Source organism: Methanoregula sp. PtaB.Bin085, from assembly GCF_002067035.1.
Taxonomy (GTDB): Archaea; Halobacteriota; Methanomicrobia; order Methanomicrobiales; family Methanospirillaceae; genus Methanoregula.
Map to the genome: position 1 here is coordinate 113,635 of NZ_MVQB01000060.1, position 94,946 is coordinate 208,580.

At 55.6% G+C, this 94,946-nt stretch carries 115 protein-coding genes and 1 tRNA gene (1 of these 116 running past the window's edge); 49 read left to right on the top strand and 67 right to left on the bottom strand.

Features of this window, described 5'->3' with window-relative positions; genetic code table 11:
- On the top strand, positions 1 to 231 hold the end of the coding sequence (locus A4E33_RS12990; protein ID WP_292348703.1) for an MBL fold metallo-hydrolase. Its footprint begins 513 nt before the window's first position; the window shows 231 of its 744 coding nt (coding positions 514-744); the start codon falls outside the window, past its left edge; it ends in the stop codon at positions 229 to 231.
- Between the two features lie 346 nt (positions 232 to 577).
- On the opposite strand, the gene A4E33_RS12995 is transcribed toward A4E33_RS12990, so the two are convergent.
- Positions 578 to 1,153, bottom strand: a complete 576-nt coding sequence (locus tag A4E33_RS12995) for a flavodoxin family protein (protein WP_292348704.1) — start codon at positions 1,151 to 1,153, stop codon at positions 578 to 580.
- 121 nt (positions 1,154 to 1,274) lie between these two features.
- On the opposite strand from A4E33_RS12995, the gene A4E33_RS13000 reads away from it, so the two are divergent.
- Together A4E33_RS13000 and A4E33_RS13005 are read left to right on the top strand one after the other, a co-directional pair.
- Positions 1,275 to 2,888 (top strand): DEAD/DEAH box helicase, encoded by a 1,614-nt coding sequence (locus A4E33_RS13000; protein WP_292348705.1) that lies wholly within the window; start codon positions 1,275 to 1,277, stop codon positions 2,886 to 2,888.
- A 53-nt stretch (positions 2,889 to 2,941) separates the two neighbouring features.
- The gene (locus A4E33_RS13005; protein WP_292348706.1) at positions 2,942 to 3,439 is read left to right on the top strand and encodes a hypothetical protein; all 498 of its coding nucleotides are present in this window, start codon (positions 2,942 to 2,944) and stop codon (positions 3,437 to 3,439) included.
- Between the two features lie 9 nt (positions 3,440 to 3,448).
- Here the strand turns inward: A4E33_RS13005 and A4E33_RS13010 are convergent, their stop codons facing one another.
- Together A4E33_RS13010 and A4E33_RS13015 are read right to left on the bottom strand one after the other, a co-directional pair.
- On the bottom strand, positions 3,449 to 3,634 hold the full coding sequence (locus A4E33_RS13010) for a hypothetical protein (protein ID WP_292348709.1): 186 nt from the start codon (positions 3,632 to 3,634) through the stop codon (positions 3,449 to 3,451).
- 75 nt (positions 3,635 to 3,709) lie between these two features.
- Positions 3,710 to 4,168: a Holliday junction resolvase-like protein gene (locus A4E33_RS13015; RefSeq protein ID WP_292348711.1), complete on the bottom strand. Its 459-nt coding sequence runs from the start codon at positions 4,166 to 4,168 to the stop codon at positions 3,710 to 3,712.
- Between the two features lie 103 nt (positions 4,169 to 4,271).
- On the opposite strand from A4E33_RS13015, the gene A4E33_RS13020 reads away from it, so the two are divergent.
- A complete protein-coding gene (locus A4E33_RS13020) occupies positions 4,272 to 5,021 on the top strand; it encodes a YkgJ family cysteine cluster protein (protein ID WP_292348712.1) in 750 nt (249 codons plus the stop codon).
- Between the two features lie 30 nt (positions 5,022 to 5,051).
- Here the strand turns inward: A4E33_RS13020 and A4E33_RS13025 are convergent, their stop codons facing one another.
- Positions 5,052 to 6,491: a response regulator gene (locus tag A4E33_RS13025; RefSeq protein WP_292348714.1), complete on the bottom strand. Its 1,440-nt coding sequence runs from the start codon at positions 6,489 to 6,491 to the stop codon at positions 5,052 to 5,054.
- 182 nt (positions 6,492 to 6,673) lie between these two features.
- Here A4E33_RS13025 and A4E33_RS13030 point away from each other — a divergent pair, with 182 nt between their 5' ends.
- From A4E33_RS13030 to A4E33_RS13040, 3 genes are all read left to right on the top strand, one after another.
- A complete protein-coding gene (locus tag A4E33_RS13030; RefSeq protein WP_292348716.1) occupies positions 6,674 to 8,155 on the top strand; it encodes an RNB domain-containing ribonuclease in 1,482 nt (493 codons plus the stop codon).
- 161 nt (positions 8,156 to 8,316) lie between these two features.
- Positions 8,317 to 8,778 carry a hypothetical protein gene (locus tag A4E33_RS13035; RefSeq protein ID WP_292348717.1) on the top strand — a complete coding sequence of 154 codons (462 nt, stop codon included), beginning with the start codon at positions 8,317 to 8,319 and terminating at the stop codon, positions 8,776 to 8,778.
- 101 nt (positions 8,779 to 8,879) lie between these two features.
- Positions 8,880 to 9,980: a PEGA domain-containing protein gene (locus A4E33_RS13040; protein ID WP_292348718.1), complete on the top strand. Its 1,101-nt coding sequence runs from the start codon at positions 8,880 to 8,882 to the stop codon at positions 9,978 to 9,980.
- 39 nt (positions 9,981 to 10,019) lie between these two features.
- Here the strand turns inward: A4E33_RS13040 and A4E33_RS13045 are convergent, their stop codons facing one another.
- On the bottom strand, positions 10,020 to 10,520 hold the full coding sequence (locus tag A4E33_RS13045; RefSeq protein ID WP_292348719.1) for an adenosine-specific kinase: 501 nt from the start codon (positions 10,518 to 10,520) through the stop codon (positions 10,020 to 10,022).
- A gap of 243 nt (positions 10,521 to 10,763) precedes the next feature.
- Here A4E33_RS13045 and A4E33_RS13050 point away from each other — a divergent pair, with 243 nt between their 5' ends.
- Complete coding sequence (locus tag A4E33_RS13050; RefSeq protein ID WP_292348721.1) at positions 10,764 to 11,543, top strand: hypothetical protein; 780 nt, start codon at positions 10,764 to 10,766, stop codon at positions 11,541 to 11,543.
- Between the two features lie 126 nt (positions 11,544 to 11,669).
- The gene (locus A4E33_RS13055; RefSeq protein WP_292348723.1) at positions 11,670 to 12,149 is read left to right on the top strand and encodes a hypothetical protein; all 480 of its coding nucleotides are present in this window, start codon (positions 11,670 to 11,672) and stop codon (positions 12,147 to 12,149) included.
- A gap of 51 nt (positions 12,150 to 12,200) precedes the next feature.
- Here A4E33_RS13055 and A4E33_RS13060 read toward each other — a convergent pair whose 3' ends face one another.
- Positions 12,201 to 12,686, bottom strand: coding sequence for a cytidine deaminase (locus A4E33_RS13060; RefSeq protein WP_292348724.1), 486 nt, complete (start codon positions 12,684 to 12,686; stop codon positions 12,201 to 12,203).
- Between the two features lie 111 nt (positions 12,687 to 12,797).
- On the opposite strand from A4E33_RS13060, the gene A4E33_RS13065 reads away from it, so the two are divergent.
- Both A4E33_RS13065 and A4E33_RS14780 read left to right on the top strand, forming a co-directional pair.
- Positions 12,798 to 13,127 carry a GyrI-like domain-containing protein gene (locus A4E33_RS13065; protein ID WP_292348726.1) on the top strand — a complete coding sequence of 110 codons (330 nt, stop codon included), beginning with the start codon at positions 12,798 to 12,800 and terminating at the stop codon, positions 13,125 to 13,127.
- Entirely contained in the window at positions 13,066 to 13,269 is a 204-nt protein-coding gene (locus A4E33_RS14780; RefSeq protein WP_363054410.1) for a GyrI-like domain-containing protein, read from the top strand. The genes A4E33_RS13065 and A4E33_RS14780 overlap by 62 nt, the downstream gene beginning before the upstream one ends.
- Positions 13,270 to 13,304: 35 nt before the next feature.
- On the opposite strand, the gene A4E33_RS13070 is transcribed toward A4E33_RS14780, so the two are convergent.
- Both A4E33_RS13070 and A4E33_RS13075 read right to left on the bottom strand, forming a co-directional pair.
- Positions 13,305 to 13,586 (bottom strand): DUF1294 domain-containing protein, encoded by a 282-nt coding sequence (locus A4E33_RS13070; protein ID WP_292348728.1) that lies wholly within the window; start codon positions 13,584 to 13,586, stop codon positions 13,305 to 13,307.
- Between the two features lie 24 nt (positions 13,587 to 13,610).
- Positions 13,611 to 14,132 carry a DUF6125 family protein gene (locus A4E33_RS13075; protein WP_292348730.1) on the bottom strand — a complete coding sequence of 174 codons (522 nt, stop codon included), beginning with the start codon at positions 14,130 to 14,132 and terminating at the stop codon, positions 13,611 to 13,613.
- Positions 14,133 to 14,243: 111 nt separating this feature from the next.
- Between A4E33_RS13075 and A4E33_RS13080 the strand changes: the two genes are divergently transcribed.
- On the top strand, positions 14,244 to 14,615 hold the full coding sequence (locus A4E33_RS13080; RefSeq protein WP_292348731.1) for a hypothetical protein: 372 nt from the start codon (positions 14,244 to 14,246) through the stop codon (positions 14,613 to 14,615).
- A 577-nt stretch (positions 14,616 to 15,192) separates the two neighbouring features.
- Here A4E33_RS13080 and A4E33_RS13085 read toward each other — a convergent pair.
- From A4E33_RS13085 to A4E33_RS13095, 3 genes are all read right to left on the bottom strand, one after another.
- Positions 15,193 to 16,356, bottom strand: a complete 1,164-nt coding sequence (locus tag A4E33_RS13085) for an Nre family DNA repair protein (protein WP_292348733.1) — start codon at positions 16,354 to 16,356, stop codon at positions 15,193 to 15,195.
- Positions 16,357 to 16,463: 107 nt separating this feature from the next.
- The gene (locus A4E33_RS13090) at positions 16,464 to 16,754 is read right to left on the bottom strand and encodes a glutaredoxin family protein (RefSeq protein ID WP_292348735.1); all 291 of its coding nucleotides are present in this window, start codon (positions 16,752 to 16,754) and stop codon (positions 16,464 to 16,466) included.
- Between the two features lie 279 nt (positions 16,755 to 17,033).
- On the bottom strand, positions 17,034 to 18,095 hold the full coding sequence (locus tag A4E33_RS13095; protein WP_292348737.1) for a hypothetical protein: 1,062 nt from the start codon (positions 18,093 to 18,095) through the stop codon (positions 17,034 to 17,036).
- A 204-nt stretch (positions 18,096 to 18,299) separates the two neighbouring features.
- Here A4E33_RS13095 and A4E33_RS13100 point away from each other — a divergent pair, with 204 nt between their 5' ends.
- The 3 genes from A4E33_RS13100 to A4E33_RS13110 are packed head-to-tail and all read left to right on the top strand — an operon-like array spanning position 18,300 to position 20,902.
- Positions 18,300 to 18,737, top strand: a complete 438-nt coding sequence (locus tag A4E33_RS13100) for a MarR family winged helix-turn-helix transcriptional regulator (protein WP_292348738.1) — start codon at positions 18,300 to 18,302, stop codon at positions 18,735 to 18,737.
- 9 nt (positions 18,738 to 18,746) lie between these two features.
- On the top strand, positions 18,747 to 19,817 hold the full coding sequence (locus tag A4E33_RS13105; RefSeq protein WP_292348740.1) for an ABC transporter ATP-binding protein: 1,071 nt from the start codon (positions 18,747 to 18,749) through the stop codon (positions 19,815 to 19,817).
- Complete coding sequence (locus A4E33_RS13110) at positions 19,814 to 20,902, top strand: ABC transporter permease (protein WP_292348742.1); 1,089 nt, start codon at positions 19,814 to 19,816, stop codon at positions 20,900 to 20,902. Before A4E33_RS13105 ends, A4E33_RS13110 begins: the two co-directional genes overlap by 4 nt.
- A 47-nt stretch (positions 20,903 to 20,949) precedes the next feature.
- On the opposite strand, the gene A4E33_RS13115 is transcribed toward A4E33_RS13110, so the two are convergent.
- Positions 20,950 to 21,549 (bottom strand): YbhB/YbcL family Raf kinase inhibitor-like protein, encoded by a 600-nt coding sequence (locus A4E33_RS13115; RefSeq protein ID WP_292348744.1) that lies wholly within the window; start codon positions 21,547 to 21,549, stop codon positions 20,950 to 20,952.
- 147 nt (positions 21,550 to 21,696) lie between these two features.
- Between A4E33_RS13115 and A4E33_RS13120 the strand changes: the two genes are divergently transcribed.
- Entirely contained in the window at positions 21,697 to 22,773 is a 1,077-nt protein-coding gene (locus tag A4E33_RS13120; RefSeq protein WP_292348746.1) for a CorA family divalent cation transporter, read from the top strand.
- 116 nt (positions 22,774 to 22,889) lie between these two features.
- A complete protein-coding gene (locus A4E33_RS13125) occupies positions 22,890 to 23,369 on the top strand; it encodes a YkgJ family cysteine cluster protein (protein WP_292348748.1) in 480 nt (159 codons plus the stop codon).
- Between the two features lie 23 nt (positions 23,370 to 23,392).
- Here A4E33_RS13125 and A4E33_RS13130 read toward each other — a convergent pair whose 3' ends face one another.
- The 10 genes from A4E33_RS13130 to fhcD all read right to left on the bottom strand — a co-directional run bounded on the left by A4E33_RS13130 (position 23,393) and on the right by fhcD (position 32,965).
- The gene (locus tag A4E33_RS13130; protein WP_292348750.1) at positions 23,393 to 24,361 is read right to left on the bottom strand and encodes an isocitrate/isopropylmalate dehydrogenase family protein; all 969 of its coding nucleotides are present in this window, start codon (positions 24,359 to 24,361) and stop codon (positions 23,393 to 23,395) included.
- Entirely contained in the window at positions 24,358 to 25,158 is an 801-nt protein-coding gene (locus A4E33_RS13135) for a hypothetical protein (protein ID WP_292348752.1), read from the bottom strand. The genes A4E33_RS13130 and A4E33_RS13135 overlap by 4 nt, the downstream gene beginning before the upstream one ends.
- On the bottom strand, positions 25,155 to 25,625 hold the full coding sequence (locus A4E33_RS13140; protein WP_292348754.1) for a 3-isopropylmalate dehydratase: 471 nt from the start codon (positions 25,623 to 25,625) through the stop codon (positions 25,155 to 25,157). The genes A4E33_RS13135 and A4E33_RS13140 overlap by 4 nt, the downstream gene beginning before the upstream one ends.
- Entirely contained in the window at positions 25,626 to 26,834 is a 1,209-nt protein-coding gene (locus A4E33_RS13145) for an aconitase/3-isopropylmalate dehydratase large subunit family protein (protein ID WP_292348756.1), read from the bottom strand.
- Positions 26,831 to 27,958 (bottom strand): homocitrate synthase family protein, encoded by a 1,128-nt coding sequence (locus tag A4E33_RS13150; protein ID WP_292348758.1) that lies wholly within the window; start codon positions 27,956 to 27,958, stop codon positions 26,831 to 26,833. The genes A4E33_RS13145 and A4E33_RS13150 overlap by 4 nt, the downstream gene beginning before the upstream one ends.
- The gene (locus A4E33_RS13155) at positions 27,939 to 29,210 is read right to left on the bottom strand and encodes a thiamine pyrophosphate-dependent enzyme (protein WP_292348760.1); all 1,272 of its coding nucleotides are present in this window, start codon (positions 29,208 to 29,210) and stop codon (positions 27,939 to 27,941) included. Before A4E33_RS13155 ends, A4E33_RS13150 begins: the two co-directional genes overlap by 20 nt.
- Positions 29,207 to 30,175, bottom strand: coding sequence for a radical SAM protein (locus A4E33_RS13160; RefSeq protein ID WP_292348761.1), 969 nt, complete (start codon positions 30,173 to 30,175; stop codon positions 29,207 to 29,209). Before A4E33_RS13160 ends, A4E33_RS13155 begins: the two co-directional genes overlap by 4 nt.
- Entirely contained in the window at positions 30,157 to 31,053 is an 897-nt protein-coding gene (gene mmp11 / locus A4E33_RS13165) for a methanogenesis marker protein 11 (RefSeq protein WP_292348763.1), read from the bottom strand. Before mmp11 ends, A4E33_RS13160 begins: the two co-directional genes overlap by 19 nt.
- Positions 31,037 to 31,993: a tRNA(Ile2) 2-agmatinylcytidine synthetase gene (locus A4E33_RS13170; RefSeq protein ID WP_292348765.1), complete on the bottom strand. Its 957-nt coding sequence runs from the start codon at positions 31,991 to 31,993 to the stop codon at positions 31,037 to 31,039. Before A4E33_RS13170 ends, mmp11 begins: the two co-directional genes overlap by 17 nt.
- Before the next feature lie 87 nt (positions 31,994 to 32,080).
- Complete coding sequence (gene fhcD, locus A4E33_RS13175; protein ID WP_292348766.1) at positions 32,081 to 32,965, bottom strand: formylmethanofuran--tetrahydromethanopterin N-formyltransferase; 885 nt, start codon at positions 32,963 to 32,965, stop codon at positions 32,081 to 32,083.
- 319 nt (positions 32,966 to 33,284) lie between these two features.
- Here fhcD and A4E33_RS13180 point away from each other — a divergent pair, with 319 nt between their 5' ends.
- The 12 genes from A4E33_RS13180 (at position 33,285) to A4E33_RS13235 (ending at position 44,593) form a co-directional block, all read left to right on the top strand.
- Positions 33,285 to 33,383, top strand: a complete 99-nt coding sequence (locus tag A4E33_RS13180; protein ID WP_292348768.1) for a 4Fe-4S binding protein — start codon at positions 33,285 to 33,287, stop codon at positions 33,381 to 33,383.
- Between the two features lie 56 nt (positions 33,384 to 33,439).
- Entirely contained in the window at positions 33,440 to 34,615 is a 1,176-nt protein-coding gene (locus tag A4E33_RS13185) for a 4Fe-4S binding protein (RefSeq protein WP_292348770.1), read from the top strand.
- A 5-nt stretch (positions 34,616 to 34,620) separates the two neighbouring features.
- Positions 34,621 to 35,202, top strand: coding sequence for a CoB--CoM heterodisulfide reductase subunit C (gene hdrC / locus A4E33_RS13190; RefSeq protein ID WP_292348772.1), 582 nt, complete (start codon positions 34,621 to 34,623; stop codon positions 35,200 to 35,202).
- A gap of 3 nt (positions 35,203 to 35,205) precedes the next feature.
- Positions 35,206 to 36,129 carry a CoB--CoM heterodisulfide reductase subunit B gene (gene hdrB / locus A4E33_RS13195; protein WP_292348773.1) on the top strand — a complete coding sequence of 308 codons (924 nt, stop codon included), beginning with the start codon at positions 35,206 to 35,208 and terminating at the stop codon, positions 36,127 to 36,129.
- Positions 36,130 to 36,139: 10 nt separating this feature from the next.
- Positions 36,140 to 38,326 carry a CoB--CoM heterodisulfide reductase iron-sulfur subunit A family protein gene (locus A4E33_RS13200; RefSeq protein WP_292348775.1) on the top strand — a complete coding sequence of 729 codons (2,187 nt, stop codon included), beginning with the start codon at positions 36,140 to 36,142 and terminating at the stop codon, positions 38,324 to 38,326.
- Positions 38,327 to 38,785: a hydrogenase iron-sulfur subunit gene (locus A4E33_RS13205; RefSeq protein ID WP_292348777.1), complete on the top strand. Its 459-nt coding sequence runs from the start codon at positions 38,327 to 38,329 to the stop codon at positions 38,783 to 38,785.
- Between the two features lie 492 nt (positions 38,786 to 39,277).
- Positions 39,278 to 40,591, top strand: a complete 1,314-nt coding sequence (mcrB, locus tag A4E33_RS13210) for a coenzyme-B sulfoethylthiotransferase subunit beta (protein ID WP_292348779.1) — start codon at positions 39,278 to 39,280, stop codon at positions 40,589 to 40,591.
- 14 nt (positions 40,592 to 40,605) lie between these two features.
- Entirely contained in the window at positions 40,606 to 41,076 is a 471-nt protein-coding gene (gene mcrD, locus A4E33_RS13215; RefSeq protein ID WP_292348781.1) for a methyl-coenzyme M reductase operon protein D, read from the top strand.
- On the top strand, positions 41,076 to 41,711 hold the full coding sequence (mcrC, locus tag A4E33_RS13220; RefSeq protein WP_292348783.1) for a methyl-coenzyme M reductase I operon protein C: 636 nt from the start codon (positions 41,076 to 41,078) through the stop codon (positions 41,709 to 41,711). Before mcrD ends, mcrC begins: the two co-directional genes overlap by 1 nt.
- Before the next feature lie 7 nt (positions 41,712 to 41,718).
- Positions 41,719 to 42,486: a coenzyme-B sulfoethylthiotransferase subunit gamma gene (mcrG, locus tag A4E33_RS13225; RefSeq protein ID WP_292348785.1), complete on the top strand. Its 768-nt coding sequence runs from the start codon at positions 41,719 to 41,721 to the stop codon at positions 42,484 to 42,486.
- A gap of 2 nt (positions 42,487 to 42,488) precedes the next feature.
- Entirely contained in the window at positions 42,489 to 44,177 is a 1,689-nt protein-coding gene (gene mcrA, locus A4E33_RS13230; protein WP_292348787.1) for a coenzyme-B sulfoethylthiotransferase subunit alpha, read from the top strand.
- 41 nt (positions 44,178 to 44,218) lie between these two features.
- Positions 44,219 to 44,593: a hypothetical protein gene (locus tag A4E33_RS13235; protein WP_292348789.1), complete on the top strand. Its 375-nt coding sequence runs from the start codon at positions 44,219 to 44,221 to the stop codon at positions 44,591 to 44,593.
- A 754-nt stretch (positions 44,594 to 45,347) separates the two neighbouring features.
- Here A4E33_RS13235 and A4E33_RS13240 read toward each other — a convergent pair.
- Entirely contained in the window at positions 45,348 to 45,833 is a 486-nt protein-coding gene (locus tag A4E33_RS13240; RefSeq protein WP_292348791.1) for a DUF2124 domain-containing protein, read from the bottom strand.
- 269 nt (positions 45,834 to 46,102) lie between these two features.
- On the opposite strand from A4E33_RS13240, the gene A4E33_RS13245 reads away from it, so the two are divergent.
- On the top strand, positions 46,103 to 46,660 hold the full coding sequence (locus A4E33_RS13245; RefSeq protein WP_292348793.1) for a hypothetical protein: 558 nt from the start codon (positions 46,103 to 46,105) through the stop codon (positions 46,658 to 46,660).
- A gap of 62 nt (positions 46,661 to 46,722) precedes the next feature.
- Here the strand turns inward: A4E33_RS13245 and A4E33_RS13250 are convergent, their stop codons facing one another.
- Together A4E33_RS13250 and A4E33_RS13255 are read right to left on the bottom strand one after the other, a co-directional pair.
- Positions 46,723 to 48,015 carry a serine/threonine-protein kinase gene (locus A4E33_RS13250; protein ID WP_292348795.1) on the bottom strand — a complete coding sequence of 431 codons (1,293 nt, stop codon included), beginning with the start codon at positions 48,013 to 48,015 and terminating at the stop codon, positions 46,723 to 46,725.
- 5 nt (positions 48,016 to 48,020) lie between these two features.
- Positions 48,021 to 48,788 carry a helix-turn-helix domain-containing protein gene (locus A4E33_RS13255; RefSeq protein ID WP_292348797.1) on the bottom strand — a complete coding sequence of 256 codons (768 nt, stop codon included), beginning with the start codon at positions 48,786 to 48,788 and terminating at the stop codon, positions 48,021 to 48,023.
- Between the two features lie 241 nt (positions 48,789 to 49,029).
- On the opposite strand from A4E33_RS13255, the gene A4E33_RS13260 reads away from it, so the two are divergent.
- The 3 genes from A4E33_RS13260 (at position 49,030) to A4E33_RS13270 (ending at position 52,017) form a co-directional block, all read left to right on the top strand.
- Positions 49,030 to 49,503, top strand: a complete 474-nt coding sequence (locus A4E33_RS13260; protein ID WP_292348799.1) for a hypothetical protein — start codon at positions 49,030 to 49,032, stop codon at positions 49,501 to 49,503.
- Positions 49,504 to 49,669: 166 nt separating this feature from the next.
- On the top strand, positions 49,670 to 50,827 hold the full coding sequence (locus A4E33_RS13265; protein ID WP_292348800.1) for a TIGR04083 family peptide-modifying radical SAM enzyme: 1,158 nt from the start codon (positions 49,670 to 49,672) through the stop codon (positions 50,825 to 50,827).
- A 101-nt stretch (positions 50,828 to 50,928) separates the two neighbouring features.
- Complete coding sequence (locus tag A4E33_RS13270; protein ID WP_292348802.1) at positions 50,929 to 52,017, top strand: B12-binding domain-containing protein; 1,089 nt, start codon at positions 50,929 to 50,931, stop codon at positions 52,015 to 52,017.
- A gap of 64 nt (positions 52,018 to 52,081) precedes the next feature.
- Here the strand turns inward: A4E33_RS13270 and A4E33_RS13275 are convergent, their stop codons facing one another.
- Positions 52,082 to 52,357, bottom strand: a complete 276-nt coding sequence (locus A4E33_RS13275) for an acylphosphatase (RefSeq protein ID WP_292348803.1) — start codon at positions 52,355 to 52,357, stop codon at positions 52,082 to 52,084.
- Positions 52,358 to 52,445: 88 nt separating this feature from the next.
- Here A4E33_RS13275 and A4E33_RS13280 point away from each other — a divergent pair, with 88 nt between their 5' ends.
- Positions 52,446 to 53,087, top strand: coding sequence for a DNA-3-methyladenine glycosylase (locus A4E33_RS13280; RefSeq protein ID WP_292348805.1), 642 nt, complete (start codon positions 52,446 to 52,448; stop codon positions 53,085 to 53,087).
- Positions 53,088 to 53,218: 131 nt separating this feature from the next.
- Here the strand turns inward: A4E33_RS13280 and A4E33_RS13285 are convergent, their stop codons facing one another.
- Positions 53,219 to 54,502: an APC family permease gene (locus A4E33_RS13285; protein ID WP_292348807.1), complete on the bottom strand. Its 1,284-nt coding sequence runs from the start codon at positions 54,500 to 54,502 to the stop codon at positions 53,219 to 53,221.
- Positions 54,503 to 54,685: 183 nt separating this feature from the next.
- On the opposite strand from A4E33_RS13285, the gene A4E33_RS13290 reads away from it, so the two are divergent.
- From A4E33_RS13290 to mtrH, 10 genes are all read left to right on the top strand, one after another.
- Positions 54,686 to 55,969, top strand: coding sequence for a GntP family permease (locus A4E33_RS13290; protein ID WP_292348808.1), 1,284 nt, complete (start codon positions 54,686 to 54,688; stop codon positions 55,967 to 55,969).
- Positions 55,970 to 56,323: 354 nt separating this feature from the next.
- Complete coding sequence (locus tag A4E33_RS13295) at positions 56,324 to 56,491, top strand: hypothetical protein (RefSeq protein ID WP_292348810.1); 168 nt, start codon at positions 56,324 to 56,326, stop codon at positions 56,489 to 56,491.
- A gap of 312 nt (positions 56,492 to 56,803) precedes the next feature.
- Complete coding sequence (mtrE, locus tag A4E33_RS13300; RefSeq protein ID WP_292348812.1) at positions 56,804 to 57,718, top strand: tetrahydromethanopterin S-methyltransferase subunit E; 915 nt, start codon at positions 56,804 to 56,806, stop codon at positions 57,716 to 57,718.
- Complete coding sequence (gene mtrD / locus A4E33_RS13305) at positions 57,715 to 58,557, top strand: tetrahydromethanopterin S-methyltransferase subunit D (RefSeq protein ID WP_292348814.1); 843 nt, start codon at positions 57,715 to 57,717, stop codon at positions 58,555 to 58,557. Before mtrE ends, mtrD begins: the two co-directional genes overlap by 4 nt.
- 10 nt (positions 58,558 to 58,567) lie before the next feature.
- Entirely contained in the window at positions 58,568 to 59,428 is an 861-nt protein-coding gene (mtrC, locus tag A4E33_RS13310; protein WP_292348815.1) for a tetrahydromethanopterin S-methyltransferase subunit MtrC, read from the top strand.
- Between the two features lie 2 nt (positions 59,429 to 59,430).
- Positions 59,431 to 59,730 (top strand): tetrahydromethanopterin S-methyltransferase subunit MtrB, encoded by a 300-nt coding sequence (mtrB, locus tag A4E33_RS13315; RefSeq protein ID WP_292348817.1) that lies wholly within the window; start codon positions 59,431 to 59,433, stop codon positions 59,728 to 59,730.
- Positions 59,731 to 59,733: 3 nt separating this feature from the next.
- Positions 59,734 to 60,459: a tetrahydromethanopterin S-methyltransferase subunit A gene (mtrA, locus tag A4E33_RS13320; protein ID WP_292348818.1), complete on the top strand. Its 726-nt coding sequence runs from the start codon at positions 59,734 to 59,736 to the stop codon at positions 60,457 to 60,459.
- Positions 60,460 to 60,465: 6 nt separating this feature from the next.
- Positions 60,466 to 60,669 (top strand): tetrahydromethanopterin S-methyltransferase subunit F, encoded by a 204-nt coding sequence (locus A4E33_RS13325; protein ID WP_292348820.1) that lies wholly within the window; start codon positions 60,466 to 60,468, stop codon positions 60,667 to 60,669.
- A gap of 5 nt (positions 60,670 to 60,674) precedes the next feature.
- Entirely contained in the window at positions 60,675 to 61,415 is a 741-nt protein-coding gene (gene mtrA, locus A4E33_RS13330; RefSeq protein WP_292348822.1) for a tetrahydromethanopterin S-methyltransferase subunit A, read from the top strand.
- A 17-nt stretch (positions 61,416 to 61,432) separates the two neighbouring features.
- Complete coding sequence (gene mtrH, locus A4E33_RS13335) at positions 61,433 to 62,470, top strand: tetrahydromethanopterin S-methyltransferase subunit H (protein ID WP_292348824.1); 1,038 nt, start codon at positions 61,433 to 61,435, stop codon at positions 62,468 to 62,470.
- A gap of 275 nt (positions 62,471 to 62,745) precedes the next feature.
- Here mtrH and A4E33_RS13340 read toward each other — a convergent pair whose 3' ends face one another.
- The 3 genes from A4E33_RS13340 to A4E33_RS13350 form a co-directional block, all read right to left on the bottom strand.
- Positions 62,746 to 63,408, bottom strand: coding sequence for a tetratricopeptide repeat protein (locus A4E33_RS13340; RefSeq protein WP_292348826.1), 663 nt, complete (start codon positions 63,406 to 63,408; stop codon positions 62,746 to 62,748).
- Between the two features lie 46 nt (positions 63,409 to 63,454).
- The gene (locus tag A4E33_RS13345; protein ID WP_292348828.1) at positions 63,455 to 64,141 is read right to left on the bottom strand and encodes a hypothetical protein; all 687 of its coding nucleotides are present in this window, start codon (positions 64,139 to 64,141) and stop codon (positions 63,455 to 63,457) included.
- A 373-nt stretch (positions 64,142 to 64,514) separates the two neighbouring features.
- Positions 64,515 to 65,036, bottom strand: coding sequence for a rubredoxin (locus tag A4E33_RS13350; protein ID WP_292348830.1), 522 nt, complete (start codon positions 65,034 to 65,036; stop codon positions 64,515 to 64,517).
- 223 nt (positions 65,037 to 65,259) lie between these two features.
- On the opposite strand from A4E33_RS13350, the gene A4E33_RS13355 reads away from it, so the two are divergent.
- Together A4E33_RS13355 and A4E33_RS13360 are read left to right on the top strand one after the other, a co-directional pair.
- Positions 65,260 to 66,420, top strand: coding sequence for an APC family permease (locus A4E33_RS13355; protein WP_292348831.1), 1,161 nt, complete (start codon positions 65,260 to 65,262; stop codon positions 66,418 to 66,420).
- A gap of 68 nt (positions 66,421 to 66,488) precedes the next feature.
- A complete protein-coding gene (locus A4E33_RS13360) occupies positions 66,489 to 67,088 on the top strand; it encodes a MarC family protein (RefSeq protein WP_292348833.1) in 600 nt (199 codons plus the stop codon).
- Between the two features lie 49 nt (positions 67,089 to 67,137).
- Here the strand turns inward: A4E33_RS13360 and A4E33_RS13365 are convergent, their stop codons facing one another.
- The 30 genes from A4E33_RS13365 to A4E33_RS13510 form a co-directional block, all read right to left on the bottom strand.
- Positions 67,138 to 68,034: a DUF2156 domain-containing protein gene (locus tag A4E33_RS13365; protein ID WP_292348835.1), complete on the bottom strand. Its 897-nt coding sequence runs from the start codon at positions 68,032 to 68,034 to the stop codon at positions 67,138 to 67,140.
- On the bottom strand, positions 68,034 to 68,369 hold the full coding sequence (locus A4E33_RS13370; protein ID WP_363054431.1) for a GNAT family N-acetyltransferase: 336 nt from the start codon (positions 68,367 to 68,369) through the stop codon (positions 68,034 to 68,036). The genes A4E33_RS13365 and A4E33_RS13370 overlap by 1 nt, the downstream gene beginning before the upstream one ends.
- Positions 68,370 to 68,554: 185 nt before the next feature.
- Complete coding sequence (gene cmk / locus A4E33_RS13375) at positions 68,555 to 69,097, bottom strand: (d)CMP kinase (protein WP_292348838.1); 543 nt, start codon at positions 69,095 to 69,097, stop codon at positions 68,555 to 68,557.
- Complete coding sequence (locus A4E33_RS13380; protein ID WP_292348840.1) at positions 69,097 to 69,705, bottom strand: DUF106 domain-containing protein; 609 nt, start codon at positions 69,703 to 69,705, stop codon at positions 69,097 to 69,099. The genes cmk and A4E33_RS13380 overlap by 1 nt, the downstream gene beginning before the upstream one ends.
- Before the next feature lie 4 nt (positions 69,706 to 69,709).
- Complete coding sequence (locus tag A4E33_RS13385) at positions 69,710 to 70,282, bottom strand: adenylate kinase (RefSeq protein WP_292348901.1); 573 nt, start codon at positions 70,280 to 70,282, stop codon at positions 69,710 to 69,712.
- Positions 70,283 to 70,297: 15 nt separating this feature from the next.
- The gene (gene secY, locus A4E33_RS13390) at positions 70,298 to 71,731 is read right to left on the bottom strand and encodes a preprotein translocase subunit SecY (protein ID WP_292348841.1); all 1,434 of its coding nucleotides are present in this window, start codon (positions 71,729 to 71,731) and stop codon (positions 70,298 to 70,300) included.
- Positions 71,732 to 71,759: 28 nt separating this feature from the next.
- Complete coding sequence (locus A4E33_RS13395; protein WP_292348842.1) at positions 71,760 to 72,188, bottom strand: uL15 family ribosomal protein; 429 nt, start codon at positions 72,186 to 72,188, stop codon at positions 71,760 to 71,762.
- 5 nt (positions 72,189 to 72,193) lie between these two features.
- Positions 72,194 to 72,655, bottom strand: a complete 462-nt coding sequence (locus A4E33_RS13400) for a 50S ribosomal protein L30 (protein ID WP_292348844.1) — start codon at positions 72,653 to 72,655, stop codon at positions 72,194 to 72,196.
- A complete protein-coding gene (locus tag A4E33_RS13405) occupies positions 72,655 to 73,272 on the bottom strand; it encodes a 30S ribosomal protein S5 (protein ID WP_292348846.1) in 618 nt (205 codons plus the stop codon). Before A4E33_RS13405 ends, A4E33_RS13400 begins: the two co-directional genes overlap by 1 nt.
- Positions 73,273 to 73,797, bottom strand: coding sequence for a 50S ribosomal protein L18 (locus A4E33_RS13410; protein ID WP_292348848.1), 525 nt, complete (start codon positions 73,795 to 73,797; stop codon positions 73,273 to 73,275). It lies immediately after the preceding gene.
- Between the two features lies 1 nt (position 73,798).
- The gene (locus A4E33_RS13415; protein ID WP_292348850.1) at positions 73,799 to 74,251 is read right to left on the bottom strand and encodes a 50S ribosomal protein L19e; all 453 of its coding nucleotides are present in this window, start codon (positions 74,249 to 74,251) and stop codon (positions 73,799 to 73,801) included.
- Positions 74,244 to 74,951: a 50S ribosomal protein L32e gene (locus A4E33_RS13420; RefSeq protein ID WP_292348851.1), complete on the bottom strand. Its 708-nt coding sequence runs from the start codon at positions 74,949 to 74,951 to the stop codon at positions 74,244 to 74,246. Before A4E33_RS13420 ends, A4E33_RS13415 begins: the two co-directional genes overlap by 8 nt.
- A 5-nt stretch (positions 74,952 to 74,956) precedes the next feature.
- Positions 74,957 to 75,481, bottom strand: a complete 525-nt coding sequence (locus A4E33_RS13425; protein WP_292348852.1) for a 50S ribosomal protein L6 — start codon at positions 75,479 to 75,481, stop codon at positions 74,957 to 74,959.
- A 12-nt stretch (positions 75,482 to 75,493) separates the two neighbouring features.
- Entirely contained in the window at positions 75,494 to 75,886 is a 393-nt protein-coding gene (locus A4E33_RS13430; protein ID WP_292348854.1) for a 30S ribosomal protein S8, read from the bottom strand.
- Between the two features lie 12 nt (positions 75,887 to 75,898).
- Positions 75,899 to 76,054 carry a 30S ribosomal protein S14 gene (locus A4E33_RS13435; RefSeq protein ID WP_292348856.1) on the bottom strand — a complete coding sequence of 52 codons (156 nt, stop codon included), beginning with the start codon at positions 76,052 to 76,054 and terminating at the stop codon, positions 75,899 to 75,901.
- Positions 76,054 to 76,551, bottom strand: coding sequence for a 50S ribosomal protein L5 (locus A4E33_RS13440; protein ID WP_292348858.1), 498 nt, complete (start codon positions 76,549 to 76,551; stop codon positions 76,054 to 76,056). The genes A4E33_RS13435 and A4E33_RS13440 overlap by 1 nt, the downstream gene beginning before the upstream one ends.
- Positions 76,552 to 76,556: 5 nt before the next feature.
- Positions 76,557 to 77,282 carry a 30S ribosomal protein S4e gene (locus A4E33_RS13445; RefSeq protein WP_292348860.1) on the bottom strand — a complete coding sequence of 242 codons (726 nt, stop codon included), beginning with the start codon at positions 77,280 to 77,282 and terminating at the stop codon, positions 76,557 to 76,559.
- Positions 77,282 to 77,647: a 50S ribosomal protein L24 gene (rplX, locus tag A4E33_RS13450; protein WP_292348861.1), complete on the bottom strand. Its 366-nt coding sequence runs from the start codon at positions 77,645 to 77,647 to the stop codon at positions 77,282 to 77,284. Before rplX ends, A4E33_RS13445 begins: the two co-directional genes overlap by 1 nt.
- Before the next feature lie 10 nt (positions 77,648 to 77,657).
- Entirely contained in the window at positions 77,658 to 78,056 is a 399-nt protein-coding gene (locus tag A4E33_RS13455; protein WP_292348862.1) for a 50S ribosomal protein L14, read from the bottom strand.
- Complete coding sequence (locus A4E33_RS13460; protein WP_292348863.1) at positions 78,053 to 78,379, bottom strand: 30S ribosomal protein S17; 327 nt, start codon at positions 78,377 to 78,379, stop codon at positions 78,053 to 78,055. The genes A4E33_RS13455 and A4E33_RS13460 overlap by 4 nt, the downstream gene beginning before the upstream one ends.
- A complete protein-coding gene (locus A4E33_RS13465) occupies positions 78,379 to 78,663 on the bottom strand; it encodes a ribonuclease P protein subunit (RefSeq protein ID WP_292348865.1) in 285 nt (94 codons plus the stop codon). The genes A4E33_RS13460 and A4E33_RS13465 overlap by 1 nt, the downstream gene beginning before the upstream one ends.
- Positions 78,660 to 78,863, bottom strand: coding sequence for a 50S ribosomal protein L29 (gene rpmC / locus A4E33_RS13470; RefSeq protein ID WP_292348867.1), 204 nt, complete (start codon positions 78,861 to 78,863; stop codon positions 78,660 to 78,662). Before rpmC ends, A4E33_RS13465 begins: the two co-directional genes overlap by 4 nt.
- Positions 78,863 to 79,558: a 30S ribosomal protein S3 gene (locus A4E33_RS13475; protein ID WP_292348869.1), complete on the bottom strand. Its 696-nt coding sequence runs from the start codon at positions 79,556 to 79,558 to the stop codon at positions 78,863 to 78,865. The genes rpmC and A4E33_RS13475 overlap by 1 nt, the downstream gene beginning before the upstream one ends.
- Before the next feature lies 1 nt (position 79,559).
- Positions 79,560 to 80,024: a 50S ribosomal protein L22 gene (locus A4E33_RS13480; RefSeq protein WP_292348870.1), complete on the bottom strand. Its 465-nt coding sequence runs from the start codon at positions 80,022 to 80,024 to the stop codon at positions 79,560 to 79,562.
- Positions 80,025 to 80,030: 6 nt separating this feature from the next.
- Positions 80,031 to 80,450, bottom strand: a complete 420-nt coding sequence (locus A4E33_RS13485) for a 30S ribosomal protein S19 (RefSeq protein WP_292348872.1) — start codon at positions 80,448 to 80,450, stop codon at positions 80,031 to 80,033.
- A 7-nt stretch (positions 80,451 to 80,457) separates the two neighbouring features.
- Entirely contained in the window at positions 80,458 to 81,174 is a 717-nt protein-coding gene (locus A4E33_RS13490; protein WP_292348874.1) for a 50S ribosomal protein L2, read from the bottom strand.
- A gap of 9 nt (positions 81,175 to 81,183) precedes the next feature.
- A complete protein-coding gene (locus A4E33_RS13495; RefSeq protein ID WP_292348876.1) occupies positions 81,184 to 81,432 on the bottom strand; it encodes a 50S ribosomal protein L23 in 249 nt (82 codons plus the stop codon).
- A complete protein-coding gene (gene rpl4p / locus A4E33_RS13500; RefSeq protein WP_292348877.1) occupies positions 81,433 to 82,179 on the bottom strand; it encodes a 50S ribosomal protein L4 in 747 nt (248 codons plus the stop codon).
- A 7-nt stretch (positions 82,180 to 82,186) separates the two neighbouring features.
- Positions 82,187 to 83,200: a 50S ribosomal protein L3 gene (locus A4E33_RS13505; protein WP_292348878.1), complete on the bottom strand. Its 1,014-nt coding sequence runs from the start codon at positions 83,198 to 83,200 to the stop codon at positions 82,187 to 82,189.
- A 620-nt stretch (positions 83,201 to 83,820) separates the two neighbouring features.
- Positions 83,821 to 84,225: a Tfx family DNA-binding protein gene (locus tag A4E33_RS13510; RefSeq protein ID WP_292348880.1), complete on the bottom strand. Its 405-nt coding sequence runs from the start codon at positions 84,223 to 84,225 to the stop codon at positions 83,821 to 83,823.
- A gap of 223 nt (positions 84,226 to 84,448) precedes the next feature.
- Here A4E33_RS13510 and A4E33_RS13515 point away from each other — a divergent pair, with 223 nt between their 5' ends.
- On the top strand, positions 84,449 to 85,288 hold the full coding sequence (locus tag A4E33_RS13515; RefSeq protein ID WP_292348882.1) for a F420-dependent methylenetetrahydromethanopterin dehydrogenase: 840 nt from the start codon (positions 84,449 to 84,451) through the stop codon (positions 85,286 to 85,288).
- Between the two features lie 9 nt (positions 85,289 to 85,297).
- Here the strand turns inward: A4E33_RS13515 and A4E33_RS13520 are convergent, their stop codons facing one another.
- The gene (locus A4E33_RS13520; protein WP_363054442.1) at positions 85,298 to 85,906 is read right to left on the bottom strand and encodes a hypothetical protein; all 609 of its coding nucleotides are present in this window, start codon (positions 85,904 to 85,906) and stop codon (positions 85,298 to 85,300) included.
- Between the two features lie 477 nt (positions 85,907 to 86,383).
- Entirely contained in the window at positions 86,384 to 87,370 is a 987-nt protein-coding gene (locus A4E33_RS13525; protein ID WP_292348886.1) for a 5,10-methylenetetrahydromethanopterin reductase, read from the bottom strand.
- 318 nt (positions 87,371 to 87,688) lie between these two features.
- On the opposite strand from A4E33_RS13525, the gene A4E33_RS13530 reads away from it, so the two are divergent.
- On the top strand, positions 87,689 to 89,941 hold the full coding sequence (locus A4E33_RS13530; protein ID WP_363054444.1) for a tubulin/FtsZ family protein: 2,253 nt from the start codon (positions 87,689 to 87,691) through the stop codon (positions 89,939 to 89,941).
- Between the two features lie 15 nt (positions 89,942 to 89,956).
- On the opposite strand, the gene A4E33_RS13535 is transcribed toward A4E33_RS13530, so the two are convergent.
- Positions 89,957 to 90,907 carry a DUF128 domain-containing protein gene (locus A4E33_RS13535; RefSeq protein ID WP_292348903.1) on the bottom strand — a complete coding sequence of 317 codons (951 nt, stop codon included), beginning with the start codon at positions 90,905 to 90,907 and terminating at the stop codon, positions 89,957 to 89,959.
- A gap of 2 nt (positions 90,908 to 90,909) precedes the next feature.
- On the bottom strand, positions 90,910 to 91,347 hold the full coding sequence (locus A4E33_RS13540) for a dCTP deaminase (protein WP_292348890.1): 438 nt from the start codon (positions 91,345 to 91,347) through the stop codon (positions 90,910 to 90,912).
- A gap of 56 nt (positions 91,348 to 91,403) precedes the next feature.
- Here A4E33_RS13540 and A4E33_RS13545 point away from each other — a divergent pair.
- Positions 91,404 to 91,475, top strand: a tRNA-Arg gene (locus A4E33_RS13545).
- Positions 91,476 to 91,522: 47 nt separating this feature from the next.
- Here the strand turns inward: A4E33_RS13545 and A4E33_RS13550 are convergent.
- The 3 genes from A4E33_RS13550 to A4E33_RS13560 all read right to left on the bottom strand — a co-directional run.
- Entirely contained in the window at positions 91,523 to 92,917 is a 1,395-nt protein-coding gene (locus tag A4E33_RS13550) for a carboxypeptidase regulatory-like domain-containing protein (RefSeq protein WP_292348892.1), read from the bottom strand.
- A 40-nt stretch (positions 92,918 to 92,957) separates the two neighbouring features.
- On the bottom strand, positions 92,958 to 94,481 hold the full coding sequence (locus tag A4E33_RS13555) for an AMP phosphorylase (RefSeq protein WP_292348904.1): 1,524 nt from the start codon (positions 94,479 to 94,481) through the stop codon (positions 92,958 to 92,960).
- Positions 94,482 to 94,688: 207 nt separating this feature from the next.
- Positions 94,689 to 94,946 (bottom strand): PGF-CTERM sorting domain-containing protein (locus A4E33_RS13560; RefSeq protein WP_292348893.1); only part of this gene is annotated, 258 nt, incomplete at its 5' end.

Below are 94,946 nucleotides of genomic sequence, written 5' to 3' on the forward strand. Positions count from 1 at the left end.
ATCACCGAATGCGGGCTGAAACCCGGCGAAAGCAGCCCGGACTGGCCCCATCTCAACCCGCAGGACGCAATCGGGATAGCAAAAAAAGCCGGCGCAAAACGCCTTGTCCTGCAGCACTTCGGTGCGGAAGTGTACAAAACCCTTGACGAGCGCAGGGCAGTTGAGGAACAGTACCGGGATCTCTGTCCCGGCCTTGTTGCTGCAACTGACGGCCTTACCCTGGAACTCTGATCGGCCCCCGGTACCGGATTCAATGCAGGGAGATTTTCCAGTGAAAATCAGGCTCGAAGATAAATGATGGGGGCTGATGCCCCCATACCCCCTGCAGGATAGTTGCCACCGCCCCGCGGGGGCGCTCCCGGGCGGCCTTCAAGTCCCGTTTTCCGGGAAAGTGCTCTTGCACCGCCGTGCCCCGCGAGGCATCGAATCCCGGAGAGATGAGATGTAGGAAGAGCCATCAGGTTCTTCGAAGGCCATGAGGCGGGGAGCCATCATAATTAACCACGATTCAGGTGATTTCAAGCCTTGAATGTGGGCCTTATCAGGTTCATGCCCGTTTCCAGAGAGCCAAAAATTGTTACTCACCGATCTTCTTCATCAGCCATGCCATGTTCTTCCCGAGCGTCTGCATGGTCATGATCCCTTCCTCGTCGCTCTTCACATCGCCCGGTGCGAGCCCCAGGCCGATATTCCAGTAGGATGATCCCGGGACAACCATCTGGCTGATGAAGAAGAAATGATTCATGGTGTCAAACGCATGGATGGCCCCGCCCCGGCGGACTGCCACGACTGCTGCGCCCACCTTGCGCCGGAACATGTCCTGGTTTGCCTTCGCCACGAACCCGGCCCGGTCGATCAGGGCCTTCATCTCGGTGGAAACATCCGTGAAGTACGTTGGCGATGCAAGGATGATCCCGTCGGCATCCAGCATCTTTTCTATACATTCATTCAGGATATCGCCCTTCACCGCACACCGCTTGTCCTGGTTGGTAAAACACTTTCCACAGGCTGTGCAACCCCGGATCTTCTTTCCCGAGAGCTGGACAAGTTCGGTTTTTATCCCTTCCTTCTTCAGTTCCTTAAAAACGGTATTGACAAGGATGGCGGTATTCCCATCCCTGCGTGCGCTGCCATTGAATGCAACTACCTTCATGGTACACCTGTACCCTGAATGTGGGAATCAAAGAATAAAAAACCGGGGGATAGTTCCGTATCTGCTGCACCCTGTCTCAGTGCGCCATCTTATGAGCTCGGACGCCAAATGGTGGTGCAATATGAATACAAGGATACAGTTTTCCGACTTCAGCCTGTCAAAAGAAGTCGCGAAAGCCATAGAAGATATGGGCTTTGAAGAGCCCTCGCCTATCCAGGCACTCGCCATCCCTCTTATCCAGGCCGGGCGCGATGTAACAGCCCAGGCCCAGACCGGTACCGGCAAGACCGCCGCGTTCGGTATCCCTCTCATAGAAAAGATTGACCCGGCAAAAAGGGCTGTGCAGGCAATCGTGCTCTGCCCGACCCGGGAACTTGCCATCCAGATCGCTGAAGAGTTCACCGGCCTTCTCGCACATATCCCCCGGATCACCGTGCTGCCGGTCTATGGCGGCCAGCCTATCGATCGCCAGCTCCGTGCCCTTCACCAGGGGGTTCATATCGTGATCGGTACGCCGGGGCGGGTCATGGACCACCTCGAGCGCCGGACACTCGTCCTGAACGATGTCGCAACGGTCGTGCTCGACGAGGCCGACCAGATGCTCGACATGGGATTCCGCGACGATATCGAATTCATCGTAAAAAAGGTCCCCCAGGACCGGCAGACCCTCCTGTTCTCGGCAACGATGCCGCAGCCGATCATCGATTTCTCGAAGCGGTTCCAGAACCGGCCGGAGTTTGTCCGCGTCCAGTATACCGAGCTGACCGTCCCCCAGATCGAACAGTCCTATATCGAGGTCAAGGACCGCGAGAAACTTGATGTACTCTGCCGGGTGATCGACCTGTGGGATCCCCGGCTTGCCATCATCTTCTGCAACACCAAGCGCCGGGCAGAAGAACTGGCCGGCAAAATCAAGGCCCGGGGATACCGTGCCGAGGAGCTGCACGGCGACATGAAACAGTCGCAGCGTGACCGGGTCATGGGAGGATTCCGGAAAGGACTGATCGATATCCTGATTGCGACTGATGTCGCTGCCCGGGGGATTGACGTGGAAGCAGTTGACATGGTCATCAACTTCGATGTGCCACAGGATGTCGAGTATTACGTGCACCGCATTGGCCGGACAGGGCGTGCGGGAAAGAGCGGCAGGGCGGTTACCTTTGTGGCACCCCGGGACTTCACGAAACTCCGGGAGATTCAGCACTATGCGAAGGTGAAGATCCCGAGGATCCCGGTACCCTCGCAGGGCGATGTGGCCAGGACGCGGACACTTGCAATGCTCGATAAAATCCGGAAAACCATCAGTGAGGGGGGACTGGAGACCTATACCCGGATAATCGAGCAGGAGGCGGAAGGCGACCTCACGTCCGTTGAGATTGCCGCAGCACTCCTGAAACTCCAGATGGAGCAGGGAACTGCCGAGTCTCCTGAAATCCGGGACGCGATCACATTTCCGGATACCGGTGCCGAACCCGGCATGGTCAGATTCTTCCTTGGCGTCGGCAGGGAACACAAGGTCCAGCCAAAGGACATCGTCGGAGCAATTGCCGGTGAAACGGGCATCCCGGGAAAAGCCATCGGGGCAATCCGGATCCTGGATTCGTACTCGTTTGTCGAGATCCCACAGGAACACGCTGCCGAGGTTTATGAGATCATGAAGGAACGGACCATCAGGAACCAGCCGACAAAGATCGAGCCGGCACAGGGACAGGGCCGGCGATCGTCCCCGCAGTGATGGCGGAACATATCCCATAAACCTCTTATATGTTCCGCGGACACCTTCTGTGCATGAACGCCCGATACGTTACAGGGAGTTTCCTGGTGATCCTCTCCCTGCTGTTCATTGCAGGGTGCCTGCAGGCAACCCCCCCGGCAACCCCGGCCCCGACAGAGGTTATGACGACAACTGAAGTCGCAACGCCAGTTCCCACGACACCGTTATCACTGACTCCCGGCCCTACAGAGAAACTTCCTGATATGTGGAGTCTTGATGTGCAGGTTACAGGCAACGGAGAGGCAATCGATCCGCAGATCACAACGACCATCCGTGGAGGCAAAGGATTGAATTTCATCACGATGGTTGATGTCAGGATCACCCGGGCCGATGGCAAGGTTGAAACCGGGTATATCAAAAGAGACAGAACGTACCGGGTCGGAGATTCGATTACCCTGCCGGTCACCTCGCAGATGGGCAATGTGAACAGGGTTGAGGTTTATGCAACAACCCCGCAGGGAAACAGGGTAAAAATCTTCGACGATTATGTGCCGTTCCGCACCTATCACTGATCTTTTTTTTCAGGCCTCGCGCTTTTCATCAATCTGTGCATAATACTGAACAATCGCCGGGATCACAATACCGACAGCAATGATTCCGTACGCCAGAGGTTCGTCGCCGAACGGGGGGGTAAGGATTATCCAGATGCCGTTTACGACGATAAACAATCCCAGAAAAATACTTATGATCCTGATGATGATGTGCATTCCCCGGCTCCGGTCCTTATGGGATAGTGTTCACTGCAGAAAATGAACCTTTGTATCCGGATCAACAAATCCGTATCATTCACCGGCAATCCGCATTGTCTCCCAGCGGACTGCTTTTTGTTCGACGGCGTTCCTGATAATCCGCTGGGTGCGTGACAACGCTGCTCCGTCTCCTTTCTTCACATCCATGAAAATAATCTGAATCTCACCCTGTTTCTCATCCGCAACCCGTGTCAGCCCGTCAAAGATGATATAATCCACCGGTGACCCGATAAACCGTGCATCCGACGGAGTATACTGAAAATCCGGGAGGACCGGCGCCATCTGCTCAGCTATCTTTCCCTTAAGCGTGGAACGCGACCGGTTCACGGAGTCCTTCCGTATCCCCTCGGCAGCCTCCTTCTTCCAGACCTCAAGCTCTGCCCGGGATTGTTCCTCGATGACGGGAATCATGGCCCTGACGTACGAATAGCCCAGGATAAATCCGAGGACGAGAGCCAGGACAACCGGGAGTATCAGCTCTTCAAGAGACATCAAGAGGGATACGCGGCGATCCCTTAATTTGTTTGAGGATGCGCCATCGGAACCCGGGTAATATACTTGATACTGCAAATCCCATACTGTAAAGAATGACGGGGTGGAGAGAATTTCCCTGATTCCCATACAGGAGAGAATCATCGCCGCTGAACGCGAATTATCCGATCTGCTGGCATACCCGCAGGAACGTTTTGAAGAGATAATCAGGGATGTCGGATTTCGTTGCGATTGCTGCAGCAGGTGCTGCACACGGGTGTTCAACGGCCATGTATTTCTTCTTGACCGGGATACCGCCAGGGCAAGGGAGATCGATCCACAGTCGGTTGAACCAGCTCCCTTCCCCGAGTTCTGCGACCAGAACGGCACGTTCTATGTATCCGGGTATGCCCTCAAAGCAAAGAACGATGATCGCGGGTCCTGTTATTTCCTTGAGAACACAAGGTGCAGGATATATGACCGGCGCTTTTCGATCTGCCGTGTCTATCCCTATATGCTCCACCGTGAACCTGACCAGAACGGGAAAATTGACTGGAGGCAGATAGCAGGGCTCAACGAGCACGGGGAGTACCACACCGAGATACCCGACAACCTCTGTCGTCAGACAGCCGCCGAAACCCGGGAGTACGAGGCTGCCGTCATCAGGCAGGAGATTGCATTCCTCACCTGCATTCGTGACTACTTTTTACAGAACAGGCTCAGGCATGTCCAGAAGATTCATGATGATCTCATGCGGGAATACGGACGGGGAGGGGAGATCCGTGTCATGGTATACTTCAACGGCCATCTGGAAGAGCACCGGATCCGCGGAACGGTTACTCCGAAAACGACAGGAACACCGAAGAAAAAATGAGGGAAATACCGGCCGAAAAACCGGTATGGTTCAGGGAACCGTACGGATGTTTTCGTGTTGGTTCGCCGTAGATCCGAACCGGTACGATCCTTTCGGGATGAAGAGTTCGAACCGGGCTCCCTGCAGGTAGACGCCGGTTTCGCGGAGGCCGATACCGGTGATGGAAAGGATTTCACGGGCAAGGAAGAGGCCGAGGCCGGTATTCTTGCCAAACCCGCGCCGGAAAATTTTCTCCTTGTCCTGCGGGGGTATGCCCACGCCGTCATCTTCTATCGTTATTATCAGGCCGTCATCGGTTTCATGCGCTCCAAGACTGATGCAGGTTTTTTTGGGTCCCCCGTATCTCATCGTGTTGTCGATCTGGTTGTAAAAAACACGTTCCAGAAGGGGGTCTGCAAAGATTTCAACGTCTTCCAGATCCGAGCGTACCTGGACCTGTTGCAGGTCTGCATGGGAACAGGCCCGGAGGAACACCGTCTGCACATTCTGCCAGGATGGTGGGATTACCCCAAGGTTCTGATATAACCGGGTAAACTCGATATGCTGCGCGATAATCGTGGTTGTCTCCATCAGCTTTTCGACATACATGGAGGCCTGTGTTTTCGGAGGATACTCTTTCAAAAGCGACAGGTATCCCCCCAGAACGGTAAGTTTGTTCCGGATATCGTGGCGGGTGATCTCGGCCATGAGGTTCAGCTTCTTGTTTGCCAGCTGCAGGGCCTGTTCCACCTGCTTGCGTTCCGTGATGTCCCGCGCTGCAGCATACATAAGTTTTTCACCGTAGGGGAACGATCGCCATTCAATCCAGCGGTAGATGCCATCCTTGCACCGGAACCGGTTGACAAAATTCACGATCCCTTTTCCGGCCCGCAGATCCTCCATGGCCCTGGCAGTGGCAGGCAGATCATCGGGATGGACCAGGTCAAGGAATTTTTTTCCTTCCAGCTCGTCAATACGCCACCCAAGGATCATTTCCCAGGCCGGGTTCAGTCTCCTGAAATACCCGTCGGTGTCGGCAATACAGAGGAGATCCAGGGCAAGGGTAAAGAACTGGTCAAGTTCCCCGGACTTCTCCTGCGGAGCGACCTCGGTTTTTGTCCGGTGAACGGCGATATCGATCTTGCGGCTGAGCTCGCTGAACCGGGATGCAGGATCGCTTCCCTTCTGGAGATAAAACGTTACACCGAGATTTATTGCCTCGATGACAACTTCTTCCCGCCCTTTACCGGTGAAGATGATAAACGGGATGTCCCCGAATTCTGCCCGGACCTGTTTTAAAAAATCAACCCCGTCGGATTCGGGCATAAGATAATCAGAGATGATAACATCAAAACGGCCTGCCCGGAGCTTCCTGAGCCCTTCCGCCGCAGATTCGGCAGTTTCAACCGTGTTTCTGCCATCCTTTTCAAGGAAAAGCCTGCACAGGGTGAGCAGTTCAGGCTCATCATCGACATAGAGGACAGAAGGCATGTGAATAAATGTCATAAATGCCGGCAAAAAAGGTTTTCCCTGTCCGGCCCATCCCCAAATCCCGGTCCGGGTTGGCCTTATCTATGCCGTTACGAGAGACATATTGCCCGGGAAAAGATCTTCAACATTATACGGTACCTGCAGGATTTTTAACCATCCGGACGAATCATTCATGAGTCATCATGAAACAGCCCCGCATGGTCGACCTGAAAGCCATTGCCGTAACAGCAATGGAAAAATATGGTTTTAATCCACAGTTCCCGGAGACGGTTATCCAGGAAGTCATGGCACTGACTGACAAGGTATCCGGATATGATACAGGAACGGCAGGGGACCTCCGCTCCCTTCTCTGGTCGTCCATTGATAATTCCGATTCAATGGACCTTGACCAGCTCGAGTACTGCGAACGCGTATCCGGCGGGGGGGTCCGGGTTCTGGTTGCAGTAGCCGATGTCGATATCTATGTCCCCCGGCGTTGCCACGCTGACCGGTATGCCGCGCATAATGGCACCTCAATCTATACCGGGATCGTTACGTTCCCGATGCTGCCGGACAGGCTTTCAAAAGACATCTCATCTCTCCTGCCGGACAGGGACCGTCTCGCGATCGTTGTTGAATATACTGTTCTCCCCGACGGGGATCTCCGCCCCGGGGTCGTCTCACGCGCCCTTGTACGGAACAAGGCAAAACTCGTATACGAGGAACTCGGTGACTGGCTCGAGGGCACGGGGCCGATACCTGCTCCCGTACGCGATATCCCCGGACTCAGGGATCAGATCCAGCTCCAGGCCGAGACAGCCCGCAGGCTCCGGAAAAGGCGGATGGACATGGGGGCCCTTGACCTCCAGACCATCGAAGCACAACCAGTTGTCGAAGGGGACAGGGTCCAGAAGCTTGTTGTCCTGAAACAGAACATGGCACGGATCGTTATCGAGGAGTTCATGGTGGCAGCCAACCGGACCATGGTCTCATTTCTCGGGGATGCAGGTGTCCCGATGATCCAGAGGGTGGTTAAAGTGCCGAAATACTGGGACGAGATTATCCTGACGGCAGCAGAGTATGGCGTCAGGCTGCCCAAAACCCCGGATGTCAGGGCGCTCGCATCGTTTCTCAGGAAACAGAAGGAAGCGGATCCGGAACGGTTTCCGGACCTGTCACTCACCATCATCAAGCTCCTGGGCCCGGGGGAGTATATGCCCCTGGAGCCCGGTGCTCCGCCGACCGGTCATTTCTCGATGGCAGTAACCGATTATACGCATGGTACTGCTCCGAACCGGCGGTACGTCGATGTCATCAACCAGCGGCTGATCAAATCGGTCCTCGACAAAACACCAGGCCCCTACACCCTTGATTCCCTTGTCGACCATGCCATATGGCTTACCGACCGTGAGAAAGGGTCCAAAAAAGTGGAGCGTTTCATGCGAAAAGCTGCGGCAGCAGTATTGCTGCAGGACCAGATCGGCTCCATGTTCGAAGCTCTTGTCACCGGCTCTTCCGAGAAAGGAACCTATGTCCGGCTTATCGAACCCCCCGCCGAGGGTCGGGTAGTGCGGGGCGAACGGGGATTATGGGTGGGACAGAAGGTGCGGGTCCGGCTCCTGAAGACAGATCCCTACAACGGGTTTATCGATTTTGAACGGATCGGAGGTAAAATACGGAAGTGACGGTGAAGAATTACTCTCCTTCTTCCGATCGTTTTCATCGGTTAATCGTCTTATAGCGATTCAATCCAATGTGGAGAGAAAAACACCATGGGATCTGGTCAATTGAAATCCTGAACAGATCATTCCATAATGCTGATATGTCCAATCCCCGATGATCAGATATGCAACAAAAAACCATTCTTTCCGGAATCGTGCTGGTCTGTATCCTTGTTGTCGTTGCCGGATGCACCGGTACACAGAAACCGGCCGATACTCCCGCTGTAACCTCCGCGGCTGCAATCCCCCCCGCAACCGTTACTGCCGGTGCTGATCTCGTCCCGTCTCCGACAGACAGCATCCTCGCGGCAAACAACGTCAACATCAATGTTGAGAAGGATCATCTCGGGAATGTCATCGTAACATTTCAGGGAGGAAGCGGGCTCCAGCAGGTCAACAGGATCGATGTTACCCTGAACCGGGCCGATGGACAGGTTAAAACCGGGGAAGTCGGGATCCGGGCAGATGATCAGCTGACGCTGGAAGGAACAAAGAGTACAGATCGTGTCATGGTATATGTTTCCATGAAAGACGGGAAGAGATACAAGCTCGTCGATACCCTGGTGCCATTCAAAGCGCGGTTGTAACAGAGATCATTTTTTCTTCCCCGGTTTTTCTGACTTTTCAACGAGACCACGTTCGGGATACCACGAAGTTATTATAAAAGCACGGCGTGACATTGGATTTGATGATCCGTATCCGGAGATTTCTCAATCTGGCCATAGTCTGCTGTTCCCTTATCATCGTTGTCCATGGCGTTACCGCCTTCAGCGTGGGGGCGGTCTCAGTCAGCCCTTCCGGTAACCTGTATCCCGGTGACACCGTCAATGTGTCGTATACGGTGTACGCTGCAAGCGGCGCAGCATTTCCATCGTACGATGACCTGCAGTTCGTTACGGAACTCGACGATCCCAGCTGGCTGTATTCGATTTCCGTGAACGGGGTGAAGAATACCCGGCCGGTCACGGATGGCAAGACCCTGACGATCAGCGGTTTTGAACTGGCGTACAAACCCCAGTTCGAAGTTGATGTTCAGGTTACACTCCGGGGTACAATCCCTGCGGGAACCGTCCGGGGGACCAATAAAACCCTCGTAAGGATTCAGGAACTGGATGCGCGGGGATATTCCATCGGGTACTCGGCAGTGAACATCGACCACCTGATCGGGGAACCCACTCCCCCGCCAACACCGGCGTATGGCAGTATCACCATCACCTCATCACCCTCTGGTGCCGACATCTATGTTGACAATGTATACAAGGGACTCTCTCCGGGAGTGTTCAGCGCTATCCAGAACGGGGACCACCGGGTGCTGATGAAAATGGATGGATACCTGGATTATGCAAGAACCGTGAAAGTCACCGGTGACAACCAGTCGCTGCACGCGGTGCTCAATCCAAAGGTATCCACTCCTGCAACCACTCCTGTGCCCGGCCAGACCTCTGCAGCCGGAACGGGATCCCCGTCACCGACAACGCCGGCACAAACCCCCGGGTATGGTTCACTCTCGATCACGACCACACCCCCGGGTGCTCTCATCTACGTGGACGGTGCGATGAAGGGAGTGTCCCCGGCAACAATTCCCATGCTTCCGGAAGGTCCGCATGAAGTGACGCTGATCATGGACGGGTACCAGGATCTTAAAACAACTATTGTCATCAGCGAGGGATCAACATCGGAATATATCACCGGGCTTGCGAAAACGACACCGAAGACCCCGGGCTTCCCTGCCGCAACAGCCGTACTGACGCTGGGGCTATTCGCTCTTCTCCGGAAAACGAGAGATTAAAAAATTCCGGTTCCTCTGACATCCATCACTTCCGGGGATTTATCCCCGTTTGTAGCCAAGTTTCCTGAGCAGGCCGGTCCGCCACCGGACACCCTCGGGACCTTCAACTCCCCTTGGCTTTTGCCCGTCAATCACACCCAGGATTCCCCGGCCCTGGTGCGATTCAGCTATGACGATTTCCGCCGGGTTTGCCGTTGCGCAGTACACGGTGCAGACTTCCTGGAGATTTTTGATTGCGTTCAGGACGTTAACGGGATAACAGTCCCGCAAAAAAAGGATGAACGAATGCCCTGCCCCGATGACCTTCGCATTGTCACGCGCCAGGGCAATAAGATCCTCATCATTACCATCGATCCGGATGAGACAGTCTCCCGAAGCTTCCGAGAACGCCAGTCCGAACTTTGCACCGGGAACTGCCCCTACGACCACTTCCGCGATATCCTCGACGGTCTTGATAAAATGAGATTGGCCGAGAATGAAATTCACATCTTCCGGTTTGTGAATTTTCACAACCCTGATCTCCACACCTTCACCAGCCATGGATACACCGGATGTGAATTGGGTGTTCCGGATAATAAATTGGTTTTGATGAAAAGACCGGCAGATGGTATATTTTTCCAGGTCCGGTGATCCCCGGGTATGCCCGTACAGTCCCCCGGAAAAAACTGTACGGTACCTTCCGCCGGATGGCAGACTGCCCCTCCGGAATAACGATACTGCATCCTTTTATCTGTACAGATGAAATCTCAATCCGGTAGAAGTTGTTCGCAACGGGAGTCACTGATGATGGGGGCCCGGTACACGATCCTGGTAATGATGCTTATCGCCGGTATTTTGTTTTCAATACCACCGGTTTCTGCAGTAAAATCATATGAACAGTCGGTGGGAGATTCTCTGACACGGGGAGGCAGGTTCACCGTTACCATCACGGCTCTCCCGAATTCATCGTATTACGTATGGATCCCGCACACATCCTCCATGACCGGCGAACCCCGGGATCAGCCGCCGGTTATTGCCGATAACCAGGCAAATGTTGCCCAGGATCCGGAGAACGGACCGTATACCATCGGATCTTACCGGTATTCCAACGGGGGCGGGCAGACAATACGGGATGATATCGCTCCGTCCACGGCAGATTTGTCAAATACACGCTACTACGCGCTGGTGACTACGGATCATGCCGGGCAGGCGACCGTCGAATTCCTCACGTCCGTGAATACCGGTCTCAGGTCATATTCGGTCAGGGTCGAAAATCCCCGGTCGGTCGACAGTGACAACCTGTTTGTGGAACTCCGTGTCTTTTCAAGGAGAGCCCCCTCACCCGTAGAGATATTCACGGTCCCGGAAACGGAGAGGACAACCGTACAGCAGACAACCGCAGTGGTGAGCCTGCCTCCGGAAACGACCTCATTCCAGACAACGATACCGGAACCCGTTCAGACAACAGTCCCGCCAACGGTGCCGACAACAAAAAAAGCGCCGATAGGGATTGGAACGTGCATCGCAGCCGCAGGAGTGTGCCTCCTCCTGAAGAAAGAATACCGACAATCCTGCGGCAGGTGAATACACACTCGGGAATAGTGGGGAGATAGCCGCGAGAGGACAGCATCCCCCCGGGACCATCCCTTACAGACTCCTGGTTCAATTCCGCTCCATTACACAACCATGTCCCGCAACGATGGAAACACAGTGACCTGTTCCCATGAACAGGAATCGGATATCCTCCAGCAGTTCTTTTCCCGCCCGCTCTTTCTCAGCATCACGATCGGTATCCCGTTCTGCATCTTCAAACTCCTGTTCGGTATCACGCTGATCCGGACTTTATCGGATCTGCCATCCCCGTTTTCATCCGCCGGGTGGATTGTTACGGCATGGGCCCTGACGGATCTGATCATGAACCTCGGCCGGGAATTCTTCGATATCCTTGGCCGCCCGGCACCCTTCGAATATTGTACAATAGCACAGGCAGGCCGCCTTTTCCACATGCCGATGGTGTTTCTTGCGATCGATACCCTGCTCACCTTTATGATCATCTGTGCAATGCTCTGGTCCGGATGGATTGCATCCCTGACCACGTTCGAGAGTTACCTGTGGTACGGTGCAACGACCCTGAACCTGATCAGCCTTTCCCTTGTCGCACTCTATAACGAGATCCGGTCCCTGCACTGACAGCCGTGTAAAACAGACGATTTTTGGAATGCTGCTCCGGGATCTTATCCGTTACTTTGCGTCCTCGCCGAGCGCTTCCCTGCTCCGCATCTGGTACAGGACCATCGGATCCATCTCTTTGTAGGAGTCTTTGCCGGTCCGCATGATGACATTCGATATCCCGCTGTTGACAATCATCTTGGAACAGAGGAAACAGGGCCATATCTGGGTAGTCTCATCGGTTTCCACGTCGAAACCTGCGAGGTACAGGATGCATCCCCGGGCATGCTTTCCGGCCTGCAGGAGTGCGTTCATCTCGGCATGAACGCTCCGGCAGCGCTCGTAGTTGGAGCCTGAGGGGATATTATGCTCCTTGCGCCAGCAGCGGTTGAGCTCGGTGCAGTCCATCTGTTTCCGGGGAGCCCCGGTATACCCGGTTGACACGATGGTATTGAATTCATCGACGATAATTGCACCAAAGTTCCGCCGGAGACAGGTCCCCTGGTGGGCGCACCGCGTTGCCAGGTCGAGAAAGTACTGATGCCTGTTGGTCCGCATGTGAGAAAATATGGAAGAGTCCGGTATTAAAGCGGTAGGTTTTGTGAACACAGCACTTTCACGCTGTCCAATCAAAATACCATTCATTACCTCCATTAAAAACCTGAATGTATGACAGAAATCAGCATCATTGAAGTCCCTGCCATGAACGTGCTGGGAACACGAAAGACGGGGTCGTATACCCTGATCCCTGAACTCCTCCTGAAGGTTTTTTCCTACGCCCGGAAGAAGAAGCTCAATGTCACCGGTCCACCCTTTTTCATCTGCCACGAGATCTCACCGGAGGCAGTCCGGGAGGCGAACGAAAAAGGGACTGCGGTTATTGAAGTCGCTTGGCCGGTTGCCGGTCCTGTCAAAGGAACAAGAGAGATACCGGTATATGTCCTCCCGGGAGGGCGTATGGCACACGCGAACCCACAAAGGGCCGTACGAAACCTGTGAATCTACCTATCTCGAACTCTTTGCATCGATAGAGAAACAATCCCTGACAATCTGCGGCCCGATCCGTGAGGCGTATCCCAACGATCCCCGTACCGTGCCTCCGGAAGAGATCATCACGGAGATCTTTGTTCCCGTGAAATAACATCCTGCTTTTTTCGTACAAGCAATTCGGAAATACTACACAGAAGCCCCCGGCCACAACCAGAAGAACAGGAACAGGTGCAGGATACACAGGAAGGGCACAAGGAGAAATTTCACGTGGCGGTTCTTATGCCGGAATAGAATCATTGCAGCCAGGGCACCCCAGGGTCCGATGGCTGCAGCACCGAGAAGAGAATTTTCCGTACTGCGGTACGCCTTCATTTTTGCGCTGAACTTATCGAGAGCAAACGCAAGAAACGCAAGGATATTCAGGCCGGTGTACAGGAGCGGAAAGATGCCGGAAAGTGAAACAACCATAGTGCAGGATGATACGATGCTGTGTTATTCGCAAAGCCGGAAGTGCCACCGGCAGAACATATTTTCCGGGTGCGGATCCGGCGGTGCAAATTCGCATTCTACCCGGATCCGGGGATCGATCTCACGTGCGAACCCGGTAAATTCTGCCCGGTGCATCTCGCGGCAGACGTACTCCCCCTGGCCCCGTTTCAGCCGTGCCAGCTGTGTCGGGCAGGCCGGAACCTCGATGATCACTTCATCATCCTTCTCGATGATGGTATACCCGACAATCATTGCCCAGGGAAAATGCCGCAGGGCACGGACGAATCCCGGAAGGCCCTTCTCAGAGATCCTGAAGCGCCGGATAATGTCCTTTGCCGCCATGCCGGCAACCTTCCCCCAGACCTGTTCGTTGATCTGTTCAGCAACAGGCTGCCCGAACCGGTCATTGATATTAATGAACCAGAACGCATCGACAACCCGGTAGTGCCAGAGGAGGAATTCAAGGTACTGGTGCTTGTCGGCGTCATCCATCCGGTCGAACAGCTCAAGGTTCATATCGCTCATGCAGGAGTCACCGGAACAATAGTACACCATTTCCCGCGGGGGTTATATCTGCGTTTGGTACGGGAGAACCACCACAATGTTTGCATCATATCCCGGCAAAGATATCGATGGATGAAGAACCTGACCGTTGAGCAGGTGGAGGCAGTTCACAGGCGACTCATAGAGGAAGCACACGGTGACACCCGTGTTGTGTCGGAGGCCAACCTCTTACAGATGGTGTTCCGGGCAAACATGACAGAAAATGGTGTACTGCGGGCATCGCTTGTCTTCTGGTCCCTGTGTGCATTTCCGGCGTTCCGCGAGGGAAATGAAAGGATCGCACTCGCCATGGCTGAACAGGTTCTTGCGGACAATGGATACTGTATCACTGGCGACAGATCCGCTCTCCTTGTTCTTGCCCGGCGGATCCGGGAGTATTCTGCAGAACCGGAAGATATCGATCAATGGATGATCGATAACACCCGAATCGTTTTTGAACGATAAGATACAGACCGATACCCGCCTGCATTCACCAAGATTTAAGGAGCGGTTCAGCAGAACAACCCGCGCTCCGGGGGATGCTGACCTCATAAAGATACCCGGCAGGGCAATGATCTGATGATATCGGAAAGAAAAAAGGAGATTCGGGAGATCCATTTTAGAAGATATCGACACATTTACCGTTCGGGGTCAGCCTGAACGTCGAGCCGCAACCCCCTGGTGTTCGTGACAGGAATTGAACATCCCTTCATCGCCAAGGTCGTCATCGCAGATCAGGGCGTCTTTTTTACCGCAAATGGGACAACTGTGTGTCATGTCCCCAGGGAGACTACACTGTCGGTTCCATATATGCCGGGTTTTCACAGAGTCCGATCGGTCGGAATGCCTGTTATTCCGCCGAACGATGCATCCCGGGAAAGAAACCGGTATTCAGCCTGCCTGACTGTCGTGCAGGGGGGTCACTCCTCCGGAAAAACCTGGCGGGAGGAGATACCCCTACCCCCTGAATCCCGTACGCTGGGAAACGGATACACCAGTCCCGATGGCAACTGATCACAGGTATCGAAACACAGATTCCGCGTTACGCGAAGTCACGAAGCGTGCACTGCCGCATCCGGATCGTATCCCGGAGCAGTTCGCCTGATTCAATAAACCGGGTTACCGGAAGAGTAAATTTTTGTGAGATGTGTGTGAGCGCTGACTTAATATCCTCGAATTCCTTTGCAGGCTGCTGCATGGCATTCCGCACATTCTCCCGGACATTGAAGACACCCATGGGCACATACCCGTGGAGCGCCTCCCGCAGGATGATTGCACCGGCCTGTTTCTGCTCCCGCGCGAGTGCTTCGAGGACTGCCATCTTGCAGGTATAATAGCATCCCCCGAGTGGAGAATATTCTGTCTTTTTCTTTGATCCTTCATGATCCGAGAAGACCAGTTCCTCGTTATTGAGGACATGGAGGAAGGCTTCCGACCATTCATACTGCCATCCTGTCGGCATCAGGATAACCGCATAGTTGTTGTGGAGGCTTGAAAATTCATGGACCCGCCAGGTATCAATAACGGGGAATTTCTTCACCCGAGATAGGAGATGATCCCCGATAGTGGTATCGCAGGCAGTGATAGACCAGCGTGTCGGAACAAGACGGCGTTTGTTTCCGGACCCCATGGTTCCGGTGGAGAACGCCTTCTGGATACTTGAGAACAGGAGACCATTTCGATGAAGGTTTGTGACAGCCTCCGAAGCTTTCAGGTCGGTATCGTAAAACACTTTCTCCAGATCCCGGTTCCACCTCCCTGTCTCGATCTCAAACTGTTCAAGAGGGGCACTCGGGCCAAAGGGGATATGTTCTTCTGAGAACATTGATCCTGTCGGGGTACTGGAAAACACCACATCACTTTCCACGGAAGACTCCGATAGCGAGATGTCCTGGAGCTTCTCGATGAACCGGCCTTTCAGCTCGCATGCATGAACCCGCTGCTTGCCCCGTATCAGGCTGAGCCGGTATCCCAGTATCTCCTCCTGTGTCTTGTTTTCGGGAATCCAGGATTCCGGGCTGTCCATAATAGACGTATTCCCGTGTTCGGGTGTGACCAGCGGGCCGGCATACACATCCGGGTAATTCCAGCTGCCGATAAAGACAGATGGCGGAGAACTGCCGGCAATCTCTTTTGTAAATGGTGCAGATCGCATCAGGACTGTCGATTCCGTCAGTTGCCTGAGGTATGTGCTTTTACTGATCATGACCTGAGAAAACAGATGAACAGGTGGATATTAATCAGGTTGGTATGCAGGGAGAAAATGAATTGACCTTTTTCAGGTCATGAGAGAAAAGAATTGGTTTTTTGGTATCAGGAGAACTGGGGGCGTGAGACCTGCGTCACGTCCAGGACCGCTTCACGGATCAGGCGGCCATCCCAGAAAAGGTCGTCATTTTTGAAAAACGTTCGTGATGTGGATGCATGGACAACCTGGAGTACCGGGGGTTCAAGGGCAAAGCACCCGTTGTTCCGGAGTTCCCTGATCGCTTCGGGATTGCGGATATCGACTTCGTGATAGCGTGCCCCGGCTTCGTTCAGGGCATCCTTGAGTTCTTCGCACTGCATGTGTTTGTCTGTGGAATAAACGATCAATTCAGTCATACCTAACCTTCCTGTGTAATCCATTCCCGATACCGGATCACAAGGGAGTCAGATGTCACCATTCCATCGGTGACGGGATCTGGTCTCGTTCATGTCCGATAGGTTAAGAAAAAAAGGGAGAGTTTTTGATATATATTGGCCAGATTCCGGCAGTTCAATGGTGCTATACCGGGGGTTCAACAAATTTATATAGCATTACCGGGAGGCTGCAACCGATGTCACCTGTACGCAAATCCCTTGCAGGGATGATTCCATGCGGATTGGGCAGGTGAATCCGGTTCACCGGATACTCTGCCAGATTGCGAGGCCGAATTCGAGCGCAATGAGGACGATGATGACCCACTCGAGGAAATTGGAATGCTGGATTCGGACCTCGTCCGAGAGCATGGAATAATTCCCCCGGATGACATCGATCTTCCGGCTGACGCTCTCGCTCCACAAACCGCTCCGGAGAACCTTCAGGGCAACGGCATAGACCCGTGCGTAATAGACATCCTCCGTGACCTTGATGAGGTTATTGACTTTTTCAATGATCTCGGAGATCTCTGCCGAGGTTTCCATCTGTTTTGCCATGATGGCATGGTACTGGCGGCTGCGGCGGAACTGTGACAGGCGGTCAGCATGCTCGATGTCATCATACATCTTCTCCATCTCCCGGGTCAGCTCGCGATCATAATACCTGAGCTCGAGTACCTGGACATTGGCAAATTCAATCAGGTCGATAATATCCGTCGGGCTCTCCGGACTGCAGAGAAGGGCAGAATCCCATGACAGGACGACGATATCGTCAGCTGAATAACTCAGGGAATTCTTCAGGACATCCTCGCGAATCTGCGGGGAAATTCGGGCCCTTTCACCCAGAAGAAGCGGGACGGGATCGATAGTATCGTCACGGTGATCGGTGACATACACGGTATAATCCTCATAGAAATCCGGGTCAATCGCAAAATTCCTGATGTGAGGTCTGATGATCTCGCCAAGGGTTTTGAGATACTGGACATAAAAATCCCCCAGCCCTTCCTGCCCGGCGAACAGGAACCCGATCTCCTCGAGGTCTGCATATTGTCCATCCGTCTTTTCCATGAAAAAACAGATACTGATTGCCCCGATGCCGTACACGCGGGCGACAACCGAGAATTCGAACGGCTTCCCGTCACGTTCGAGGCGGATAGGGTTCATCTGGATCATGAGCGGGGGCTCCTCGATCATGATCGATTTCTGCTTCACCCGTACGAAACTGGTCCTCGCCGTAAAGTAATTCTGGGCAAGGGCCTTTTCGAGCCAGTCAAGGTCGATCTCCCTGCCGATATCGTAAATCCGGTAAAAACGAAGCGATATCATGGTTCCCTTCCTCCTTCCGGGCGTTGAAAATTCCTGCAATAATGAATAACCACAGAGATGATAAACCATTGCAGGATCCCTGTCCGCAATAAGGAAATCCCGCATCCTTCGGCCGGCCGCATGTATCGGAAAATGGTTCATCGGGTAAATAGTTCATCAAAAGAACTATTTGATCATTGAACCAATTCCCCTCCGTGAAGGTTCATGGATGATTCCCTGATGGATAAGGCAGCGGACGGCCTTCTCGCGCTGATGCCCCTCTACCACCGGCACATATTCCGGATCAACCGGCACATTTCCGGTATGGAGACCGCCGAGTACCGTGTGCTGGGGGTTCTGATGAAATCAGGACCGCAGCCCATCTCGGAGATTGGCCGGGCGCTGTATATTTCAAAACCCTACATGACGGTGCTTATCGACAGCCTCATGGAAAAGGGATGGATCGAGAAGAGACATGATCCGGACGACCGCCGGGTGATCCTTGTCTCTATCACTCCCGACGGGAAGAAACACCTGCACAGGGCGTTTGAAGTCTGCAGGGAAGATGTAAAAACCCTGTTGTCCGGTCTCGGGAAGAAGGACATCAGCCAGCTCTGTTCTTCTGTGGAACTCCTGAAAAAAATACTTGAAAAACTCCCGTGAGGTTCTGGTATGGAGAGCAGCATGATACAATTCCGGACCGGTACAACCCTTGCGGATCATACCGCACCGGAGATAACGGGACCGGCCGGACCGATCATTCATATCGAACACATCACGAAGATATTCGGCGACAGGGTTAAAACCGTAACTGCGGTAGACGACATCTCGTTTGATGTCAATAGGGGAGAGATCTTCGGTCTTCTCGGGCCCAACGGTGCGGGAAAAAGCACCCTGATCCGTATCCTTACAACGCTTCTGCGACCCACGAACGGGAAGGCATATGTCGACCGGTATGAGGTTACTGCATCACCGGAAAAGATCCGCAGTATCATCGGTGTATGCCCGCAGAACAGCACACTCGATGTCGAACTGACCGCGTACGACAACCTCGCTTTTTACGGGAAACTGGTTGATGTTCCCGACGAACGGCTCGATACACGGATCTGGGAACTTCTTGAAATGACCGGTCTTGCCGAAAGGGCACACACGCGGGTTGCAACATTCTCCGGGGGAATGCGGCGTAAACTGGAGATCGTCCGGGCCTTCATCCATCATCCGCTCATCCTTTTCCTTGACGAACCGACAATAGGGCTGGATCCGGAGGCGCGGAGGGAAGTCTGGCAGCAGATTGCCACCCTGAACCGTGAAAAGACAACCATCATCCTGACAACGCATTACATGGACGAGGCAGAAAAACTCTGCGACCGGATCGCCTTTGTCGATAAGGGCAGGCTTATCTCGCTTGATACTACGGATAACCTCCGCAAACAGATTCCTGCCGGCGACCTCATCGAGATCGGGACCGATACCATGAACGACGCAGTACTGGAGGAGATCAGGGGGACAGGCATGATCATCTCTGTCAGTTTCAGGGGCGGCATCCTGCACATATCGGCAAAGAACGGCAGTACTGTACTGCCGATCATCGTTTCGGTGCTCGAACGGCACTCGATTGTCATGAAGTCGATAGCTATCCGTCGTCCCTCGCTTGAGGATGTCTTCATCTACCTGACCGGTAAGAATCTCGATGACGGGAATACTACCGCAACGGTTTCCGGGCAACGGGGGAACAGGAAATGATCAAAGGCGCTTTTGCCATCTTCATGAGGGATTTCAAGAAGTTCCTCAGCAACCCGTTTGTCATCATCATAACCATGTTCATGCCCATCATGTATCTGATTATTTTCGGGAACGCGATGGGCGGCACTATCACCCATATTCCCATTGCAGTCGTACAGGAGGAGCCGTCGGTAAGCGACACTCCCTTATTCACATCGGCTGTCGGGATTCTCAGGACCCAGGCCCAGCGGGATTACCCCCGGACGTTTGATCTCACGGTCTATACTGACGAACTCAAGGCCAAGCGCGATCTGAAGGCCGGCATAATCAAAGGCGTTGTTATATTTCCTTCAACAGTTTCAGGAAACCGTCCCGTGCGGTTGTACGTAGACAGTTCGGATTACATGACCCCAACCATTATCCAGGCCGGTGTGCAGTCAGCCATGCTCGCAGGAGGTGCGCATAACCCTGTGATGGTGAACAAGATCTACGGGGATATCAGGTATATCCAGTTTTTCGGGGTCGGTGTCATCGTGATGGCTATCTTCATGTCAACGATGATGGGTGGGGGCATCGCGCTGATCAAGGATCGCGAGATGGGCATTATCGAGGGGTATCTTGTCACCCCGGTCAAACGGTCCAGTATCATCCTTGGTATGATTGGGAGCGGCACCATCCGGGCATTCTTTGCCGGATTTATCCTGTTTATCGTGGATATCCTTGTCACCGGCATCGTTATCCAGAGTACCGAAGATTTCCTGCTCATTCTCTTCGTCCTGTTCATTGCGAGCCTTGGCGTTACAAGCCTCATGGTCTCGGTGGCATCGCGGTTCTCCAACCAGCAGGAATACGCTTCCGTCACCGCATTCTTCAGCCTCATTCTGTTCATGACAAGCGGGGCATTTTACCCAACGGCAGGGATGCCCGACTGGCTTCGCTGGATAACCGTCATCAATCCGGAATACTATACGGTTGATGCACTCAGGAGTATCATCCTCCGTGGGCAGGGGCTTGATGTGATCGGGATGGATCTCGTGGCACTGCTGCTCTTTTCAACAATAACGATCCTTATCGGGATCTCCACGTACCGCAGGACACTGGACTAACCCTTTTTTCCCAGTGCAAACATGGCAGAGCGCAACCCGAAAAAAATTTACCGGCTGACAGTTGTCAGAAATTCGGTCTTTGCAATCGTGTGGCCGGATAGTGCCGTATCGATTGCTGTCCGGTCTGCAGTCGGCAGTATAAGAACTTCATCCAGAGCATAGAGCCGGAAGATATAGCGGTGGGTTGAACCGGGCGGAGGACAGGGATAATAATATCCCCGGGATCCCGGGGTGCTCTCTCCCTGCTGCGCACCGTTCGCGATAACCTTGGCGTAGGACTGGCCCTTATCGATTCCGGTGGATTGGGGCGGGATGTTGAAAACCAGCCAGTGAGTGAAAATGCCGGCGGGAGCATCGGGATCATCAAGGATAAGGACCAGGCTTTTTGTCCCGTCAGGAACACCGCTCCATGATACCGGTGGGGATTCACCCGCACCCTTACAGGTGTAAGCATCGGGAAGGACCGATCCCGGGCCCAGCGATCCGACACGAAGCGCTAGGTTACCTGATGATACGGGGGATTGGACTGGCTGACCTGCCTGTTCCGGCAGCGGCGATGACGGGGAGGATGGTATTGAAGTGCAACCTCCGAAAGCCAGAAGAACGGACAGGATAAGAGCGGGAAGCACATACCTGCAGGAATACATAACCGGAGAGGAGCATGCAGGGTATTAAGCATTCCTGAAATGGAGCCGGACCGTGTCCATCGTTTCCGAAGCCTATCTTTATACACTCCCCGCATCAATAGCTCCTTCACGAGTAACCGGCACAACCGGCATATATGAGGAATGGTCATGAAAATGCAGAGTACTCCACAGCCATCCAAAGTGAACGGGCCGGTACCCCTCAGTTTCTGCATCCTTCTGTATTCCGACGGGAAGATCGAACGGCTGATCGACAGGCCGCTCGACGAATATCTCGCTGTGATCCCGAATGTCAGCCTCGCATGGATCGATTACAGTACCAAAGATGACGAGAAGGAGATCGAACAGATCGCCCAGGCTGCCAGGTTTACCAAGATCCCGATTCCGAAACTGACCACGGGTTTTTATTCTGCATACGAGGATTACGATACCGAACTGGGAATCATGCTGCCTTCAGTGACCGTTAAGGGAGAAAAGACTACCGTTCACCCTCTCTTCATCCTTATTCGGGACAATTATATTATCACCGTTCACAGCGATGAAATCAACCGGCTCCTGCGGCTGTCCCGGTACGCACCCCAGTTCTTCAAGCGGATCTCGACCGAATGCACGCCGGATAAAATGACCCTGATGCTTGAGCGGATCATTGACGAGAACAATGACCGGAACTTCGAATACCTCCGCGAGATCGAAATGCATGGCGATACCATCAGCAGGTCCCTGATCGAAGAGAACGTAGCCAAGCGGCAGATTGCCCACGATATTTACCGCATGAAACATGTCCTGATCGATTACCTCAACGTCCTCTGGGCAACCAAGGATGTGGTTGATTCCCTGCGGTACGGTGATGCCGACATCATCACGAATGATGAAAAACTTCTCGGAAGGATCGGGATACTGTCCGACAACATCGATCGTCACATCGAGCTTTCCGAGCAGATGTCCAATGTTCTCTCATCAGGCCTCGAGGTGATGCAGAGCATCTACAACAACCAGCTGCAGAACATGAACAACCGTTTTGCCCTCGTCACCGCATACCTGACTGTTCTTGGCACGGCATTCCTCGTTCCCAATACCATCGCAACCATTGCCGGCAGCGGAATTATGGGGGGGACTATGGCACAACAGTGGTGGTACGTACCGCTGCTTGTCATCTCAACGGTTGTCGCAACCCTGTTCTCCTTCCTCTGGGTTCTCCATGTCTGGAGAAAGAAGGAGGAGTTTTAATCACCAGATCTTGACCTTTGTCAGGAAAAACCGTTGGGATAAATATTACTCACCCCGGGAATGATCCGCCAATCAGCAGTCAGGATCAGGATAACTGTCGGGAAGGGTACTCTGGAATGACCTTTGAATGCCAGCAATGCGGCGACTGCTGCAGTACGATGGGAGAGATTATCAGGATCCGTGACCGGATCGGACAATGGGAATTCCGGATAGGATTCACAAACGGGGAGGAGAGGATCGTCTCCATCGATCCGGATAAGCGGGATCTCTTCCGGATTCGGGAAGAGACAGATAAAAAAACCATCGCATGCCCGTTTCTCCGGAAGCAACCCCCTGAAAAGCGGATCTGTACAGTCCATTCAAGCCGGCCGGAACTCTGCCGGGCCTACATCTGTTCGAGAATCCTCGTACTGAACACGAACGGGAAAAAAGCAGGGCGGGTTCCGGATGGAACCCGCATCTTCGTCACAGAAGACCGGTTCCTTCTCGATCTCTGGAATACAACCCTGAGGAATGTCCAGACCCGGGACGAGGAAGAGTGGGAAAGGATAATTGAGGATGTTTTCAAAAAGGAAGGGTACACGGTGATTCGGTGAAAAAAACGAATACCGGCAGGTCTTCATATCTTCTGCCTGAGTTCCTGTATCAGAGCATCGCCGAATTCACGGGTCCCGGTGGTTCCTCCCAGATCCCTGGTACGAATTCCCCGGTTCAGTACCTGCAGTACGGATTCCTCAATACACCCGGCACCGTTCGGGTCGCCAAGATGATCGAGGAGCATGGCTGCGCTCCGGATAGCTGCAACAGGGTTTGCAATATTCCTGCCTGCGATATCGGGAGCGCTCCCGTGGACCGGTTCGAAGAGAGCATAGCGATCCCCGATGTTCGCGCTTGGCACAACGCCAAGGCCTCCCACGAGGTATGCCGCGACGTCGGAGAGGATATCGCCGAACATGTTCGTTGTGACAACCACATCGTAGCTCTTCGGGTGCTGGAGCAGGTCAAGGGAGAGCGCGTCAATGAACCTGTCGTTGCAAGCGATATTGGCAGCCTTTGCTTCGGAAAGACAGATATCCCGGAAAAAAACGTCTGATTTGATGACGTTCGCCTTGTGCCCGATGGTCAGGATACCCTTTCTCTGCCGGGCAAGATCAATTGCTTTTCTGATAATCCGTTCTGTACCCTTCCTGCTGACAACCCGCAGCGTTGTAGCGCGATCGGGGGTCGTCTCTTCAATGCCCGAGTAAAGCCCTTCCGTGTTCTCACGGACGATCATGATATCGATGCCATCTCCCCTCACAGGCCGGAGATTGGCATACAGATCGAGCGCTTTACGGATCCGCAGGACAACGCTCTGGTAATCCTTCATCGGGGGTGTGGTTATTGCACCGAACAGGATAGCATCCGAGTTTTTCAGTTGCGCGATATCCGGGTCCGTGCAGGGACATCCTGTCCTCTCCCACCTGCCGTAGCCAACCTCGACATTGAAAAAGTCATACTCGGGATGCAGCAGTTCGAGCACGCTGCGGGCAACCGGAATAACTTCATGACCGATCCCGTCACCCTCCACGACTGCTATCCGGGTCATCCCCGCCTCCCGCGCGCTGCCAGGGCCCGGACTGCCTCAAGGATCTTTACCGGTTCTGATCCCCAGTGGACGATAGCGCCGCTTTTCCCGTTCCACGATGACACTGCTTCCCGTTCGCTCCGGCAGCAGCGGGCTATGAAAGGTTCTTCCCTGACACATTCAAGCGGGCAGATATTGGTGATGGTAAAATCCGAACCGTAACATTCGTTCAGGAACTGGGTGGCAGTCAGACAGCCGGCAACCTGCTCCCCGCCATGCATGGCATCGGCATCGAGGGTCCGGGCAAACCCTCCGGCCCGGCAGGGGTATACATCCGCGCGAACCTCGGTGATATCCCGGATATGGTGCACGAACTGCACATTAAGGTTGCCAAAAAGCCCGGCATTCTCAAGTTCACGGATACCGGACGAAAGGCTTGGCCGTGGCGGGCTCACGTCATAGACATGTATCTTCAGGAAACCTGACAGATCGGGATCGAGAACAAAGGTCATGTGTTCGTCGTGGCCGGAAAAGATCGTGCAGCGGTATCCCGTGTCGAGAGCCAGTTCAACGAGGCGTGTGCGGTTGTGGAGGTTTACCTTTTCCGGATAGTGATAGACCTCGTTCTCACGGGCGAGGACCCGACTCGAGACAACCTGCCTCATCATGCCTTTGTGGGTCTGGTCCAGGGTAACTTCGAGCAGCTCGTGTCCACCGGAAGTGTCCCGCAGCAGCCACCGGCTTAAAAAATAAACCCTTTCGTCGCAGGGTTTTGCCGATGCATGACCGACATGCTTGCAGTGCTCCGGAAAGATCACGGACGCCCCCTCCAGTACCTGATCAGGCCTCCCGCTGCGAGAATGTCCCGCATCCTCGGGGAAAGGGGCCGGATAGAATAGGTATTCCCGCCGGTTTCCACGCATCCTGCCGCGAGATCGAATTTCACATTCTGCCCTTCCACGCACGGAAGGCTGCATTCTATGGCCGGAAGACCGACATTTATGGCATTCCGGAAAAAGATCCGGGCAAATGACGGTGCAATTACTGCTGTAACACCAGCTTCCTTCAGCGCCAGCGCTGCCTGTTCACGCGAGGACCCGCAGCCGAAATTCTTTCCGGCTACAATGACCGCCCCGTTCATCCGGGCTGCAAGCGAGGGATCGAGATCCTCGAACACATGGGAAACCCATATTCCGTGATCCTTTGTTCTCAGGTAACGCCCGGCTATGATCAGATCCGTGTCGATGTCCGGACCGAGACAGACCGCATGACCTCCCCCCTGCATTCATCCCACCTCCGGTTCGGTGATCTCACCAGTGAGGGCGCTCGCACCAGCGGTTGCAACGGATGAGAGATATATTTCTCCGCCAACTCCCATCCGGTTCCTGAAATTCCGGTTTGCTGTGGAGAGGCAGACTTCGCCTTCACCAAGAACCCCCATGTGCGCCCCGAGACACGGCCCGCAGCCGGGCGTACCGATCGTGCATCCCGCCGCCACGAGATCCGCGATAACCCCCGTGCGGATCGCTTCTGAAAGGACTGCCCGCGATGCCGGGACAACAATGGTCCGTACTGCAACGTTCTTTCCTTTCAGGATCCCTGCAAGGCGGGCAAGATCGCTGAAACGCCCGTTTGTGCAGGCACCGACAAAGACCTGGTCGATAGGGATACCGGCCAGGTCACTGACGGGTTTTACCGTGTCCACCCGTGGCGGCACCGCAATGAGCGGGACGATATCGCTCAGATCAAATTCCAGTTCCCGGCTGTACATGCAGGAGTCCGGGACCTGGGGCTGAACTTTCTGTCCCTTGCCTGCAAGGTACTGCAAGGTAATGTGGTCAGCATAGAACATGCCGGTCTTGGCACCGGTCTCCACCGAGAGATTGCAGAGCGTCAGCCGGTCATCCATTCCAAGGTTCTTTACCCCGTCTCCAATAAATTCGAGGGCACAGTATGTCCCTCCGTCCATCCCAAGCCTGCTGACATACAGGAGGGCGAGGTCTTTTGCCTCCGCACTACCCTGCAGCGACCCGGTGAGGCTGATGCCGATGGAGTCCGGGACCCGGAACCAGGTCTCTCCGGTCAGCCATATCGCTGCCATGTCCGTTGCACCGACACCGGTCGCGAACGCACCGAACGCGCCGGGTGTACAGCTGTGCGAGTCGGCCCCGACAACCACCTCGCCTGGCAACACGACACCTTCACTCATCAGCTGATGGCAGATCCCGCCTCCGATATCGGAGAAGTGCATGAACGACCCGCAGGCAAAATCACGGAGTTCGTGCTGGAGGGTGGCCGTGGTGGAGTTGTTCGCCGGGACGATGTGGTCGAAAAGAACATACAGGTCCGGATCGTCGCTCAACCGGTTGCCCATCTGCTTCCAGGTTTCGAGTGTCAGCACACCGGTCCCGTCGTGGACATAGGCCCGGTCCACTTTCCTGTCCACATACTCCCCTGCATCTGCTCCGAGGATTCGTTCCGAGAGCGTGCTCATGCAGGAGACTCCTTTACTTTCCGGATCAGCTTCCTCAGCACCTCCGGCGTTATGTTGCACTTGTGCTCGGAATGGTCCTTGACAAGGTCGAGCACCCTGCAGACCTGCTTCTCCGAAAGCTCACAGCCCATTGAGGAGACGACATGTTCGAGTGCCTTCTTCCCGGTGTGTTTCCCGAGGATGAAATGCCGCTCGCTGCCCACGAGATCCGGAGGGAAGTACTCGTACGTGGCGGGATCGTCGAGAATGGCGGCAATGTGGATTCCGCTCTCGTGCGAGAACGCAAGCTCCCCGGTGACGGGCTTGTTCCGCGGGAGGGAGACACCGGAATACTTTTCCACCATGTGCGAGAGTTCCGTAAGGTGCGAGAGGTCGTAGCGGTCGATCCCCTTCTTCATCCGGAGGGCGACGAGAAGCTCCTCGAGCGATGCGTTCCCCGCCCGCTCCCCGATTCCGTTGACCGTGGTATGGAGCTGGAAGGCACCTGCCTCAGCAGCCGTGATTGTATTAGCCACCGCGCAACCCATGTCGTTGTGGCAGTGGGCACAGAATGGCCGGTCTACGGATGCGACAAGCTCGGTCATAATCCGCTGCATGTCGGAGGGTATGAGGCAGCCCACGGTATCTGCGAACGAGAGCAGGACTGCACCGTGCTCTGCAGCCCGCCGGTATACCTCCTTGAGGAAACCGAGATCCGTCCGGGATGCGTCTTCGGCAGCAAACCGTACCTGGACACCATGGTCACGGGCATAATCGATCATTCTCAGGGAGTCCTCAAGTACCTGATGCCGGGGTTTTTTGAATTTTACACGGACATGGAGTTCCGAGGTCGGGATGAAGATACTGACCATGTCGACACCACAGTCGATTGCGGTCTGGATATCGGCTTCCTTTGCCCGCGAGAAACCACAGATACGGGCATCGAGCCCGAGATGTGCTATGGTTTTCACACACTCTTTCTCATTTGCCGACACCGCCGGGAACCCGGCCTCGATGACTTCGATCCCGATCTCGTCGAGTCTGGTTGCGATAGCAACCTTCTCCTGGCAGGAGAACGAGACTCCAGGCGTCTGTTCCCCGTCCCGCAGGGTCACATCACAGATCTCAATATGCAACGGTTTCATGACTGCATCCCTCCGGACAAACTCCTTCCACAACAAGTGTTCGCGGCGTGTCCGTCACCACGAGTTCACGTTCAAGCGTCCGGATCTCCCCCGCCCCGCAGACCACGGGTGTTGCCCATGACAGGTAAGGGAGGGGATCCGGCACCGGCTGCCCGCCGGTCATGGCCGCACGGGTATTCTTCATAACGATACAGAGCATCGGAAGCTGTCCGGTATATACATCAATGAGTGCATTCAGGCCGGAATGGAGCAGCGCATAATCACCAATAAGGGCAACCTTTGTGCTCCGTGCAGCGACTGCTATACTTGCTCCCATGCCATAACTTGCCATCCCAAGTTCGTACGGGCGGTTCATCGCCAGGATCGAACAGCCGGCATCGCAGATCACCTGCATACCCCGCTCCTTCAGGATCTTCAGCATCTGGTGATAGGGGCAGTTCCGGCAGAACGTCCGGGAGAAGCCCCTGCCTTCCATTGTTGCAGGTGGCCCCCGGGGTTCCGGAGGCAGAACTCCCCGATGGTACCGGATGAAGGCACGACCGCACTCATGAACCTCATGGATCCCTGCTGCCTGTGCCGGTACCGGGTTCACGGTCACGATCCGGGTCGTTCCGGGAGCCGGGCCGGCCCCGGCAGGTCCGCCATGCCAGTGGTTCAGCGGCGAATCGGTTGACCAGTCGGACATCCGGCGGTACAACTCGCCTGCCGCAGTTGCCCGACCATTCATCGTCCATGCCCGGTTCGCGAGCCGGCCCCGCCGGTCAGCGCGTTGCACGGGGAGATCCTTCGCCTCCGCATCCAGGACGCCGGGAGTCAGCCGGAGCAGGGTCACCCGTGAGAACTCTTCCGATGCCTGAAACGCAGCTTCGACCGCCGCGTGGAAGCAGGACGGATCCGGTTCGATGACCGGTATTTCGGCAAGCTCTCCGTAATACCGCGAATCCTGGGCAGTCTGCGATCCCTTTGCCTCCGGGTCATCGCCGGCCACGAGCACGACTCCGGCGACCAGGCCCTGGTTCACGGCCTGGACGAGAGGATCGGCACACGCGTTCACCCCGACATTCTTGACGATGACTGCAGCCCGCCTGCCTGCGATAGAATCGCCAAGAGCATATTCCAGGGCAGTCTTCTCGTTGATAACGAGCCTGGCTCCGGCAAGGATCGCAAGATCTGTGATCGGGTAGCCCGGAACGGTGTACAGCCGATCGGTCGATCGGATAAGTGCATCCGCCACAACCGCTGAACCGTTCATCCGTCCCTCCCCGGAACGAGATCGCATCCGCAGCAGTTCGTGCACATCGTGACAGCCTGCCAGGGATCGAGACCTGCTTGTTCAAGTGCGTCTTTGTGGATGGCAAAGATCTTCCTGAGCCGTTCCGCGGTCGGCCGGGGCGTCCCGGCCATCCCGGCAACCGGGTTGAGGGGTCGAAGGACCGGGATGACCCCATGGGATGTCAGCTGCCGGATGCATGCCTCCATCTCATCATCTGTTTCCCCAAGGCCGATGATGACATTGGAAAAGACGCGGTTCTTTCCGAAGAGTTCCACGGATCGATCGAGAACCTGCCAGAGCAGACCGTAATCGAGGCCCGGGCACATCTGTGCAAAAAGATCAGGGGTCGCTGCCTCGAGATTGAACTTCACTTCCGCAACTCCGAGTGCCTTCAGCCGATCGGGAGTCTGCCCCGTGGGATAGATCGAGACACCGATGGGGAGGTTAAAGAATGTGAGGTGTTTTACGACATTCAGCACGTATGCCTCCTCCTCTCCGATGGTCTCAAGGACTCCGCTGGTGACGGAGATCGCATGGATTCGGTGCACTGCCGGTTCAACCATCCCCATGATCTCCCCGATGGTCTTACGCCTTCCCCCGAGGGTCGGGACCGGGCAGTACCGGCACCTGAATATACAACTACCGGTGACCGTGATGAACGCCTGGTCGGGGCAGTGGTACCCGGGTTCCAGAAGCCGTCCTGTGGCCTGGTTCCCGTCATAGAAGAGATCCGCAATCCCGTTCCCGCGGTGGGCGATCTCGATATCTCCCAGAGGGTCCAGCGCGAGCCTGACGCGGTGGCTCCCCATGGCAAAGAAGACTGATCCCTTCCCACCGGCTCCCGGGCCGGCAGCTGAACGGGCAATGAACTGGTCCGCCGGCTCACCGCTCAGCCGGGCCGTCCCTGCTTCGAGCAGCCTTGCCTTCAGGTCTTTCCACTGCATAATTCCAGCGCCTCCTCATACCGGGTAAAGAAGGGGATTGCCGCCACAGCCCCCGTAATGCCCCGCCCGTGGATGATAATACGGAGACAAGGGTCCCGGATCGATGAAATGAGTCCGGAATCGACCTCTCCCCGTTTGACCTTCCTTCCGTATTCAAGCAGATTGTCTGATACGGAAAAACCGGAATACACCGCCATGCCGGTCTTCGTTGAGAGGGTGTATTTCTCCAGCAGCGTACGGAACCTGCTGATGAGGCTTTCCGGATCAGTTGTCGCGAACTCAGCAGCCAGAGCAACACAGTTCTTGGTGCGGTACGCAACCGGGAAGAGCTGCACAATCGTATGCGACAGGTACACAGTATGTTCATCCTCAACTGAACGGGAGATATTGTGGACGAGTGTCCATGTCGCTCCCTCATCAGGAGTATCCGTATCATCTACGCCGATCACGATCCGCTGCATCCGTTGCAGCCAGAGGGTGGCCCCGGCAACTTTCCCGCCACCGGCAGGATCGCTCCTGCTCCGCAGTACGCCTGTGGCATCGGACCGGCAGGCCGCAGCTCCCACACCTCCGCCACCCATACCGATATACGTCACTGCGATCTCGTCGCCGTCAACAATGCAGGACGAGATTCCGGCAGGAAACCGCGAACCCTCAAGAGCCAGATCGACACTCCCGGCCTTCAGGAGATACCGCATGGTGGAACCTACACAGCGGACATCTTCAACAATCGGACTCTGCGCATAGTGCTTTTTCGACCACATTGCCCCGCCGGTACAGTCAAAGAACTCGATGAGCTCGACCCGCTTTCCTGCCGAATCGGCCACCGCCGCGATCCGCGGGTAGTGGATCACGTACGGATCAGAGATGCTCTCCATACAGGCCTGCCGCCTCGGTTCCCCTATTGCCCCATACTACGGCCCCGAGAGCCCCGATCCGTCCCTTTCCGCCGGTCCGGTCGAGATACTCGATTCCCAGCGTTTCTGCTTCACGCTCTGCCTCATCCATAGAAAGGATTTCGGTCTTGATCCACTTCGCAACGGGTGCATCGGAAAAATCCCTGATCCCGTGGTAACAGGCTATGCCGGTCTCCCTGGAGAACGTGTTCTTTTCCACGAATGCCCGGACCGATTCCAGCAGGACCGGGATCCGGGCCGGCTTCACCGCGAAGTTCAGGGAGGTACTGACGCAGTTCGTGGTTTTGTGCGGGACCGCGGGATTGAGCTGGACGAGCCGCATATTCAAAAACTCGACTCCTTCCATCCTGCAGGCTTCGGCACACTTCAGTGCCATTACCCACGTCGCCCCGTCTGTCTTCGTGTCCGTGTCATCGATACCGATACAGATTTTCTCGTACCGCGGCGAGACGATACGGACATGGTTGGTCCGGGCACCGCCAACTTTTAAATCCTCATCAGAAGGATATTCCGTTCTGATGACGCCGGGGGCCTGCGGGAGGCAGGCTGCAACGCCAATACCGGCACCCGCAATCCCTGCCCAGCTGGTGATCACCTCGTCTCCCGCGACTTCGACGCCTTCCAGCGCCTGCCCTCCGATATCCCCGGCTGCCGATCCGAAGTTCACCGGGAATTTCCCGAGCTTTGCGTGAATGGTCATGGAGGACCCTTCAATCTCGCACCGGACAACTGCACCACCGGCCCTGCGACGGTTCATAGCATCCCATTCAATTGTGCCCCGGACCCGGCACTGCTCATGGATCTCGGCAACGCCCGCCCGTTCATCCACCAGTACCAGGAATTTTTGTGCAAAGAGCGGCCCGAACCGCTTTTTCACGTCGTCAGGAATCAGGGTGATCATGTTATCGCCGAAATTTTCGTTAACAAGATAATCGGCAATAACCGTATTTAAAAAGATCGATGTGAACCGGAAAATGAAAAAAAAAGGTCAGAGGACTTTGTGCAGATCGATTTTATAGGGACCGAGCGTACCGCCAAAGTTCCCGGCCGAGATAAACCTGACACCGGGTACCATGACTGCAGCCCTGATACCAGCGGACATTGCCTCGGCAACCGACTTTTCATCAACCCCATCGATCACAATCTCGTACACTGCCTTAATTCCGGCAGGGATCTTGCTGTCGGGGACTTTCTCGCGGAGGGTCGGGCAGTATTTTTCATTGGTGGAAGCAACCATGAATTTGTACTTGTTGCTGCCTACCTTTGAACCGCTTGCTACAATACCTCCGGGGAAGCTCGTGATGACACCCTTTACCCTGGCAATCGCATCGGATGCAGCCTGTGCACCCATGAGGGCTGCCATCTGGTTCTCACCCATAACAAAGAAGTTGCCGCCGGCAACACCCTTGACGATGCCGAACTCTTCCTCACCGACATACTCCCCGTTCATGATCGGGATGACCCAGCACTTGCGGCCGCCGACTTCTTTCTGGTACTCGTATCCGTCGCCAAAGAAGTGGAGTTTCACCGGTATCTTTTCTTCGGCATTGGTAATGCCGTTGAAGACCGCGGTGGTTGGTGCCGTAAGAACGCACTCGGCGAGGCGCTCGACAACCTGCTCCTTCAGTTTCTTCTTACCGGCACAGATCAGGATGGCAACACCAGGGCGCCCGTCAGGAGTTTCTCCAGCCGGAACATCTCCCTCGATTCCTGCCTCGCACGGGCAGCCGATTGCCGATGTGGCAAAGCCGGTTGCCTCAGTTGCTGCTTTCCTCGCCCATTCAGTAGTGACCGCAGTTATGATAATCCGGCAAACCCATGTCGGGAATGCCTCTGCATACGTATTGTCAATTGTAACGCCATTGATTTCCATACAATAACCTCCGGTACTACAAAGGTACCATGATGGTGACTGAATAAATTTTCTAATTTGATTTGGCTGTTTCTGACCGGAACGATAAGAATACAAGAGCGCAGAAAAAAACGGGAAGAAATGGATGGAAAAGTACACAAGATATCATTAACATAGCGATTTTAACGATTTACTTTTCCGGGAAGTATTTAAACAAGAGGAAAAGAAAATCGGATAAAAGCTCAGAAATTCTCGTTCAATTTCAGAACATTTATCTACATTCTTTTACCACGTTTTGTTAGTCGATTTTCAGAATCGATCTATAGCTGGTGCGTGAAAAATGGCATTTGCAGTGCAAATTATCAAGGAACATTGTACTGGCTGTAATAATTGTGTGGTTGCATGTCCTTATATGAACCGTGTTGTTTACCCGGTGTAAATCCGTGTTCAAGGAAAGGGCAGGAGTGCAATAAGAAACAACGTGAGGGTTAATTCATGGCATTGTTTCCCAAGTTTTCAAAAAAGAAAGACGGTGTTAACGTTGTGATGGAGCAGAGACTCCTCCAGAACGTCAACAACCTTATACTCAATGCAGAGACCTGCACGGGATGCGGCATCTGTGTCGACGCTTGTCCCGAGGAGGCAATCGTCCTCGGGCTTGTCGGTGCATCGCGGAGGGGTGCAATCAACTATGCAGCCCCCATCGATGTCGACGAGACCAAGTGTTCATACTGTGGTGTCTGTGTCATCATGTGCCCGTTCAATGCACTGACCCTGAAGGTTGACGGACAGGAGCGGCTCCCGATCATCGAGAAGGAAGGGTTCCCGCAGTACGATATGAAGGCGGAGATCGATGATGAGAAATGCGTGAAGTGCACGATCTGCGAAGAGGTCTGCCCGCGTGATGCCATCGACCGCAATGTCCCGGCGTACGAAGGTACGTACAAGGGACCGGTTGCCGGCGCCAAGCCAAAAGCAGCCGCGATGAAGAAGAAGACGACTTTTACCGTAGACAAGGAGAAGTGTTCCCTGTGCGGCCTGTGTGGTGCGCTCTGCCCGGCCATTACCGTGAAGCACAAGAAATTCACGGCGGAGACCGGTAAAGTTGAGGGTGACGTCATCTGGGACGAGACCAAGTGCGATGCCTGCAAGGTGTGTGTTGAGGCATGTCCCGAGGAATGCATCACCGTCGAGCGCGAGATCATCTCCGACAAGGTTGACGGCAAGGTCAGCATCATCCAGGACAACTGCTGCACCTGCCGGTGGTGTGCGGTCAACTGCCCGACCGAGGCGATCACTGTCGATAAGATCTTCGAGGGCGACATCGAGTTCCACGCCGAGAAATGCCCCGGCGGCTGCTCGACCTGCGCGGACATCTGCCCGGCCAACGCGATCTACCTGCCGACTCCCAAAGCCGCAGCGGAGATGAAGCGTGATGGCAGAGAGCCGACCATCGCGGTCAACAAGGACTACTGTGTCCTGTGCGGCGCCTGTGTCAACGCCTGCCCCGGCGAGGACATCATCGTCATGCAGCGTACCGGTGTCCGGATGAAAGGAACCGAGACTGACCTGTTCAAGAAGATCAAGGCCAAGCTCTTCACCAAGAGAACCTCAAAGGTCAAGGAAGAAGTGCCCGGCCAGGTCAGCATCAAAGTCATGGGGAAGGCATGATCATCATGGCACGAACGAAAGGTTACCCGGAAGCGCTGGAGAAGAAACTCCGCGACCAGCGATATTACCGTGAAGACTCCAATCCGGACTTCACCAAGAACGTCAAGGCAATCTCCCGCACCATCCCCCACATGTGCTACCAGTGCGGTACCTGCACCGGCTCCTGCCCCTCGGCACCCCGCAGCTCCTACCGTATCCGCCACTTCATGCGGCGGGCGGTCCTTGGCCTCGAGAACGAGGCGCTCACCGACCCCGACCTGTGGCTGTGCACCACCTGTTACAGCTGCTCGGACCGCTGCCCGCGGGACATCATCCCCACGGATGTCATCATGGCAATGAGGAACCTCGCTTTCAAGAGGGATATCGTCCCGGTCAACTTCCTCAAGACCGTGCAGGCAATCTACTCCTCCGGCCACGGCGTTCCCAACAACGACGTCAACAGGGCGGCCCGCGAGAAGCTCGGCCTGACCCGCGACCCGCCGACCACCCACATGTACCCCGAATACATCAAGGGTATCCAGAAGATCCTCGACCACTACAAGCTCAAGGCCAACGCGGACAGGATCGTCAAGGAGAGGGAGGGATAAGCCATGTCAGAAGCAGGCGCAAACCACAAATTCGCATTCTACCTCGGATGCATCGCCCCCAACCGGTACCCCGGTGTCGAATCGGCCTCCATCAAGGCCATGAAGAAACTGGGCGTGGAGCTCGTCCCCCTCAAGGGTGCCAGCTGCTGCCCCGCACCCGGTGCATTCGGCTCGATCGACCTCAAGGTCTTCTACGCCATGGCCGCACGGAACCTCGTGCTCGCCGAGCAGATGAAGATGGACATCGCCCTTGTCTGCAATGGCTGCTACAAGTCGATCTGGGAGGTCAACCACAAGCTCAAGCACAACAAGGACCTCCGCGATGACGTGAACGAAGTCCTCAAGGAGATCGACATGGAGTACAAGGGGACCATCAACGTGTACCACACCGCGGAACTCCTGTACAACGACAAGTTCATCGGCGTTGAGAAAGTCCGCGACAGCGTGACGAATCCCCTGACCGGTGCCCGCATCGCCGTCCACTACGGCTGCCACCTGGTCAAGCCCCACAAGGACCGCGAGTTCGAGAAGGAAGTCATGCTCAACACCGAATGCCCGACCTGGATGGAAGAGCTTGTCGCCGCCCTCGGCGCAACCCCGGTCGAGTACCGCAACAAGATGCAGTGCTGCGGTGCCGGCGGCGGTGTCCGCGGGTACGATATCGTCCACGCGCTGGACATCACCAACGAGAAGCTGTACAACCTTGAGGAAGTCAAGGTGGACGCCCTCACCGATATCTGTCCGTTCTGCCAGCTCCAGTTCGACCGCGGCCAGATCGAGATCCAGGAGAAACTCGGCGCCAGGCACAGCATACCGGTACTTCACTTCGCCGAACTCCTCGGCCTTGCACAGGGAATGAGCCCGCAGGAACTCGGGCTGGACCTCCACGGTATCAGCTGCGAACCATTCCTGCAGAAGGTGCTGTGAGGTGGTAAAAATGGCAGAAAAGAAGAAAGCAACCACCAAGAAAACCGAGTCCAAGAAAGAGGACACCAAGAAGGTAGCTCCCGTGAAACAGGAAGTCAAGAAGCAGGCAGCAGCACCTGCCGCAAAGCCCAAGGCAGCAGCCGCAAGCGCAGCTGCCCCGGCGAAGGCAACCGTCGGCAGCACTACCAAGCAGGGTGACGCACGCATCGGCGTGTTCATCTGCCACTGCGGTACCAACATCGCCGGTTCGATGGACATCGAAGCTGTCCAGGCATATGCAAAGACGCTCCCGAACGTTGCCTATGTTGATAACTACAAGTACATGTGCTCGATGCCCGGGCAGAGTGTCATCAACAAGGCAGTCAAGGAGAACAAGCTGACCGGTGTCGTTGTTGCTGCATGCTCGCCCCGTCTCCACGAGCCGACGTTCAGGACCGCAACCAAGGAGTCCGGCCTGAACCCGTTCCGGTTCGAGATGGCCAACATCCGCGAGCAGAACTCGTGGGTGCACATGCACGACCGCGAAGGCTCGACCGACAAGGCAAAGGACGCAGTAAGGATTGCCGTTGCCAAAGCAGCGCTCCTCCAGGACCTCTTCCCCAAGAGCGTGCCGGTCGAGAAGGCAGCCATGGTCGTCGGTGCCGGTGTCGCCGGCATGCAGGCAGCCCTTGACCTTGCGGCAGCAGGGATCAAGACCTACCTCATCGAGTCCGACATGAGTATCGGCGGGCGCATGTCCCAGCTCGACAAGACCTTCCCGACGCTCGACTGCTCGCAGTGTATCCTGACCCCGAAGATGGTGGATGTCGGCCGGAGCGACAAGATCGAGCTCATGACCTGGTCCGAGGTCCACGAAGTCGAAGGGTACATCGGAAACTTCGACGTCACCATCCGGAAGAAGGCCCGCGGTGTCATGACGCCCAAGGAAGCGGAAGCGAAGGGCATCGTCGGCGGCGGCTGCAACGGCTGCGGTGACTGCGAGGCAGTCTGCCCGGTCGTCAAGCCCAACGAGTTCGAGATCGGCATGAAACCGCGGAAGGCCATCTACATCAACCACCCGCAGGTCGTGCCCCTGATCTACACCATCGACTTCAACTCCTGCGTCAAGTGCGGCCTCTGCGTGACCGCCTGCGGTCCCGAGAAGCGGGCAATCGACCTCGAGATGAAGGACGAGTTCGTCAAGGTCAAGGTCGGGACGGCTATCCTCGCGACCGGCTACGACATCTTCCCCATCGAGAAGAAAGAGGAGTGGGGATACAAGCGGTTCGAGAACGTTATCACGAGCCTCGAGTTCGAGCGGCTTATCTGCGCATCCGGCCCGACCGGCGGCCACCTGGTCCGCCCGAGCGATGGCCAGACCCCGAAGAGGGTCGCATTCGTGCTCTGTGCAGGCTCCCGTGACAACACCGGCACCGGCAAGCCCTACTGCAGCCGGTTCTGCTGCATGTACTCGCTCAAGCACGCCCACCAGATCATTGAAAAGATCCCGGGATGCGTTCCCTACATCTTCTATATGGATATCCGTTCCTTCGGCAAGATGTACGAGGAGTTCTATTACCGCATCCAGGACGAGGGTGCGAAATTCATCCGCGGCCGCGTGGCCAATATCCTCGAGGATCCCAAGACCAAGAACCTCCATGTCATGACCGACGATACACTCCTGAACCGCCCTGTTGACATGGAAGTCGACATGGTTGTTCTCGCGGCAGCAATCCAGCCCAAAGAAGACACGAACCGGACCCGCAAGCTCTTCGGTGTCTCCTGTTCCATGGACGGCTGGCTGCTCGAAGCCCACCCGAAGCTGAACCCGTGCGGAACCACCACGGCCGGTGTCTTCCTTGCCGGTGTCTGCCAGGGGCCCAAGGATATCCCCGACACGGTAGCATCCGCAGAAGGTGCGGCATCCGCGGCATCCATCCCGATCCACATGGGAGAAGTCGAGCTCGAGCCCTACTTTGCCTCCTGTATCGAGGAGAAGTGTGCAGGCTGCGGCATGTGTGTCAACCTCTGCCCCTACAGCGCTCTGTCGCTCGTAGAGAAAGATGGCCGGACCGTGATGCAGGTCACCGAGGCCAAGTGCAAGGGCTGCGGTACCTGCGGCGGATTCTGCCCCGGTGGCGCAATCTGGATGAATCACTTTGCAACGCCCCAGATCGTTGCTCAGATCGATGCCTTCCTGCTCGGAGGTGAGCAGTAAATGTCTGCACCCGGAAACTTCCCGATCCCCGAAAGAGGCCCCGGCATCTGGCAGCCCAAGATCCAGGGCATCGTCTGCAACTGGTGTTCCTATGCCGGTGCCGACCTTGCCGGTGGTGGCCGTATCCAGTACCCCCCGGACATCCGGATCGTGCGCGTCATGTGCACGGGCCGTATCGACTCGCTCTTCGTCCTGAAGGCGTTTGCCGACGGGGCGGATGGCGTGCTCGTCTCCGGTTGTCACTTCGGTGACTGCCACTACCTTGAAGGCAACTACAAGGCAGCCAAGAGGATGTTCATGGTCAAGCGCCTGATGAAGAGCATCGGCCTTGACGACCGCCGCTTCCGGATGACCTTTGTCTCGGCATCCGAAGGCGCAAAGTGGGGCGCTGTTGTTACGGACGTTGTCAAGACGATCCGCGAACTCGGGCCCAGCCCCATCACCGAACTCAAGAAATAACCAGGCTGTGGCGGGGGAGATAACTCTCCCGTCGCATAATGTAAAAACCGGACACGCCTATCGCACCAGACGATGCACTGCAAACCGGTTCCGGGGGTGCCGTATGCCCGGATTGTTCCTGATTCCGGGAATGCACAGCAACCCCTCCCTTTTTATACAGAGCGCACCGGAAAATCGAAGGATTCATACCATGGAATTCGATTTCGTAATAATAATTTTAGTTTTCGTAATACTGCGTAAAACAATGAAACGTGACAAATATGTAGTATTTGAACATTCCTTCTTTTTTTTGAATTATCGCCTGTGATTAATAAAATGATTTTCCGGGATAAAATCGGAATACTTATATGGCGAAATCTGGAATTATTCAATGTCCCTTCCTAGGGGACGTGCAATAGCGACTTTCATTCATTACCAGTATCCCCGCTAGGGTATACTCTCGCTCACTGACAGTACTGTATAGCGGTTAAACGACAATTTGGAGGAATTCAAATGGCAAAATACAAAGATGCAGTAGACCTTTACGACGATGAGGGTAAGCTCTTAAAGAGCAATGTTACCATCGACAAGGTCAGCCCGCTGGTCAACAAGGGAACCGCAGGCATCATCGACCTCACCAAGAGGACCGTTGCAGTCAACCTCGCCGGTATCGAGGACGCACTCAAGACCGGTAAGATGGGTGGCAAGAACAACCAGATCCTCGGCCGCAGCATGAGCTGCAGCTGTGTCAAGGATGCAGATGCACTCGCAGCCAGGATCAAGGACATGGTCCAGGTCACCGATGGCGACAACACCAAGATCACCAAGGTCGGCGGCGGCAAGCTGCTCCTTGTTGAGGTCCCGAGCGCCCGTCTCGACGCCGCGGCAACCTACGATGCGGCGTCCACCGCGGTTGCAGCAGCAACCACCTACGCGGTCATCGACCAGTACAAGGTTGGAATGTTCGACGGTGCATACGTCAAGTCCGCTATCTGGGGTTCCTACCCGGTAACCATGGACATGGCAGGCGGCAACATCGTCTCCATTATGTCCATCCCCCAGAACAACGAAGGCCTCGGCTACGCACTCCGCAACATCCCGGCAAACCACGCGGTCATGATGACCCACCGGAATGCAATCCAGGCAGCAGCCCTGATGTCGACCTTTGAACAGGCCGGCGAATTCGAGATGGGCATGGCAATCGGCCCGTTCGAGCGCGCCCAGCTCCTGCTCTACGCATACCAGGGACTGAACGCAAACAACATGGTCTACGACCTCGTCAAGAAGAACGGCAAGACCGGTACCATCGGTACTGTTGTCCAGAGCCTTGTCGAGCGTGCCATTGAGGACAAGGTCATCAAGGCAGGCAAGAAGGGCAAGAGCGGCTACATCTTCTACGAGACCAAGGACCCCATGCTCTGGAACGCCTACGCATCCGCAGGCACCCTCGCTGCAACCATGGTCAACTGTGGTGCAGGACGGTTCGCCCAGGCAGTCTCCGCAACCCTGCTCTACTTCAACGACCTGCTCGAGCACGAAACGGGCCTCCCCGGCTCTGACTTCGGCCGTGCAATGGGTGTTGCAGTCGGGTTCTCGTTCTTCAGCCACTCGATCTACGGTGGCGGCGGCCCCGGTGGATTCAACGGTAACCACGTCGTTACCCGCCACGCAGCCGGTGTCGGTATGCCCTGTATCGCAGCCGCATGCGCTCTCGATGCAGGCACCCAGATGTTCGGCCCCGAGGCAACCTCGAAGGTCTACCAGGACACCTTCGGCCAGATTGACGCGTTCAAGAGGCCGATGCAGACGATCGCAAAGGCTGTATAAGCCCCTTTGATAAAATGACAGAAGCCACGTTCCCCCAGTGCAGGATCGATTCCGAGCGGTTCATGAACCCCGAGACAACCGAGCGCCTGCTGAACCAGATCATATCAGTTCCCGGTGTACGGCGGATGGTCCTCAACGGACCCCGCCTTCCCGCGACTGTTCCCTTCGGTCCCGCCAAAGGATCTGCCAACCCTCACCCGATGAGGAAGACGATCAAGGTCGGCGACCAGGAGATGGAACTCCAGGTTCATGTAGGCACGGTCCTGCTCGAGCTCGAGAACTGTGACGTCATCCCTGCACTCAGGGCCGCAATCGAACCGGTGTTCAAGGATTTCTCCTTCCGGATCAAGGAAGGAAGGTTCATGAAGACCGAACCGTCACTTGTGGATTACTGCAAATACGGCCCGAACGCGGACAAGGATATGATAGGCCTTGCTGATCCCAACAGCAAGTCCAGACCCGTAATCATTCAGGGAACCAAATAATGCCGATTGGTCGAGTAACCCAGGTTGTTGACTGCCGCGAGGCGATGGGCATGGGAAAAGGAGGCGGGATTGCCCAGCGGGGCACCATCTCCGAATGCCGGTACCCGGACGTCATCGTGGTCGGGATGTCTCCCGGCCGCCGACACGTGACGAAACCGGTATGCGATATCACCTCAGGGCTGCGACAGCAGGGCGTCGAGTACAGCATCAGCACGCTGGTGCTGTATGCGGGGAGCGGCGTGCCCCCGGATGCACCGAAATTGGCCGGTGGCGTCCTTGGCGCTGCAATGGGTATCACCGACAAAGAGATCGCACAGATAGAGAAACACAAGGTTGCCATCCTTCACCACGGGAACGTACGTTCCCATGTTGTTCAGAAGGTCAGGTTTATTCTCCAGGCCTGCGACGTGAAGGCGATCGTTGTTTCCCAGTGCCCGATCGATTACGAGGACCTCGCAAAGGAAGGCGTCAGGACGCCCTTCGTTATGCCGCCCGCGGACAGGATCCGTACGAAAGGTACGGTTATGGCCATTGTCAGCGGCGTGACAAGGGGTCAGACCCCCACGCGAGAGAAGATGGCTGAAGTCATTTCATCGGTAATGAGAATCGTGAAAAAGAAGGAATCATTGGAGTGATAAAATAATGGCATACAAACCCCAGTATGGTCCCGGACAGACCTCTGTCGCCGAGAATCGGCGCAAGCAGATGAACCCGGACCACAAGCTTGCGAAGCTTCGGGATGTCTCCGACAAGGACCTCGTCCTCTGTATGGGACACCGTGCACCCGGCTCGGCATACCCAAGCTGCCACCCGCCGCTCTCCGAGCAGCAGGAGCCCGCATGCCCGATCCGCAAGCTCGTGACCCCGACCGATGGCGCAAAGGCCGGCGACCGCGTCCGCTACATCCAGTTCTCCGACTCGATGTACAATGCACCCTGCCAGCCCTACCAGAGGTCCTACCTCGAGGCATACCGCTTCCGCGGCATTGACCCGGGTACCCTGTCCGGCCGTCAGATCGTCGAGTGCCGTGAGCGCGACCTCGAGAAATATGCAAAGGAACTCGTCGGAACCGAGCTCTTCGATGCAGCACTCACCGGCATCCGCGGATGCACTGTCCACGGACACTCCCTCCGTCTCGATGAGAACGGAATGATGTTCGACATGCTCCAGCGCGCTGTCCTCGACAAGAAGTCAGGCGTTGTCAAGATCGTCAAGGACCAGGTCGGTGTCCCGCTGGACTCCGAGGTCAAGATCGGCAAGCCCATGGATGCAAAGTGGCTCAAGGCAAACACCACCATGTACCACTCTGTCTCCGGTATCGGCTTCCGGGACGACCCCGAGTACGTTGAGTACATCCAGCGCATCCACTCGCTCCGTGTCAAGTACGGCTTCATGCCCAAGGAGGCGTAATCATGGCAAAAGCAGCAAAGATCGAGAGGACCCAGAAGCTCTTCCTGAAGGCAATGAAGGAGAAGTTTGCCGAGGACCCCCAGGCACAGTCAACCGTATTCAAGCGCGAAGGCCTTTCCCAGTCCCCGCGCAAGATGGAGTTCGTCAAGGCCGGTAAGAAGGCCGAGATGGACCGCGGCATCGCGATGTACGACCCGGCACGCTGCCACTGCGGCGGTATCCCGCTCGGCCAGCGCCAGCTGATGACCTACGAGATCAGCACCACCGGCGTCTTCGTCGAGGGTGATGACTGCCACTTCGTCAACAACGCTGCCATGCAGCAGATGTGGGACGATATCCGCAGGACCATCATCGTCGGCCTCGACCTCGCCCACGGCACCCTCCAGAAGAGGCTGGGCAAGGAAGTCACCCCCGAGACCATCAACGAGTACCTCCACGTGCTGAACCACGCAATGCCCGGTGCAGCCGTCGTGCAGGAACACATGGTCGAGACCCACCCGTCACTCGTGGACGACTGTTACGTCAAGGTCTTCACGGGCGACGAGGAAATGACTGACGACCTCGAGCCCCAGTTCGTCCTGAACGTCGACAAGCTCTTCCCGGCCAAGCAGGCAGCCCAGCTGAAGGCAGCCGTCGGCAAGTCGATGTGGCAGGCAGTGCACATCCCCACCACAGTATCCAGGACCTGCGACGGAGGTACGACCTCCCGGTGGTCCGCAATGCAGATCGGTATGTCCTTCATCGGTGCGTACAAGATGTGCGCCGGTGAGGCAGCAGTCGCCGACCTCGCATTCGCCGCAAAGCACGCCGGCGTTATCCAGATGGGTGAGATTCTCCCCGCACGCCGTGCACGCGGCCCGAACGAGCCCGGTGGCATCAAGTTCGGTCTGTTCTCCGATATGATCCAGTCCGACCGCAAGTACCCCAACGACCCCGTCAGGGCATCCCTTGAAGTGGTCGCGGGCGGCTGCATGCTGTTCGACCAGATCTGGCTCGGCAGCTACATGTCCGGCGGTGTCGGGTTCACCCAGTATGCAACCGCTGCATACACCGACAACATCCTTGACGACTTCACCACCTACGGTGTCGACTACGTCAAGAAGAAATACGGCGGCCTTGCAAAGACCAAGCCCACCCAGGAGATTGTCAACGACATCGCCTCGGAGGTCACCCTCTACGGTATGGAGCAGTACGAGGAGTTCCCGACCACGCTCGAGTCCCACTTCGGCGGCTCCCAGCGTGCAACCGTCCTTGCAGCAGCGTCCGGTGTCACCACCTCGCTCGCTACCGCGAACTCCAACGCCGGTCTCAACGCATGGTACATGTCCATGCTGATGCACAAGGAAGGCTGGTCACGTCTCGGATTCTTCGGCTACGACCTGCAGGACCAGTGCGGTTCCGCAAACTGTATGTCCATCCGGCCCGACGAGGGTTGTGTTGGCGAACTCCGTGGCCCGAACTACCCGAACTATGCAATGAACGTCGGTCACCAGGGCGGCTACGCAGGTATCGCAGCCTCGGCACACATTGCCCGCGGCGACGCGTGGACCCTCAACCCGCTCATCAAGATCACGTTCGCAGACCCCTCGCTCAAGTTCGACTTCTCCGAAGTCCGCCGCGAGTTTGCGAAGGGTGCAATCCGCGAGTTCATGCCCGCCGGCGAGCGCTCGCTGATCATCCCCGCAAAGTAAATCCAATCTTCATCTTTTTTTCCGAAGGTTATCAGACCCCGATGCTGGAGAAGACCGCGGGAGCGTTCTTTGACATGCGCGAGGGCTCGAAGATCAGCAAGTCTCCCGCTTGCAAGATCCATACCTGGCCACAATTTGACCAGATATCGCGGGTCGGATCCTACAAAAATAAATTCGACCCCCCACAGGTATCGCACCCTGCCGATATGCTCCTGTACATCTCTCTTACGTCGGAAAAACACGCCTTAATGTATGAACAGCAACACCCCAAAGGAAAGTGTTCATGGGGGGGTCGAATTTATTTTTCACACCATTTCCGGAAAATTACCGGTCAGCTGCAGGGACAGGGCCTGCCGGAACGTCGGAACATACCGGCAGGTTCCGGGCTTTGGGTTTTGACAGCAGAAAAAAAATAAATCCGACCCCCCATTGCCGTCGTCAAACCGACCACCAGGTTTTTCTTGTCAGCACCCGTTGTTGCTAATCATAGGAGCCGGACTATTCCCGCCACCATACCAGTACAGGAATGGAATGGACAAACATTAAGAGCGCTGGCTGCTCCGGGAAAACGGTTCCTGACAGAACACGAGACATACCATGGCACGTTTCATCGAGAAACCCGGTAAAAAGAGTGCATTCCGGTACCTGAAACATCCATTTTCGGACATCGGGAAATTCGAAGAAATAGTCCGGGAGATCGTTCTGAAGAATCCCTTTGACTGCACCTCATACATGAAAAAGGGCAGGAACCATCCCCCGGTGGAGAAGGTGCGTGAGAAGTATACTGCAAAATTCGTGTACGAAGATGCAGATGGAAAACAGGTCGGCAACGGGCTGGACATGTATACATCAGCTGAAGGGTACCAGTACGGTATCGCCGCCGTCATCTCCAATATGGCAAATGTCGCCGCCCACGGGGGCAAAGTACGCCATGATCCCGCATCCGACCTTTTTTCCGTCACCCTGCAATGCAACGACCCGGCACCGGTCTGTTCTTCCTGGACCTATCCCGCGGGAAACTTACGATCTCCTCATACAGGAACGATGCAGTCCTGCACCGTATCCAGGACTGGGCAGATCGTATCCCTGCACTGGAAGGATCAAGAGCGCCTCCTCACGGTACACGGAAGAGAGGGAGGCCACCTGGCAGGAAATCGTGAAGAAAAAAAACTATTTCCTCGTCACTTCAACCGGGTCGATATTCGCATCGATCAGGCAGTCGAAAGAGATGGTTCCAAGCCATCCGGCCTTCTCGAACATATGCATGAAACAGACACCGATGACCGCCGCACCGGGATACTTCCCGATAAGAGCCTTCACCTGCTCTGCTTTGACAGGAGCATCCGGCATTGAGAGCCCCCCCATGATAACAACTGCTTTGGGTTTCAGGGATATGGGGGACACGCGGGCCTGCATGCCGACATCATCGATATAACCGATCTTTTTTGCCCGGGTCTCGTCAAGGTACGGAACAAAAATCTGCTCAGGCTCAAGCGTCCGGAGCGCAAATGCAAGCAGCTCGACAAACGGGGCGCATGTGCCCGGCATACCGTAATACACTACCTGATCTCCCTTCCTGATATTCTTTGATGCAATGAATTCCTTGAACGGACGCAGGATACCCGGTACACCGTGGAATACTTCTTTTGTGGCCATGATAGATAAACAGTCTTGCCCGGATATATTAATGGTTACCCGGTCTGCCGGAACGATCGGGCAGGAAGGTTTCTGTCCATCCGGACACGGGTGATTCCGTAAAAATAATAATAGTATTTAAACATACGTATGGTTTGGAACGGCCTGATTGACCTCGAAATCGCTTTTTAGTCAATTAAATGATGAGAATTAAATAGGAGTATCACAGATTACCCATCTTACGGGACATACACTCATCTGTATGTGAACTCTGACGGGCTGAAGAAGTTATGACTACAGCAAATCTGAATTACGAACTGCCAACACCGGAAGATATCACGTGGAAAATGTCGTTCGGAAAACTTGAGATCGTCGTGATTGCGGTGATCTTCCTCCAGTCGCTCCTGGTTGCGTGGTTCCTCTTTTTGATCGCAGGAGGGCTTGATCAGTCGATGCCCCTCTTCCGGGTCATAATGGGTGCTGCCATCGTATTTGCCATCCTGATACCGGTCTTCATCCTGATCGAGGGATTCCGCTACAGCTCGATCCTGGCCGGGTTCTTCACCCCCCTGCTCCTCTATTCCCTGATGTACCCCCTGTTCAACTCGCTCCTGTACCATATCAACCTGTTCCTGAACCCGGCGACCATCGTTCCCGCCATTGTCGGGGGATTGGGATTCGGGCTGATCGGACTTGGCGCCTATCACATGCGGAGCGGGATTGCGAGGTCGTTTGCCCTGGTGACCACCGGCCTTACCATCATTTTCCTGAGCTCTCCCATGGTCCTTGCGGTATTCCTGTTTGTGGTTACGGGCGAGCTCATCTCAATCCCCGGCTTTATCTCCTGAATCCGACCCTCCTTTTTTCCGGAAGCCTGGCCACGTTCACCGGGTGTACCTTCCGGTTGCCTTCACCAGCCTTTGGCTTGTACATGTTCGAGATCCCGGATCAGATCGTCAACCGAGGAGTACCGGTCCTCCGGTCGTTTTTCCAGGCACCGGAGAATGATCGATCGCAGATCGTCGTCATGCCGGCCGCCCCACCGGGGGACGACCGGTTCATCCTCGGTAATCGCTATCGTGAGATCCAGCATCCCTTCCCGCCAAAACGCCGTTGTGCCGGTCAGGAGCTCGCACATGAGCATGCCGAGCTGGTAGATGTCGGTGGCAGGCCCGGGACGGCCGAAGCGGTGGGGGGCCAGCTGCTCGGGCGCTGCATACGAAGGCGAGAACCCGATCATGCTGGACTGGCGGGGATCGTCAAGGGCTTTTGCAAGGCCCCAGTCCGTGATCTTGGGAGTGCCGTCTTCCGAGAGGAGAATGTTCTCCGGCTTGATGTCGCGGTGGACGATCCCCCGGTCATGGGCATATGCGATCCCCCGGGCAATCCCGAGCACGAGCCCGACAGCCCGTTCTTCGGGCACCGGCATGGCGAGGGACGAGAGGGACGAGGGGGCGTATTCCATCTCGATGTACGGCACGGGCAGGATATTCGCAGACCAGATGCGGATGATGTTTTTGTGCTCAAGCCCCTGCCAGTTGACGATGTCCCGGGTGAAGTGGGTGCCGGTCGCCTCATCGTACCGGACCGGTACCTTGACGGCGACCGTCATGCCGGTCTTCGTGTTCGTTGCCCGGAAGACCCGGGCAAGTCCCCCTTCGCCAACGAACTCGGCATGCGCAAAGCGTTTTGCGAGCGATGGCGGGAACAGGACTGCCGGCCCGGTCGGCAGCAGGGACCCCTCCGGAACCGGGGGCGACGTGTCCCCGACCAGGGTCGGGTTGCCCGGCAAGGTCGCCGGCTGCTGGTTTTTCCCGGCCGGAATCCCTTTCCACCGGCGGAAAAGGAAATACAGGATTGCAAGGAGCCCAATCCCCGCAACTGCGAGAATGAGAAGGAACAGGGCAGACGGGAGGGTCACTTTCGGACGGTCGATCGCCCGGAGCTGCTGGGCGAGCGATGTACGGTTTCCACGGGCGGGCTCAGCTGTCGGGGGCTGGGTGACTGCGGGTGAGGGAACCAGTGTCGGAGTGCGTATTGAGGCCGGATCAGGCTGTTTCCGGGGATCAGCCGACGGCCCGGCGAAGACAGCGGGAATGAGAAGCAGGACGGAGAACAGCAGCAGGAGGAAGACCGCGGTTATCCGGCAGGACCCGGGGTATACCCTGCCGGAAGATGTCCGTACGTGCGTTCTGCTTCCCATACCTGTCACTCGTCCGCGATGAAGAGGAGCCGGGCGCTGTTCGCCCCGAGCGAGAGATCGATGACATCCCCGCTGTGCACGGGGATGCCCTTCATGGGGTCGAGCCGCCGGGAGTTCAGGAAGGTGCCCCCGGTGCTTGCATTGTCCTCGATCTGCCAGCCACCGGCCGTCTCAACCAGGAAAGCGTGTGGCCGGGTCACCCGCGTCACGGCACGATAACTGTCCGGCAGGACGACCATCCCGCGGGAGCCGGCTGGCGGGTGGTCCGGGTCCTCCCTGCCGAGCGCAACCCGATCAGCGTCCAGGATAAAGGTCCGGCCATCTGCAGGGCCACCTATCAGGAAGAGGACGGGGCCCGCCTGTCCCTCCGTTGCCGGTAGTTCCGCCCGGACGGCACGGATGCGGTCGCGGATATCGTTGTACCCCATCGGCGATGCGATGCTTGAGAAGACGCCGAGGGTGGCAGCAAGGTTCTCGAGCGCACCCGGTGCAAGCGTGTACTTCCAGACCGGGGCAACGCCCCGCTCCGTCTCCCGCCCGAACCCGGCTCCCCGCGTGACGAGCCCGGTGCTGACCAGCCGGTCAAGGTGCTTCTTCGCGTTCTGGTAGGTCATGCCGGTGAACTCTGCGATTGCCGCGGTCTCCCGGGGCTCCCGCTCGATGAACTTGAGGATCCGGAGCCGCTGGGGGTTGGACAACACCTCGAGATACTCGGACAACTCCTCGAGGAAGACGGGATCCGTTGCAATAGCGATGGTCTTCTGTTCTTCCATGCTGATCACTCGGGCCTGCCCTGCAGCGCACAGGGTATCTCAGGGAAGTTTTGTCCTGCCGGGTATAAAAACGACCGGGGATTCCGGGGGCTGCCCTTCCGGGAAGCATAACCTGCAGGTTCAACGCTGAGCCGGGGGCGTTTACACGCGGGAATGCCCGCATTTTACGAATACATAACCCACCGGAGAAAACGATGGATCAGGATGCGGAACAACGCATCAGGAACCAGGTGACCACACCATGCAAAAGAACCTCGTTGCAGGCGCCCTCGTGGCGCTCTGCGTTATCGGTATGCTGGCGCTGCCGGCATCCGCGGCACCGCTCACGACCACGGGATCACCCGCAAAGATCAGCACCGTGGACCCGGGGCTCAAAGACGATCTCCGGGCCAGCCATATGCAGTTCCGTCTCGCCCGCTACGACATGAATGTACAGCAGGCGAACGCGGTCATGACGATCCTGCAGAAGTACACCATCGACACGACGGCATGCCAGGCAACGCTGACAACCATCGAAGGGAAGCGTGCAGACCTCCAGTCGGCGCTCGGGTCAGAGGACCGGGAGAAGCTTAAGACTGTCAACGAGGAACTCAAGACCCTCTGGAAACAGTTCCGCAAGAACCTCCGGGATGCGGTGAAGTCGCACTACGGCAGGGGAAGTGCGGACACTACGGCATCGGATGCTCTCGACAGCCCCGGCCTGGGATCGGACTGAGCCTGGAAACACCATACACCCTTTTCTTTGGAAAATTTCCTTACGGGATAATTTCCCTGCTACGGACGGAGCCCTGGAATCGACTGGTTCCGCTGGATTTACTGAGTTCGTCAGGCTGAGTGTTTTTGGTAAGCCTCATACCCTCGCACGCGCAACATCACATGCAATGAAAAATCCCTTCCACATCATGATCATCCCGACGCTGGGATGTCCCGGGCGCTGCAGGTACTGCTGGAGCTCGGAGGAAGGGTCGCCGATCATGACGATCGACACGGTGAACGACATTGTTGCATGGCTCAGGGATTTCCGGTCCGACCGCGTCACGTTCACGTTCCACGGGGGCGAACCGCTGCTTGCCGGGGCTGACTTCTACCGGCAGGCGCTGCCGCTGCTTGCCGGGGAACTGAAGGAGCTCACCCCCGATTTTGCCATGCAGACAAATCTCTGGAGGATGACGCCGGAGATCGCCGCAGTGCTGGCCCAATATCATGTTCCCCTGGGTTCCTCGATCGATGGGCCGGAGGAGATCACCGATTCCCAGCGGGGCGAAGGGTACTATGAGAAGTGCATGAAGGGATACGAGATCGCGACCGCTGCCGGCCTGCAGGTCCGGTTCATCTGCACCTTCACCAACAAATCCGTGAAACACCGCGACGAGATCTTTAATTTTTTCAAGGAGAAGGGTTTTGTCCTGAAACTCCATCCGGCCCTGCCCTCGCTCCGTTCGGAGAACCCGAAGGAGTGGGCGCTGGAACCTTCTGAATATGGCGATCTGCTGGTGTACCTTCTCGACAAGGCGCTCGACAACCTCGGGAAGGTGGAAGTCATGAACATCAACGACCTGTGCCGGTGTGTCTTCACCCGCCGGGGGAGCGTCTGCACCTTCGTCAACTGCATGGGCAGCACCTTCGCGATCGGGCCCGACGGCAGCATCTACCCCTGCTACCGTTTCGTCGGCATGCCGGAATGGGTGATGGCAAACGTCAGGGACAAGCCGACGATGGAGCAGCTGATGCAGTCTGATCCGGGGAGGCGCATGACCGCATTCTCGGAGTATGTGGATCTTCACTGCAAAGACTGCTCCCACATCCGGTACTGCCGGGGCGGATGCCCGTACAACGCTATCGCCCCCTCCGGCGGATCTCTCGAGGGCACAGACCCCCACTGCACCGCCTATAAGCGCATTTTCGATGAGCTCAATGACCGGCTGAACAGCGAAATGTACGATGAGCCGTCATCCGGAACGGGCTCCGGCAGGCCTGCGGCCGGCAGAAAGAAAAGGCCCGGCGTGATGGCGCTGATGCGGTCGATTGTGACACGGTAAGTACCAGTGCAGGGAGCGGCGGTACCTTTCAGCGTACGCATCACCATAATCCTCATTACCCGCGAGCGGGATTTCTCTGTATCAACGGATGTGTCCCTGACATGACTGCAAAAAAAACCGCATCCTACCGCCCGGTCAGCCTGAACCGGGAGTTCCTTGCCGGGAACATACTGGAAACCCTCGCCCGCAGGGAAAGAAAAGCATGGGAACTCCTCAGCATGGAGCGGCGCGTTGAAGTCCGGGAGGTATCCCTGTCCGCCATCACGGCGCTTGAGGAGTCGCTTGCCATCCGGTCCCCCGTATTCCTTGAAGAGGCCGCCCGCTGGACACAGGTACGCTTCGCGGCGCTGCATTACCCCCAGGGTTTTGCTGCTGCCTTCATATCGTGTCTTGCGGAGGTTATTTCGCGGGACCTTCCCGGGGACTACCGGAAGGAGGCCGCTGCCTATGCGAAAAGCGCGGCGGCAGCCCTCAGGTCCGCTGCCCGGAACGCTGGCCTGGGAAAAAAACAGGAATCCCTCTCACCGGCTGCCCGGGCATTCATCAGGGCAGGCCTCTCGGGAGACCTTCCCGGATGCAGGGCGGTCATAAAAAAAGCGCTCGCGGCAAAAAAACCGGTGGCAGAGATCTACACGCGCATCTTTATACCGGTGCTGTACGAGACCGGCCGGCTCTGGCAGGCGGGGGATGCCACGATCGCACAGGAACATTTCATTTCAGCCATTGTCCGCCAGAGCATGGACCGGCTCCATGAACACGTTGCTGACGCGTCCCGGCGGACCAGGCAAAACAAGAGCGTTGTTGCTGCATGCGTCGGGGAGGAACTTCACGACATCGGGATCCGCATGGTCGGGGACTTTTTCGAGATGGACGGCTGGGATGTCTATTTCCTTGGCGCCAATACACCGCCAAAAAGCATCCTCGCTGCTGTAAGGGAGCAGGAGCCGGACGTACTCGCACTCTCGGTCACCATGCCGTCCCGGCTCCGCGATGCAGAGTACCTGATCCGGTCGCTCAGGGCGTCCCCGGACACTGCGAAGGTAAAGATCATTGTCGGGGGCAGCCCGTTCAGGATCCTGCCGGATCTCGGGAAGCGTATTGGAGCCGACGCGGTCACAGGATCTGCTGAGGACGCCGTCCCTGTTGCACGGAAATTGCTACGGATGAAGGCCGTAGGAAAAAAAGAATAATCTCCAACTTTTTCATGTAATGCATACACACCAGGGCAACCTGGAAAACCTTAACAATCCTTTATCACCAGCTGACCCGGAACCCGTGGAACTCTCCGGTTGCCTGACCTTTTTCCACGGTTATTTCGTCCACGCGGATGACGGGATCGTTGCGGGCATGGGCAAGGCGGATGAAGTCGTCGAGGGCCGCAGGGGAGCTTTCGGCTACGATCCGGACCGTACCGTCGGGTTCGTTCTTCACCCAGCCATGGATTCCGGTTGCATGCGCGCACTCCGATACATAATACCGGTACCCGACGCCCTGTACCCGGCCCCGCGCAACAGCGGTGACACGTTCCATGGAATATCATCTGACAGCAGGGCGATAAAGGTTCGGAAATGATACCGGAGGATGCCGGATACCTGTACCTGCCTGACCGGAACGAAACGTGAAAATCCCACGGGCGACAACACTCCTGGAGATTACTATGGCCACCTTCCAGTATGGAAGCCGCGAGATCGAGTATCTCCGCAGACGAGACGGGCGTCTCGGGCGGGCCATCGACGAGATCGGGATGATCGAGCGCAAGGTAACACCGGATCTCTTTACCGCACTCGTTGCCAGCGTGGCAGGCCAGCAGGTTTCTGCAAAAGCCGCTGAAACGGTCTGGCGCCGGCTGGAAAACCTGCTCGGATCCGTTACGCCACAGACCACCTCTGCCGTTTCCCGGGAGGAGATACAACAATGCGGGATGTCGATGAGAAAGGCCGGGTATATTAAAAGTATTGGAGATGCTGTATTGAACGGCGAGATAGACCTGGACGGGCTTTGGGATCTTTCCGATGACGAAGTAATCGCACGTCTAACGGCGCTGGACGGGGTGGGTGTCTGGACGGCAGAGATGCTGCTCATCTTCTCGATGCAAAGGCAGGATGTCGTGAGCTGGGGTGACTTTGCTATCCGGCGGGGTATGATGCAGCTGTACGGGATCGATACCCTCGACCGGGCACGGTTCGAACGCTACCGGAGACGCTACTCACCATATGGTTCCGTGGCATCCCTGTACCTCTGGGAGATCTCGCACCGGTAACGAGGGTGGGGATCATGTGCGGGATACAGAGATCCCCTGACGTTGAGGGTGCCGGTAAAACGCGTCAGAAACGGATATCCTGTTCGTATTCGATCCGATACATGACACGGGTATCGGATTATTTCCCGAAGTCATGACGGGCCGTTAGCAAGAATCCCGCGGTACCTTCCGGTTACAGCCATGAAGACGCACCAGATCGCGGTTATGGCGAGCGGGTAGAGGACGGCCCAGCCGACAAAGAGGAATATCGCACCGGTCAGGAGAAGGGAGACGATGCTGACGGGAACGCCCCACCGGCTGCCTTTCAAGAGGACGATACCGGCTGCACAGCCGCCGACATAGGTGAGAATGAAGGTTCCGCTCGGGACCTGGATGAGAACCGAAAGCGGGACCGCCCCCGCGTACGAGACGAGAAGGATGACCGCATACGAAGCCGCGAGGAACAGGAGGCCCCCGGCAGGAGAATGGTACGTTGCCGATCGCCATGCCAGCAGCCGGGGGGCAAACCCGTTCCGTGCAAGCGAGCAGGTGAGACGGGATGCCGCGCCCGTGTACGCGATCGCCGGCGCTATGCAGATGAAGAGCGCTGCAATGCCTGCAACAACCGCACCGGCCGGGCCAAACGCAGCCCGGATGATATGGACAAGGGATGTATCCGAGAGCGCAGCGCCATAGCTCATGGTCCCGATAACAACAATCGCAGAGAGTATGTAAAGGATCGAGACGATGGCAGCAGCGACCAGTGTGCCGCGGACCGTGTCCTTTTGTGGATCGGCAAATTCACCGGAGATATGCGAGATCGCCTCCCAGCCGAGGAAACACCAGAAGATCACCGCAGCTGTATGGCCTACGCTCATCCACCCGTTTGGCAGGAACGGAAAGAAGTTCTCCATGCTGATCGCCGGGACGCTCCCGATGATGGCCACGACGAGGACGATGATGATCGTAAGCACAACGGCAACCTGGACCTGCCCGGTCATTCTCATGCCGAGGTAATTGACGAGGAGCGCCGTTGCCAGCATGGCGGTTGCGACAAGGAACTTCGCTCCTTCTCCAAGACCGGTGGCTGCACAGAGATACCCTGCACCCGTGAGCGCGATGACCGGGGCTGCGACAACGGTCGAGAGGAGGAAAAACCAGCCGACAAGGGATCCGATCTCCGGGTTAAATGCCCGGGCCACGAATGACGAGACCCCGCCGGCATCCGGGTACCGGGCCGCGAGGAACCCCATCGTCAGGGCCATCGGCACGACAAGAAGCGCCATCATGGCCCACGCGACCAGGGATGCCGGGCCGGAGAGTTCGGCAGCAAGACCGGGGAGGATCAGGATGCCCGAGCCGAGGACTGCGCCGGTATAGAGGGCGATCACCTGCGGGAGACCAAGGACGCCGCGGTCCTTCACCGGGTCCTGCATGACACCGCTCCCGTGTTGCTGTCCTTCGCCCGCATCATGATCGTCTCCGCCGGTTTTTCTGCAGTCAGGTTTGGCACGATGCCATAAATATGTCCCGGGAAATAGGTCCGGAAAACAATACAGACCTGGTATCCGGCGGGGATTTTCACAATATTTTTCACCCGGCACAGAGGATCCTTATCGATGGATCCGCTGGTCGCGTTCTTCATTACCCTCGTCCTCATAACGGTATTCAGCCTCTGGTACAGGATTACCCCGTTTTTCACGCTCATCGGCGGGGCGATCCTCTTCGGGCTCCTGGCCGGGATGACTCCCGATGCGACCATGCTGGGGATCGTGGAAGGGGTCGGCAGGGTCTTCTCCGCATTTGGTATCATCATCCTCTGCGGCGCAATCATTGCCAAACTCATGGAAGAGCAGAAGCAGACGGAAGAGATCGTATCCGATATCCGGCGTGTCGTACACCATCCGCCGGTTATTGCCGGGTCCTCCGGGTACCTCCTTTCGGTTCCCGTTACCTGCTGCGTCACCTCCTATATCATGCTGATCCCGATCATTGAGTGTATCGGAAAGGACCGGACAGGGCGCACCGTGCTCCTGTACCTTGCAGCCGTCGGAGGGGTTATCTCTTATGCCCTTATATATCCCACACCCGTTGTCATTCCTCTGTTTGGGGCGTTCTCCCGGGGAATCAGCCCGCTTGCATTCGATGCTGTTTCTGTTCCGCTCTCGCTTGCAGTACTGGGCGCTGTGCTGCTCTATTTCCGGTTTTTTTCCCCTTATGCAGCAACACGGCGGGATTCTTCCGCTTTTCTGCCGTCAGGGACAGGAGACTGCATAACGGATAAAACGCAGGGGATTCACTGGAGGGCATGGGCGCCGTTCATCGTCATACTCCTTGCAATCCCGGTCTCGCTCTTCCTCCTGAAACTCTCGCACGTCAGCATGATCAATATCATCATGCTGGCCGGAACCGTTACTGCCATTTCCCTTGCACCCCCGGCAGCACGAACCGCAGGTCTGTCCCGGGGGGCAAAACACGGGGGTTTCATCATCTTCGATATCTGCGGGGCCGGAGCGCTCGGTTTTGTCATTGTGCAGAGCGGGTTTGCATCCACCGCGCTGAACCAGATGACCCTGGTCATCCCGGTCATCCTCGTGCCATTCTTTCTTGCCGCGCTCATCGAGACGGCACAGGGTTCCCGGGTCGTTACGGCAGTGATCGCGGCAGAGGTGCTTGCGAAATCCCCTGTCATCAGCACGATCCACCCGATTCCCCTTATCCTTCTCATCAGCGCCGGAGCCTGTATCGTTTCGTACGTGACGGATCCCTTCTTCTGGCTCGTCCAGCGAACCACGGGGGATGATATCAGGACCGTTGTGAGGTACTACACCCTTCCCATCGCGCTCGCCGGCATCCTGATCCTGATCGTTGCCGTTACACTGCAATACCTTGTCTTCCGGTGAGGTTTTATGGTCCGGGATTCTCATCCGGCAGCCTGGCATTTTGGCATCGCTCTTCCGGCTCCGACCACAAAACCCTTGATGTCCTCGGCCAGATTTTCCTGAGAGGATGAGGGCCCCATGAGAGGATATGCCGGAGTTGTTTTCATTCTGGTGCTGCTGGTACTGCCATGTGCATATGCCGCGGATCCTGCGGTAACCGGGAAGAGCGGTCAGGGCATCAATGGCACGGAATTCGATGCACGGGGAATTGATATTGCAAACAATTCCATCCTACACCAGTACGTTGTTACACCGACACTGGTTGACATCAGAGTGGAGGTGTCCGGCACCTCGTTTCCAGGCCCGAAAGGGGAGATGGCAGCGGGACCCAGGACAATTGGGTTTGCCGCAGATCCGGGATCGCTGCTGGTAATCATTCTCGGTATTATTGCGGTTTCTGCAGGAGTTCTATATCTGAAAAAAAGGAGACCGGAAGAACCTGCCGGGGAGGATGATGAAGAACCAGATGAAAAAATCGGATAAAACTGGACCACACAACCCCAAAACCCGGAGAATTGAAATCACCCCTTTTTTTATTCGCGATCATGAGTGTGTCCGGTGCCAACACAACCAGACTTTCCTTAACACAAATTCACATGAGTGAATAATTCCAATACAGTGCCCGAATATGAAAAAGGGCTGTAAATATCTGGATTTCCCCGAAATAAAATCGTAACCTTTTAATGAAGATCTTACCAACTTTACACTAACCACAAAGGGTATGTACTTGTACTCATTGTGCGTGGCATTGCATTTTGAATACTCTCGTGCATTCGCACGTAGGGAGGAGGCTAAATGGAACATATTGTCTTTGGCATTGGAATTACTGCATTGACAGGAGCTCTTGCCACCGTAGCCGGCTCTGCAGAGGATACTGAATCCAACATCGGGTCCCAGGGTGACCCGAACTCACAGGTTCAGCTTGCCCCGCAGATGGGATTCCTGCACCGCATCTTCAACAAGGCGGTTGCCGGTGAACCCCCGGCATACGGACTCTGGTGCTGTCTTGGCGCCGGACTCGCATGGGCATTCATGGCGATGCAACTCAACGCGGTTCTCGCAATCGTTCTCGGCTGTGTTCTCGCAACATTCGTCCAGGGCGTCTATGCAACCACCGCTTACCTGGGCAGGACTGCAAGTCTTGCCAAGTTCGGGCAGCCGGTCTACGTGGACGTCCTCAAGTCCATGACCTCGGTTACCATGGCACATGCCTTTATCGCAATATTCTGTACCGTTACAATCTGCTACCTGATCAACACCGGCCTGGGACACCCGTTCCCGCTGCCGCTGCTCGGACTGATCTGGGGCATTGCACTCGGTGCAGCAGGCTCTGCGACAGGCAACCCGTACTACGGCAAGGAACGCCAGTACCAGAACCAGAAGTTCGGTGCCGGTGTCCCGATCTCCGCATCCGGTAACATCGTCCGGTATGCCGAGGCAGGCGAGCGGAACTCGATCGACAATGGGTTCTTCACCCACAAGATCGGCGGTTCTGCATCCGGTATCTGTTTCGGCCTGATTGTCTTCCTTGAACTCTGGCGTACCGTCCTCTTTGAGAGCCTGCCATTCCCGGCCCTTGGGCCCGGCTGGTATGCAATCTTCGTCGGTATTGTCATGATCCTTATCTTCACGGCAATCGACCGGACCATTGAGAACTGGGCCCGCAGGAACTTCGGACCCTACACGGAAGTCAAGGAGGCATCCTCATGAGCGCAGTTGCAGCAAAGCCCGCAGCAGGCGGCGCAATGAACCCGGCCGCCATGGCAGTCGGTGCAGTTCTGACACTCATCCTCATTGGCATCTGTTACGTCATGGCACCGCCCGTTGCCCTCATGGCGCTCATCGGCGTCGTCGTCGGCGGCGTGCTGATCGGCTTTGGTACCCACTTCGTCCCGGTCGGTGGCGCTCCTGCCGCCATGGGACAGGCTCCCGGTATCGCAACCGGTGTTGCGATGCTCGCAGCAGGTGCGGGTCTTGCAGGGCTGTTCGGCGGCGCATGGGCAGCTGAGCAGGGCCTTGTGGTAGCGGTCGTTACCGGTGGTGTCGGCGGCGGCCTCATGATGGCAATCACCTGCATGATGGTGAACTTCGTCTACGTTTTCGGCATGGGTATTCCCTCGGCATCCGGTAAGGTTGCAAAGGACCCGATCACCGGAGACACCCAGGCAGAATACAAGTCCCAGGGAACGGAAGGTCACGGCCTGCCATTCATCTCATTCGTCGGCGGCGTGATCGGTGGTCTCCTTGGCGGTGCCGGCGGTACGCTCATCTACATCGAGCTCCTTGAACTCTACAAGGTCACGCTCCCGACCCTGATGGGCGCTCCTGAAGCACAGATAATGCCAATCGCAGTCTCCGCTGCAGGTATGTTCGCCGTTGGTCTCTTCCTCGTGAATGCGGTGCTCACGGCATACAACATCACGGGTACTATCGAAGGACCCCACGACCCGAAATTCAGCCGCTGGCCCCGGTCAATCGTTGCTTCCGCAGCTGCATCGGCACTCTGCGGACTGGTAGCGATCCTCATCGTGGTGCCCCTGCCAATCTGAGGTGGAAAAGATGTCAGTCAAAGTAGAAGTAATCGAAGGCGGTGTCCCCCACAATACAATCATGATCGCGGGCATCGTCTGCACGCTCGTGTGCATCTACCTCACGTATCTCAACACCTTCTCGCCGGTACCCCTGTTCTCCTTCTTCGGGGGACTTGCGGTTGTCGCGGCATTAATCTGGGGTAGCCACACCATCAAGGTGCTCTGCAGTTACGGTATCGGTACAGGTGTACCATCAGCGGGTATGATCGCATTCGGTTCCGGTGTCATCGCGATGCTGCTCGCAACACGGGTAAGCAATGTCCTGCTCGCACCGATTGTTGCGGTCATCCTTGCGGCCGTCATCGGCTTCATTCTCGGGTACCTTGCCAACAACGTCCTGAACATGAAGATCCCGGCCATGGTGCAGGCGCTCACCGAGATGGCTGTTGTCGGTGCACTGACCCTCATGGGATTCGCGGCACTGATCTCCGGTGTATTCACGTTCCAGGGCCTGACAACCGGCTCGGTAACGTTCCTGGGCATGGCACTTCAGACACACCAGCAGACCTTCATCGGAGGCGGACTGATTGCCGTCGCGTTCCTGCTCGGTGCCATCGCAATCCAGCACCCGTTCAACGCGTGCCTCGGCCCCGGCTGGAAACAGGACCGCATGCTCATGCTCACCGCAGAGTGCGGATTTTTAAGCATGATCGTCGCTGCTGTCATGTCGTTTGCCCTGATCACGGTCAGCCCCATCCCGTCAATACTCTCGCTGCTCATTGCCATCATCGGCTGGGTCTATACCTACACCCAGTACATGGAAATGTCCAAGCGCGATGCTGCTGCATGGCTTGATGCGAAGATGATACCGGAAACGGAGGGACACTAACTATGGCATACATCCAGGTACTCCCTGAATTCGGCCTTGTCGCCGACCCCGTTGCCGGCATTATTACTACCGCCGGCGAATCCTACTCGCCCGTCATCGAGAAGGTCGGCATCCTCGAAGCAGTCAGCGACGACCTCGTCAACATGCTCTCGGGAGAAGGCAACCTGCTCGCATCATTCCCGGGCAGAGAGCACAACCTCAAGATTGCCGGTACCATGACCTCGTTCTGGTACGGGCTTGCAATCGGGCTGTTCGTAGCCGGTATCATTGCATTCCAGCTGATCAAGCCAGGGGTGATCTAAACCATGGCAAACAAGAAATCACCGGCAAGCGGCTGGCCGCTCATCAAGGGTGACTTCCACTCGGGAGACGCCAACAGCCCTGTCGCTGTCGTCACCATGGGTTCACACCTCGACGAGCAGGGCATCTGCGATGCGGGCGCCGCACTCTGCGGCTCCTGTAAGACCGAAAACCTCGGTCTCGAGAAGGTTATCGCCAACGTCATCGCCAACCCGAACATCAGGTTCCTCCTCCTCTGCGGTACCGAAGTCAAGGGACACCTCTCCGGCCAGACACTCGTCGCCCTCCACAAGGGCGGGGTCAAGGAAGGAAGGGTCGTCGGCGCAGAAGGCGCTATCCCCTTCATCGAAAACTTAAAAGACGACGCCATCAAGCGCTTCCAGGAACAGGTCGAAGTCGTCAACATCATGGAGTCCGAGGATCTGAACGCCATCAAGGCAAAGATCAACGAACTCAAGGGCAAAGACCCGGGCGCTATCGCTGCTGACGCAATGGTCGTCGAAGTCAAGGAAGCCGCCGGCGGCGGTGCCGAGGAAGCTGGCGGGGAAGTCCGTCCGCTCTCCGGCGAGATGGCACTCATCACCGCACGCATGAAGGTCATCGAGAAGATGGTCGTGGATATCGGATACCGGGACAAGTTTGCAGCCGGGGTCTATGCCGGGAAGATCGAAGGTCTCATGATTGGACTGATCGTTTCGTTCGCCCTGGTTGGATTCCTGATGATGGGGTGATACACAATGGCAGAAGAAGCTAAATCAACAGGACCCGTCAGGATGGTTGCAATCGACAACATGGTGGAGAGCATCCGCTACAAGTCACAGATCCTGGCAAGGACGAACAAGATCGACTCGGCAGTCTCGGCATCGGGCCTCGTCGGGTTCGTGGCCGGCCTGCTCACAGCACTGCTCATGATCGTGCTGCCGGCAATTCTGATGGGGTGATCAAGATGGCAAACAAGAAATCACCGGCAAGCGGCTGGCCGCTCATCAAGGGTGACTTCCACTCGGGAGACGCCAACAGCCCTGTCGCTGTCGTCACCATGGGTTCACACCTCGACGAGCAGGGCATCTGCGATGCAGGCGCCGCACTCTGCGGCTCCTGTAAGACCGAAAACCTCGGTCTCGAGAAGGTTATCGCCAACGTCATCGCCAACCCGAACATCAGGTTCCTCCTCCTCTGCGGTACCGAAGTCAAGGGACACCTCTCCGGCCAGACACTCGTCGCCCTCCACAAGGGCGGGGTCAAGGAAGGAAGGGTCGTCGGCGCAGAAGGCGCTATCCCCTTCATCGAAAACTTAAAAGACGACGCCATCAAGCGCTTCCAGGAACAGGTCGAAGTCGTCAACATCATGGAGTCCGAGGATCTGAACGCCATCAAGGCAAAGATCAACGAACTCAAGGGCAAAGACCCGGGCGCTATCGCTGCTGACGCAATGGTCGTCGAAGTCAAGGAAGCCGCCGGCGGCGGTGCCGAAGTCGGCGCTGCGAGTGCAAACCCCCAGTTCCTCGAGATTGAGAAGAGGCTCGACAAGATTGAGAAGAAGATCGAGTTCGTGGATGCGGAGATTGCGCAGCGTGTTGGACGAAAGATTGGACGGGATATCGGTATACTGTACGGCCTCATTGCAGGCGTCTTTGTATTCGTTATACTGTTGTTCCTGTACCAGAAACTGATGGGAATGCTCTAATGGAGGTGTAAAAGAACATGTTCAGATTTGAAAAAGAACAGAGTGTCTGGGACTTCAACGGCACCATGATTGGTGGACAGCCCGGTGAATACCCGACCGTGCTCGGTGCTTCGATCTTCTACAACAAGCACGAGTGTGTGCTCGACGATCACAAGGGAACGATCGACAAGGCAAAGGCAGAAGCGCTGTGGAACCGCTGCCAGGTCCTCTCGGACATGACCGGTATCCCGCACTTCATCCAGATCATTGCGGAATACGGCGAAGCGTTCGAGAGCTACTTCAGCTGGTTCGACTCGATTGACAACAAGACCGCATTCCTGATGGACTCGTCGGCACCCAAGGCGCTTGCACATGCGTGCAAGTACGTCACGGATGTCGGTCTCGCCAACCGTGCGATCTACAACTCGATCAACGGTTCGATTCCGCCCGAGAACATCGAGGCACTCAAGAAGAGTGACGTCGATGCTGCAATCGTTCTCGCTTTCAACCCTGGCGACCCGTCGGTTGCCGGCCGCGAGAAGGTTCTGACCGAAGGTGGCGTTGCAGGACAGGCAAAGGGTATGCTTGCTATCGCAGAAGAATGCGGTATCAAGCGCCCGATCCTCGACACTGCAGCAACCCCGCTCGGCCTCGGCTCCGGCGGAGCATACCGTGAGATCCTTGCGTGCAAGGCAATCCACGGCTACCCGACCGGTGGTGCATACCACAACATGACCGTTTCCTGGACCTGGCTCAAGCGCTGGAAGGGGACCTCGAAGACCCCCTCTGTACTCGCAGACGGTTACAAGGGCAAGGACGAGCTGCTCAAGCAGATGTCCCACCACTACCTCGGCGGCATGGAAGGCATCAAGCAGGCCGCCTGGTCCGCACCCGATATTGGCTGCAACATGATTGCATCCACGCTCGGGGCAGATCTCATCATGTACGGACCTATCGAGAACGTCGAAGCAATGATCACTGCACAGGCCTACACGGACATCACTGTCCTCGAGGCCACCCGTCAGCTCGGCATCGAGTGCAAGGCGCCAAGCCACCCAATCTTCAAACTCATCTAATCTTTTTTTGGTGAGGGTCCGAAGAACTTGAACCAGCAGAAGAACGGATATGCGTTCTTTGACTTGTAAGAGGTTCGAATGGCCTCCTGCTCTTCTCGTCCTCAACCTCCTGTGGAAGGGTTCGGATTCATCAGAACCCCGAGGAGGAGAAGATTTACAAAGTAAAATTTTTAAAGTGTTGAGAGAATCATCGGATCCGAAATACCGACATGAACAGTTTCAAATGCACTGAATGTAGTTAAAAAAAATGGGGGCAACTCCGCAAGCGTGTTTCCTTACTTCCTTGCTCCGCCACCGGTATTATCCGAGGTCCCGGGCGCCTGGGGATTGTTGACGAGCCGGACAGCTTCATCCGCTTCCCGCACACGGCCCAAATTCCGCAGGGCAATTGCCTTATTGTACCAGACAAACGAGTTGATCGGATTAAAACCGAGAGCACGATCAAAGTAGGAGAGTGCTTCCTCATTTCTCCCAAGCTCCCGGAGGGCAATTCCTTTCGCGGTCATTGCCCGCAGGTTGTTCGGGCTGGTTTCCAGGATCCGGTCAAAACAGGCAATCGCCTCGGTATACCTGCCGAGCTCGTTGAGCGCGTATCCCTTGTTTGCCAGTGCAAACGTATAATCGGGATCGATGGCGAGCGCCCGGTCAAAACATGCAACGGACTCAGCATACCTCCTGATCTTGCGGAGGGTATACCCTTTTTCATACCACACGGTCGGGAGGTTCTGGTTGATAGCAAGAGCCTTATCGTAACAGGCGATTGCATCTTCATGTCTCCCGAGATAATAAAAGACTTCGCCCTTGTTCTCGAGTGCACTGGTATTGTTGTTATCTTTCGCAAGGATACTGTCATAGCGGGCGATCGCCTCGTTATACCTGCCCATACTTTTCAGGCGGTGTGCTTCTTCAAGAACTGCCCGGATATCCATATCGATCATACAATGATGTGCATCCGGATTGATAATACCTTCCCGGAACAGGAAGTCAATGACGGGTCCTGCAGAGGGCAGCAAACCCGGCACAGCAGGCAAGGACGACGATTACTGAAAAAGAACCGGTTTTTGCACGCGTTGCCGGGACCACCGTGGCCTGAACAGGGATTGTCGTCGCTGTTGCCGACGGGAATGGGGGTACAGCCGGCGTTTCTGTGGGGGTATCAGTCGTTATCACCGGAAGGAGCGCGGGTGTCTGTTCACCTGGTTTCTTTGTATGGACTTTTGCCGCTTCTATGGATATTTTCGGAATACCCGAATCCTTCAGGAATATCCCGAATGTCTTGTAACCCACCCCCCCAAGATGGGCCTTATCCACAGGCTTATTCGTCACATATACGGTATAGGTCCCGGGATTAATCTCGTTTGCAATCCGCGATGTTTTCCAGGTATAGGTCCATGCCTGGCTGTCATCGAGAGGGACAACCGTGAAATAACCCTGGTCCGCCCGAAGGTCAGTATTCGTCAGCGTCACTCCGTTTTCCGGCAGGCCTGGCCCGGTGAGGAAAAGGTACACTGAATCCCCTACGTATGAGTATCCATGGAGGGTGATGGTCTCGCCAAGGTAACCTTCCCGGTCAATATCCGCCGCGGTTGCGGGAGAGGCGATGATCCACAGAAGACAGATCACGATGCCGGCCTTAGACCACCAATGCTCCGGGTAAAGGTGCACGATCATCACGTACTACTGAATAAACTGCGGGCAGGTTTATAGATTTGTTCGTGAGTAGATCCTCCCTTCCTGTGAGTACTGTGTGTCCATGAATCTGACACGAGGGAGTTGTAATATCCGGTTATTTCCCTGGTACCTGGAAAACGGCCGGTATTCAGGACCGTGACTGAGACCATGGCTATTGCATCAGCTGCAGGTATCGCCGGAGTTCTCTTTGGTCTCCTGCTCACGTGATGTGCAGTCAGCGCTCCCCGATATCCCGTTTTCTCAATACTGGCTGGATATCCGGCATGTCCTGCAGGCCACGGTAATCAGGTTATTGGAACACCGGCGCGTTGGGAACGGAGACAGGGATTCCTGAGTGAAAAAGAGAAGTCTGTTATAATTCCAGAGGCTGGAATCCGTTCTTTAATACCTTACCGAACTGAAGCCGGATCTTGGGATCCAAGGCACAGACCGGGCATTTGTAATCATCGGGGAGATCTTCGAATTTCGTGCCGGGTTTTATACCGCGGTGAGGTTCCCCGCGCTTTTCATCGTAGATGTAATTACACATCGAACAGATGTACCGGGTTGCCCGCCATTCCTCGAATCCCCATTTGCCAATCCTGCCCTTCCCCTGCTGCCCGCACACCGGGCAGACATAGGTGTCCGGAAGATCCTCAAACGCCGTACCGGCAGGGATGCCATTGTGGGGTTCGCCCCGTAATGGCGAATAGATATAGCCACAGAGACGGCACCGGAAGCGGGCCATATCTTTTGACTTCCTTTGCACCGCTTTTTTTGCTGCCGGTTTTTTTGTCGAAGTGCCTTTTCTGGCCGCGACTGTTTTTTTTACCGTGACCGGTCGGGAGATCTTCTTTGCTGCCGGCTTCTTCGTCTTTGGAACCGCTTTAGCCATGAACCTTCACCTGAGGGGTTTCCCTGGTTGATCAGGCAAACCTCGTTACTGGATGATTGACGGCGCTGTTCATATACATTATGAATGATGCAACGGCAGCGGGGAATCCCCGTTTCCAAATACCATCCTTAATACCTGAAGAGGGCAACACAGACTTAAAAGCCAATCCCCAGAATTTCATACGGTTCCGGGACATCAGGCAGGAGATTCGGAGGATGTACAGATGGAAAAAAGCCGGTCGTACAGGAGATCGCTCGGCCTGATTGAGCTGGTCAGTCTCGGGGTAGGCGGGACAGTCGGTTCCGGCATATTCGTGGTTCCCGGGATCGCGGCACAGATGACCGGGCCCTTCTCCCTGCTGGCGTGGGTGATCGTGGCTCTCTCGGCATCGTGTGTCCTTCTCTCACTCGCTTCGATATCCTACCACTTCACCGCATCGAGCGGTTTTTATTCCCTCTTCGAGTCTGTCTTCGGTGTGCGTATCGCGGCCCCGCTGATGGTCATCTACTGCGTTTCCTCAATCCTCGGGATTGCCACCATTGCGGCGGGAATCGGGCAATATGTGTCGTTCTTTTCCGTCCCGTCAATCCTGCTTGTCGAGATCGCGATCCTCGCGTTCTTTCTCTGCCTGAACTGTATCGGCATCGCACTCTCCGGTATCACAGAGAATTTTTTAACCCTGCTCAAGATCGTCCCGCTTGTTATCATCGCGATCGTACTCCTGCCGTTTGTCCGGCCGGAGAACCTGGTTCCCGCAGCGCCACTGACAATGAACGGGCTGCTGGCAACGGTAATCATCGTGTACTGGCCTTTCACCGGTTTCGAGATCTGTGCCATTCCCGTGGAGGAGACAAAGGACCCGGCATTGATCCGGCGGTCGCTTCTGCTGGTGATGCTGGTCGTGGTTACTCTCTATCTTGTCCTGAACACAGCGCTTATCGGCAGCGTCGGTTCTGCGGTTCTCAGCAGTTCCCCCGCCCCCGTAGCGGCGGCTGCCGGGGCAGTCTTTCCGCACGCCGGTGAGATCGTTGCCTTCATTGGGATCATCGCCATGCTCTCAGCCCTGAACGCTTACATCATTGCAACGTCCCGGATTCTCCATTCCCTGGGGGAGCGGTTCTCTGTACAGGGGATCCGGCACCTGAGCCGTCAGGGTACTCCGGTAGCGACGCTGACAATGGCGTGTGGGGCGGGTATGCTCCTCCTGCTTATCTCCAACCGCTTCGACACGCTTGCTTCACTATCCGTCGTGACAACGCTTGTCCCGTACATCTTCTTCTGCCTCGCGGCCTGGATTCTCCTCCCGGCACCGCGATCCCGGCTGGTTGCGGCCGCCGGCATATTTTCAACGGCTGCAATCCTGATCCTGTATATGTTCATGTAGCAGAGTACCATAACCGGCCTCACCCTGCCATTTTATCCGCAGAAACCACCTATCTTCTCAATCAGACCATGCAGGACATACTTCCCGGTATCCTCTATTGTTTCGCGGCGCTTTTCATTATCCTCGACCCGCTTCTATCCGTCCCGATCTTTTCCACAATGACCCGTGGGCAGACTCCCGCGGAGATCCACCGCCAGGCTTTCATCGCGGTTGCGGTAGCCGGAGGCCTGATGTACCTGTTCCTGGTCTTCAACACAACGATATTCTCAATCCTCGGCCTCACCCTGCCGGCCTTCCAGATCGCCGGCGGGATGATCCTCTTTCTTCTCGGCCTGCAGGAAGCCCTTGGAATCGAGCTCGGGCGTACCAAGGGGCATGCTGCAGCTTCGGCAGCTGGTGTCGTCATCGGCACGCCGATCCTGTGCGGACCCGGTACCATTACAACCGTCATGCTGCTGTCAAAGGATTACGGGATGCTGATCACGTTCTCCGCGATCACCCTCTCGCTCCTCGCCACCTGGCTGATTCTGTATTATGCACAGACAATCCAGCGGATCCTCGGTGACGTTGTCACGGATATTATGGGAAAGGTCCTGGGAATGTTGGTCGCCGCTATCGCGGTCAAGATCATCGCATCAGGGATCCTGGCTTATATCGCGACAATCTGACCGGCTGTCCAACCGCCCGGAACGAGTCGTCCTTGCGGTAAAGATGCGATCACGAATCGCACTTCAGCGAGTGTACCTCGACCATATGATGGGGGTGAAGCCGCTCTTTTGCTTCACGGAGTCCGGGAACGCCTAGATCGCTTTCGCGGTTGATGAACATAAAATCCTTCACAAGAAGCGCGGCCGTCTCCTGGTTGATGGCCTTATAGATGCCTTCGCAGTCCGGGAGACCCTTTTCGAAATGCACGAGAGCGGTATCTGCGGTTTGTCTCTCAAAGAGCGAGATGGCACCAATTTTGGAAAAAACACGGATCGCAATCCCCTGTAAAGGAAGCTCGTCGAAATGGTCGATGGCGAAAAAAACGGCCTCTTTCTCGTGAGCTAGAACCGGGTCGCCCCCCTCGCATCCCTTCCACTCGCACCACTCGATCAGGAACCGTTTCACCTCAGCCCAGTTCTCTTTTGAGATCGGTTCCGTGACGCTCGTGCAGTTTTTGCGGAATTTGTTGACCTGTCGCCGGATAGTCAGGTAGTTTTTCCCGGGAAGTTCTGCAAGGTCGCTTGCGCGGTACACGTACTCGAAATGGTTGCGGTCGGGGACGAGGTTCAGTGCCGGGCAGACCTCTTTCATCCAGTGGGCAGTCCCGGTATCGATCAGGCCGATTGGTTCGTTTTCGCCGACATCAGAGGCAAAGCGGATCAGAGAACGCAAAAGCGCAGGATTGCGGGGGCCGATGGGGGGACGGAACTGCGTCACGTTGCCGATAGTGCTCGCGATGATGACGTTCTTTTCCACATGGGCAAACGTATAATGGGCAAAATGGTTCCAGCAGACCATGTTCGCAAAGGAGTTATCGGAGTGGCTCTGGGAGTACACTGCGTAGTGCCGCTCAAAGAATTCCCGGTCTGCGAGGGTCACTGGCCTGAAATCATCCTGCGAGAGCATCAGTGCTCACCCCGGTATATGAGCGGGATATGCCGTTCCATGAGACGGAATCCGATCGGCAGGTAGAACTTTTCGGTTCCTGGCTCAGCTATCAGGGCGATCCAGGTGATACCTGCCTGCAGGCAGTGGCCGATGAGGATGGAAACGATATCCCTGCCAATACCGCTTTTCCGGTACTCCGGCAGAACCACGACATCCTGAATGTATGCATCCGAGATTCCATCTGAGATGATGCGACCCATACCGACCGCACGACCGGTCGCGATATCTGCTGCAACCGCAAAAGCAAAACTGCCCCGGATAAGATGTGGGAGATCCTCAGCCCGATGCTCCACCTTCCACCATCCCCCGACTTTATAAAGGGCAGCTATCTCATCGCTATCCCATGATGTAACAATTGTTACAGAAATACCTTCTGCCACAAGAAAACATGCCCCTGAAACCGTTTAAACGATTCCGTTGTTACAGCCAATCAGGAAGATGATGAACATAAACGGGTACTGGAACAGCATCAAAACACTCAGGATTGTTCAGGCCGCGCAAGCCGGGAGATCGCTGTATCGACAATCGCGCCTAATCCCTCGACATCCCAGTGTTCAGAGTTAAGTATCAGGTGATAGATTGAGAGATCCCCGATATCGATAGAATAGTAGGAGAGGTATCTGCCGGCTTCGCACTTCTCGCGTTCGAGCGTGAGCTGCTTTGCAGTTGCCTCATCGGCAGTCTGGTCCCGGAACGCGATGCGCTTGATCCGGCAGCCGATGGGAGCGTACAGCCAGATCTTCAGATCAGCATCCTCTACCATCCAGCCGGACAGCCTGCCTTCAACGATGATATTGTCACGCTGCGAGGCGATCTCCTTCTGGCGCGCGTCGATCATCTTGTCATAGGCAGGATCTTCCTCTGCAAGCCGGCCGAATGCGGCCAGCTCCATGTTGTGCTCCTTTGCGAGCTGGCGGAAAACCTCTCCCGCGGAGATCATCTCAAAACCGTGGCGCTGTGCAAGATATCGGGAGAGCGAGGTTGTCCCGCTGCCGGGGAGCCCGCTCACCGTTACCCGCATCAGATACCCCCGATGTTCAGGGCTTTACGGATTACCTGGCTCACCGTGATCGAACAAAGCATGTACCAGAGGATCCACGCCGGCAGGATCCAGATAGAATCGTTAAGTCCATGCAGGCCCCAGTACGGAAACGTGATGGTTGTTGATGCCTGCGAGAGCCGGAACCAGAGCCAGAAGAAGATCGGGACTGATATGATCAGGATATAGATCATCGGCTGCATCTGCTGCTGGGAGAGCTCGAGCTGTTCCCGCATGACACGATCCCGCTTGGCCTCCAGTTTCTTAATCCGTTTCTCGTCCTGTGAAAGCGTGGCCTCCCGGTACTCGGTCTGGAACTCCCTCATCTTCTCCTGCGATTCGGTCATCTTCTCATAATCGATCGTGTATTTCTGTATGATCGAAGAATAGAGGCCCGTGAACGCAGAGAGGATAACGATAAGGATATAAAACGGTATCCTGAATGTCGTGATAAGCGGTGCGAAGATGGCATCCATGCCCTGGCCGATGCCGTCCCGCAGCCAGGGAACGGTATACGCCCACATCATAAGGAACATGAACGCGATCGTAAACCAGATACTGTACTCGTTCCAGACCTTCTTGAAATTCATCCGTTCACCTGAGAACGTCGGCAAGATCCTGCCCTGCACGATCGAGCAGGAAATCCGCGTTCGTAACTATCTTAATGGTACATCCCGTGAGCATTGCATAGGCAGCAGCAATGGAGCGGTTGAACTGCTGGTGCTCGGCGATTGCCTTTGCCCCTTCCTTGTCGCGTGATCGGGACTCATCCGTCATGCGCCGCATGAGAATCTGGTCATCATCGGTTTCAACGAGGACAATGATATCAGGCATGATCTCCCTGAGAACCCATTCGGGCAGCCCGGCCATATACCCTTTCGGGGTCTTGACCGACGCATGGGTATCGATCAGGACATTTCCCTTGATCCTTGCAATTGCCTGTCCGGCACGCTGCTGCAGTTTCTTCTGCACCGCGCGGTCGAGAGAGCGCATCTGGTCACGGTCCGTGACGATATTCTCCTGAACGGCAATATCGAACATGAAAGTGCCGAAGTTGATCGACTGGTATTCGATACCCTCTTCCTTGAGTTTTTTAAGTGCCTCGTTGACAACTGTCGTCTTTCCGACACCCGGCACACCGGTGATAATGACCTTTTTTCCCATCAGCATCCTTCCAGTGACTTATTCCTTGCCAAAGAACGTCCGCATGAACGGGTACATCTCCATGATCTGCTGGCTTGCGATCTCCTCATAGAGACGGTACGTGATACTGACCGTCAGGAGAAGACCGGTCCCGCTGACTGATCCTATGACACCGAAGAGGTTTGCAACGACACTGAGTATGCCGATGAAAACACCACCGATGACCGTGACACGGGGGATGTACCGGTCAAGGTACTTCTCAAGTACCTGCGGGTTCCTGCGGTAGCCGGGAATGGACATGCCGGAGAGCTGGATCTGCCGAGCGACATCCTTGCTGTCGAGCCCGGCTGTCTTGATCCAGAACAGGGCGAAGACCGCACCACCGACCACCATGAATGTGATATCTATTCCCAGACGTAATAGCACCTCCCATGGTGCGTGGCCGAGATCGGTCATCCACCACATCCAGTCAGAAGGACTGTTAATCGGGGCAAGGAAGTACATGATACCGTTCGTGGGGGTTGATCCGTTGAACTGCCCGAGGGTCGTGATGCCGATATTCGACAGGAACATGCCGAGCATCTGGATGTTTGCCTGCAGAACACGGACAAGGATCATGGGCAGGACACTTGCGTAGATCAACTTGACCGGGAACCGCGCACGGGCACCACGCACCTGCGCGTGGGCGAGCGGTATCTCTATCCTTGTCGATTCGACATAGACGATGACGAGGAAAATGATGAGGGTCGTGATAAAGGCGAGGATGTCCTTGCCAAAGTACGTCAGGTAGTTACCGCCGTCAAGACCGATGGCGATGAGGCGCGGGAAAAAACCTGTCGGATACTGGTCGGTGATCTTCGCCCAGTTGATGAATCCGCTGACCAGCGCCTGCGAGATGCCCGCGATGATGAAGAGACCGACACCTGAACCGATACCCCATTTCGTGACCACTTCATCCATGAAGAAGATCAGGATGCCCCCGATACAGATCTGGAGGAAAATCAGGAATGATACTGCAAACAGGTTGCCGCCGAAGAACTGGCTTGCAATGATCGGATCAGGTGTCATGAAACCGCCGACGAGGTTCGGGGCTGCTTCGATAACGATCATGACAAGGATGAGAATCTTCTGCAGACCCATGTACATGACCTGTCCGCGCGTCTCGCTGGTATCAATATGGAGGATGTCAGCACCTTTCAGGAGCTGAAGTACGATGGATGCTGTAACGATAGGCCCGATACCGAGGTGGACGATCGAACCGCTTGCACCGGCAAGGAGCGCGCGCCACGCGGCAAAGAGGTCCTGGTTTGCCGCACTCAGGCCAAAAACCGGGATGTTCGTCAGGGCAAAATACAGAATCAGTATTGCAAGTGTCCAGAGCAGTTTGTTCTTGAAATGAACATGCCCTTCGGGACTTTTGACTGCAGGCATTGCTGCGAGCAGCGGTTCCATTCGATCCAGCAGGTCTCCCATTGTTTCACCAAAAAATATCGGGGGCTGATCAGGCTACAAGTGCCTTCCCGCCCATTTTCTCGATCTTTGCCTTCGCCGTTTCAGAGAATGCCGATGCGGAGATGGAGATTTTTTTTGTCACCCTGCCGCTGCCGAGCACTTTCTCGATGCCCATGTCAGCTGCGTTGATCACTACCATATCTCCTTCCTGTTTTGCAATACCCTGAGCCAGAAGCGATGGGACGATCTGGTCCAGTATACCGACATCGATGGTTGTCACATCGGTGCCGGTCTGGTTGCAGAATCCGTCCTTGCCAAAGACCGGCCTGCCCATCTCCATATACCACTTGACAAAGTGGTGAGCGTTGATACCGGCACGACCTCTGCCGCCGCGGTTGCCTGCACCGCGCCGGTTCTTGTGGGTGCCGCCACCGCATGTCCGCGATCCGCGGTACTTTGAACGTTTGTTTGTTGGCATCCGCATCACCTCATCTTGTTCAGGAGTGTATTGATCTCCTGACCATAATAGCCAAGCGCTCCACCCTGGGGGAAGGTACGTTTGGTGGTCTTGTATCCCTTGCGCGGGGGATGAAGTCGAAGTACCGGCTTGAGCCCGGGAATGTCGCGGAGTTTCGATTCACCGCTCGCAAGTGCCTTTGCAAAGTCGCCGATGGTCGCATAGGTGGAGTTTTTCCTGACATACTCATCGGTCAGCGGTGCATCGCCGATGACCCTGCCGCGCGTCTGCAGCAGCGTTTCAACGGTTGCTGCATCCACTTCGCCGAACGCCACGTAGTCCTTGACCTTGCGGATCATCCCAAGGTTCTGGGGAGAGTCCGGGATGAGGACACAGTGGTTGATGTGGTGAAGGCGCAGCATCTTCAGGGTGTCTTTGATGTCCTGGCGTGTTTTTACAACACCACGGACCTGAACAACCGCGTACATTACTGCGACCTCCCGGTTCTGATCATATTGGTTTCATTCAGCGCGTTGAAAGTCGCTTTTGCAAAGTTGATGGTTGTCCGGGTCTGTCCCCGGGCAAACGTCCATGCATCCTTGATACCAGCAAGCTCGAGCACTTTCTTGCTGATGTCTCCGGTCACAAGGCCGATACCCTGAGGTGCCGGCTTGAGCGTCACCTTGACACTCCCTGCGGTTCCTTCAACCTGCATCGGGATAGAGTGGGCTGTGTCGCACCCGCATTCCCAGCTGCCGCAACCGCGCCGTACCTTGATGAGGTTCATCTTGGCCTTGACGATGGCTTTCTTGATCGCATCGCCGACCTGGACATCCTTGCCCTGGCCGAAACCGATGTAGCCGTTGCGGTTGCCGACGATGACGACTGCCCGGAACTGGACGCGCCGGCCGGAGTCGGTCATGCGCTGCATCATGGCAATATCGAGGACCTCGTCTTCCAGATCCGGAAGGAACTGGTCGACGATCTGGGGCTCCTTGATGGGCCTGCCGCTCTCGAGGACCTGGTCGATGCTCTTGATCTCGCCCGAAGCAACGAGCTTGCCAAGACCGGTGACCGGGATCCATTCTTCGCGTTCGTATGCCATTTATGCCATCTCCTTCTTTATGGCAGCTGCCACCTGTTCGACATTTTTCACGATGTCCCCTGCATTCTTGTTGTATGCAGCGATATGCGCGCCCCTGACGCGCTCGTCCGACGGGAGGATCTCCTCGCCGTGCGGGATCTCAAGACCTGCCTCGACAGCTCCCTTGAGTGCTGCAAACACGCGTGCACCGGGGGTTGCCCGGTTGAGGCCGATGTCCAGGATTGCCGCATCCTGCCGGGCCTTCTTTGCTTTTACCGCAAAGAGCATTCCCGTGAGATATGCTGCCGGGGTACTGGAGGTTGATCCCTTGAACCCGTATTTTTCGAGCTCGGCTGAATTTGCTGCCACGAGGGTACGGTCGCCGTCCATCTCAGCCGTGACGAGCTGCACGATGATGTGCCGGTTGGTCTTGCGGACGACCATGCGCGGTACGTCTGCAACGACAAGCCTCGTCCGCTGGTAGTAATCGGTTTTGCCTTCCCTCCTTCTTCTGAAGGGGACAAAATACCGTGATCCTGTTGCCATGTTACTTCATCCTCCCTGAGAGGATCTCCATCTGCGCCTTCATGTGCGCAACACTTCTGAACTGCCCGCCTGCCGCTTTCCGGTACAGGATACGGTACATGTGCCGGTCGATGGTGCCGGCCGCGCGCAGCTCAACGAGTACTTTTCGTATTGCACGAATCTTCTGGACCCATGCGGTTTTACTCGGCTTCCGTGCGCCTGCTGCACCCTTGCGCTTTCCGGCACCCTTGCGGTGGCCGTAGGAACGCTGGGCGATGCGCGCCCGTGCCCGGCCGCGGCTGACGCCTTTCTTCTGGCGCGCCTTGATCGCACCTTCGGTAATGAGGGCCCGCAGGTCTTCCCGCGAGATCGCATTCTCGATATCCGAGAGACGGGCAGGGTCGAACCAGACGCGGTTGACACCGCATTTCAGTACGGATGCCACGATACGTCTCTGGCTGGCGATGTCACTCATTCTTCTTCACCCCTTTCTTGGGGGCCTTTGCAGCGGCGGTCTTCTTTGCCGGGGCCTTCTTCTCGGCCTTGGGCTCTGCTTTCTCGGCCTTGGGCTTGGCGGCGGCCTTCTTTGCCGGGGCCTTCTTCTCGGCCTTGGGCTTGGCGGCGGCCTTCTTTGCCGGGGCCTTCTTTTCGGCCTTGGGCTCTGCTTTCTCGGCCTTGGGCTTGGCGGCGGCCTTCTTTGCCGGGGCCTTTGCTTTCTTTACCGTGGCCTTCTTCTCCGCTTTTTCTTCGCCCTCTTCCGTCTTCGGCTTTGCCTTTGCAGGTTTCTTTGCCTTTGTCTTCACAACTTTTGCATTAAGGACGCCAAGACCACTGGTAATTGCCTGGTCCTGGATCGCAACACGCTTCCGCATGCCCACCGTCGCACCGATCCTCACTGCCTGTGTTTTGGGATCGAGTCCTTCGAGCTCCTTCAAGGAAGTTACAAGAACCTCGAAGTAGCCGCTCGGGTGCATACCACGTACGGCCACGGGGCTGCCAAAGCCCGGCTTGGGGAGTGCTCCCTTTGCCTTCTTCTGCTCGCGCTGCTTGTTATGCTGTCCGCGAGGTTTTCTCCATGAATCGGAGAGCTGGCGTTTCTTGCCGTACCCGTCACGCTTGAAGCGCGCACCCTTGTCGGTACGGACTTGGATCAGACGCTTGATTTCTGTTGCCATTTCCTTCAGCCCCTCTGAACCATGTAGATACCATCCTGGAAGACGCGCGGGTCGCGGTCGCGGATGTGGGTTGCATGTTCGATGTTCGCTGCGGTTGTTCCAACAAGTTCGCGGTCAATACCGGTCAGGACGACCTCATCGCTGCCGACCTTTGCCGTGACACCCGCTTCGATCCGTGCATGCCGTGCCTTCTTTTCACCAAGGAAATTCGCAATCTCAAGCTTGTTGCCCTGAAGCTTCAGCTGGATCGGGAAGTGGCTGTAGACAACTTTCATGCGGTATTCGTACCCCTCGGTTACTCCACGGAACATGTTCTTTGTATGTGCCTCGAGCGTACCGACCATCGCGGTGATCTCCTTGCGGCGGGATTCAGTTGCTATAACAACTTCTTTCCCGTCACAGGTTACGGTGACCTGAGGGAACCGGATATTGCGGGAGAGTTGTCCCTTGGGTCCTGTCACGCGAAGATGCATGCCGTCAAGACTGACTTTCACGCCATCCGGAATAATGACTTTTCTTACTGCTGCCATTCAAAGCACCCTCTAGTACACGTACCCGATCAGCTCTCCGCCGATGCCTTCTTTTCTCGCCTGTTCATGGGACATAACACCCTTTGAAGTCGAGAGCATCAGGAGACCGAAGTTTTTCCCGGGCAGGTACTGCTTCTCCCAGTATTCCATTTCATCCAGCTGTACAGAGAACCGCGGGCTGATAGCACCGCAGCGGTTGATCCTGCCCGTCAGGTTGACCTTGAGCTGGCCACCCCTGCCGTCATCGATGAACTCGAAGCTGCCGATATAACCGGCGTCCTGCATGATTCGGAGCATTGCGCCGAGAAGCTTGCTTGCGGGTTCGATAATGACGACGGCCTTGCCGGTATCCCCGGCGTTCTTTATGGCACACATGCCATCTGCAATGGTATTCTGTCGTGTCATTTCGCTCACTCCTCAGCTCATCTTCTTGAAACCCATCTTCTGGGCCCATTCGCGGAAGCACTGCCTGCAGAACATGATGTGGTATCTGCGTACGAGCCCCTGCTTGCGCCCGCACATCTTGCATTCGTTCGCACCGCGACCGTAGATCTTCTTTCTTACTCCTGCCATCAGTGCACCTCGACCTGGAACTTCTCTTTGAGGAATGCAATGGCATCAGTTTTGCTCACACGCTGCTTCTGGGGGAGCTTCTTCTGCGCCATCTTCCTGCGGGTAATCCGGATGCCTTTCCGTTCGAGGACGACATTGACGTCCATACCATAGATACCAATCTGCGGGTCGTAGGACATTCCGGGGAAATCCGTGTGCTCTTCGATACCGAAGGCAAAGTTTCCGCTTTTGTCGAACTGGCTCTCAAAGAGAGTCTTCTGGACGATGTTGAGAGCGGTTGCAATGAAGTCTGCAGCAGGTTTACCACGGAGAGTAACCTTGCAGCCGATAGGCATCCCTTTCCTGACGGAGAATGCCGGCTGGGTCTTTTTGGCAATGCTCCGAATCGGGGTCTGCCGGGTAATCGTCTTCATGATGTTCTCGGCTTTTACGAGCTTGTCGCCCGCTTCGCCAACGCCCATGTGGACGACGACCTTATCGATATAGATATCGCGCATCGATGTCACTCTTCATGCCCCCATTTTGCAATGGCCGGGGCTTTTGTTCCGACCATGTAGATGTATGGCGCAACGGTATCGAAGGTCGTCCCTGTTACTTCGTCGGTAAGGATGATCTTGTTGGGAACGCTGCCGGGGACCTTGACGATATCCTTGATCCGGGCTACCTTGCCGGAGTGTTTACCGCCGATGATCATCGCCATGTTGCCAACGGCAAACGGGAAGTGATCGACAATCTTGAACCGGCTCTCCGGTTCGAGCGACAGCACGATCGAATCCCCGGGTTTGTATTTGTTTTCAGCCAGGATATTGGAGCCGTCGCGAAGGTTCAGCTGGACTTTTCCCTTGCTGACGATAGTCTTGTTCTTTATCTTGCAGAGACGGGTTTTTGCCGCTTCGGAATCGATCGCGACAGAGACGTGCCTTCCGTTCTTGTCACGGAGGATGCGGTAATACTTGTTAATCTTCGGGAGGGCGATGATATCGAAGATCCCGATGCCCATCTTGGGGTCCCGGCAGGGTTTCCCGTTGATGATGACATCGTTCTGGTGGAGGATCTGCTTGACCTCCTTGAGGTTCCGTGCCATGCCCATGTGGTCGCGGAGCCAGACCGTAATCGGCATGGCATTCGCGTTGTGCGGGCCGGCTGCGGTCTTCGTGATGAATTTCGTGACTTTCTTTGCGATATGCCACGAGTCAGGGGCGTTGAGTCTCTTTAAGTGGTCTCCCATTATTCGGCCTCCGCTAATTTTGCCTCGCGGCGTTTGTCGGCAAGGTTCAGCTTGGTGATCCGGACATTGGATGCACTGACTGCACGGGGGACTTCAGTCCCGTCGGCTTTTGTTGAGAAGACACCGTGAACGACAATCTTAGCGTTCTTGGTATCGACAGCATCAACAAGTCCTTCTTCACCTGCGAAGTCACCGCGGGTTACCTTTACGGTGTCGCCCTTAACGACGCGCAGGGTCTTCTTTTTATACTGCTCGCTCAGTTCCGCTGACAGCGGGGCGTTGAGATATTTCGAGCTGACGTGTGAAGGGGCATTATACCGGGCCTTCCTCTGTTTTCTTGGCTGTGAGCTTTCCAGTCGTACCATTCTTCACACCTCATACAATGATCGTTGCCATGGACCCGAGCTTGGGGAACCGCTCTGCCACTTCACGGGCAACCGGTCCCTTGATCTCGGTCCCTTTCGGCTCATTCTTTTCATCGACAACAACCACCGCGTTATCCTCGAAGGATACGCGCATCCCGCTTGGCCTGCGCATCTCTTTCTTGGCGCGGATGACCACCGCGCGTACGAGCTTCCGGCGCATGTCCGGTGTGCCCTTCTGGACGCTTGCCGTACAGAGGTCGCCGAGACCCAGTTTGGGCTGGCGGCGCCTGACGCCGTGATAGCCAAAGACCGAAATGATCTGGACGGTCCTGGCCCCGGTATTATCGGCGCAGGCAAGCCGTGTTCCTGTGGCAAGTGATCTCGGGGTCTTGGACTGCTTCGCCTTCATGGCTTCTGCACCTCCACGACCACGAACGTCGTGCTCTTCGAAAGCGGCCGGCATTCGGCAATCTTCACCACGTCACCGGCCTTTGCCCCGATACAGGGAGGGTTGTGGGCATGGAGCTTGCTCGAGCGCTTCTCGTACCGCTTGTATTTCCGGACGTAATGCAGGTAATTCCGTGCAACCACGACCGTTCCCATCATTTTATCGCTCACGACTTTACCGGTGATCACCTGGCCGCGCACCGGTAAAGTGCCGTGAAACGGACAGTTAACGTCCTTGCACTCCGATTGCGGAGCCGTGACGTTCAATCCAATGTTTTGTGCCATTATGGTATCCTCTTCTTTTCATGCAGGTTGATCCTTTTTTCAGGAGCCAGAGCCAGTACGGATCCATCTATCTCCACAAGTTCCCTGCCGGGAAGCGAGACCCGGAACGTGTTGTGCATCTTCGCGATGCGCCTGATTCCGTTGGAGGTCTCGATGACCAGCAGATTCCTTGTTTCATCGATGATGCGGCCGGACAGTCCCTTCTGATCCTGGTTTGCAGCTCCCGATACCAGAACATCCAGACCAATCAGCTCGTGGCGCAGGATGTTCCGGGAAGAGATCATGCAGTTCTCCTGCGGTTCTGCTCGGTCATCATCCGGGCAATGGTCCTCCGGAGTTCCCCGATATGGCCGGGGTTCTCGGTGGCGCCGCCGGCACTGACCTTGCCATAGTGCTGGACAAGTTCCATCCGGAGTTTTCCCATCTGTTCCTGCAGTTCAACATCCGAGAGCTGCCTGACATCCTTTGCCCTGAATATTGCCATTACTGTTCGCCTCCGAGATCTTCGTCGGGAAGCGCTGGCTCCTCGGCATCGTCCTCATTTACCGGGGTGACGGTTGCCTTTGCAGCCGGGCGTTTCTTTTCCTGTTCGATGACTGAGAAGTGGTCGGGCAGCTTGGCACCTGCGGGGACCAGCTTGACCTGAACACCGATGACGCCGAGTTTCTTGATTGCAACGGCATAGCCTTTTTCAACGATCGTGTTGCTCGGTTCACCGCAATGCTTGATGTAGCCTTCCGTGAACTTCTGGGTCCTGGCACGGGCACCGGTGAGCTTGCCAGCGATAACGACTTCGCAGCCGAGTGCACCGGAGTCCATGACCCGGCGCAGGATGCTGGTGCCAGCCTTCCGGAAGTACCAGCCGCGCTCGAGTGCGTTTGCAAGCCGCTCTGCCATGATCTGGGCGTTGAAGCTCGGGTTGCTGACCTGCTGGACTTCAATCTGCGGGGATTCCACGCCATAATTCTGGGCAAGGTCCTGCGTCAGCTGGTGGACCAGTTTGCCACCTTTCCCGATGACGATACCGGGCTTCTCGGCAAAGATGGTAACCTGGGTGCCGAGCGGCGTCCGGGCGATGTCCATACCGCCATAGCCTGCGCGCTTCAGTTCCTTGGACAGGTACTTCTCGACACGCGCTTTCCGGACGCCTTCGTTGATGAATTTCCTCTCGACTGCCATGTTATGCCACCTCGCGGACGATGATCTCGATGTTCACGCTCTCCCGCACCTTGGGGCTTGCACGGCCCATCGCACGAGGGAAGAATGCCTTCTGTGCCCTTCCGCGGTTTGCCGAGGCGTGGATGATTTCGAGGTTCTCGGCATCGAGGCCAAGATATTCTGCGTTCTTCTTGACGGACTCGAGGATACGGATGTATTCCTTCGAGGCCTTGACCGGGTAACGCCCTGCGTCCCAGTTGCCGGGGAGGCCGCGCTTGTGGGCGACATTCCGGTTGAAGTACCGGAACGGGACCGCCTTCCTGAGTTTGACCACGTCGTTGAGGTACGCGATTGCATCATTCACGCGCTTGTGCCTGATGAACCCGGCGATCTCGATCGAGTGCTTGGGGGACATGTTCAGCTCATTGGCCTTTGCCTTTGCAACGGTGTCACCCTTGACATTTTGTGAATATTCAGTTCGTGCCATAGTTCATCACTTCAGCGGGACGTACTTGCTGCCTCTGGTTGCACCAATACCGGCGCTTCCGTGAGTGACCCTCTTCCTTGTCAGGGCAAACTCCCCGATATACCGGAAGACCGACTCCGGCTGGAACTCGACTTTCACGAACTCCTTGCCATTATACACCTCGATAGTCTTTCCGATCATGACCGGCATGACGATCATTTCCCGGAGGTGGGTCCGGATCTTCTCGTCACCGTCGCGGATCTTTGCCAGTAATGTCTCTTCACCGCGGGAGAAACCGCGGGTAACCTTGCGGCGGGGACGGGCCGGCATCAGGGGGAGGAGTTCGGAGATCCCCATCGCCTTGAGCTCGTCGATCTTGTAGCCGCGATAGGTGAACTCCTCACGCCGCCGTGGCATTCTCTTCTGAGTCTTCTTTGGTGCTGCCATTTACCCATCACTTCCTGCTCTTACCTGTCCTGCGTGCTGCAACGTGTCCGACGGTCCTTCCCGGGGATGTGCCGCGTGCGATCGTCTTCGGGCGTCCTGCGTGCTGGTGCCCTCCGCCACCGAACGGGTGGTCGATAACGTTCATCGCCACGCCGCGGACGCGGGGCCAGTTGGCCGCAGTATTGTGCATCTTGTGGTACTTGTTCCCGGCCTTCACGAACGGTTTCTCGACCCGTCCGCCACCGGCGACGATACCGATGGTTGCCCGGCAGCGTGCGTTGAACCACTTTGTCTTGCCGCTGGGCATCCGTATGCCGACACGGTCTTCAGTTTTATCAACGACAACAGCCTGGACACCAGTCGAGCGGACAAACTTACCGCCGTCGTTCGGGCGTGCCTCGATGTTGCAGATGAATGTACCGGTCGGAATGTTCGCGAGGGTCAGGGTGTTACCGTTCTTTACCTCTCCGGCAGCACCCCAGAACACTTCGTCTCCAATCCCGAGACCCTCGGTGACCAGCATGTAAACCTTCTCGCCGCTGTCAAGCTTGACAAGGGCGATGGGTGCATTGCGTGCCGGGTCGTGTTCGATATCGATGACGGTTCCGGTGACCTTCTTCGTGTCGTCACCGATATGTTTCAGTTCAGCCTTGTACCGGTGGGATGGTGCACGGTATGTCGGACCCCCCTTCCCGCGGGCCTGTGTTGTAATTCGATGTCCCATGTTCCCCACCTACATTATACCGAGCCGGCTGAGGATCTCCTCGGCGGCTTTCTCGTTCTCAAAGCTCACGATGGCTTTCTTCTCGCCATGCATATTCATCAGTGTCCGGACGCCCTTGACTTTCTGGCCGAAGGCCTTCTCGACCTCGCGCTTGATGTCGTCCTTTGTTGCTTCGTGGGTTACAAGGAACTGGAGCTTGCTCTGGTTCTCGAGAAGCACCATCGCTTTTTCTGTAACGAACGGGAATTTCAGGGTCATTTACCTTCCCCCCAGACGCGTGAGCGCGCTCTCGGTCCAGACCGTCAGGCGGCCCGCGAGCATCCCCGGAGCGAGGTGCTCGACATTGAGCTGATCGACGGTGACTGCATCGACACCAGAGAGGTTGCGTGCAGCTGAAAGAGGCTTCTCCGCGGTGACAATCAGGAGGCTCTTTCGCTGTTTCATCCGGCGGCCGCGCAGTTTGCCTTTGCCGGCACGGACCTTCCGGCTGTCCTTTGCCTTGACAACGTCGTTGTATACACCCGCTGAGGTGAGCGCGGTGATGATCTCCGCGGTCTTGCCAATACTCTCGAACTTATCCTCGAGGACAACCGGGACTTCGCCTTCGAAGATGTGGCCGCGTCCACGGACAAGCTCCGGGTTGACGCTGGCTGCAACGGCCGAGCGGAACGCCTTCTGCTTCTCCTTCTGGTTGATTTCTTTTATCAGGACCTTGGCAACCTTCGGGGGATGCGCCTCACGTCCTCCCTTTGCCTGCGGGACCTTGGCGGCACGGGAGCCATTCTTGATACGGGGCACGTGGGACGACCCGCGGCCGCTTCCCCACCCGACTGCAGAAGACCGGATGCCCGCGAACGGGTCGGTCCCGTGCGGCTGCCGGCGGGTGCTCTGCAGTGCCATAACTGCCTTCTTGATCAGATCGGGCCGGTATGCTTCGGAGAAGATCTCCGGGAGCTCGATGTTCTTTGATACCGCGCCATCCAGTGATTTTACCTGTGCTTTCATTGTCTGATCATCCCTGCTTGCTCTGGACGCTCACGAACTGGATTGCCGGCATCCTGACGACATGTTCTCCCTGGCGCATCGCCGGGCGGATACGGATCAGCCGCTTGACCGGGCCGGGGATAGAGCCTTTGACCAGTACGTACGGGTTCCTGAGGACGCCGTAGTGGAGGAAGCCTCCTGCCGGCGTGATCTCGCTTGCATTCTCAGAGAACTTCAGGATACGCTTGTTGAACTCTGTCCTCTGCTGGAATCCCATCTGGCCGATCTGGGGAACCTGCCACCGGATGTGGTGCGGGTTCCAGGGTCCGAGAGTCCCGATGTGGCGTTCCTTGCCGCCAACGGAGTGCTTGCGCTTGCGCAGGGCAATACCCCAGCGCTTGACGGCGCCCTGCGTCCCCTTACCGGTAGTAATGGCGGTGATATCCGCATAGGCACCGGCCTGGACAACATTGTTCAGTGATACATCCTTGCCGAGGAGCCCGAGAGCGAATTCGACCTGCTTCTTGATGTCCGCTCCTCCAACCTTGATCTCCATCAGATCGGGTACTTTCTTGGGAACACCGGAGAGTGCGGCCGGCTGCGTGTAGGTAACAGCGTAGATCTCGGCAATAGTGCCGGCGGCAACCGCATCGGTCAGTTTCTTCCTTGACGCTTCCCCGTCGTAATCCTTGGGGAGCGTGATGCGGCGGCCGAGAACAGCGTCAAGCTGGTCTGCCCAGACGTCGGTAAATGCATGTTTGCCGTACGTATCTTTCGCGTACGCACGAATGGCTGCGACCTTCATCTGAGGGACTTCAATCACGGTAACCGGGACCATGATCTCCTTGCCTTCGGTGGGACTGTTCTTGTGGTCATCCACCATGATGACATGCGTCATACCTACCTTGTATCCGGCAAATCCCTGCAGGACTGGTGTGCCCTCGTAGACTGGCCACGATTGGTACTTCGGAATCGGGCTCTTTGCACGCTTTCTCGGGCTGAATGCAAGAGAGCCGCGGCGTGGTCTGTTGATTTTTGGCATGTGTGAATCAATCCTTTCTGCGTGTAGGTTATTCTCATTGCGACACGTGTATGAGATTCATCCGAGATTGTGCGACGGTTCGCTTATCGCGAAAGCCAACACGCGGGAACCTGCAGTTTTTCTGTAAGGATACCTCCTGGAGGCCCGTAATAGTCCCGGGAGGAGATCGTACCAGTGATTCCTGCCTGTTTCTTGAGATGCACAACGGGACGTGATTGAACGTCCTGCTGGTGTGCACCAGCATTCCTGTCTCGCGGAAGAAGTTCCTGACGATAGCGCATCCCCTGGTGTTTCAGGGAAAAGGGCTCGTTGCACGAACGTCGGCCCGTTGCGCCCGGTCAGTTCCTACTCTGTCAGCCTGTTGTGACGAATCACAACTCCTTCTCGGTCTAATCCCCATCCGGGGATTCACCAATCGGGATTCACCTACGGCATAACCATCGATCCTGTGTCGGGAGATTCAGGTACGCCGTCAGCATGGCCATGAACGGTAAACCGTTCAGGGCACAGGTTCAGGTAAACCTCATATCGGCTTCCTCTAGTATTGTAGAAAAAAGCATATAAATATATCTTACCAGCCAGGTAAACGGAAATCGTGCGGCATGGGCACCGCAGGCTGCTCAGCCGAAATACAATTCGCCTGCATCAGTGATATAGACGTGGATGTCTTCGCAGATACAGCGGGCCTTGCAGCACTGGGGCCGGGATTCCCTGATACGATTGATGAGGGATATGGTATCGTATTTAACCTTGATGTTAATCTTCTCAGCTTCTCCGAAGATGATTGCCGGGACTTCGAAAAGGTCCGTTCCGTTTGGGATGACGCAGAGATGTGTGGCATCGAGGGTATAAAGGAACTCAAGCGTCTCTTTCGCCCGCCTGATATTTTCCATGGCGCTCTTTTCAATAGTACAGACGTTTGCTTTTGACGTTGAGATGATATCGGCAATCTGCTGTTGTGTCAGACCCTGCTTGCGGTACCGGAGCACCTCCATCTGGCGATCGGTGAGCAACCCATCCTTCATGCTAACACCTTCTCAATGCAGACTTAAACACTTTTCGTTAACTTTGACATATCCTTACCGATACCGGGCGGGATTTTCGGGGGTTGATTCCGGGATGTGCCGGAGCATGCAAATAAACAGCCGGAAGATTTTTTTGCAGATTTTCCGGCGGAGGATACAATTCAAAATGTTTATATGAACTCCGGGTCATATTAACGTGCTAAAACTTTTTAGGTGATATCAGATGGTAGTTAAAGTAGGCGTTGCAAAACTCGGCAACATCGCAAGCGGTGTCATGGCCGAGCTGCTCCTCGACGAGAGAGCAGACCGTGAAGACATGCAGACATTCATGGCAACCAGCGGTACCAAGCTCGAGCCGGCAGATGTCGACCGTGTCGTTTCCAACCTGAAGGCATACAAACCCGACTTCTGTATCGTCGTTTCCCCGAACGGTGTCCTCCCGGGCCCGACCAGTGCCCGCGAAGAGCTTGCAAAGGCCGGCATCCCGGTCGTCATCATCACCGATGATGTAACCACCAAGAAGGAGTGGGAAGGCGTCAAGGCCAGCAAGTTCGGATACATCATCATGAAGGCAGACTCCATGATCGGTGCACGCCGCGAGTTTCTCGACCCCGTCGAGATGGCGGACTACAACGGCAACCTCGTCAAGGTCCTTGCACTCACCGGTGCATTCCGCAAGCTCGAAGTCGCCCTCGACAAGGTCATCGACCAGGTCAAGGCCGGCAAGAAGGGCGATGCAATTGAACTCCCGAAGATCATCATGACCACCGACAAGGCTGTCGAAGGCGAGTTCACCAACCCCTACGCACTTGCAAAGGCACGTGCCGCCCACGAGATCGCGATGGCAGTTGCAGGCCAGAACGTCAAGGGCTGCTTTATGACCAAGGAATGGGAGAAGTACATCCCGATCGTTGCCAGCGCTCACGAGATGATGAGGTCCGCTGCAGTGCTCTGCGATGAAGCCCGCGAGCTCGAGAAGGCAGGCGACAGCATTATGCGCCAGGCCCACAAGAAGGACGGAACGCTCGTCGCCAAGAAGAAGCTCGTAGCAAAATTCGACTGAGTTCCTTCCCTATTTATCTCTCTTTTTATAGAATTTTCCGAGGTCTTCCGGAAGGGTCATTATTACCGGCTCAAGGTGAAGTCGTTCCATGAATGCGGAGTCACTTGTAGATGCGGGATTGGGATTAATACGCGAAATCATGGAACAGAACGCCCGGTATCCGTGATCGTTGCCGGCCCTGTCAAAAAAGACCGACATATTGAACGCATAGGTTCCCAGTTTCCGGTAGAGGGAGATGATCTCGAGTATGCCCCTGGCAAGCAGATCCGCATAATTCTCCATCTCCCCGAGTGTTGAGATGGGCAGGATCCCTCTCACTTCGCGCTCACCCAGAGGAACTGCATTGGCGGCCCAGAGAATTTCATCACCAAACAGGTACCGTTCAGACTGGCGTTCAATCTCCCTCAGGTCTTCCCAGTAAATCCGGCCACATTTTTTCCGGTATTGTTCACTTGATCCGATGTATATTTCGGCAATTCTTGAGGGTTGATTATCGGATAATCCCTGCATGTGCGGATGGATGATGCTTGCTCCCGATGACGGGAGGAAATTCCAGTTGATACTGGCATATCCCTCTGCCCTGCGAAGAGCTTCGGTCTGCGCGAGGAGTGCATCCACAACCTGCTGTCGGCTGAAATGAATAACAGAATGTTCCCGTGTTATCACGGTAACAACATGATTTTCACTGAAGGGGAACATGTTGGGGAATGTGACGCTTTCACCCCGCACAATCCGTTGACCGTCGGGAAACGTCGGGGTTACTTTCAGTATGGAATCCGGGCAGAAAGGACATCCGTCACTGGTTGAGGAAGAGTTCTGTGACTGATCAATCTGCCGTTTCATCCGGTCCGGGCTGATCCTGCATCTGAACCCGGTAAGATTCTCCGAGCGAAACTGCAGAGACCCCCTGCTGGTAATAACTTCCCGTACCGAGAACATACCTTCACCATACTATTTCCGGCACCATCACATAGTCATTTGCACAAGGATCGGGAAAATCCCCCCATGAGGGGGGAACTGAAAAATGATGAATATCTGCCGGAAAACCAGTGCCATTCTCCAGGCATGGCGCCGGCAGGTATCGGATATCCGCACTTATACGACGTATTTGCCGAGAAGGCGGATGGAGTTGGTCATGTCCGGACCAAGCGGTGAGCCGAAGATGATCTGGGTTACACCGGCCTTGGTGAGGGCTTCGCATTTCTGCTTGACCATTTCAGGAGTACCTGCAATGGTGAATGCATCGATTTCCTTGTCTCCGACAAGGTCTCCGACGCTCTTGAAGTCGAACTTTGCGAGGGCTGCCTTGATCTTGGCAACATTGTTCAGGTCGAGGCCGTGGCGGGTCAGGAGGTCGGGCGGGGAGCCGGCTGCGATGAATGCGGCAACGATCTTTGCTGCATTGCGGGCCTTCTTCTCGCTCTGATCGATTGACATTGCGGTGTATGCGCCGACATCAAAGTTCTTCTTTCCTACCTTGTCGCAGGCTGCCTTGATGATCGGGATTGCAATGGCAAAGTCCTTGGGGTTTGATGCGTTGATGAGTGCACCGTCGCCCACTCTTCCGGCAAGCTCGAGAACCTTGGGGCCCTGAGCACCGACATAGATCGGAACTCCCTTCTTGCCCGGGAGAGTAACACCGGTGAGCTTTGCACCATCGTAATCGAAGAACTTCATGCCCGACTTGTTCACCTGTTCGCCGGCACAGAGCTTGCGGATCTGTGTGATGGCTTCCTCGAGGCGGGCAACCGGCTTTTCAGCCTGGATAGCAAGCTTCGGGAGGGTTGACAGGTCACCGGGGCCGATACCGAGGACTGCGCGCCCGTCGGAGATCTCGTTCAGCGTGCAGAAGAATGATGCCATTGCCGCTGGGGTGTCGGTGAAGGAGTTCATGATACCCGGACCCATCTTCAGGGTCGTGGTCTCCTTTGCGATTGCGGCAAGGGTGGGGTAGCAGTGGCGGTTGTTGTAGTGGTTGGTGATCCATGCAAAATCAATGTCTTTGGATTCTGCAAGTTTACAGAAGTTGACAACTTGCTTCACATTGACATTTCCTGGTACGAATTCAATTCCATATGTCAAGGTTTGTTCACCTCATTGAGTATTACCGTCCCACCATTTAAATAAATTATCATTTTACGTTGATCCCTTTGGCTGATCTCTTTGAAAAGGATAAAATTACCCCTTTTTTGGAAAATGGCGCTTTTTTCGGACTTGAAGCAACTGCCGGCATAGAATATTACCGGTAAAATGAATCACTTTGTCACAGGAAAATGTTCCAATATCCACGGGCGTAATTTTTTTTTCTCCGGTGACGATTATCCTATAAGATATTGAATACAGACCTATCATAGTATAATACAACCATAACTACACCATCGGGATATTCAGGACTGATGTATGCGGATAATTGCTCTTGGACTCGGGGGGGCAGGTTGCAGGATCGTCAACAGCCTCTATGCGATAGACCGGCGCAGCAGCAGGGTGGCATGTGTCCAGGCTCTGGCTATCGATGTTGACGAAGAAACGATACGACAGCTGACTGCCCTCCCGGATAACGGGCGGATGTGTTTTTCCGCAGACACCGGTATCGCTGATCTGACCGGGTCAGAAATACCGACAGCCCCCATCGATATCAATGAGATCGTTTCCCGGGTCCAGAACCTTGAATCCGGTGAAAACGATGCAATTTTTCTCTGCTGCGGTCTTGGCGGAAGCATGGTGGATGTCGCCCCCCATATTATCGCAGGCCTGAGATCGTCTGTTGTTGAACCGATATTCGGCCTTGTCACCCTTCCCTGCCTTGCTGAAGGAGAACGTATCTCGGGAAAAGCAGCGGATGATATCGATATGCTTTCTTCTCTGCTTGATGGTATCATCGTGTTCGATAATGAGACCTGGCATAAAAAAATCAAGACGCAGAGAGCAAACCTCCCGAAAAAGGAGATGGGATTTGCGGAAAAGATCGGTCTCATTAAAAGCGAAAAACCCCTTCCTCCGGCACAGGCAACGTACCGGAACCTGAATGAGGCCATCGTACGACGGATCGGTCTCATACTTCGCGCGGGCGAATTCAGAGCTGACGGGGGTATCGATCTTGCAGAGGTCGTCCTGGATTCCGGCGAAGTACTCAACACGATGAGAGGCATGGGATTTATCACCATCGGGTATGCAGTCGAGAAACTACCCCACGACCCCCTTCGGTTCCTTTCGTGGCTGAAACCAGCAGGACTGAGTGATGAAGAACAGAAAAAAAGGGCTTCCCGTATTGTTGAGCTTGCAAAACAGGCGATTTATCATGAGATCTCCACACCCTGTGACCTGACCAGTGCCCATAAAGCTCTGGTGCTTATTGCCGGTCCCTCGCACGAACTCTCCATGAAAGGATTCATGACTGTCAGGAAATGGATTGACAGGAGCATTGCCGGGCTTGAGACACGGTCAGGAGATTATCCTGTCATGAACACAAAAAACGTGGCGATTATCGTCATGTTGTCCGGGCTCGAAAATATCCCCCGCATTACTGAGATCAAAGAGATCCGGTCCCAATCAAAACCCGGGAAACATGCAGGTCAGGCAGAAACCCCGGATGAAGGAATGGAACGTGTTCACCCGGTTATCAGGGATGATATGATTTCACTTCCAGCCCGTATGCCCAGATCCGATGACAGTGATCGCAGAACCCCTCCCGTCCATGAATCTCTTCCTGAGGAGTACGAAAACGAAACCCCGGCAAGGAAGCCGGAACAAATCCTGCAAAAAGAAGTCGCAGTTGAACCGGCAATACCATTACCGCCGGTTCAACCAGAAATTCCCCGATCCGTTCCAACGGCAAGGAAGATGCCGGCACCCGAACCGCCAGCTGAACCAGAACCCCTGAGGACACCTGAAGTATTTGTACCTCCCTCCCGGCGTCGGGTCATTGTTGCTCACACAGAGAATGAACACGCTCATCACCATCCTTCGCACCCATTGCCAGCTCACGGAGGGCTTCGCCCTGGAAAGAGCAGTCCATCTGAACGCCATTTAACGGAAATATCCCCCCTGCATTCCGATCAGGACAGCCCGCCTGCCAAAGAAACAGAACGGCAGAGAATTGAACGGGAGTTACGCCGGCAAAGATCGATGGCGATAGGTGTTGCTTCCCAGAAAAACACCCCTCAGGCCGGGAAAACCCCCGAAAAAAACATGGAGAGAAAGATCATCCAGAAAAGAACGCCTCATACAAAAACAGATGCAGAGGAGAAGATGCCTCACAAAGTGATCGAACCTGGAGAGATTGAGATCTCTTCTGACAAACGGACGGTCATCGTCGGAAAACGAAAATCTGCTCTCCTGCCACAGAATGCGCAGGACACATCGTCTCTCCAGGAGGAGAACATACCTCAGCATCCGGATGAGTCCGATGACGATAACAGAAGCGTAGAAATCAGGGACAGGATATTCCGGGCAAGGGACGAGATATTTACCGGGAAAGGAGTGAGAAAAACCACCCTCCCGCCGGCTCGGGATTCTACACTCCTCCATACCGAGCTGAAATCAAAGAAAAAAACCGTGGACAGAGAAGATGACGTTCATGATACTGTCCTTCCGGAGACAGAGGATCGGGACACTCAAATCGGAAAAAATCGAATCAGGAAAGATAAATCATGAACCGAAATCAATCGATCAATTGCTCTCGATAATCTTTGAAAAAGGAATATTTCCGGCTCCAATCTCGGTTTTTATTTCGATCCCATGCTCCACGCAGTTTCCAGTAAAATTCATCCCGCTGAACGCAACGATAGAAAGACGGAACGGATTATCCGGAAGGTTGAAAACCTGGTTACCCATCGCGATCGGGAAAACAAAACCACAGGAATTCATCAGTCGGATTATTTCCTCTGCCTTTTCCCTGGCAGCACTTGGAACTTCGCGGACATTTGCAAGGGCAATCCCGGTTTTTGACCGGGTGAAATCGGAGATTGTGGTGAGATTGGAAGATATAAACAACTCAAGAGGATCGATGGTTGTTCCCCGGTAGCCGATAAGATCCCGGAACCTCTTCGGCATACCCTGTTCCAGTTCCAGCCTTCCGCCAAAAGCCATATTCACCGGAATACCGTTTCTCTGGAACACCCCGTCCATAGAGATACTGCAAAGAGAGATGAATCCGACCGAACCGGAAGGAACGCGGGGATCCTTGTCGATGATGCGGTATGACGAGAAAAAACCACAGCCTGCTTTAATTACATCGTCAAACGATGCTTTTGTTTGTTCAAAGGATGATTCCGGAACAATGGAAAGGTTATACGCCACATCCCCCGTGCCGGTGGAAGGATCGAAGGTGCTCCGGTATGCCAGTCGCTCCAGTTTTGATATGATAAATCCAATCCTGTCATCAACAAGAGCACTGTCTGTCTCCTGCCGGCCTTCCGGGGTCAGCACCCTGCCCTGGTTGCCAATCTTTTCAGTAAAACCCATGGTGTCAAGGTAGCTGAGATAATACTGGACGGCCCTGTCGCTCAGGACAAAACCCCGCTCTGCCATCAGTTCCGAGAGCCGCTTTGCCCCCATGGGTTCCTGGTGTTCCCTGAGAATACGTAAGATTTCGATATATTTTCGTTCTGTACGGATCATGCTCATTTCGCCTCCACCGCACCCAGGCTGTCCTGATATCGTCCGTTATAGCTTTGCGCCGGATTGCGTACCTCATGGAGTATCATCTGAGCCACCCGCTCGTTTTTCTTAACCGTGATCTCCTCGGCCCCCATGTTACTCAGGCAGAGCGTTAACTGCCCCCGGAAGCCGGGATCCACGAATCCGGCACCAAGAAGGATTCCGCGTCGCCCGAAGGATGACCTGCACCGTAGTGTGCCGGCAAGGTCCCCCGGCAGTTCAACCCATTCCAGTGTTGGCATAAGGGTGCAGATTCCCCGGGGAAGTCTGGTCTCCTCCGCTGCCCGGAGATCATACGACGCCGGCTGCTGGCTTTCGCTGCTGTACGGGCGTATGACAAGTCTGGCCTCATCGTCTGTAAGTCCGAGGCGGCGTTCAGTCTCCGCGGCAGATAATATCATCCGGTAAATTATCGGTAGAGAATGCTTAATATCTTTTGATGTTAAGAAGTTGAGCAGGATCCATGGGGTAGAGGATATCCTCTTGGGCTTCGAACCCAAGGACGCGGGTTCGATTCCCGCTGGGTCCGCTGGATTTACCTGGTTTTTGCCGGATTAACCGTCAAATTATAAAAAATCAGATTTCATTCCTTCTCGTGACATGGTGGCCGGGTTTTCTGCCGAACTTCCTGAATACCACAAACAGGGCAAGAACCACGAGAATGACACCCCCGATAATCCCGAGAAAACCCAGGTCCATGGATTTATCGAGACGGAGAGTAACGGAATCGGTAGTGTTGCCTGCGACAACCTCTCTCTGGAGAGAAGCCGGCAGGTAACCTTCCCGGGTTGCTGAAATATTATAAACCCTGTTGAACCTGACGCTGGTAATGATCCGGCCGTGATCATCGGTCTGCCCGATAACGGTTCCATCAACGGAGATCACTGCTTGCGGAATCTCTTTTGCCTCTTTATCACTGACAGAGATGGTGAGGGCGGAACTTTCCGCAGTCAGCGTGAAAGAATAATCCTCGCTTTTATTCGAAACAGTGATGGTCCGGTTTGAAGGATTGTACCCGGTCTTTCTTATTTCAACAGGATAGGATCCAAAAACCAGATCGGGAAACGTGTGACGCCCGTACTCGTTCGTTGTTCCGGACAGGTTTCCGCTGATATAGATCTCCGCACCTTTCACCGGATTATTGTTTTCATCATAAACATACACAAAAGCACCTATCGGGGCTTTGGCGATCTCTATGATATAAATCGCATCACCCTGACTGATGATTCTCGATTCGGTAACGGATTCGTACCCATCCTTTTTTACCTCAATCGTATATGTCCTGCCCCGGGCAACCGGAGTACTCAGGATTCCACGTTCATCGGTCTTTCCTGCAGGGATTGAATTAAGCCGGATTTCGGCACCCGGGACCGGTGCCTTGGATGCTTTGTCCTTTACCACGAATGAATATTTATTGCCTGAAAGAAGCCAGAACTGAATTGCCTTGTTATCCATCCCGACATCCGCTGTGCCGCTCCGGGGTTCGTAATTGGGTGCGTTAATATCCACAGAATACAGCATATTGGCATTCACAATGAAAGTAACCACGCCGGCTGCATCACTCTGCTTGCTCTGCGTAGAGTTCATCGCGGATATGTTAACAACAGCACCGGGGACAGGGCTGAGCGTATCGGAGTCATACAGATTTATTGTCAGGGTGACAGCCTTCCGGCTCATGTTAACAATAAGCGTTTCCTGGTTTTTCGGGACAATGTTTTCCCAATCGGTATACCCGACCATAGAGATGCGGATACGCTGGTCATTCTGGCCGTTGTGGGAGAGGAAATACTGGCCGTTATTGTTGGTTCGTGCGAAGTCCTGACCATTGACGTAGACAACCGCATTCGGAATTGAGGTATTATCGATGCTGTCCCGCACGGTGATTTGCAGATCTATCGCAGCCTGGACTGTACTGCAGAGGAGGAACAGGCATAATAAAAGGAGGAGAAAAGGAGAGCGATATCGATACATGATAAAATATCGCCACCTGCTCATATATCAGGACATCGGTCTAGAGTTCGACTGTAGAAGGCACACGATCGAGCAGCATACCCTCAACCAGTACCGGCATCAGGCGCCTGCCTTCCTCAATTGCCTGCTGGAGCCGCCAGCTCCGGTCAGCATAGATGGTGAAGAGGGGTTCACCCGCCTTGACAAGTTTTCCTTTTTTGGCGTGGAGAAGGACACCCGCTCCGCGGTCATGGGGTGCTCCGGCTGTCCGTGCAAGGGAGATCAGGGATTTATTGTTCATCTCGATGATATACCCGGATGTCGGAGCATTTACTACGAACTGGTGTTCGCCGGGGAGGATATCCGACGATTTTACATTCGGGTCGCCCCCCTGGATCTCAATAATCCTGCGGAACTTTTCAAGGGCCTTGCCCTTGACGAGAAGCTCGTACGCCATGGCTGCACCGGCTCCCCGGGCTGCTTTTCCTGACATCTCGAGCGCGATACCGGCTATTGAGATGCTTTTCTGGATAAAGGAATTCGGCTCAGTTGCGCCTTCAAGAACTTTCAGGGCTTCAATAACTTCCAGCTTCGGCCCGATACTGTGCCCGACCGGGGTATCGCCATAGGTAAGAGCGCATTCGACTTTCATGTTAAGGCGTTCGCCGAGCTCGATGAATTCCCGGGCAAGTTTCCTGCCTTCCTGTATTGTCGGGACTTTCGTGTTGAGCCCAACCGGGATATCGATAACCACGAGATTTGCACCGACAGCAGACTTTTTTGCCATGACACTGGCCAGCATCTGACCTCGGGCATCGATCTTGAACGGGTATTCCTGAATAATAATCCGGTCATCCGCCGGGGCAATATTGGTTGCTCCGCCCCAGACGATACAGCCGCCGATCTTTTCCGTCATCTGCTGGACTTCGCTTGAGGAGAACTCAACAAACGCAAGTACCTCCATAAGGTCCGCCGTACCGCCGGCACCCGTTATAGCCCGTGAGCTGGTCTTGGGGATTTTCAGGCCGCTTGCTGCAATGATCGGAACGACAAGGAGCGATATTTTATTACCGGGTACGCCACCGATGGAATGTTTGTCGACAATGGGACGGGACGAGAACTTGATCTGTTCGCCGGTTTCTACCATCGCCCGGGTAAGGTATTCGATCTCATCCATATCAAGTGGATTGATGTAGGTCGCAGTGATAAACGCGGTCAGCTCAGCAGCAGAAATATCGTCGTTGACAACGTCCCTGATGACCGTGAGGGTTTCTTCTTTGGACAACTTGACGCCATCCATCTTCTTTTTAATAAAATCCAGCGACTTCGGCCGCCCGGCCTCCCGGACCTCAACCTCATTTCCATCTGCGAGGTGCAGTTTCTCATTGGTAATGCTGTAGACGCCGATTGTTCCCTGCTGTGCAATTGTCAGGGTTGTCTCGACAAACGCAGTTGCAGTTACTCCGTTCTCGGGATTAATAATCTGGACCCGATCGCCGTCGAGTACTCCTATCCTGCGGGCATCGGCCCGGTTCAGAAGCACGCCCCGGGTGGCAATATCCAGTATTTTTACCATGAATTTCACGTTATGCTCCTCCACGGGATACTTCCTGAACATGAAATAAAGTATCCCTTTTATATGTAGGTTAACCGCTCCGGCAATAAAAAGGTGCCACGCGAACGCGGCGTCAGTAACCCTGGGAGAAGAAACGGGAATATCCGAAAGAAACGATGAATGCGGAAACCCGCTTCGGGAACGTGATCTGAAAAAAAAGAAAGTTTAGGTTTTGGTTCAGTGCCTGCGGACAACGATGAACGCAACAGCGCCGAGGCCGATCAGGGCAATCAGTGCACCGTAGCCGGGTGACTTAGTGGTCGGGACCGGGGTAGGTACAGTGGTTGCGATGGTGGTCGGGACGGGGGTTGCGACAGTTGTCTGGACTGCTACAACGGTGGTCGGGACCGGGGTTACGACGGTCTCGAGAACGTTGAACAGTGCAGTACCGGTTGCTTCCTGGATGACTGCGGATTCAGTAACAATGTACTCGTC

What these genes read in the sequence shown, in the direction of transcription:
- A4E33_RS12995 (WP_292348704.1), bottom strand. Translation starts at nt 1,153, where the DNA reads ATGAAGGTAGTTGCATTCAATGGCAGCGCACGCAGGGATGGGAATACC.
- A4E33_RS13000 (WP_292348705.1), top strand. Translation starts at nt 1,275, where the DNA reads ATGAATACAAGGATACAGTTTTCCGACTTCAGCCTGTCAAAAGAAGTC.
- A4E33_RS13005 (WP_292348706.1), top strand. Translation starts at nt 2,942, where the DNA reads ATGAACGCCCGATACGTTACAGGGAGTTTCCTGGTGATCCTCTCCCTG.
- A4E33_RS13010 (WP_292348709.1), bottom strand. Translation starts at nt 3,634, where the DNA reads ATGCACATCATCATCAGGATCATAAGTATTTTTCTGGGATTGTTTATC.
- A4E33_RS13015 (WP_292348711.1), bottom strand. Translation starts at nt 4,168, where the DNA reads ATGTCTCTTGAAGAGCTGATACTCCCGGTTGTCCTGGCTCTCGTCCTC.
- A4E33_RS13025 (WP_292348714.1), bottom strand. Translation starts at nt 6,491, where the DNA reads ATGCCTTCTGTCCTCTATGTCGATGATGAGCCTGAACTGCTCACCCTG.
- A4E33_RS13030 (WP_292348716.1), top strand. Translation starts at nt 6,674, where the DNA reads ATGAAACAGCCCCGCATGGTCGACCTGAAAGCCATTGCCGTAACAGCA.
- A4E33_RS13035 (WP_292348717.1), top strand. Translation starts at nt 8,317, where the DNA reads ATGCAACAAAAAACCATTCTTTCCGGAATCGTGCTGGTCTGTATCCTT.
- A4E33_RS13040 (WP_292348718.1), top strand. Translation starts at nt 8,880, where the DNA reads ATGATCCGTATCCGGAGATTTCTCAATCTGGCCATAGTCTGCTGTTCC.
- A4E33_RS13045 (WP_292348719.1), bottom strand. Translation starts at nt 10,520, where the DNA reads ATGGCTGGTGAAGGTGTGGAGATCAGGGTTGTGAAAATTCACAAACCG.
- A4E33_RS13050 (WP_292348721.1), top strand. Translation starts at nt 10,764, where the DNA reads ATGATGGGGGCCCGGTACACGATCCTGGTAATGATGCTTATCGCCGGT.
- A4E33_RS13060 (WP_292348724.1), bottom strand. Translation starts at nt 12,686, where the DNA reads ATGCGGACCAACAGGCATCAGTACTTTCTCGACCTGGCAACGCGGTGC.
- A4E33_RS13065 (WP_292348726.1), top strand. Translation starts at nt 12,798, where the DNA reads ATGACAGAAATCAGCATCATTGAAGTCCCTGCCATGAACGTGCTGGGA.
- A4E33_RS14780 (WP_363054410.1), top strand. Translation starts at nt 13,066, where the DNA reads ATGTCCTCCCGGGAGGGCGTATGGCACACGCGAACCCACAAAGGGCCG.
- A4E33_RS13070 (WP_292348728.1), bottom strand. Translation starts at nt 13,586, where the DNA reads ATGGTTGTTTCACTTTCCGGCATCTTTCCGCTCCTGTACACCGGCCTG.
- A4E33_RS13075 (WP_292348730.1), bottom strand. Translation starts at nt 14,132, where the DNA reads ATGAGCGATATGAACCTTGAGCTGTTCGACCGGATGGATGACGCCGAC.
- A4E33_RS13080 (WP_292348731.1), top strand. Translation starts at nt 14,244, where the DNA reads ATGAAGAACCTGACCGTTGAGCAGGTGGAGGCAGTTCACAGGCGACTC.
- A4E33_RS13085 (WP_292348733.1), bottom strand. Translation starts at nt 16,356, where the DNA reads ATGATCAGTAAAAGCACATACCTCAGGCAACTGACGGAATCGACAGTC.
- A4E33_RS13090 (WP_292348735.1), bottom strand. Translation starts at nt 16,754, where the DNA reads ATGACTGAATTGATCGTTTATTCCACAGACAAACACATGCAGTGCGAA.
- A4E33_RS13095 (WP_292348737.1), bottom strand. Translation starts at nt 18,095, where the DNA reads ATGATATCGCTTCGTTTTTACCGGATTTACGATATCGGCAGGGAGATC.
- A4E33_RS13100 (WP_292348738.1), top strand. Translation starts at nt 18,300, where the DNA reads ATGGATGATTCCCTGATGGATAAGGCAGCGGACGGCCTTCTCGCGCTG.
- A4E33_RS13105 (WP_292348740.1), top strand. Translation starts at nt 18,747, where the DNA reads ATGGAGAGCAGCATGATACAATTCCGGACCGGTACAACCCTTGCGGAT.
- A4E33_RS13110 (WP_292348742.1), top strand. Translation starts at nt 19,814, where the DNA reads ATGATCAAAGGCGCTTTTGCCATCTTCATGAGGGATTTCAAGAAGTTC.
- A4E33_RS13115 (WP_292348744.1), bottom strand. Translation starts at nt 21,549, where the DNA reads ATGTATTCCTGCAGGTATGTGCTTCCCGCTCTTATCCTGTCCGTTCTT.
- A4E33_RS13120 (WP_292348746.1), top strand. Translation starts at nt 21,697, where the DNA reads ATGAAAATGCAGAGTACTCCACAGCCATCCAAAGTGAACGGGCCGGTA.
- A4E33_RS13125 (WP_292348748.1), top strand. Translation starts at nt 22,890, where the DNA reads ATGACCTTTGAATGCCAGCAATGCGGCGACTGCTGCAGTACGATGGGA.
- A4E33_RS13130 (WP_292348750.1), bottom strand. Translation starts at nt 24,361, where the DNA reads ATGACCCGGATAGCAGTCGTGGAGGGTGACGGGATCGGTCATGAAGTT.
- A4E33_RS13140 (WP_292348754.1), bottom strand. Translation starts at nt 25,625, where the DNA reads ATGCAGGGGGGAGGTCATGCGGTCTGTCTCGGTCCGGACATCGACACG.
- A4E33_RS13145 (WP_292348756.1), bottom strand. Translation starts at nt 26,834, where the DNA reads ATGAGCACGCTCTCGGAACGAATCCTCGGAGCAGATGCAGGGGAGTAT.
- A4E33_RS13150 (WP_292348758.1), bottom strand. Translation starts at nt 27,958, where the DNA reads ATGAAACCGTTGCATATTGAGATCTGTGATGTGACCCTGCGGGACGGG.
- A4E33_RS13155 (WP_292348760.1), bottom strand. Translation starts at nt 29,210, where the DNA reads ATGAACGGTTCAGCGGTTGTGGCGGATGCACTTATCCGATCGACCGAT.
- A4E33_RS13160 (WP_292348761.1), bottom strand. Translation starts at nt 30,175, where the DNA reads ATGCAGTGGAAAGACCTGAAGGCAAGGCTGCTCGAAGCAGGGACGGCC.
- mmp11 (WP_292348763.1), bottom strand. Translation starts at nt 31,053, where the DNA reads ATGGAGAGCATCTCTGATCCGTACGTGATCCACTACCCGCGGATCGCG.
- A4E33_RS13170 (WP_292348765.1), bottom strand. Translation starts at nt 31,993, where the DNA reads ATGATCACCCTGATTCCTGACGACGTGAAAAAGCGGTTCGGGCCGCTC.
- fhcD (WP_292348766.1), bottom strand. Translation starts at nt 32,965, where the DNA reads ATGGAAATCAATGGCGTTACAATTGACAATACGTATGCAGAGGCATTC.
- A4E33_RS13180 (WP_292348768.1), top strand. Translation starts at nt 33,285, where the DNA reads ATGGCATTTGCAGTGCAAATTATCAAGGAACATTGTACTGGCTGTAAT.
- A4E33_RS13185 (WP_292348770.1), top strand. Translation starts at nt 33,440, where the DNA reads ATGGCATTGTTTCCCAAGTTTTCAAAAAAGAAAGACGGTGTTAACGTT.
- hdrC (WP_292348772.1), top strand. Translation starts at nt 34,621, where the DNA reads ATGGCACGAACGAAAGGTTACCCGGAAGCGCTGGAGAAGAAACTCCGC.
- hdrB (WP_292348773.1), top strand. Translation starts at nt 35,206, where the DNA reads ATGTCAGAAGCAGGCGCAAACCACAAATTCGCATTCTACCTCGGATGC.
- A4E33_RS13200 (WP_292348775.1), top strand. Translation starts at nt 36,140, where the DNA reads ATGGCAGAAAAGAAGAAAGCAACCACCAAGAAAACCGAGTCCAAGAAA.
- A4E33_RS13205 (WP_292348777.1), top strand. Translation starts at nt 38,327, where the DNA reads ATGTCTGCACCCGGAAACTTCCCGATCCCCGAAAGAGGCCCCGGCATC.
- mcrB (WP_292348779.1), top strand. Translation starts at nt 39,278, where the DNA reads ATGGCAAAATACAAAGATGCAGTAGACCTTTACGACGATGAGGGTAAG.
- mcrD (WP_292348781.1), top strand. Translation starts at nt 40,606, where the DNA reads ATGACAGAAGCCACGTTCCCCCAGTGCAGGATCGATTCCGAGCGGTTC.
- mcrC (WP_292348783.1), top strand. Translation starts at nt 41,076, where the DNA reads ATGCCGATTGGTCGAGTAACCCAGGTTGTTGACTGCCGCGAGGCGATG.
- mcrG (WP_292348785.1), top strand. Translation starts at nt 41,719, where the DNA reads ATGGCATACAAACCCCAGTATGGTCCCGGACAGACCTCTGTCGCCGAG.
- mcrA (WP_292348787.1), top strand. Translation starts at nt 42,489, where the DNA reads ATGGCAAAAGCAGCAAAGATCGAGAGGACCCAGAAGCTCTTCCTGAAG.
- A4E33_RS13235 (WP_292348789.1), top strand. Translation starts at nt 44,219, where the DNA reads ATGCTGGAGAAGACCGCGGGAGCGTTCTTTGACATGCGCGAGGGCTCG.
- A4E33_RS13240 (WP_292348791.1), bottom strand. Translation starts at nt 45,833, where the DNA reads ATGGCCACAAAAGAAGTATTCCACGGTGTACCGGGTATCCTGCGTCCG.
- A4E33_RS13245 (WP_292348793.1), top strand. Translation starts at nt 46,103, where the DNA reads ATGACTACAGCAAATCTGAATTACGAACTGCCAACACCGGAAGATATC.
- A4E33_RS13250 (WP_292348795.1), bottom strand. Translation starts at nt 48,015, where the DNA reads ATGGGAAGCAGAACGCACGTACGGACATCTTCCGGCAGGGTATACCCC.
- A4E33_RS13255 (WP_292348797.1), bottom strand. Translation starts at nt 48,788, where the DNA reads ATGGAAGAACAGAAGACCATCGCTATTGCAACGGATCCCGTCTTCCTC.
- A4E33_RS13260 (WP_292348799.1), top strand. Translation starts at nt 49,030, where the DNA reads ATGCAAAAGAACCTCGTTGCAGGCGCCCTCGTGGCGCTCTGCGTTATC.
- A4E33_RS13265 (WP_292348800.1), top strand. Translation starts at nt 49,670, where the DNA reads ATGAAAAATCCCTTCCACATCATGATCATCCCGACGCTGGGATGTCCC.
- A4E33_RS13270 (WP_292348802.1), top strand. Translation starts at nt 50,929, where the DNA reads ATGACTGCAAAAAAAACCGCATCCTACCGCCCGGTCAGCCTGAACCGG.
- A4E33_RS13275 (WP_292348803.1), bottom strand. Translation starts at nt 52,357, where the DNA reads ATGGAACGTGTCACCGCTGTTGCGCGGGGCCGGGTACAGGGCGTCGGG.
- A4E33_RS13285 (WP_292348807.1), bottom strand. Translation starts at nt 54,502, where the DNA reads ATGCAGGACCCGGTGAAGGACCGCGGCGTCCTTGGTCTCCCGCAGGTG.
- A4E33_RS13290 (WP_292348808.1), top strand. Translation starts at nt 54,686, where the DNA reads ATGGATCCGCTGGTCGCGTTCTTCATTACCCTCGTCCTCATAACGGTA.
- A4E33_RS13295 (WP_292348810.1), top strand. Translation starts at nt 56,324, where the DNA reads ATGGCAGCGGGACCCAGGACAATTGGGTTTGCCGCAGATCCGGGATCG.
- mtrE (WP_292348812.1), top strand. Translation starts at nt 56,804, where the DNA reads ATGGAACATATTGTCTTTGGCATTGGAATTACTGCATTGACAGGAGCT.
- mtrD (WP_292348814.1), top strand. Translation starts at nt 57,715, where the DNA reads ATGAGCGCAGTTGCAGCAAAGCCCGCAGCAGGCGGCGCAATGAACCCG.
- mtrC (WP_292348815.1), top strand. Translation starts at nt 58,568, where the DNA reads ATGTCAGTCAAAGTAGAAGTAATCGAAGGCGGTGTCCCCCACAATACA.
- mtrB (WP_292348817.1), top strand. Translation starts at nt 59,431, where the DNA reads ATGGCATACATCCAGGTACTCCCTGAATTCGGCCTTGTCGCCGACCCC.
- mtrA (WP_292348818.1), top strand. Translation starts at nt 59,734, where the DNA reads ATGGCAAACAAGAAATCACCGGCAAGCGGCTGGCCGCTCATCAAGGGT.
- A4E33_RS13325 (WP_292348820.1), top strand. Translation starts at nt 60,466, where the DNA reads ATGGCAGAAGAAGCTAAATCAACAGGACCCGTCAGGATGGTTGCAATC.
- mtrA (WP_292348822.1), top strand. Translation starts at nt 60,675, where the DNA reads ATGGCAAACAAGAAATCACCGGCAAGCGGCTGGCCGCTCATCAAGGGT.
- mtrH (WP_292348824.1), top strand. Translation starts at nt 61,433, where the DNA reads ATGTTCAGATTTGAAAAAGAACAGAGTGTCTGGGACTTCAACGGCACC.
- A4E33_RS13340 (WP_292348826.1), bottom strand. Translation starts at nt 63,408, where the DNA reads ATGATCGATATGGATATCCGGGCAGTTCTTGAAGAAGCACACCGCCTG.
- A4E33_RS13345 (WP_292348828.1), bottom strand. Translation starts at nt 64,141, where the DNA reads ATGATCGTGCACCTTTACCCGGAGCATTGGTGGTCTAAGGCCGGCATC.
- A4E33_RS13350 (WP_292348830.1), bottom strand. Translation starts at nt 65,036, where the DNA reads ATGGCTAAAGCGGTTCCAAAGACGAAGAAGCCGGCAGCAAAGAAGATC.
- A4E33_RS13355 (WP_292348831.1), top strand. Translation starts at nt 65,260, where the DNA reads ATGGAAAAAAGCCGGTCGTACAGGAGATCGCTCGGCCTGATTGAGCTG.
- A4E33_RS13360 (WP_292348833.1), top strand. Translation starts at nt 66,489, where the DNA reads ATGCAGGACATACTTCCCGGTATCCTCTATTGTTTCGCGGCGCTTTTC.
- A4E33_RS13365 (WP_292348835.1), bottom strand. Translation starts at nt 68,034, where the DNA reads ATGCTCTCGCAGGATGATTTCAGGCCAGTGACCCTCGCAGACCGGGAA.
- cmk (WP_292348838.1), bottom strand. Translation starts at nt 69,097, where the DNA reads ATGCGGGTAACGGTGAGCGGGCTCCCCGGCAGCGGGACAACCTCGCTC.
- A4E33_RS13380 (WP_292348840.1), bottom strand. Translation starts at nt 69,705, where the DNA reads ATGAATTTCAAGAAGGTCTGGAACGAGTACAGTATCTGGTTTACGATC.
- secY (WP_292348841.1), bottom strand. Translation starts at nt 71,731, where the DNA reads ATGGGAGACCTGCTGGATCGAATGGAACCGCTGCTCGCAGCAATGCCT.
- A4E33_RS13395 (WP_292348842.1), bottom strand. Translation starts at nt 72,188, where the DNA reads ATGCCAACAAACAAACGTTCAAAGTACCGCGGATCGCGGACATGCGGT.
- A4E33_RS13400 (WP_292348844.1), bottom strand. Translation starts at nt 72,655, where the DNA reads ATGTACGCGGTTGTTCAGGTCCGTGGTGTTGTAAAAACACGCCAGGAC.
- A4E33_RS13405 (WP_292348846.1), bottom strand. Translation starts at nt 73,272, where the DNA reads ATGGCATACGAACGCGAAGAATGGATCCCGGTCACCGGTCTTGGCAAG.
- A4E33_RS13410 (WP_292348848.1), bottom strand. Translation starts at nt 73,797, where the DNA reads ATGGCAACAGGATCACGGTATTTTGTCCCCTTCAGAAGAAGGAGGGAA.
- A4E33_RS13415 (WP_292348850.1), bottom strand. Translation starts at nt 74,251, where the DNA reads ATGAGTGACATCGCCAGCCAGAGACGTATCGTGGCATCCGTACTGAAA.
- A4E33_RS13420 (WP_292348851.1), bottom strand. Translation starts at nt 74,951, where the DNA reads ATGGCAACAGAAATCAAGCGTCTGATCCAAGTCCGTACCGACAAGGGT.
- A4E33_RS13425 (WP_292348852.1), bottom strand. Translation starts at nt 75,481, where the DNA reads ATGGCAGCAGTAAGAAAAGTCATTATTCCGGATGGCGTGAAAGTCAGT.
- A4E33_RS13430 (WP_292348854.1), bottom strand. Translation starts at nt 75,886, where the DNA reads ATGACACGACAGAATACCATTGCAGATGGCATGTGTGCCATAAAGAAC.
- A4E33_RS13435 (WP_292348856.1), bottom strand. Translation starts at nt 76,054, where the DNA reads ATGGCAGGAGTAAGAAAGAAGATCTACGGTCGCGGTGCGAACGAATGC.
- A4E33_RS13440 (WP_292348858.1), bottom strand. Translation starts at nt 76,551, where the DNA reads ATGCGCGATATCTATATCGATAAGGTCGTCGTCCACATGGGCGTTGGC.
- A4E33_RS13445 (WP_292348860.1), bottom strand. Translation starts at nt 77,282, where the DNA reads ATGGGAGACCACTTAAAGAGACTCAACGCCCCTGACTCGTGGCATATC.
- rplX (WP_292348861.1), bottom strand. Translation starts at nt 77,647, where the DNA reads ATGGTACGACTGGAAAGCTCACAGCCAAGAAAACAGAGGAAGGCCCGG.
- A4E33_RS13455 (WP_292348862.1), bottom strand. Translation starts at nt 78,056, where the DNA reads ATGAAGGCGAAGCAGTCCAAGACCCCGAGATCACTTGCCACAGGAACA.
- A4E33_RS13460 (WP_292348863.1), bottom strand. Translation starts at nt 78,379, where the DNA reads ATGGCACAAAACATTGGATTGAACGTCACGGCTCCGCAATCGGAGTGC.
- A4E33_RS13465 (WP_292348865.1), bottom strand. Translation starts at nt 78,663, where the DNA reads ATGATCTCTTCCCGGAACATCCTGCGCCACGAGCTGATTGGTCTGGAT.
- rpmC (WP_292348867.1), bottom strand. Translation starts at nt 78,863, where the DNA reads ATGGCAATATTCAGGGCAAAGGATGTCAGGCAGCTCTCGGATGTTGAA.
- A4E33_RS13475 (WP_292348869.1), bottom strand. Translation starts at nt 79,558, where the DNA reads ATGGCAGTCGAGAGGAAATTCATCAACGAAGGCGTCCGGAAAGCGCGT.
- A4E33_RS13480 (WP_292348870.1), bottom strand. Translation starts at nt 80,024, where the DNA reads ATGGCACGAACTGAATATTCACAAAATGTCAAGGGTGACACCGTTGCA.
- A4E33_RS13485 (WP_292348872.1), bottom strand. Translation starts at nt 80,450, where the DNA reads ATGGCAGCACCAAAGAAGACTCAGAAGAGAATGCCACGGCGGCGTGAG.
- A4E33_RS13490 (WP_292348874.1), bottom strand. Translation starts at nt 81,174, where the DNA reads ATGGGACATCGAATTACAACACAGGCCCGCGGGAAGGGGGGTCCGACA.
- A4E33_RS13495 (WP_292348876.1), bottom strand. Translation starts at nt 81,432, where the DNA reads ATGACCCTGAAATTCCCGTTCGTTACAGAAAAAGCGATGGTGCTTCTC.
- rpl4p (WP_292348877.1), bottom strand. Translation starts at nt 82,179, where the DNA reads ATGAAAGCACAGGTAAAATCACTGGATGGCGCGGTATCAAAGAACATC.
- A4E33_RS13505 (WP_292348878.1), bottom strand. Translation starts at nt 83,200, where the DNA reads ATGCCAAAAATCAACAGACCACGCCGCGGCTCTCTTGCATTCAGCCCG.
- A4E33_RS13510 (WP_292348880.1), bottom strand. Translation starts at nt 84,225, where the DNA reads ATGAAGGATGGGTTGCTCACCGATCGCCAGATGGAGGTGCTCCGGTAC.
- A4E33_RS13515 (WP_292348882.1), top strand. Translation starts at nt 84,449, where the DNA reads ATGGTAGTTAAAGTAGGCGTTGCAAAACTCGGCAACATCGCAAGCGGT.
- A4E33_RS13530 (WP_363054444.1), top strand. Translation starts at nt 87,689, where the DNA reads ATGCGGATAATTGCTCTTGGACTCGGGGGGGCAGGTTGCAGGATCGTC.
- A4E33_RS13535 (WP_292348903.1), bottom strand. Translation starts at nt 90,907, where the DNA reads ATGATCCGTACAGAACGAAAATATATCGAAATCTTACGTATTCTCAGG.
- A4E33_RS13540 (WP_292348890.1), bottom strand. Translation starts at nt 91,347, where the DNA reads ATGATATTATCTGCCGCGGAGACTGAACGCCGCCTCGGACTTACAGAC.
- A4E33_RS13550 (WP_292348892.1), bottom strand. Translation starts at nt 92,917, where the DNA reads ATGTATCGATATCGCTCTCCTTTTCTCCTCCTTTTATTATGCCTGTTC.